The organism is Nocardioides insulae DSM 17944 (genome assembly GCF_000422825.1).
Classification (GTDB): Bacteria; Actinomycetota; Actinomycetes; order Propionibacteriales; family Nocardioidaceae; genus Nocardioides; species Nocardioides insulae.
Window position 1 is genome coordinate 114300 of sequence record NZ_KE383929.1, and the last position, 114728, is coordinate 229027.

General features: G+C 70.5%; 102 protein-coding genes, 2 pseudogenes and 1 riboswitch (2 of these 105 cut by a window edge). Of the genes and pseudogenes, 53 read left to right on the top strand and 51 right to left on the bottom strand.

The features are described 5' to 3' along the window. On the top strand, nucleotides 1-1733 hold the 3' portion of the coding sequence (locus tag G515_RS21750; RefSeq protein WP_051218461.1) for an MDR family MFS transporter. It extends 286 nt beyond the left edge of the window; the window shows 1733 of its 2019 coding nt (coding positions 287-2019); its start codon lies beyond the left edge, outside the window; it ends in the stop codon at nucleotides 1731-1733. 81 nt (nucleotides 1734-1814) lie between these two features. On the opposite strand, the gene G515_RS23520 is transcribed toward G515_RS21750, so the two are convergent. Beyond that, nucleotides 1815-1955, bottom strand: coding sequence for a hypothetical protein (locus G515_RS23520; protein WP_169570653.1), 141 nt, complete (start codon nucleotides 1953-1955; stop codon nucleotides 1815-1817). A gap of 133 nt (nucleotides 1956-2088) precedes the next feature. Between G515_RS23520 and G515_RS0115155 the strand changes: the two genes are divergently transcribed. The 13 genes from G515_RS0115155 (at nucleotide 2089) to gcvP (ending at nucleotide 15051) form a co-directional block, all read left to right on the top strand. After that, the gene (locus G515_RS0115155) at nucleotides 2089-2949 is read left to right on the top strand and encodes a hypothetical protein (protein WP_028660817.1); all 861 of its coding nucleotides are present in this window, start codon (nucleotides 2089-2091) and stop codon (nucleotides 2947-2949) included. A 161-nt stretch (nucleotides 2950-3110) separates the two neighbouring features. Next, a complete protein-coding gene (locus G515_RS0115160) occupies nucleotides 3111-4499 on the top strand; it encodes a hemolysin family protein (RefSeq protein WP_028660818.1) in 1389 nt (462 codons plus the stop codon). Next, the gene (locus G515_RS0115165) at nucleotides 4496-5542 is read left to right on the top strand and encodes a hemolysin family protein (protein WP_028660819.1); all 1047 of its coding nucleotides are present in this window, start codon (nucleotides 4496-4498) and stop codon (nucleotides 5540-5542) included. The genes G515_RS0115160 and G515_RS0115165 overlap by 4 nt, the downstream gene beginning before the upstream one ends. A 116-nt stretch (nucleotides 5543-5658) precedes the next feature. Then, nucleotides 5659-6345, top strand: coding sequence for a cardiolipin synthase ClsA (clsA, locus tag G515_RS21755; protein WP_084653636.1), 687 nt, complete (start codon nucleotides 5659-5661; stop codon nucleotides 6343-6345). Next, a complete protein-coding gene (locus G515_RS0115175) occupies nucleotides 6342-7256 on the top strand; it encodes a DUF881 domain-containing protein (RefSeq protein WP_028660820.1) in 915 nt (304 codons plus the stop codon). Before clsA ends, G515_RS0115175 begins: the two co-directional genes overlap by 4 nt. Further along, on the top strand, nucleotides 7253-7585 hold the full coding sequence (locus G515_RS0115180; RefSeq protein ID WP_028660821.1) for a small basic family protein: 333 nt from the start codon (nucleotides 7253-7255) through the stop codon (nucleotides 7583-7585). Before G515_RS0115175 ends, G515_RS0115180 begins: the two co-directional genes overlap by 4 nt. After that, nucleotides 7578-8519, top strand: a complete 942-nt coding sequence (locus G515_RS21760) for a DUF881 domain-containing protein (RefSeq protein WP_245565429.1) — start codon at nucleotides 7578-7580, stop codon at nucleotides 8517-8519. Before G515_RS0115180 ends, G515_RS21760 begins: the two co-directional genes overlap by 8 nt. An 86-nt stretch (nucleotides 8520-8605) precedes the next feature. Continuing rightward, the gene (gcvH, locus tag G515_RS0115190) at nucleotides 8606-8992 is read left to right on the top strand and encodes a glycine cleavage system protein GcvH (RefSeq protein ID WP_028660822.1); all 387 of its coding nucleotides are present in this window, start codon (nucleotides 8606-8608) and stop codon (nucleotides 8990-8992) included. Between the two features lie 110 nt (nucleotides 8993-9102). Further along, nucleotides 9103-9609, top strand: a complete 507-nt coding sequence (locus G515_RS0115195; protein WP_028660823.1) for a zinc-ribbon and FHA domain-containing protein — start codon at nucleotides 9103-9105, stop codon at nucleotides 9607-9609. Between the two features lie 5 nt (nucleotides 9610-9614). Beyond that, on the top strand, nucleotides 9615-10352 hold the full coding sequence (ftsR, locus tag G515_RS0115200; RefSeq protein ID WP_028660824.1) for a transcriptional regulator FtsR: 738 nt from the start codon (nucleotides 9615-9617) through the stop codon (nucleotides 10350-10352). Between the two features lie 62 nt (nucleotides 10353-10414). Further along, on the top strand, nucleotides 10415-10882 hold the full coding sequence (locus G515_RS0115205) for a bifunctional nuclease family protein (RefSeq protein WP_028660825.1): 468 nt from the start codon (nucleotides 10415-10417) through the stop codon (nucleotides 10880-10882). Nucleotides 10883-11263: 381 nt separating this feature from the next. After that, nucleotides 11264-11851 carry a MerR family transcriptional regulator gene (locus G515_RS0115210; RefSeq protein ID WP_028660826.1) on the top strand — a complete coding sequence of 196 codons (588 nt, stop codon included), beginning with the start codon at nucleotides 11264-11266 and terminating at the stop codon, nucleotides 11849-11851. A 142-nt stretch (nucleotides 11852-11993) separates the two neighbouring features. Then, nucleotides 11994-12089: riboswitch (glycine riboswitch) on the top strand. Nucleotides 12090-12183: 94 nt separating this feature from the next. Further along, the gene (gcvP, locus tag G515_RS0115215; protein ID WP_028660827.1) at nucleotides 12184-15051 is read left to right on the top strand and encodes an aminomethyl-transferring glycine dehydrogenase; all 2868 of its coding nucleotides are present in this window, start codon (nucleotides 12184-12186) and stop codon (nucleotides 15049-15051) included. Between the two features lie 181 nt (nucleotides 15052-15232). On the opposite strand, the gene G515_RS0115220 is transcribed toward gcvP, so the two are convergent. From G515_RS0115220 to pepN, 4 genes are all read right to left on the bottom strand, one after another. Next, nucleotides 15233-18154, bottom strand: a complete 2922-nt coding sequence (locus tag G515_RS0115220) for an AAA family ATPase (protein ID WP_028660828.1) — start codon at nucleotides 18152-18154, stop codon at nucleotides 15233-15235. Then, on the bottom strand, nucleotides 18154-19641 hold the full coding sequence (locus G515_RS21765; RefSeq protein ID WP_084653637.1) for an exonuclease SbcCD subunit D: 1488 nt from the start codon (nucleotides 19639-19641) through the stop codon (nucleotides 18154-18156). The genes G515_RS0115220 and G515_RS21765 overlap by 1 nt, the downstream gene beginning before the upstream one ends. A gap of 101 nt (nucleotides 19642-19742) precedes the next feature. Next, nucleotides 19743-21011, bottom strand: a complete 1269-nt coding sequence (locus tag G515_RS0115230) for an amidohydrolase (RefSeq protein ID WP_051218462.1) — start codon at nucleotides 21009-21011, stop codon at nucleotides 19743-19745. 274 nt (nucleotides 21012-21285) lie between these two features. Further along, nucleotides 21286-23766 carry an aminopeptidase N gene (gene pepN / locus G515_RS0115240; RefSeq protein ID WP_028660830.1) on the bottom strand — a complete coding sequence of 827 codons (2481 nt, stop codon included), beginning with the start codon at nucleotides 23764-23766 and terminating at the stop codon, nucleotides 21286-21288. Nucleotides 23767-23928: 162 nt separating this feature from the next. Here pepN and G515_RS0115245 point away from each other — a divergent pair, with 162 nt between their 5' ends. Beyond that, complete coding sequence (locus G515_RS0115245) at nucleotides 23929-25296, top strand: NAD(P)-binding protein (protein WP_028660831.1); 1368 nt, start codon at nucleotides 23929-23931, stop codon at nucleotides 25294-25296. Nucleotides 25297-25352: 56 nt separating this feature from the next. Here G515_RS0115245 and G515_RS0115250 read toward each other — a convergent pair whose 3' ends face one another. The 5 genes from G515_RS0115250 to G515_RS0115270 all read right to left on the bottom strand — a co-directional run bounded on the left by G515_RS0115250 (nucleotide 25353) and on the right by G515_RS0115270 (nucleotide 29257). After that, nucleotides 25353-26039, bottom strand: coding sequence for a peptidylprolyl isomerase (locus G515_RS0115250; protein WP_028660832.1), 687 nt, complete (start codon nucleotides 26037-26039; stop codon nucleotides 25353-25355). Between the two features lie 20 nt (nucleotides 26040-26059). Further along, the gene (locus tag G515_RS0115255; RefSeq protein WP_028660833.1) at nucleotides 26060-26899 is read right to left on the bottom strand and encodes an aldo/keto reductase; all 840 of its coding nucleotides are present in this window, start codon (nucleotides 26897-26899) and stop codon (nucleotides 26060-26062) included. 97 nt (nucleotides 26900-26996) lie between these two features. Next, nucleotides 26997-27398 carry an SHOCT domain-containing protein gene (locus G515_RS0115260; protein WP_028660834.1) on the bottom strand — a complete coding sequence of 134 codons (402 nt, stop codon included), beginning with the start codon at nucleotides 27396-27398 and terminating at the stop codon, nucleotides 26997-26999. 94 nt (nucleotides 27399-27492) lie between these two features. Then, the gene (locus tag G515_RS0115265; protein ID WP_028660835.1) at nucleotides 27493-27924 is read right to left on the bottom strand and encodes a DUF6325 family protein; all 432 of its coding nucleotides are present in this window, start codon (nucleotides 27922-27924) and stop codon (nucleotides 27493-27495) included. A 94-nt stretch (nucleotides 27925-28018) separates the two neighbouring features. Continuing rightward, entirely contained in the window at nucleotides 28019-29257 is a 1239-nt protein-coding gene (locus G515_RS0115270; protein WP_028660836.1) for a PucR family transcriptional regulator, read from the bottom strand. Nucleotides 29258-29411: 154 nt separating this feature from the next. Here G515_RS0115270 and G515_RS0115275 point away from each other — a divergent pair, with 154 nt between their 5' ends. From G515_RS0115275 to G515_RS0115295, 5 genes are all read left to right on the top strand, one after another. Next, a complete protein-coding gene (locus tag G515_RS0115275; RefSeq protein WP_028660837.1) occupies nucleotides 29412-31025 on the top strand; it encodes a GMC family oxidoreductase in 1614 nt (537 codons plus the stop codon). A gap of 5 nt (nucleotides 31026-31030) precedes the next feature. Beyond that, nucleotides 31031-32767, top strand: coding sequence for an aldehyde dehydrogenase family protein (locus tag G515_RS0115280; RefSeq protein ID WP_028660838.1), 1737 nt, complete (start codon nucleotides 31031-31033; stop codon nucleotides 32765-32767). Between the two features lie 7 nt (nucleotides 32768-32774). Continuing rightward, complete coding sequence (locus tag G515_RS0115285; protein WP_245565430.1) at nucleotides 32775-33194, top strand: YidH family protein; 420 nt, start codon at nucleotides 32775-32777, stop codon at nucleotides 33192-33194. Next, entirely contained in the window at nucleotides 33191-33502 is a 312-nt protein-coding gene (locus G515_RS21770) for a DUF202 domain-containing protein (RefSeq protein WP_036555874.1), read from the top strand. The genes G515_RS0115285 and G515_RS21770 overlap by 4 nt, the downstream gene beginning before the upstream one ends. Before the next feature lie 116 nt (nucleotides 33503-33618). Next, entirely contained in the window at nucleotides 33619-35007 is a 1389-nt protein-coding gene (locus G515_RS0115295; protein ID WP_084653638.1) for an MFS transporter, read from the top strand. Nucleotides 35008-35147: 140 nt separating this feature from the next. Here G515_RS0115295 and G515_RS0115300 read toward each other — a convergent pair whose 3' ends face one another. From G515_RS0115300 to G515_RS23960, 9 genes are all read right to left on the bottom strand, one after another. Continuing rightward, complete coding sequence (locus tag G515_RS0115300) at nucleotides 35148-36833, bottom strand: acyl-CoA dehydrogenase family protein (RefSeq protein ID WP_028660841.1); 1686 nt, start codon at nucleotides 36831-36833, stop codon at nucleotides 35148-35150. Next, nucleotides 36833-37498: a TetR/AcrR family transcriptional regulator gene (locus G515_RS0115305; RefSeq protein WP_028660842.1), complete on the bottom strand. Its 666-nt coding sequence runs from the start codon at nucleotides 37496-37498 to the stop codon at nucleotides 36833-36835. The genes G515_RS0115300 and G515_RS0115305 overlap by 1 nt, the downstream gene beginning before the upstream one ends. Before the next feature lie 130 nt (nucleotides 37499-37628). Beyond that, nucleotides 37629-38477, bottom strand: coding sequence for an ABC transporter permease (locus G515_RS0115310; RefSeq protein WP_028660843.1), 849 nt, complete (start codon nucleotides 38475-38477; stop codon nucleotides 37629-37631). Next, nucleotides 38474-39406 (bottom strand): ABC transporter ATP-binding protein, encoded by a 933-nt coding sequence (locus G515_RS0115315; RefSeq protein WP_036555875.1) that lies wholly within the window; start codon nucleotides 39404-39406, stop codon nucleotides 38474-38476. Before G515_RS0115315 ends, G515_RS0115310 begins: the two co-directional genes overlap by 4 nt. Nucleotides 39407-39533: 127 nt before the next feature. Next, on the bottom strand, nucleotides 39534-39917 hold the full coding sequence (locus G515_RS0115320) for a VOC family protein (RefSeq protein WP_028660845.1): 384 nt from the start codon (nucleotides 39915-39917) through the stop codon (nucleotides 39534-39536). An 83-nt stretch (nucleotides 39918-40000) separates the two neighbouring features. After that, entirely contained in the window at nucleotides 40001-41299 is a 1299-nt protein-coding gene (locus tag G515_RS0115325; protein ID WP_028660846.1) for a competence/damage-inducible protein A, read from the bottom strand. Nucleotides 41300-41334: 35 nt separating this feature from the next. Next, nucleotides 41335-42168 carry an alpha/beta hydrolase gene (locus tag G515_RS0115330; RefSeq protein WP_028660847.1) on the bottom strand — a complete coding sequence of 278 codons (834 nt, stop codon included), beginning with the start codon at nucleotides 42166-42168 and terminating at the stop codon, nucleotides 41335-41337. 27 nt (nucleotides 42169-42195) lie between these two features. Beyond that, nucleotides 42196-43020, bottom strand: a complete 825-nt coding sequence (locus G515_RS0115335) for an alpha/beta fold hydrolase (RefSeq protein ID WP_028660848.1) — start codon at nucleotides 43018-43020, stop codon at nucleotides 42196-42198. A 94-nt stretch (nucleotides 43021-43114) separates the two neighbouring features. Further along, nucleotides 43115-45844 carry a helix-turn-helix transcriptional regulator gene (locus G515_RS23960; RefSeq protein ID WP_028660849.1) on the bottom strand — a complete coding sequence of 910 codons (2730 nt, stop codon included), beginning with the start codon at nucleotides 45842-45844 and terminating at the stop codon, nucleotides 43115-43117. 221 nt (nucleotides 45845-46065) lie between these two features. Between G515_RS23960 and G515_RS21775 the strand changes: the two genes are divergently transcribed. The 11 genes and pseudogenes from G515_RS21775 to G515_RS0115400 all read left to right on the top strand — a co-directional run bounded on the left by G515_RS21775 (nucleotide 46066) and on the right by G515_RS0115400 (nucleotide 56367). Beyond that, nucleotides 46066-46533, top strand: a complete 468-nt coding sequence (locus tag G515_RS21775; protein WP_169570656.1) for a 2'-5' RNA ligase family protein — start codon at nucleotides 46066-46068, stop codon at nucleotides 46531-46533. A 199-nt stretch (nucleotides 46534-46732) separates the two neighbouring features. Then, on the top strand, nucleotides 46733-47587 hold the full coding sequence (locus tag G515_RS0115350; RefSeq protein ID WP_028660850.1) for a bile acid:sodium symporter family protein: 855 nt from the start codon (nucleotides 46733-46735) through the stop codon (nucleotides 47585-47587). 56 nt (nucleotides 47588-47643) lie between these two features. Further along, on the top strand, nucleotides 47644-48591 hold the full coding sequence (locus G515_RS0115355; RefSeq protein WP_028660851.1) for a DUF1214 domain-containing protein: 948 nt from the start codon (nucleotides 47644-47646) through the stop codon (nucleotides 48589-48591). 132 nt (nucleotides 48592-48723) lie between these two features. Beyond that, nucleotides 48724-48867 (top strand): hypothetical protein, encoded by a 144-nt coding sequence (locus tag G515_RS23360; protein ID WP_157571137.1) that lies wholly within the window; start codon nucleotides 48724-48726, stop codon nucleotides 48865-48867. Between the two features lie 12 nt (nucleotides 48868-48879). Next, a pseudogene (locus G515_RS24015) lies at nucleotides 48880-49281 on the top strand (hypothetical protein); the annotation flags it as partial. A 211-nt stretch (nucleotides 49282-49492) separates the two neighbouring features. Then, nucleotides 49493-49831 (top strand): annotated as a pseudogene (locus G515_RS0115375) (AI-2E family transporter); the annotation flags it as partial. A 415-nt stretch (nucleotides 49832-50246) separates the two neighbouring features. Next, nucleotides 50247-51284 (top strand): DUF4331 family protein, encoded by a 1038-nt coding sequence (locus tag G515_RS0115380; protein WP_036555877.1) that lies wholly within the window; start codon nucleotides 50247-50249, stop codon nucleotides 51282-51284. 157 nt (nucleotides 51285-51441) lie between these two features. Next, nucleotides 51442-52032, top strand: a complete 591-nt coding sequence (locus G515_RS0115385) for a hypothetical protein (protein ID WP_028660855.1) — start codon at nucleotides 51442-51444, stop codon at nucleotides 52030-52032. Nucleotides 52033-52047: 15 nt separating this feature from the next. Next, nucleotides 52048-52434: a VOC family protein gene (locus G515_RS0115390; protein ID WP_028660856.1), complete on the top strand. Its 387-nt coding sequence runs from the start codon at nucleotides 52048-52050 to the stop codon at nucleotides 52432-52434. A 192-nt stretch (nucleotides 52435-52626) separates the two neighbouring features. Further along, nucleotides 52627-52812 carry a CsbD family protein gene (locus G515_RS0115395; RefSeq protein WP_028660857.1) on the top strand — a complete coding sequence of 62 codons (186 nt, stop codon included), beginning with the start codon at nucleotides 52627-52629 and terminating at the stop codon, nucleotides 52810-52812. Nucleotides 52813-53004: 192 nt separating this feature from the next. Beyond that, nucleotides 53005-56367: an ATP-binding protein gene (locus tag G515_RS0115400; protein ID WP_028660858.1), complete on the top strand. Its 3363-nt coding sequence runs from the start codon at nucleotides 53005-53007 to the stop codon at nucleotides 56365-56367. Between the two features lie 112 nt (nucleotides 56368-56479). Here G515_RS0115400 and G515_RS0115405 read toward each other — a convergent pair whose 3' ends face one another. From G515_RS0115405 to G515_RS0115445, 8 genes are all read right to left on the bottom strand, one after another. After that, nucleotides 56480-57244 carry a hemerythrin domain-containing protein gene (locus tag G515_RS0115405; protein WP_028660859.1) on the bottom strand — a complete coding sequence of 255 codons (765 nt, stop codon included), beginning with the start codon at nucleotides 57242-57244 and terminating at the stop codon, nucleotides 56480-56482. Between the two features lie 57 nt (nucleotides 57245-57301). Further along, nucleotides 57302-59443 carry an MMPL family transporter gene (locus G515_RS21780; RefSeq protein ID WP_051218464.1) on the bottom strand — a complete coding sequence of 714 codons (2142 nt, stop codon included), beginning with the start codon at nucleotides 59441-59443 and terminating at the stop codon, nucleotides 57302-57304. Between the two features lie 326 nt (nucleotides 59444-59769). Then, on the bottom strand, nucleotides 59770-60396 hold the full coding sequence (locus G515_RS23840; protein ID WP_084653641.1) for a DUF1801 domain-containing protein: 627 nt from the start codon (nucleotides 60394-60396) through the stop codon (nucleotides 59770-59772). A 132-nt stretch (nucleotides 60397-60528) separates the two neighbouring features. Next, nucleotides 60529-60825: a DUF1905 domain-containing protein gene (locus tag G515_RS0115420; protein WP_245565431.1), complete on the bottom strand. Its 297-nt coding sequence runs from the start codon at nucleotides 60823-60825 to the stop codon at nucleotides 60529-60531. 124 nt (nucleotides 60826-60949) lie between these two features. After that, the gene (locus G515_RS0115425; RefSeq protein WP_157571140.1) at nucleotides 60950-61891 is read right to left on the bottom strand and encodes a hypothetical protein; all 942 of its coding nucleotides are present in this window, start codon (nucleotides 61889-61891) and stop codon (nucleotides 60950-60952) included. Nucleotides 61892-62061: 170 nt separating this feature from the next. Continuing rightward, nucleotides 62062-64422: an ATP-binding cassette domain-containing protein gene (locus G515_RS0115430; protein WP_028660862.1), complete on the bottom strand. Its 2361-nt coding sequence runs from the start codon at nucleotides 64420-64422 to the stop codon at nucleotides 62062-62064. Nucleotides 64423-64611: 189 nt separating this feature from the next. Further along, nucleotides 64612-65022: a VOC family protein gene (locus G515_RS0115440; RefSeq protein ID WP_028660864.1), complete on the bottom strand. Its 411-nt coding sequence runs from the start codon at nucleotides 65020-65022 to the stop codon at nucleotides 64612-64614. A 10-nt stretch (nucleotides 65023-65032) separates the two neighbouring features. Then, the gene (locus G515_RS0115445; RefSeq protein ID WP_028660865.1) at nucleotides 65033-65476 is read right to left on the bottom strand and encodes a helix-turn-helix transcriptional regulator; all 444 of its coding nucleotides are present in this window, start codon (nucleotides 65474-65476) and stop codon (nucleotides 65033-65035) included. Between the two features lie 101 nt (nucleotides 65477-65577). Between G515_RS0115445 and G515_RS21790 the strand changes: the two genes are divergently transcribed. The 5 genes from G515_RS21790 to G515_RS21795 all read left to right on the top strand — a co-directional run bounded on the left by G515_RS21790 (nucleotide 65578) and on the right by G515_RS21795 (nucleotide 70639). Continuing rightward, complete coding sequence (locus tag G515_RS21790) at nucleotides 65578-66876, top strand: CynX/NimT family MFS transporter (RefSeq protein ID WP_051218465.1); 1299 nt, start codon at nucleotides 65578-65580, stop codon at nucleotides 66874-66876. Between the two features lie 34 nt (nucleotides 66877-66910). Then, nucleotides 66911-67105 (top strand): hypothetical protein, encoded by a 195-nt coding sequence (locus tag G515_RS0115455; RefSeq protein ID WP_028660866.1) that lies wholly within the window; start codon nucleotides 66911-66913, stop codon nucleotides 67103-67105. A gap of 143 nt (nucleotides 67106-67248) precedes the next feature. Then, on the top strand, nucleotides 67249-68472 hold the full coding sequence (locus G515_RS0115460) for an amidohydrolase (RefSeq protein ID WP_028660867.1): 1224 nt from the start codon (nucleotides 67249-67251) through the stop codon (nucleotides 68470-68472). Nucleotides 68473-68520: 48 nt separating this feature from the next. Beyond that, on the top strand, nucleotides 68521-69060 hold the full coding sequence (locus G515_RS0115465; protein WP_028660868.1) for a GNAT family N-acetyltransferase: 540 nt from the start codon (nucleotides 68521-68523) through the stop codon (nucleotides 69058-69060). A 109-nt stretch (nucleotides 69061-69169) separates the two neighbouring features. Beyond that, entirely contained in the window at nucleotides 69170-70639 is a 1470-nt protein-coding gene (locus G515_RS21795; RefSeq protein WP_211221061.1) for an MFS transporter, read from the top strand. A 16-nt stretch (nucleotides 70640-70655) separates the two neighbouring features. Here the strand turns inward: G515_RS21795 and G515_RS0115475 are convergent, their stop codons facing one another. Then, on the bottom strand, nucleotides 70656-71897 hold the full coding sequence (locus G515_RS0115475; protein WP_051218467.1) for an Nramp family divalent metal transporter: 1242 nt from the start codon (nucleotides 71895-71897) through the stop codon (nucleotides 70656-70658). A 131-nt stretch (nucleotides 71898-72028) separates the two neighbouring features. Here G515_RS0115475 and G515_RS0115480 point away from each other — a divergent pair, with 131 nt between their 5' ends. After that, complete coding sequence (locus G515_RS0115480; RefSeq protein ID WP_028660870.1) at nucleotides 72029-72709, top strand: histidine phosphatase family protein; 681 nt, start codon at nucleotides 72029-72031, stop codon at nucleotides 72707-72709. A 29-nt stretch (nucleotides 72710-72738) separates the two neighbouring features. On the opposite strand, the gene G515_RS23125 is transcribed toward G515_RS0115480, so the two are convergent. Both G515_RS23125 and G515_RS21800 read right to left on the bottom strand, forming a co-directional pair. Then, complete coding sequence (locus G515_RS23125) at nucleotides 72739-72849, bottom strand: methionine/alanine import family NSS transporter small subunit (RefSeq protein WP_084653642.1); 111 nt, start codon at nucleotides 72847-72849, stop codon at nucleotides 72739-72741. A 1-nt stretch (nucleotide 72850) separates the two neighbouring features. Continuing rightward, nucleotides 72851-74437: a sodium-dependent transporter gene (locus tag G515_RS21800; protein WP_051218468.1), complete on the bottom strand. Its 1587-nt coding sequence runs from the start codon at nucleotides 74435-74437 to the stop codon at nucleotides 72851-72853. A gap of 140 nt (nucleotides 74438-74577) precedes the next feature. On the opposite strand from G515_RS21800, the gene G515_RS0115495 reads away from it, so the two are divergent. From G515_RS0115495 to G515_RS0115510, 4 genes are all read left to right on the top strand, one after another. Next, the gene (locus G515_RS0115495) at nucleotides 74578-75045 is read left to right on the top strand and encodes a VanZ family protein (RefSeq protein ID WP_028660871.1); all 468 of its coding nucleotides are present in this window, start codon (nucleotides 74578-74580) and stop codon (nucleotides 75043-75045) included. Nucleotides 75046-75257: 212 nt separating this feature from the next. Beyond that, a complete protein-coding gene (locus G515_RS0115500) occupies nucleotides 75258-76199 on the top strand; it encodes a MetQ/NlpA family ABC transporter substrate-binding protein (protein ID WP_028660872.1) in 942 nt (313 codons plus the stop codon). After that, the gene (locus G515_RS0115505) at nucleotides 76196-77263 is read left to right on the top strand and encodes a methionine ABC transporter ATP-binding protein (protein ID WP_028660873.1); all 1068 of its coding nucleotides are present in this window, start codon (nucleotides 76196-76198) and stop codon (nucleotides 77261-77263) included. The genes G515_RS0115500 and G515_RS0115505 overlap by 4 nt, the downstream gene beginning before the upstream one ends. After that, nucleotides 77263-77928 carry a methionine ABC transporter permease gene (locus tag G515_RS0115510; RefSeq protein WP_036555878.1) on the top strand — a complete coding sequence of 222 codons (666 nt, stop codon included), beginning with the start codon at nucleotides 77263-77265 and terminating at the stop codon, nucleotides 77926-77928. Before G515_RS0115505 ends, G515_RS0115510 begins: the two co-directional genes overlap by 1 nt. A 105-nt stretch (nucleotides 77929-78033) precedes the next feature. Here G515_RS0115510 and G515_RS0115515 read toward each other — a convergent pair whose 3' ends face one another. Then, nucleotides 78034-79050 (bottom strand): zinc-dependent alcohol dehydrogenase family protein, encoded by a 1017-nt coding sequence (locus tag G515_RS0115515; protein ID WP_028660875.1) that lies wholly within the window; start codon nucleotides 79048-79050, stop codon nucleotides 78034-78036. 86 nt (nucleotides 79051-79136) lie between these two features. On the opposite strand from G515_RS0115515, the gene G515_RS0115520 reads away from it, so the two are divergent. The 5 genes from G515_RS0115520 to G515_RS0115540 all read left to right on the top strand — a co-directional run bounded on the left by G515_RS0115520 (nucleotide 79137) and on the right by G515_RS0115540 (nucleotide 84785). Further along, nucleotides 79137-80663: a UDP-N-acetylglucosamine 1-carboxyvinyltransferase gene (locus tag G515_RS0115520; protein ID WP_028660876.1), complete on the top strand. Its 1527-nt coding sequence runs from the start codon at nucleotides 79137-79139 to the stop codon at nucleotides 80661-80663. A 182-nt stretch (nucleotides 80664-80845) separates the two neighbouring features. Then, entirely contained in the window at nucleotides 80846-82003 is a 1158-nt protein-coding gene (locus tag G515_RS0115525; protein ID WP_028660877.1) for a CaiB/BaiF CoA transferase family protein, read from the top strand. Continuing rightward, nucleotides 82000-82845: a glycerophosphodiester phosphodiesterase family protein gene (locus tag G515_RS21805; RefSeq protein WP_051218469.1), complete on the top strand. Its 846-nt coding sequence runs from the start codon at nucleotides 82000-82002 to the stop codon at nucleotides 82843-82845. The genes G515_RS0115525 and G515_RS21805 overlap by 4 nt, the downstream gene beginning before the upstream one ends. Continuing rightward, nucleotides 82842-84209, top strand: a complete 1368-nt coding sequence (locus tag G515_RS0115535) for an MFS transporter (protein WP_051218470.1) — start codon at nucleotides 82842-82844, stop codon at nucleotides 84207-84209. The genes G515_RS21805 and G515_RS0115535 overlap by 4 nt, the downstream gene beginning before the upstream one ends. A gap of 189 nt (nucleotides 84210-84398) precedes the next feature. Continuing rightward, nucleotides 84399-84785 (top strand): RNA polymerase-binding protein RbpA, encoded by a 387-nt coding sequence (locus tag G515_RS0115540; RefSeq protein WP_028660879.1) that lies wholly within the window; start codon nucleotides 84399-84401, stop codon nucleotides 84783-84785. A gap of 128 nt (nucleotides 84786-84913) precedes the next feature. Here G515_RS0115540 and G515_RS21810 read toward each other — a convergent pair whose 3' ends face one another. The 4 genes from G515_RS21810 to lnt all read right to left on the bottom strand — a co-directional run bounded on the left by G515_RS21810 (nucleotide 84914) and on the right by lnt (nucleotide 89734). After that, nucleotides 84914-86545 (bottom strand): alkaline phosphatase D family protein, encoded by a 1632-nt coding sequence (locus tag G515_RS21810; RefSeq protein WP_245565432.1) that lies wholly within the window; start codon nucleotides 86543-86545, stop codon nucleotides 84914-84916. A 239-nt stretch (nucleotides 86546-86784) separates the two neighbouring features. Beyond that, on the bottom strand, nucleotides 86785-87339 hold the full coding sequence (locus G515_RS0115550; RefSeq protein WP_028660880.1) for an FxsA family protein: 555 nt from the start codon (nucleotides 87337-87339) through the stop codon (nucleotides 86785-86787). 8 nt (nucleotides 87340-87347) lie between these two features. Continuing rightward, on the bottom strand, nucleotides 87348-88139 hold the full coding sequence (locus G515_RS21815) for a polyprenol monophosphomannose synthase (protein ID WP_245565433.1): 792 nt from the start codon (nucleotides 88137-88139) through the stop codon (nucleotides 87348-87350). Further along, nucleotides 88136-89734: an apolipoprotein N-acyltransferase gene (gene lnt / locus G515_RS21820; RefSeq protein WP_084653645.1), complete on the bottom strand. Its 1599-nt coding sequence runs from the start codon at nucleotides 89732-89734 to the stop codon at nucleotides 88136-88138. The genes G515_RS21815 and lnt overlap by 4 nt, the downstream gene beginning before the upstream one ends. A gap of 427 nt (nucleotides 89735-90161) precedes the next feature. Here lnt and G515_RS0115565 point away from each other — a divergent pair, with 427 nt between their 5' ends. Next, nucleotides 90162-91073, top strand: a complete 912-nt coding sequence (locus G515_RS0115565) for a 5'-3' exonuclease (protein WP_028660881.1) — start codon at nucleotides 90162-90164, stop codon at nucleotides 91071-91073. A gap of 107 nt (nucleotides 91074-91180) precedes the next feature. Continuing rightward, nucleotides 91181-92176 (top strand): neutral zinc metallopeptidase, encoded by a 996-nt coding sequence (locus G515_RS0115570; RefSeq protein WP_036555879.1) that lies wholly within the window; start codon nucleotides 91181-91183, stop codon nucleotides 92174-92176. A gap of 30 nt (nucleotides 92177-92206) precedes the next feature. On the opposite strand, the gene G515_RS0115575 is transcribed toward G515_RS0115570, so the two are convergent. The 9 genes from G515_RS0115575 to pafA form a co-directional block, all read right to left on the bottom strand. Then, entirely contained in the window at nucleotides 92207-95047 is a 2841-nt protein-coding gene (locus G515_RS0115575; protein ID WP_051218471.1) for a DEAD/DEAH box helicase, read from the bottom strand. Nucleotides 95048-95089: 42 nt separating this feature from the next. Then, nucleotides 95090-95965: a diacylglycerol/lipid kinase family protein gene (locus tag G515_RS0115580; RefSeq protein WP_028660884.1), complete on the bottom strand. Its 876-nt coding sequence runs from the start codon at nucleotides 95963-95965 to the stop codon at nucleotides 95090-95092. Between the two features lie 62 nt (nucleotides 95966-96027). Beyond that, the gene (locus G515_RS0115585) at nucleotides 96028-96465 is read right to left on the bottom strand and encodes a hypothetical protein (RefSeq protein WP_028660885.1); all 438 of its coding nucleotides are present in this window, start codon (nucleotides 96463-96465) and stop codon (nucleotides 96028-96030) included. 13 nt (nucleotides 96466-96478) lie between these two features. Next, on the bottom strand, nucleotides 96479-97246 hold the full coding sequence (tatC, locus tag G515_RS0115590; RefSeq protein WP_245565434.1) for a twin-arginine translocase subunit TatC: 768 nt from the start codon (nucleotides 97244-97246) through the stop codon (nucleotides 96479-96481). 76 nt (nucleotides 97247-97322) lie between these two features. Next, nucleotides 97323-97601 carry a twin-arginine translocase TatA/TatE family subunit gene (tatA, locus tag G515_RS0115595; protein WP_028660887.1) on the bottom strand — a complete coding sequence of 93 codons (279 nt, stop codon included), beginning with the start codon at nucleotides 97599-97601 and terminating at the stop codon, nucleotides 97323-97325. Nucleotides 97602-97701: 100 nt separating this feature from the next. Next, nucleotides 97702-98685, bottom strand: a complete 984-nt coding sequence (locus G515_RS0115600; RefSeq protein WP_028660888.1) for a helix-turn-helix transcriptional regulator — start codon at nucleotides 98683-98685, stop codon at nucleotides 97702-97704. Next, on the bottom strand, nucleotides 98682-99617 hold the full coding sequence (locus G515_RS0115605) for a helix-turn-helix transcriptional regulator (RefSeq protein WP_245565435.1): 936 nt from the start codon (nucleotides 99615-99617) through the stop codon (nucleotides 98682-98684). Before G515_RS0115605 ends, G515_RS0115600 begins: the two co-directional genes overlap by 4 nt. 73 nt (nucleotides 99618-99690) lie before the next feature. Continuing rightward, complete coding sequence (locus G515_RS0115610) at nucleotides 99691-100641, bottom strand: FKBP-type peptidyl-prolyl cis-trans isomerase (protein WP_028660890.1); 951 nt, start codon at nucleotides 100639-100641, stop codon at nucleotides 99691-99693. Between the two features lie 86 nt (nucleotides 100642-100727). Continuing rightward, the gene (gene pafA / locus G515_RS0115615; protein ID WP_028660891.1) at nucleotides 100728-102089 is read right to left on the bottom strand and encodes a Pup--protein ligase; all 1362 of its coding nucleotides are present in this window, start codon (nucleotides 102087-102089) and stop codon (nucleotides 100728-100730) included. Nucleotides 102090-102239: 150 nt separating this feature from the next. Here pafA and G515_RS0115620 point away from each other — a divergent pair, with 150 nt between their 5' ends. The 4 genes from G515_RS0115620 (at nucleotide 102240) to G515_RS0115635 (ending at nucleotide 105859) form a co-directional block, all read left to right on the top strand. After that, nucleotides 102240-103175: an ABC transporter ATP-binding protein gene (locus tag G515_RS0115620; RefSeq protein ID WP_028660892.1), complete on the top strand. Its 936-nt coding sequence runs from the start codon at nucleotides 102240-102242 to the stop codon at nucleotides 103173-103175. After that, complete coding sequence (locus G515_RS0115625) at nucleotides 103172-103954, top strand: ABC transporter permease (RefSeq protein WP_036555880.1); 783 nt, start codon at nucleotides 103172-103174, stop codon at nucleotides 103952-103954. Before G515_RS0115620 ends, G515_RS0115625 begins: the two co-directional genes overlap by 4 nt. Nucleotides 103955-104147: 193 nt before the next feature. Then, on the top strand, nucleotides 104148-105257 hold the full coding sequence (locus G515_RS0115630; RefSeq protein ID WP_028660894.1) for a sensor histidine kinase: 1110 nt from the start codon (nucleotides 104148-104150) through the stop codon (nucleotides 105255-105257). Further along, nucleotides 105251-105859 carry a response regulator gene (locus G515_RS0115635; RefSeq protein WP_028660895.1) on the top strand — a complete coding sequence of 203 codons (609 nt, stop codon included), beginning with the start codon at nucleotides 105251-105253 and terminating at the stop codon, nucleotides 105857-105859. Before G515_RS0115630 ends, G515_RS0115635 begins: the two co-directional genes overlap by 7 nt. 72 nt (nucleotides 105860-105931) lie before the next feature. Here G515_RS0115635 and prcA read toward each other — a convergent pair whose 3' ends face one another. The 7 genes from prcA to G515_RS0115670 all read right to left on the bottom strand — a co-directional run bounded on the left by prcA (nucleotide 105932) and on the right by G515_RS0115670 (nucleotide 113616). Next, nucleotides 105932-106711 (bottom strand): proteasome subunit alpha, encoded by a 780-nt coding sequence (gene prcA, locus G515_RS0115640; RefSeq protein ID WP_028660896.1) that lies wholly within the window; start codon nucleotides 106709-106711, stop codon nucleotides 105932-105934. Then, nucleotides 106708-107565 (bottom strand): proteasome subunit beta, encoded by an 858-nt coding sequence (prcB, locus tag G515_RS0115645; RefSeq protein ID WP_028660897.1) that lies wholly within the window; start codon nucleotides 107563-107565, stop codon nucleotides 106708-106710. The genes prcA and prcB overlap by 4 nt, the downstream gene beginning before the upstream one ends. Nucleotides 107566-107614: 49 nt before the next feature. Then, nucleotides 107615-107812: a ubiquitin-like protein Pup gene (locus G515_RS0115650; protein WP_028660898.1), complete on the bottom strand. Its 198-nt coding sequence runs from the start codon at nucleotides 107810-107812 to the stop codon at nucleotides 107615-107617. A gap of 9 nt (nucleotides 107813-107821) precedes the next feature. Then, nucleotides 107822-109336 carry a depupylase/deamidase Dop gene (gene dop, locus G515_RS0115655; RefSeq protein ID WP_028660899.1) on the bottom strand — a complete coding sequence of 505 codons (1515 nt, stop codon included), beginning with the start codon at nucleotides 109334-109336 and terminating at the stop codon, nucleotides 107822-107824. A 142-nt stretch (nucleotides 109337-109478) separates the two neighbouring features. Continuing rightward, entirely contained in the window at nucleotides 109479-111260 is a 1782-nt protein-coding gene (gene arc / locus G515_RS0115660; RefSeq protein WP_028660900.1) for a proteasome ATPase, read from the bottom strand. 149 nt (nucleotides 111261-111409) lie between these two features. Beyond that, the gene (locus G515_RS0115665) at nucleotides 111410-112315 is read right to left on the bottom strand and encodes a tRNA (adenine-N1)-methyltransferase (RefSeq protein ID WP_051218567.1); all 906 of its coding nucleotides are present in this window, start codon (nucleotides 112313-112315) and stop codon (nucleotides 111410-111412) included. Between the two features lie 146 nt (nucleotides 112316-112461). Continuing rightward, on the bottom strand, nucleotides 112462-113616 hold the full coding sequence (locus G515_RS0115670; protein ID WP_028660902.1) for a site-2 protease family protein: 1155 nt from the start codon (nucleotides 113614-113616) through the stop codon (nucleotides 112462-112464). Nucleotides 113617-113718: 102 nt separating this feature from the next. On the opposite strand from G515_RS0115670, the gene G515_RS21825 reads away from it, so the two are divergent. Beyond that, a protein-coding gene (locus G515_RS21825; protein ID WP_245565436.1) for a RecB family exonuclease crosses the window boundary here: on the top strand, nucleotides 113719-114728 show its 5' portion. Its footprint extends 7 nt past the window's final position; the window shows 1010 of its 1017 coding nt (coding positions 1-1010); the start codon lies at nucleotides 113719-113721; the stop codon falls past the right edge of the window.

Below are 114728 nucleotides of genomic sequence, written 5' to 3' on the forward strand. Positions count from 1 at the left end.
TCGTCACCGCCTCCGCCTTCTGTGGGCTGGCCGAGGACATGCTCTGGTTGATCAGCTGGCGTGCCGTCCAAGGCATCGGCGCCGGCGGGCTCACCGTCACCGCGACCGCGATCATCGGCGACGTCATCCCGCTGCGCGAGCGCGGCAAGTATCAGGGAGCCCTCGGCGCCGTCTTCGGAGTGACCACCGTCCTCGGCCCCCTGCTCGGTGGCCTGTTCACCGACCACCTCTCGTGGCGTTGGGCCTTCTACGTGAACCTGCCGCTGGGGATCATCGCGATCGCGGTGGCGGCCGTGACGATGCCGAAGATCGCCAAGAAGGTGCGCCCGCCGATGGACTACCTCGGCATCGGCTTCGTCGCGGTGGGCGTCTCGATGCTCACCCTCGCGGTCACCTGGGGTGGCACCCAGTACCCCTGGGGATCGGCCGAGATCATCGGGCTCTTCGTCGGGTCGGCGGTGTTCCTCGCGCTCTTCGTGTGGGCGGAGTCGCGGGCGGTCGACCCAATCCTCCCGCTCCGGCTCTTCCGCGGCCGGGTCTTCACCATCTGCGTCACCCTGTCCTTCATCGTCGGCTTCGCCATGTTGGGCGCGATGACCTTCCTGCCGACCTATATGCAGTACGTTCAGGGCATCTCGGCCACGGGGTCCGGCCTGCACACCCTGCCGATGGTGATCGGCCTCCTGATCACCTCGATGGGATCCGGCATCCTGGTCGGCCGCACCGGCCGGTACAAGATCTTCCCCATCGTCGGGTCGGCCGTGATGGCGCTGGGCCTGTTCCTGCTCTCGACGATGGACGCGGATACCAGCGACTGGCTGATGTCGCTGTATCTGATCATCCTCGGGCTCGGCATCGGCTGCTGCATGCAGACCCTCACCCTCGTCGTCCAGAACACCTCTGCCTTCGCCGACCTCGGCGTGGCCACCTCGGGAGTCACCTTCTTCCGCACCCTCGGCAGCTCCTTCGGCGCCTCGATCATGGGCACCGTGTACGCCAACCAACTCGGCGACAAGCTGCTGGCGGGGGTCCTCGAAGCGGGGATCGACCCGACCCAGGTGGACATCGACAGCGTGTCCCCGGACCTGATCGACTCGCTCCCGGCGGCTCAACGGGGTCCGATCGTGGACGCCTACGCCGACGCGCTGTCGACCGTCTTCCTGGCCGCGGTGCCGGTCGCCCTCCTGGCGCTGGTCCTCGCCCTCTTCCTCAAGGAGGTGCCGCTGCGGCAGAGCAACCGTCGAGGCGCCGCGGACGTCGGCGACGGGTTCGCCATGCCCGAGGACGCTGACAGTCAGATCGCCCTCCAGCGCGCCATCGCCCGGCTGGTGCAGGTCGATCCGCGCCAGACCCAGGCGCGGATCCGGGAGGCGTCGGGCACTCGCCTGGACGCGGCTTCGGCGTGGTGTGTGCGACAGATCATCGTGCGAGAGGATCTGAATCTCGAGACCAACCTGGGCCACGTGGCACGACGGTTCTGGATCCCCCGCGAGGTGCTCCAACCGGCCTTCGACGCGGCCATCGTCGAGGGTTATCTCACCGGCGACGCCGACGGGTACGCCGTCACCGAGGACGGGCGGGCGGAGCTGGCCAAGCTCGCCGAGGCCTTCCGCGCCTGGCTCGCGGACGAACTGGAGGACTGGGGGCCGGAGGACGACCAACTCGCCGGCGCTCTGAAACTGCTCTCCCAGCAGATGGTCGTGGACGGGCCCGCGCCCAAGGAACTCGTCTGAGTCGGACCGAAGCCCGGGCTTCGTCGAGGGGCGGCCGGACGCTCGGCAGGCCGGCGTTCGTCCCGAGTCCCGTGCCGGGTCTCAGTGGCGGCGGCGCTTGTCGACCTCGGTGCGCACCTTGGTCGCAGCAGCCTTGAGCCGCTCCTGGTTCTCCGGTTTCCGGGCCTCGTCGTAGACCTTCTTGGCGACTCCGGCCAGCACGGCGGCCCGCATGATCTTCATGCCGCTCAGCGTACGTAACCGCCCCAACGGCGCGCCGCGACGAACCTGCCTGAGATTCGGGTGCCGGCCTGGTTTCAACGCGGAGTGAGGCGGGAAGAGAGCAGACGTTTGTTCTCGTCCCGAGGGAGATCCGATGAAGAAGACGATGCGGACCATCGCATCAGCGCTCGCCACAGCGCTCGTGGTGGGCATGATGAGCTTCGCGCTCACGACCACGACCGCGTCACCTGCTCAGGCGGCGGTGACCGTGCCGACCGGGTGGGTCAACGTGAAGTACACCGGCGGAGTGCGCACCCACGGCAGCGTGTTCCGCGTGGTCGGCAACTGGGTGTGGGCCTACGAGGATCAGGGCGGCGGCGTTCCGGTCGGCTCCGTCTACCTGCAGTTCCGGCCGTCCGGTTCGGCCGCCTGGAAGAACGTGGCGGTCGACAGGACCCCGAACAACTTCGACCTGCGCCAGCGGGTCAACCTCCCCGGTGTCCACCGGCTCTACTACACCGGCGGCCGCGATGCCAAGGGCACCTACTACGCGCGACGCGCGACCGGCGCCTTCGCCTCGATGCCGGTGAAGCGGAAGATCACCGTGAAGCTGAAGAAGCGGGCCTTCAAGGTGAGCGGCAAGGTGTCGCCGAACTACAAGCGCAAGCCGGTCTTCCTGGTCAAGGTGAAGGGCCCCAAGGCCACCAAGGGCCGCAAGGTCGCGAAGGTCCGCACCAACCGGCACGGCCGCTACACGGTCAAGCTCCCCAAGCGCTCCCGCACCACCTACTACCGTCTCTGGACCCCGCGCAAGGGCGACTACGTCCGCGGCTTCAGCGACAAGTGGATCAAGACCTGGCGCACCTACCGTCGTCCGGTCGCGGGTGCCGGCGGCTCTGCCGACGTCCTCCAGTCGGGCGGCGCGACCACGTCGTCCCTGGCCGAGTGGCGCGTCGAGTCCCCGGTCGCCGGCCGCAGGCTGAGCGGCTCGGTGGCACCCACCACCCTCCGGTGACCTTCGGGAACAGCTGAACGCAACGGGGCCCCTGCCACACGGCGGGGCCCCGTCGCTGCTCGTACCCGGCTCGCGGTCGCCGACCACGACAGGTTCGCCCGCGCCCACTAGAGTGGTGGTTCGCCTGTCGCCCACCGATCAGAAGGACCAATCACAGCCCGATGGACGGCTATCAAAGTAGCCTGCTGCTGCTTCTCCTGGCCCTGTTCCTTGTACTCGCCTGCGGCGTGTTCGTCGCCGCCGAGTTCGCCCTCGTCACCGTCGACCGCACCAAGGTCGCCCAGGACGCCGAAGCGGGTGAGCCGGGGGCGCAGCGACTACAACGTTCGCTGCGCAACCTCTCGACCCAGCTCTCCGGCGCCCAGGTCGGCATCACGGTGACCAACCTGGGGATCGGCTGGCTCGCCGAACCGGCGATCTCCACGCTGATCGCACCACCACTGGACGCACTCGGTGTCCCGGGCAGCGCGGTGACACCGATCGCGGTCACCCTCGGTCTGGTGATCTCGACCGCGATCACGATGATCTTCGGCGAGCTCGTGCCCAAGAACATCGCCCTCTCCCTCCCGATGCGCACGGCGCACGGCACGATGGGCGCGCTGTGGTACTTCACCAGCGCGATCAAGGCCCCGATCGCCCTGCTCAACAACTCGGCCAACGCCCTGGTCCGACGGCTGGGGGTCGAGCCCCAGGAGGAGCTCCGGTCGGCCCGGTCCTCGACCGAGCTGGCCTCACTGATCCAGCACTCCGCCGACGAGGGCACCCTGGACGCCGACACCGCGGAGCTGATGGAGCGCTCGGTGGAGTTCGGCACCCGCACGGCGGGGGAGATCATGACCCCGCGGGTGCGCACCATGAGCCTCGAGGCGAACGACCGGGCCGAGCGGGTGATCGAGCTGGCCCGCCGTACCGGCCACTCCCGCTTCCCCGTCCTGGCCGACGACGACACCGTGGTCGGCACCGTGCACGTGAAGAACGCCGTCGGCCTGGCGATGCACGAGCGGTCCACGGTGAAGGTCAAGCACCTGATGGCCAAGCCCGTCCTGGTGCCCGACTCGCTGCGGCTCGACCCGCTCCTGGCGCTGCTGCGCCGCGAGAGCTTCCAGATGGCGATCGTGCTGGACGAGTACGGCGGCCACGCCGGCATCGTCACCCTCGAGGACGTCATCGAGGAGATCGTCGGCGACATCGCCGATGAGCACGACTCGATGTCGGCCCAGGCCAGGCTGCGCCGCGACGGCAGCTGGTCGCTCTCCGGCCTGCTGCGACCCGACGAGGTGGAGGACCTGACCGGGGTGGACCTGCCGGAGAGCGAGGACTACGACACCATCGCCGGACTGGTCCTGGCCGTCCTCGGCCGGATCCCGCAGCGCGGGGACATCGCCGAGGTCGCAGTCCCCGACCGGAGCGACCCGGAGGAGCCTCGGGAGCGGCTGGTCACCCTGACCGTCGACCATATGGACGGCCGCCGGGTGGATCGGATCAGTCTGCGCCTGCTCGGACCGCTGGACGCGGCCCTCGCGGGTGAGAAGGCGGAGGTGGAGCGATGAGCAACGCCTTCTCCCTGGTCGCCGGCGTCGTGCTGCTGCTGCTCAATGCCTTCTTCGTGGGGGCCGAGTTCGCGCTGGTCTCCGCCCGCCGCAGCCAGATCGAACCCCGCGCACAGCAGGGGTCACGTCTGGCCAAGATCACCCTCCGGGCGATGGAGCACGTGTCCTTGATGATGGCCGGCGCGCAGTTGGGCATCACGGTGTGCTCGGTGCTGCTCGGTGCCGTTGCCGAGCCCGCGCTCGCGCACCTGCTGGAGCCGGTGCTGCACCTGCTGCACGTCCCCTCCGACCTGCTCCACCCGATCGCGTTCGTGATCGCGATGTCCTGCGTCGTCTACCTGCACGTGGTGCTCGGGGAGATGGTCCCGAAGAACATCGCCATCGCGGGTCCCGAGCGGGCCGCGCTGGTGCTGGGTCCGGCCATGTACGGCGTCGTGATCGCGCTCAAGCCGGTGATCGTGGCCTTCAACATGATCGCCAACGGCTGTCTGCGGCTGATGCGGATCGAGCCGAAGGACGAGGTCGCCGCGACGTACACACGCGAGGAGGTGGCCGCGCTGGTGGAGGAGTCGCACGGTGAGGGTCTGATCGCCGCGGACGAGTACGACCGCCTCGCGGGCGCACTCGGGTTCACCGAGAAGACCGTCGACACGGTGCTGCTCGAGCGGGATTCCCTCGCGACCATCCGTCGCGGCTCCACCGGTGCGGACGTCGAGTCCCTGTGCGCGGCCACCGGATTCTCCCGGTTCCCCGTCGTCGACGGGGACGACCTGGTGGGATACCTGCACATCAAGGACGTGCTCGAGCCCGATGACGAGCGGCGTCGCCGTCCCGTCGAGGACAAGTGGGTCCGCGCGTTCGCGACGGTGACCCTCGACACCCAACTGCATGAGGCCCTCGAGATCCTGCAGCGACGGGGGGCACACCTCGCGCGAGTGGTCGACAAGGATGGTCATACCGTCGGGCTCGCCACCCTCGAGGACGTCATCGAGGAGCTCGTGGGTGAGATCCGTGACGCGGCACATGCCGAGGAGCCCGTCTGAGCGCCTGAGAACTCCGGATTCTGAGGCCTCCGGAGCTACGCTGGTCGGGTCGGCCAGTACGTCGGCACTTCAGCGTGCGCGCAGACCAAGGAGTGTTTCACCCCGTGCCGGAGTCAGTGACAGCCACCTCGGGTGAGTCGGGAGGGGAACCGTCCCCGACCTCCGCGCGTACGTCGCGGGTGTGGACCATCCCCAACCTGCTCAGTGCCCTGCGACTGGCCGGGGTGCCGGTCTTCCTGTGGCTGGTGCTGGGACCCGAGGCCGACGGCTGGGCGCTGCTGCTCCTGGTGGTCTCCGGGATCACTGACTGGCTCGATGGCTGGCTCGCCCGCCGGCTCGGGCAGACCTCGAAGCTCGGCATGTTGCTCGACCCCGTTGCCGACCGGCTCTACATCCTGGCGGTCGTGGTGGGGCTGGCTCTGCGCGACGTCATCCCGTGGTGGGTGGCCGTGCTCCTGCCGCTGCGTGACCTGCTCATGATCGGGCTGGTGCCGCTGCTGCGTACCCGCGGCTACAACTCGCTGCCGGTGCACTTCCTCGGCAAGGCGGGCACCTTCAACCTGCTCTACGCGTTCCCCCTGCTGCTCCTCGGCGACGGTGGCGGGGTCGTGGCCACCCTGGCCAACGTCTTCGGCTGGGCATTCGCCGTCTGGGGCATCGGTCTGTACTGGTGGGCCGGCCTGCTCTATGTATGGCAGGTGCGCCAACTGCTGGCCACGACGTCCCGCGATGCCGGGGACGCCGCCACTGAGACCTCCGGCTCCGACGCCGACTCCGATGCCTCTGCCGAGGCCGAGCGTTGACGCCCGAGGAACCCGGCAGACACGACGGGCCGGGCGAGGTCCTCGACCAGGTGCACCAACCGCTGCTCGACCGGATCACGCGGGGAGCCCTGGACGAGGACTACCAGCACGTCGCGGAGCGGAAGCGGGCCAGGCAGGCCGCCGGCATCGGTCCGAAACGGGAGCGGTCCCCGCTGGCCCGTAGGGGCGTGTTCACCGCGGTCGTGGTGGGGGCCTTCGGTGTGCTCGCCTCGGTGTCCGCCGTGCAGACGGCGGAGAACGCCGACGTGGCCAGTGCGAGCCGCGCCACCCTGATCGACCGGATCACGTCCGTGCGCAGCACCGTGGACGACCAGCAGGGCGACATCTCCACGGTCCGTGCGGCCAACACCGCCCTCACCGGCAGCAACGACGAGGTTCGGTCGGAGACGACGAGGATGACCTCCCGCGCCGACACGCTGGCGACCGAGACCGGTTTCGAGGAGATGCGTGGCGACGGCGTCGTGGCGGTGGTCGACGACGCACCCGGTGGGGGAGACGGACTCGTCCGCGACCGGGATCTGCGGCTGCTGGTCAACGGGTTGTGGGAGGCGGGCGCGCGAGGGATCGCCATCAACGGGCAGCGGGTCACCTCGCTCAGCGCGCTGCGCAACTCGTGGCAGGCGGTCCGGATCAACGACGTCTCCCTCTCTCCGCCGTACCGAGTGAGCGCGGTCGGTGACCAGGACGTCCTTCAGGCACGCTTCGCCGAGACCACCTCCGGACTGCGGTTCCAAGACCTCACCACCCAGCTCGGGATGCCCTACTCGATGGACAACGCCGACGGACTGGAACTGCCCGCTGCGCCCGATCGCGTGCTCGATCTGCGTAAGGTGCGGCTCGGAGGGGCAGAAGACTCCAAACACCCAGTCGACAACGAGGAGAGCCCGTGATCGCCGCCATCGGACTCGTCGTCGGGATCGTCCTGGGCGTCATCTTCCAGCCGGACGTGCCCATCGGCCTCGAGCCCTATCTCCCCATCGCGGTGGTGGCCGCCCTCGACGCAGTGTTCGGCGGCCTCCGCGCCTTCCTGGAGGGGATCTTCGACGACAAGGTCTTCGTCGTCTCGTTCATCTCCAATGTGGTCATCGCTGCGGGCATCGTCTACCTCGGCGACAAGCTGGGGGTGGGAGCCCAGCTCTCCACCGGCGTCATCGTCGTGCTCGGCATCCGTATCTTCTCCAACGTCGCCGCGATCCGGCGCCACATCTTCCATGCCTGAGGCCAACGAGCCCGAGTCGACCTCCGCACCCGAGCCGACCTCTGGACCGGGGTCGACCTCTGGGGTCGAGCCGACCACCGCACCCGAGCCGACCACCGCACCCGAGCCGACCACCGGGCCGAGTGGTGAGCTGAGTGGTGAGCTGAGTGGTGAGCCGAGCAACAGGACGGACCCGGCGTCCGAATCGGCGACCGAACCCGAGGGTCGGCCCGCCGGGGACAACCAGCCGGGCGAGGAAGATTCAGGTGCCCGGACCCGGATGGTCGACGCGGTCCGGCATCCCCGGCGGAGCCAGGTGGTGGTCGGGGTGCTCCTGGCGGCGCTCGGCTTCGCGGCGGTGACCCAGGTCAACACCACCGAGGAGGACGACACCTACGCCGGCGCGCGGCAGCAGGAACTGATCGACGTGCTGAACGCGCTCACGGTGACCGGCCAGAAGCAGCAGGAGCAGCTGGAGGACCTCGAGAGCACCCGTGATGAGCTCCGCGAAGACACCACCCGTAACCAGGCCGCGCTGGACCAGGCACGGGATCAGGTCCAGACCCTCAACATCCTCGCGGGGCGGGTTCCGGTCACCGGTCCGGGGATCAGGATCACGATCACCGAAGAGGGGGATCAGGTCGACGTCGACGACTTCATCGACCTGATCCAGGAGCTCCGCTCCATCGGGGCAGAGGCGATCGAGGTGAACGACGAGGTGCGCCTGGTCGCCCAGTCCTCCTTCGAGCAGGCCGCCGGCGGCCTGCTGGTGGACGGCACGCTGGTGGAACCGCCGTACGTCATCGAGGCGATCGGCGAGCCCAGTACCTTGGCCGGCGCCGTGACCTTCGCCCGCGGGCCGCAGGACGCCTTCGAGTCCGATGGCGCCACCGTCGAGGTGACCGAGCAGCAGGAGATCGAGATCGAGAGCGTGGTCCAGGGGCCGGAGGACTGAACCCCCTCCGGGCAGTAAAGTGTGGCCGCAGCCGATCGCCGTACAGGTGATCGGGCCCAGACCAGCGATCGACGAGGAGATTCGACGTGTACCCCGAGGACCTGAGCTACACCTCCGAGCACGAATGGGTGCGCACCCCCGGCGAGCAGGACGGCTCGGTGCGCATCGGCATCACCCACTACGCCCAGGACGCGCTCGGTGACATCGTGTATGTCTCCCTGCCCGAGATCGGTCAGACCGTGACCGCGGGGGAGACCTGCGGCGAGCTGGAGTCGACCAAGTCGGTCTCTGACCTGTACGCGCCGGTCACCGGCGAGGTCGTCGCACGCAACGACGCTCTCGACGAGCAGCCCGAGCTCGTCAACGACGAGCCGTACGCCGCCGGCTGGCTCTTCGAGGTCGTGCCGAGCGTTCCGGCTCAGCTCGACGAGCTGATGGACTCGGTCGCCTACCAGGGTTCGCTCGAGGGCTGACCGGGTCGTCGCGTCGCCCTCACCCGCCAGGGGTGAGGGCGACAGATGCAGCCGCCGGACTGATAGGTTCGCTGCATCCGTCAATCTCATCTGGAGGGTAAGGAGCAGGCATGCCGTTCTGCACCGCGTGTGGGAGTCAGAATCCCGACGATGCTCGGTTCTGCGCGCAGTGCGGCACGCGACTCGTGACCATCGAGCCGCCGCGCCCAGCCGTCAGCGATGCCACCGCCACCATCTCGGTGGGCAACGAGAAGATCGAGACGGGGGAGCGCTCGCTCAACCCGGTCGACGCAGCCGCGGTCGACGCGCTGCCGGTGGGGCACGCCCTGCTGGTGGTGCAGCGCGGCCCGGACGCCGGAAGCCGGTTCCTGCTCGACCAGCCGATCGTGCACGCCGGGCGGCACCCGGACACCGAGATCTTCCTGGACGACGTGACCGTCTCCCGTCATCACGCCGAGTTCCACCGCTCCGCCGAGGGGTTCTCCGTGCGTGACGTGGGGAGCCTCAACGGCACCTACGTCAATCGTGACCGGATCGACGAGGTGGCGCTCACCGACGGCGACGAGGTCCAGATCGGCAAGTACCGCCTGGTGTTCTACGCCGGTCACGAGGGCTGAAGCCGATGGCGGCCAGCACTGCTGCCACGGGGGGCTCGGCCGCCCTCCTCAACATCGGTCAGGTCCTCGAGATCCTGCGCCCGGACTTCCCTGGCGTGACGATCCCCAAGATCCGGTTCCTCGAGGACAAGGGGCTGATCAAGCCCCAGCGCACCCCGGCCGGCTACCGCAAGTTCAGTCACGCCGACGTCGAGCGGCTGCGCTACATCCTCCGCGTGCAGCGCGACCACTATCTGCCGCTCAAGGTGATCGGCGAGCACCTGGACGCGATGGACCGCGGCATGGAGCCGCCGCCGCTGCAACCGGTCGTGCCCACCGTCCCCGAGGTCGTCCTCGCCGCCGACGGGATGCCCGGCAAGGAGTCCTTCCAGCGGCGCGACGACCTGCGCGTCTCCCGGCGTGAGCTGATCAAGATCGCCGAGGTGAGCGAGGAGCTCCTGACCGAGCTGGAACAACACGGCCTGGTGACCGCGCTGCGCACCGGGCACTACGACACCGATGCGCTGGTGATCGCACGCGCGGCCCGGGAACTGGGCGAGTACGGCATCGAGCCCCGGCACCTGCGGTCCTTCCGCACCGCCGCGGACCGCGAGGTCGGACTGATCGAGCAGGTCGTCATGCCGCACCGCAGAGCCAGCGACGCCGCCGCGTCGGCGCGGGCGGAGGAGACCGCCAGCGAGGTGGCCGCACTGGCCGTCCGGTTGCACGCCACCTTGATCAAGGCGGGTCTGCGGCGGCGCTGAGCCTCGCTGACCCCGCCGCACGCAGTCCTCGTGCGGCCTCGGACTCGGAGTAGGGTGGAAATGTGCGCGAAGTCGATGTGATGGGCGTCCGGGTCGAGATGCCTTCCAACAGCCCGATCGTGCTCCTGCGTGAGTCCGGCGGGGAGCGCTACCTCCCCATCTGGATCGGGGCGGTGGAGGCGACCGCGATCGCGTTCGCCCAGCAGGGCGTCGTACCTCCGCGGCCGCTCACGCACGACCTGCTCAAGGATGTTCTCGAGGCCACCGGCAACGAGCTCCTCGAGGTCCAGATCACCAACGTCACCGACGGGGTCTTCTACGCCACCCTGGTGCTCTCCTCCGGCGCCGAGGTCAGCGCCCGGCCCTCCGACTCCATCGCGCTGGCGCTGCGCACCGGCACCCGGATCGTGTGTGCCGACGACGTCCTCGACGAGGCCGGCCTCGCGGTCCCTGCCGAGCAGGAGGACGAGGTGGAGAAGTTCCGGGAGTTCCTCGACCACGTCTCACCCGAGGACTTCGACGCCCACTGACCCGAGCCGGCGGCCCGCCGGTCAGGTCGCAGGCTGCGTGGCTCGCGAGGGTTTCTCGGTCCTGACCGCCCGAGCGTGGCGGCGTACGTCTGCGCCGACCCGACCGCTGGTCCACACCGAGTCCACGTCCGTGAACGACCGAGCCGGTCCGGCCCATCCAGGCAACTCACCGGGTACGGGACGCGGTGGCGATGGTCACGGTGTCGCTGCGGGCCACGGCGGGGCGTCAGTCGACGGGGGCGACACGCCGCCGCGCTCGTTGACCGACCCCGACCGCACATCTACCTTGAAGTGTCTCCGGTGTAACTCCACCGCTGCACTTCGGTCGCGGCCCTTCCCCCTCAGGAGTTACGCTCAACGGAGTAGACCACGGAGGACCGCGTGAACGAGCACGAGCAGGAGGCTGCCGAGGCAGCTCTGGCCGCGCACCAGGCGGAGGAGCAGGGGCTGCTCTTCACCGATGATGTATCCCCTCTGCCCCGAGACGCCGGCTACCGCGGTCCCACCGCGTGCAACGTCGCCGGCATCACCTATCGCCAGCTCGACTACTGGGCACGCACCGGGCTGGTCGAGCCCAGTGTCCGCGGTGCGACCGGATCAGGCACCCAGCGGCTGTACTCCTTCCGCGACATCCTCATCCTGAAGGTGATCAAGCGGCTGCTCGATGCCGGGATCTCCCTCCAGCAGATCCGCGGTGCGGTCACGCACCTGCGTGAGCGCGGCACCGACGACCTCACCCGGGTGACCCTCATGAGCGACGGCGCCTCGGTCTACGAGTGCACCAGCAACGACGAGGTCATCGACCTGCTCCAGGGTGGGCAGGGCGTCTTCGGGATCGCCATCGGAGGAGTCTGGCGGGAGATCGAGGGCACCCTCTCCGATCTGCCGAGCGAACGCACCGACACCGCGGCCGCCGCCGACCAGAACGACGAGCTCGCCGCCCGACGCGCCGCTCGTACGGCCGGCTGAGCCGCCGCCGCACGAGCCATTCGGCCCCGATCCCCACCAGGATCGGGGCCGCGTCGCGTCCGGAGCGGGACTGTTCCGAGGAGGACCCGTGGACGCGGACACGGCGTTCCGGAGCCCCGGGCAGTATGCTGGGTCTCGCTGTACATCCCGCGTGGGAGAGCTCCGAGGAGATCGTGCGGAGCGCCGAAGGGGCAATTCCTCCCCGGAATCTCTCAGGCAACGCGACCATGTGGGCCAGGCAACTCTGAAGCCATGTCGAAAGGCCATGTCGCCGGACTGGTGTGTGTGACAGAGGGGGAGGGACCGACCCGTCCGCATCCCCAGGAGCATCCGTGTCAGACTCCCCGTCGCTCTCCGAGCTCGACGCAGTCGCCCAGTTCGCCCGCCGCCACGTCGGCCTGACCGAGCAGGCGCAGCAGAGGATGCTGGGCGTCCTCGGCTACGACAGCATCGGTGCCCTCATGGACGCCGCGGTCCCGGGCGGCATCAAGTCGGCCGACACCCTCGACCTGCCCTCGCCGATCTCGGAGAGCGCCGTCGCCGCGCTCGCGCGGGAGTTGGCCGGCCAGAACAAGCCGGGGGAGACCCTGATCGGCCTCGGCTACTACGGCACCGTCACCCCGCCGGTGATCCGACGCAACGTGCTCGAGGACCCGAGCTGGTACACCGCCTACACGCCGTACCAGCCGGAGATCTCCCAGGGCCGCCTCGAGGCGCTGATCAACTTCCAGACGATGGTCGGTGACCTGACCGGTCTCCCGACCGCCAACGCCTCGCTGCTCGACGAAGGCACCGCCGCCGCCGAGGCGATGACGCTGGTGCGGCGCGCCAACAAGTCGGCGAGCGGCCCGTTCGTCCTCGACGCCGACGCCCTTCCCCAGACCATCGAGGTGGTGCGCACCCGCGCCGAGGCGATGGGTATCGACGTCGTGGTCGCCGACCTGACCCAGGGGCTGCCGGACGGCGACCTGTGCGGTGTCCTCGTGCAGTACCCCGGTGCCTCCGGACGGGTCCTCGACCCCCGCGCGGTGATCGAGGAGACCCACGCTCGCGGAGCACAGGCCGTGGTCGCCGCCGACCTGCTCGCCCTCGCCCTGCTCGAAGCGCCCGGCGCACTCGGCGCCGATGTCGTGGTCGGCACGACCCAGCGCTTCGGCGTCCCGCTCTTCTACGGCGGTCCGCACGCCGGCTACATGGCCGTGCGCGAGGGGCTGGAGCGACACCTCCCCGGTCGCCTGGTCGGCGTCTCCGTCGACTCGCAGGGCCGCCCGGCGTACCGCCTGGCGCTGCAGACCCGCGAACAGCACATCCGCCGTGACAAGGCGACCTCCAACATCTGCACCGCCCAGGTCCTGCTCGCGGTCGTTGCCAGCATGTACGCCGTCTACCACGGCCCGGAGGGCATCCGCGACATCGCCTACCGCACTCACCGGTACGCCGCCGTCCTGGCCGGTGCGCTGCGCGCGGCCGGGCTCGAGGTGGCGCACGAGGAGTTCTTCGACACCCTGACGGTGCGCGTCGCCGGCCGGGCTGCCGAGGTCGTGGCCGCCGCTCGCTCGCTCGGTCTGCACCTTCGGTCCGTCGACGCGGACACGGTGGGCATCTCCACCTCGGAGACCACCACCCGGTCGACCTTGAGCGCGCTGCTCCGTGCCTTCGGCGTCGAAGCCGATCTCGACGAGGTCGACCGGACCACCGCGGACGCGCTGCCCGGCGCGCTGCGGCGCAGCACCGACTTCCTCACCCACGAGGTCTTCCACAGCCACCGCAGCGAGACCCAGATGCTGCGTTACCTGCGCACACTCTCCGACCGCGACTACGGCCTCGACCGCGGCATGATCCCGCTCGGTTCGTGCACGATGAAGCTCAACGCCACCGCCGAGATGGAGCCGATCTCGCTGCCCGGCTTCGCCGACCTCCACCCGTTCGTGCCGGCCGAGGACGCGCGCGGCTACGCCCGTCTGGTCGGGGAGCTGGAGGGCTGGCTCGCCGAGGTCACCGGGTACGACCGGGTCTCGATCCAGCCCAACGCCGGATCCCAGGGTGAGCTCGCCGGCCTGCTGGCCATCCGTGGCTACCACCGGGCCAACGGCGACACCCAGCGCGAGATCTGCCTGATCCCCGCCTCCGCGCACGGCACCAACGCCGCCTCGGCGGTCATGGCCGGCATGAAGGTGGTCGTCGTGAAGACCGCCGCGGACGGCACCGTGGACCTCGACCACCTGCGTTCCCTGTGTGACAAGCACGCCGAGACGCTCTCCGCGATCATGGTGACCTACCCGTCCACGCACGGTGCCTACGAGGACACCATCGGCGAACTGTGCGAGGTCGTGCACAGCCACGGCGGCCAGGTGTACGTCGACGGCGCCAACCTCAACGCCCTGCTCGGCTACGCCAAGCCCGGCGAGTTCGGTGGCGACGTCTCGCACCTGAACCTGCACAAGACCTTCTGCATCCCGCACGGTGGCGGCGGCCCCGGGGTCGGCCCGGTCGCCGTGCGCGCCCACCTGGCGCCGTACCTCCCCACCCACGGTCAGCACCCGAACCCCGAGCAGCAGACGGGGATCGGCCCGGTCAGCGCCGCGCCGTACGGGTCGGCCGGCATCCTGCCGATCTCCTGGGCCTACATCCGCCTGATGGGAGCGGCCGGACTGGTCGAGGCCACCGCCGCGGCGGTGCTCTCCGCCAACTACGTCGCCGCTCGCCTGCGCGAGCACTTCCCAGTGCTCTACACCGGACACGGCGGCCTGGTCGCCCACGAGTGCATCCTGGACCTGCGCCAGATCACCAAGGAGACCGGCGTCAGCGTCGACGATGTCGCCAAGCGGCTGATCGACTATGGCTTCCACGCGCCGACGATGTCCTTCCCCGTGGCCGGCACCCTGATGGTCGAGCCGACCGAGTCCGAGGACCTCGGCGAGATCGACCGGTTCATCGACGCGATGATCGCGATCAAGGGCGAGATCGACCGGGTCGGCGCCGGCGAGTGGAGTGTCGAGGAATCTCCGCTGCGCGGTGCTCCGCACACCACCCGCATGCTGGCCGGCGAGTGGGCCCGGGGCTACGACCGGGGGACCGCGGTGTTCCCGTCGGGTGTGGACGCCGACAAGTACTGGCCCCCGGTCGGCCGGATCGACAACACCTACGGCGACCGTAACCTGGTCTGCTCCTGCCCCTCCCCGGAGGCCTTCGCGGAGTGAGCCCCGGCCCGGGTCAGGGCCAGCCCGGATCCATCGATCCTGCGTCCGCAGCCGGCGCCGCCATCCGGCGGTGCCGGCTGCGGTGTCGCACCGCGATCGGCCTCAGACCCGTCGGCGCTCCGCCTTGCCGGCACATCCGTCCGGTGAACGCTCGCGACGGCGAAGATCGATGGACCCAGGCTCAGTCCGCGCGCACCTGAACGGTGGAGCCCGCCCGGGCCTTGCTCACCACCAGTTGGGCCGGGATGCGGTCGCGCATCTCGGCCACGTGGCTGACCACCCCGACCACCCGACCGCCATCGCGGAGCGCGTCGAGGGTGTCCATCACGTCGTCGAGCGTGTCAGCGTCGAGCGAGCCGAACCCCTCGTCGACGAAGAGGGTGTCGAGCTCGGCGCCCCCGGCTTCCTGCGTGATCACGTCGGCCAGTCCGAGGGCGAGGGCGAGAGAGACCACGAAGGTCTCACCGCCGGACAGGGTCGCCGGGTCTCGGGACTCACCCGACCAGTCGTCGCGGATCAGCAGGCTGAGCCCGCCGCGAGTGTCGCGCGCCCCGCGCTCGGCGGAGTGCTCCAGGCTGTAGCGCTGGTCGCTCATCCGCGCCAGTCGCTCGTTGGCGGCCGCGACCACCTGGGTGAGGCGGTAGGCGACGACGTAGGCGGCGAGCCGCATCTTCAGCCGGTTGTCGGGGTGCTTGCCCTCGACGAACTGCGAGACGGACTCGGCAAGCCGCAGCTCCCGCTGCAGGGGAGCCCAGCTGCCCAGCTCTCCTGCGAGGTCTCCGTGAAGCGCCCGGAGACGGCCGGCCCGCCTGCTGGTGCCTCGCGCCGCAGCGGCGCTGTCGTTGGCCCCCGCGAGGGCGGCGCGATGAGCCTCGCCCAGGTCATCGAGTGACGGGACCTCGGCGGCCAGCAGCTCGTCGGCGTCGGGCTCGGCCAGGACGGCCTCGGTGACCGCGAGGTCGCGGTCGTGCGCTCGGAGGCGCTGCTCCAACTCCTCCACCGTGCCGGCAGGGAGTGCCTGCCGGACCGCGTCGTCGACCGAGTCGAAGCCGGCCGAGGCACTCGCCTCCTCCACCGTGGCGGTGGCCGAGGCCAGGGCCGCGCGGGTGCGCTCAGCCTGTTCGAGCGCGGCGAGGTCGTCCTGCCGCTGCCGCACCTCGGCGCCCAAGGCCTCGGCCAGCCCGCCCAGCGTGTCGTGCTCGGTCTCCTCGAGCATCGCGGAGACGACCGCCTCGAGCCGGTCGCGCTGAGCCGTCACCGCGCGGGACTGCTCATGCAGCTTGGCAACCTCGACGCTGAGGTCGTTCAGCAGGGCACGCTGATCACTCTCGCGCTGCTCAGCGGCGGCCAGGTCGGCCCGGAGCTGGGGCAGCCGGGCAGCAGCGCTCCGCAGTTCGCGAAGCGTGGCCGTGAGGGACTCCCGGGTGTGCCCGGTGGCCTGCTCACGTGCGATGCGGAGGCGGGTGGTCTGCTCACCGAGCGTGAGACCCAGGACATGCTCCGCGGAGTTGGCGTCGTCGACCTCGTGCTGGGCGGCCCGTTCGGCGGCCGCATCGGCCGCCCCCTCGACCGGGGCGGCCTTCGCCGGATGCTCGGCCGACCCGCAGACCGGGCAGTCGGCTCCGACCGCGAGCCCACCCGCCAACTCGGCCGCCATGTGGTTGAGCCGCTCCTGCCGCACGTCGATCAGGCGCTCCCTGGCGGTGAGCACCCGCTCGCGAGCGGCCTGGTGCTCGGCATGGAGCGCCTCGACTCGCGGCCCCAGCTCGTCGGCCATCACCAGCGAATCCAGTCTCGCGGCGGTGGCCTCGACCTTGCCGTCCGCTTCGTGGCCCGCCTCCAGTTCCTGCCGCAGGGCTGCCACGGCGCCGGGGAGGCGCTCGCACTCGGCCCGGGCCGTGGCCCGGGCCTGCTCCGCCCCGGTCAACCGATCGGCGATGGTCGTCAGCTCGGCCCGGGTGCCGTCCAACTCCTGCTCCCGTGGGAGCAGACCTCGGACCGTGGTGAGCCGCTCGTTGAGCTCATCGATCGCGGTCCGCAGCTCGGCCCTGCTGATGGTCTGGCGCACGGCGGCAGTGGCGTCGCGGTGGGCCCGGCGGGCCTGCTCGGCGACCCGGGCGAGCGGCAGGACAGTGGCCGCCCGGTGCGCGGCGGCGAGCCGGGTGCGGATCTGGGCCATCTCGCTCGTGTGAGCCCCGAGTCGCTCATGGTCGTCCTGGGCCCGCAACACTCGGGCGCGTCGGGTGGCGAGCTGACGCGCGGCATCGAGGCGCTGGCGGGTGGCGACCTCGTGCTCGGCGGCCTCGACGCGATCGCGCTCCGCGGACTGAGCGGCCGCATCGGCGGCGCGGAGGGTCTCGGCGGACCAGACCTCGAGCGAACCGTCCTCGGCGGGGGCGGCGAGGTCGGCCGGATCCCAGGCCCCGGGAAGATCGGCGCCGGCGGTCTCGCTGACCCGGCTGACGACGTCGGCGAGGGTCTTGTGGGCGGAGTCCGAGCGGTGCCGCAGGTCGAGGCGATGCTCGCGCAGCCAGTGCTCCACCTCGGCGTAACGACGGGTGCGGAAGAGCCGCTGCAGCAACTCCTGTCGCTCCTCGGACTTCGCCCGCAGGAAGGCCTGGAAGCGGCCCTGGGGCAGCATCGCGACCTGGGTGAACTGGCTCAGGGTCATGCCGAGCAGTTCGGTGACCTGATGGCCCGCCTCGTCGAGTCGGGTGGAGAGGGTGCTCCATTCCCCGTCGACGCGCTCGGCCAGCACGACCGAGGCCTGCTGGGTCGTGGTGCCGGATCCGCGTTTCTTGGGCCGCTCCCAGGAGGGACTACGGGTGATGCGGAACCGACGGCCGGCCACGGTGGTCTCGAGCTCGACCCGCGGGGCCGCGCCCGGCGCGGCATGGTCGGACCGCAGCCGCTTGGCCATCGCCCGGTCGCCGGGGACATCGCCGTAGAGGGCGAAGCAGACGGCGTCCAGGACGCTGGTCTTGCCCGCGCCGGTGGGACCGGTGAAGAGGAAGAGCCCGGCGTCGGAGAGCCGATCGAAGTCGACCCGGACAGTCTCGGTGAAGGGCCCGAAGGCGGTGATCTCCACGGTGTGCAGGCGCATCAGAACAGGGTCTCCGCGTAGTCGTCGGCGGCGTCGGAGCGAGTGGGCGCGACGGCGTCGCGCTCCGGTGAAGGTGAACGCTCCAGGTCCGGTCCCCGCGACCCGGGCCCCGGCTCCGGCCCGACGGGACCCGGCGCCGTGGCTTCCTCGGAGTCACGATCCGCTACGGGAGCGGGAGAAGGTTCGGACGGCGACGTCGGCCCCGTGCCCTCGAGAGCATCGGACGGCTCAGCCTGGGGGCGCGCAGTTGGCGCAGAATCGGTGGATCCGGGCTCAGGGGCTGCGGCCGGGCCCGAGACGATGAGCGGGGCGACGGGCTCGTCGTCGCTGACCAGGTGATCGAGGTCAGGGTCCTCACAACACGCGTCGACGGCCAGGTCCAGCAGGGCGGCTTCGGCGGCGGAGGGAGCGGTGCCCCGCAGTTCGGTGACGAACTCACGGACCAGGTCGCGGTCACGGACCCGGTGGCCGAGCGTCGGCATCCGCCCGATTACGGGAGCAGTGGCCTCGAAGCCGAGCACCAGGGTGTGCGGGAAACGGCGGCGCAGCCGCTCCATGGCCTGCATCGGTCGCACCGGGTCGGTCAGCGTGGCCTGCACCCAGGACTGCTCGTGCCGGCCGAGCGCCGGGTCGGTGAGCAACGTCTCCAGCTCGCCGCGGAGGCGGGCCAGCGGGCGCGGCACCGGGGCCTCGATGAAGGCGGCCGAGGTGAGGCCCGAGGCGCCCAGCTCGACCAGCCAGGTGCCCTTGCGCTGATCGGCCTCGGAGAAGGAGTAGGCCAGCGGCGACCCGCTGTAACGGACCGTCTCGGTCAGGGTGTGCCGGCCGTGCAGATGGCCGAGCGCGGTGTAGGAGATGCCCTCGAACAGGGTGGTCGGCACGATCGAGACGCCACCGACGGAGATGTCACGCTCGGACTCCGAGGGCTCCGGGGCGGACTGACCGGCCACGAAGGCGTGCGCCAGCACGACCGACCGGGTGGCCCCGGAACGTCCCGCCAGGTCTGCTCGGACCCGTCGCATGGCCTCGCCCAGCGCGGCGGCGTGGGAGCGGACCGGCAACTGCCAGGGCTCCCGGACGGCGTCAGGGTCGAGGTAGGGGAGGCCGTGCACGGCCACCGGACCATGCTCATCCCCGAGCAACACCGGCCGCCCCACGCGGCCGGCGTCGGCACGGATGTAGACCCCTGCTGCGTCGATCAGCCGGGAGCTGAAGCCCAGTCGACGAGCGGAGTCGTGATTGCCGCTGGTGATCACCACCTGGGCCCGGGAGGCCGCCAGTCGGGCCAGCGCCTCGTCGGCCAACTGGACGGCGTCGACCGGGGGCAGGGCCCGGTCGTAGACGTCACCGGCGAGAACGACCAGATCCACCTGCTCCTGCTCGACCACGTCGAGCAGGTGGTCGACGAAGGCGGCCTGATGGACGAGCATGCCCTCCCGGTGGAAGGACCGCCCCAGGTGCCAGTCGGAGGTGTGCAGGATCCGCATACCCCTCAACCTAGGAGCGACCGCCGACAGTCTTGCTCACCCACGCCGAGACCCCCCATGTGACGCTGCCCGGCGACAGCCGTCCGATCCGTGCGGACCGGTCAGCGGCGCGCGATCCAGGAGTCCGCCACCCCCAGCAGTTGGCGGATTCCCGCGGGTACGGCGACTTCGGGGTCGGGCGCGAAGAACGGCGAGTGGTTGGCGTACACGCCCTCGGGCAGCCCGCCTCCCTGAGCCAGGGCGGTCAGGCCGTCGGTACCGAAGCGCTGGGCGGGCACGCCGCCGAAGTGCCAGAACACCGACGGGCACCCGATGCGCGTCCCGAACTCGCCGAAGTCCTCGCTCCCGGCCATCGGCGCGGGCAGCGTGAACACGGTCCGGCCGCTCCCACGCAGGCTCTCCATCACCCGCTCGGCCGCGGCCTCGTCGTTGACCGTCACGGGGAAGGGATTGAAAGCCTCCACCGTCGGCGGCTCGGGTGCCTCGGATGCCTCGGCCTCCGCACGTACGATTCGCTCCACCGCGGCGAGGGTCTTGGCCCGCGACTCGGGGGTGAAGGTGCGCAGGCTCATCAGCACCTCGGCCTGATCCGGGATGACGTTGGCCGCCTGGCCGGCGTTGACCGCCCCGGGCGTGAGCACGGGGGCGAGGGAGAGCGGGGCCTGCTGTGCCGAGTAGGTCTGCAGTCGCATGATGACGGCGGCGGCGAGGACCACGGGGCTGACCGCCCGCTCGGGCGAGGAGGCGTGGCCGCCGGCACCGTTCAGGGTGAGTCGGAGACTGTCCGAGGCCGCCATCAGGACGCCGGGCCGGGTGGCCACCACGCCACCGGGGAACGGGGCCACGTGCTGCCCCAGGCACACCTCGGGCGGCGGGATGAGATCGAGCAGACCGTCGTCCAGCATCGCGCGGGCGCCGCTGCCAACCTCCTCTGCGGGCTGGAAGACGGCGACGACGGTGCCGCTCCAGGCCTGTGGATTGGCGCTGAGCTGGGCGCAGGCGCCGAGGAGCGACGCGGTGTGTACGTCGTGGCCGCACGCGTGCATGACGCCCTGCTCCACCGAGGCGTAGGAGAGCCCGGTGGCCTCCGCCACGGGGAGCGCGTCCATGTCGGCGCGCAGCAGGATGGTCGGTCCCTCGCCGTTCTCGAGTACGCCGGCCACGCCGGTTCCGCCGATCCCCTCGGTGACCTGCCAGCCGGTCAGGGCGCGGAGCGTCTGTGCGACCACGGCGGCGGTGCGCGTCTCGGCGAAGGCCACCTCGGGGTGGCGGTGGAGGTCGCGATAGACCTCCTGCCAGTGCTCGAGACGATCCTCCAGCCCGAGGGTCAGGGCCGGGGACACGGTTTCAGAGGACGGCGGGGTCGACATCAGCGGGCTTCTCCTGGGTGAGTACGGATCCGGGTCGTACCACGAGGGCGGGCGTGGCCTTCGGGACGCAGAGCACTGGGGCGACAGCGATGACCGGTCCGGCCGGCAGCACCCACGATGCGCAGTGTAGGGAGGAGATCCATGGGTCCTCGGAGGAGGTCCGCCCGGCTGTGGGCATCGCCGACCCGCGAGGTCACGCGGTCGCGCCGTGACCTGATCCCGACCGTCGCGAAGCGGATGGGGCGGCTGCCCGACGGCGGGGGCCGACCGAAGGTCAGGCGCCGATGGTCGCGTTCGCGGCCGGGTAGGCCTCCCGGATGGCTTGCCGGACCCGGGTGTCGTCCGCGGCGTCGACCAGACGACGGTGCAGCGGCGGCGCGAGCGCGTCGTTCTCAAGGAGGGTCCGGACCCGGCCGAGTGTCTGCTGGTCATCGGCGGCGGTGGGGAAGTAGTCGGCCGCGGCGTCGGCCAGCACCCAACCCGAGCGCACCGCCACAGTGCCGGGCAGCTCTTGGAAGTACCGTCCGGCGTACTCCTGGGTCAGGTGCTCCTGGCCGTGCCGCCACATCCCGAGCCCCGCGGCCTGGAGTTCGTAGTTGGAGACCTCGACCTCGCCGGTGAATCGCGCCCAGGCATAGGCCTTGGCCTCGCCGTCGGGGAGCGAGGACAGCGCCCGGGTGAGCTCGATCCTGGACCGGTTGGTCGGCTCGGCCTCGTGTGCGGCGCGCAACTCGGTGCGGTCCACCTCACCGAGCACGGAGAGCCGCACCAGGATCCGCCACCGCAGGTCGAGGTCGACCTCGACCCCTGCGGGCGCGGACGCGAGCCAGCCGCGGAGAACGGCAGGGTCCGAACAGGAGTCCACCGCCGCCTGGAACGCGGCCAGTTGCAGGGTCGACCCGGGAGCAGAACCTTCGGTCTTGGCGAGTACGGCGGCGTGGACCCGATCGCGCGCGCCCGCAGGGGCAAGCGGGACGACGGCGCCGAGCACCCACGGGAGGGTGTAGAAGAGCGCGTCGTCGGAGTCCTCCACGCCGATCCCGGCCTCGAGCAGCCCGATGACGGCGGCCGGTGCCAGCCGGGCATGGCGGTAGGCACTGCGTAGGTGATTCCAGATCCCGGCGCGCAGCAGTGCGTCGTCGGTGCGCGGGAACAGGTCCGGGAGCGCGGCCACCGTCACCTCGTCGGGCTCGGCAACCGCGAAGGTGTCCTCGAACGGGTCGGGCAGGACGGCGTCCATGCCGGCGTCGAGCGGGATCCCCTCACCGGTCACGAGAACCCGCTCGGTCCGCCAGGACCCGCCCGGCTCGGCCCGGGCGATCCGGATCACGTGCTCGCGGTCAGCCGACTGCGCGCCCGGCGGTTCGCAGCGCAGCAGACCCGCGGGCCGGTCGAGGCGGATCGAGTCGGCCCCCGCGGTTCGCAGCCACGGTGCGGTGAAGGCGGCCAGGTCGGGGGCGCCGGCGAACTCCCAGGAGCCGAACAGGTCGTGCATCGTGGCGTTGCCGAACCGGTGGGTCTCGAAGTGGGCGATCACGCCCCTGAAGAAGACCTCGTCGCCGAGCCGGGCGTTGAGCTGCTTGAGGATGCTGGACCCCTTGGCGTAGGAGATCCCGTCGAAGTCCTGCAGGGCGCCGGAGGCATCGCTCGCACCGTTGCCGGCCACCGGGTGGGTGCTCGGCCGCTGGTCGGCGACCAGGCCCCACTGGCGCCGGGCGTAGGCGTTGTGGACCCAGGTGTCGGCGTACTCGGTGACGTCGGCGGTGACGCGGTTGCCCATGTATTCGGCGAAGGACTCGTTGAGCCACAGGTCGTCCCACCACTGCGGTGTGACCAGGTTGCCGAACCACTGGTGGGCCATCTCGTGGGCGATGGTGGTGGCGCGCTGGATGCGCTGCCCGCGGGTGACCTTGCTGCTGAAGATGAGGGGGTCCCGGAAGGTGACGCAGCCGGGGTTCTCCATCGCGCTGGCGTTGAACTCCGGCACGAACGCCTGGTGGTAGTCGCCGAACGGGTAGCGGATACCGAAGAGCCGGTGGAACTCGTCGAAGCACTGGCGGGTCAGGGTGAACAGCTCCTCGGCGTCCGCCTCCAGGTCGCCGGCGAGGCTGGCCCGTGCGCTGAGCGAGAGCGGGATGCCGTCGTGCTCCTCACGGATCAGGTGGTAGGGCCCGGCCACCAACGTCACGAAGTACGTCGAGAGCGGACGACTCCGCTCGAAGTGCCACTCGGTGCTGCCGTCGGCGCCCCGCTCGGTGGCGGCCAGCGGTGCGTTGCCGACCACCGACCAACCCTCGGGGGCGCGCACGTGGAGGGTGAACGGTGCCTTGAGGTCGGGCTGGTCGAAGCAGGCGAAGATGCTGGGGGCCGCGTCCATGAAGGACATCGCGTAGACGTAGGGGCGGTCGTCGGCCGGATCGAGGCTGCGGTGCAGCCCCTCGCCGTCGCGGCGGAACTCCATCGTGGCCCGTACGACGAACTCGTGCTCGCCCGGTCCGGCCGTGAATGCCACCCGCCCCCGGTCCAGCGCCTCGGCGCCGAGCTCGGTGCCGTCGAGCCGGAGCGAGTGCACGGTCGGCGCCTTGAGGTCGAGGAAGCTCGAGCCGCCGGCGCTGCGGAAACGGATGGTCGTGTGCGATTCGAAGGTGGCCTCGTCGGCGGCCAGGTCGAGGTGCACGTCGTAGTCGAGTACGTCGAGCAGGGCGGCACGGGCGGCTGCCTCGGCGCGCAGCAGGCTGGGATAGGTGGAGGGCACGCGGTCAGCGTAGGCGGCCGTCCCAGCGAGCGGAGTGTGCCCGGGCCGAGGTCACCGAGCCGGGTGAAGGCCCCCGAGCGACTCGGCCGGCCGGGGCGTCGCTCGGCGAGGTTTCACCCGTCGGCCGGTGACATCGGGCCCGGACGGTGCCACCGTTGGTGGATGGGTCGGCAGATCGAGGCTGACTACCTCGTCGTGGGGGCGGGGGCCGCCGGGATGGCCTTCACCGACGCGCTGATCGACCATGCCGACGTCCGGGTGGCGATGGTGGACCGGCGACACGCGGCCGGCGGCCACTGGCTCGCGGCGTACCCGTTCGTGCGGCTGCACCAGGCCTCCGCCTTCTACGGGGTCGCCTCCACCCTGTTGGGCGAGGGCCGGGTGCAGCGGGTCGGCCCGGAGACCGGGCTGCACGAGCGCGCGGCCGGAGCGGAGATCTGTGCCTACTACGGCCGGGTGCTCGACCGGATGGTCGGGGCGGGCCGGGTGGAGTTCCTGCCCAATTGCGAGTTCGACGGTGAGCACACGGTGGTCTCGCTCGTCTCCGGGGATCGGCTCGAGGTGCCCGAGAGCTGCCGGATCGTCGATGCCCGGTATCTCGCGCCGAGCGTGCCGGCCGAGAAGCCGCCTCCGTTCAAGGTCTCCGAGGACGCGTGTGTGGTGCCGGTCAACGAGCTCGCCCGTCTCACCCGGGCACCCAGCGCCTACGTGGTGGTCGGCTCGGGCAAGACCGCGACGGACGCCTGCGTCTGGCTGCTCGCCCGGGGGGTCGACCCCGACGCGGTCACCTGGGTGCGCCCACGCGAACCGTGGATGCTGAACCGTGCCCGCGTCCAACCGGATCCGGCCGTCTTCCTCGGCATGGTCGGCGACATCATGGCGGCGGCGACCGATGCGGGCTCGATGGAGGAGTTGTTCGGCCGGCTGGAGGATGCGGGCATCATGCTCCGCATCGACCGCGGCGTGCCGGCGACGATGGCCAAGACGCCCACTCTGGCGATCTGGGAGGTCGATCGGTTGCGCACCGTGGAGAACGTCGTCCGCCGAGGACATCTCACGGCTGTCTCACCGGGCAGGCTCACCTTCCCCGACGGATCGATCAGTGTGGCCAGGGACGCAATGGTGGTGCACTGCGCGGCGGACGGCCTGAAGTACCCACCGCTGGTCCCGGTCTGGCGCCCTCGGGCGATCACGCTCCAGCCGATCCGGGCGGGGTTCCCGTGCTTCGGAGCGGCACTGATCGGGTACGTCGAGGCGACCCGCGCCGGGGACGCCGAGAAGAACCGGCTCTGCCCGCCGTCGGTCTACGCCGGCTCGCTGGCGCAGTGGGCGGCCATGACCGTGATGGGGGCCCGGGCCTCCGCGTCGTTCCTGGCCGAGCCGGACATCAAGGAGTGGGCTGACACGGTCGCCCTCAACCCGGCGCGGATCCCACCGGGCCACCCCGCCTCCCCGGCCCTGGACGCCGCCCGAGAGCGGGTGGCCGCGCACAGCGCCGGCGGGCTCGCCCGGCTGGCCACCTTCATGTGACCCACCGACGCCGGTTCACCCCGGGACGCCGGGGACAGCCGGGGATCGACCTGGGATCAGTCGACGGTGACCCCGGTGATCTCGACGGGGGTGTTGGGCGCACCGTCGCCCTGGCCGTTGGCGTCGTCGACGCCGTCCTGGGCGACCTTCTCGATCGCCGCCTGGCCGGCCTTGTCGAGGGTGCCGAAGACGGTGTAGTCGGGGCTGAGCTGGGTGTCGCCGTAGACCAGGAAGAACTGGGAGCCGTTGGTGTCCGGGCCGGCGTTGGCCATCGCGACCGTGCCGGCGGGGTAGGTCTCCTTGCCGGTCAGCTCGTCGGCGAAGGAGTAGCCGGGGCCACCCGCGCCGGTCCCGGTCGGGTCGCCGCACTGGAGCACCTCGAACCCGTCGAGCACGGTCATCCGGTGGCAGGTCGTGTCGTCGTAGAAGCCCTGCTCGGCGAGGGAGAGGAAGGAGTTGACCGTGCACGGCGCAGCGGCCGCGTCGAGGGTCAGGCCGAGGTCGCCCGCGCTGGTCTGGACCGTGACCTCGACGGTGCCGTCCTCGGAGGCGGTCGCCTCGGGCAGATCGACGTCCGCGGCCGCCTCGCCGCCCTCGACGTACTCGCAGCTCACGCCCCCGGCCTGGGACTCGGTCTGGGAAGCCGAGTCGGAGGCAGTGGTGGGCTCGGAGTCGTCACCGCAGGCGGCGAGCACCCCGACGGCGAGCAGGAGTACGGCGGCACGAGCGGATCGCTTCAGCATGGGCGCAAGGATAGAGACGCTCACATCTCCTCGTGGGTGTCGGGGTCGCCCCCGAACAGCCGGCCGTCGGCTCGGGCGAGTGCCGAGATCGCCTCGACCTCGGCCTCACTGAGGGCGAAGCCGAAGACGTCCAGATTGAGCCGCTGCCGCTCGGGGGCTGCCGACTTCGGGATGGGCACCGCACCGAGCTGTAGCTGCCAGCGCAGGATCACCTGGGCGGGGGTGACCCCGTGGGCCTCGGCAGCGGCCGCGACCGGTGGTTCGGAGAACGGCGCCTGCCGCTTGCCCAGCGGACTCCACGACTCGGTCTGGATGCCGAGGGATCGGTTCACAGCGCGCATCTCGGCCTGGGGGAAGTAGGGGTGCAGCTCGAGCTGGTTCACCGCGGGGGTCACCCCGGTCTCCTCGATGATGCGGTGCAGCTGGGACGCGGTGAAGTTGGAGACGCCGATCGAGCGCACCAGCCCCTCCTCCTGGAGGTGGACCAGCGCACGCCAGGCCTCGGCGTACCTGTCGTGCCGGGGGTTGGGCCAGTGGATCAGGTGGAGGTCGATCTGGTCGATGCCGAGCCGCTCGAGCGACCCGAGGGAGCTGCGGACGGCGTCGTCGAAGCCGTGGTGCCGACCGGGCAGCTTGGTGCAGACGGTGAGCTCCTCGCGGGGTACGCCGGAGCGGCGGATCGCCTCGCCGACCTCGGCCTCGTTGCCGTAGTTGACCGCGGTGTCGAGCAGCCGGTAGCCGACCTCGATGGCGCTGAGGATCGCCGCCGTACCCTCCTCACCGGTCAGCGGGTAGGTGCCGAACCCGATCGGGGGGAGGGTGGAACCGTCGTTGAGGGCGAGCGGTAGCGCGTCGGTCATACCCCTCACCGTAGAGGCCGGACACGAGCGCGCGCCCGCCCCCGGGTCGGGGACGGGCGCGCGGGTCGGCGGTGCCGACAACGCCGGTGCCGGTGGCTCAGCCGAGCAGCTTGGCCTTCGCCGCGGCGAACTCGGCGTCATTGAGCAGCCCCTGGCTCTTCAGGTCGGCCAGCTTGCTCAGCTGGGCCATCAGGTCGTCGCCACCGCCGGCGGGGGCCGCGACGGCCGGGGCCTGCTTGGCGGCCTGGAGCTGGTCGAGCTGGGCCTGCATGGCCACCATCTCGGCCTGGGCCTGCTGAGCCTGCTGGGCCTGGTACTGCGCCTGTTGCTGGGCGTGGTACTCCGCCTGCTGGGCCGCCTCCTGCTCGGCGGCCTTGTTCGCCCAGCGGTTCTGCTGTCGACGGGCGACGCCACCACTCACCGCGGTGGCGGTCCCGGAGATGACGGCGGTGCGGGCCATGGTGCCGATCAGGCCGGGGCGTCCTACGCGACCAATCATGAGACTTCTCCTCGATTTCGGACTCGGATGCCGGCGGACTCGGCGCCGGCGGGGTGTGCGGGCTGCCCGGACGGGCAGCGGGGGTGGGTCGGGCTCAGCTCTCGGCCAGGGTGGCCATCAGCTCCTCGACGACGGGACCGGGCACGCGCAGGTCGGCCATCAGCTCGCCGCCGGAGGCGAAGATGGCGTCGCGCAGCGGCTTCATCCAGGTGTGCTCGAAGACCAGGATCGCCGCGGAACTGTTGGGCTCGAGGGCGCCGGCGAGCTCCTCGACGTCCTCATCCGAGACCAGCCCTTCGACCCGGTCGAGGAGAGCGGCGAGGCGCCCGGCGTCGCCGTCACCTCCGTCGACCTCGTCGAGTTCGACGAAGGTGACGGGGCCGTCCTGATCACGGGTGGCGAGGACTCCGTCGATGACGGTGATCGTGCCGCTGGAGGTGAGGCGCTCCAGTTCGGGGATGATCTCGCCGGTGAACCGGTTGCCGGGGAACGCGATGGACACGACTTCGATGGGGCCGAGGCTCATGACCCGACCCTAGCGCCGCCGGTGGTGGAACGGCTGAGATATCGCTGAGGTGGTGCTCTGAGATCCCGGATCCGGCCCACCCAGGCGGGCCGGGTCAGCGGTCCTCGTCGACGGGCGGGCCGAAGAGCGCCACGTGTCTCAGGGCCAGTTCGACGTACGCCGCCCGCTCGGTCAGCGGGTGGCCGAGCAGCTCCTCGGCCTTGCCGAGCCGGTACCGGACGGTGTTCTTGTGCACGAAGAGCTCCTCGGCCACGGCCTCGACCTGCCGATGGGTGAGGAAGGCCAGGATGGTCTGCCGGACCTGGGCGAGGTTCTTGTCGGCACCGCAGAGCGGACCCACCTCGCGCAGCACCATCCGCTCGACGAGGTCGCGGTTGCCGTCGACCAGGCAGAGCAGCTCCACGTCGCGGTAGCCGAGGACCGGCGGCGCGAGCAGGGCCGAACTGGAGAGCCGGTGGGCGGCGCGGGCCTCCTGGTGGGACCTTCGGAACCCGACCGGCCCGCGGTGGGGGAGGCCGAGGCTCAGCCGGGCGCCGGCATCGCCGAGGCGTTGCCCGAGACCGCCGGCAGCCGAGAGGTCCGGTGAGGTGGGGGTGGCCAGCCAGCCCCACCGGTCGCGATGCCCGGCCGCGTGCACGAGCGGTGGGGGAGCGCCGACGACGCGGGCGAGCTCCTGCGCCAGGGCGTCCAGGTCCCGTTCCTGGACGGGACCCTCGGCCTGCCACAGCACGAAGCCGGTCTGCCAGTGGCGCAGCGCGTGCCCGAGGTCCCCGGAGAGCTCCTCGGTGGCCGTCATGGTGCCCTGCAGCAGCCCGTCGACCAGAGCCGCCCGCCTGGCCAGGGCGCCCTGCACCTGCGCCCGGCGTTCTTCGTAGAACGTCTCGATGAGCTGCTCGATGGTGTCGTCGATCCAGTGACCGGCCCGGCTCCAGAGGTGGACCAGCGCCTCGTCCCGGCCGGGGCGGGGGAGCGGCGGTTCCTGGGTGACCTCCGAGAGGTAGGTCAGCACGAACTGGTGGGCGGCCCGGTAGATCTTGAGCAGGATCCCCAGATCCATGCCCCGCCGGGCCAGTGAGCGGGCGAGGTTGCCCGCCGGCAGCGGCAGCTGGTGGCGGTAGTCCTCGGTCCGGACCATCTCCAAGAACGCGCGCCACTGGGACCTGGTGCTGAGGTAGAGGTCGTGGGTGAGCATCGGGTCCTCGGCCAGCTGCGGGATCTGGTCGAGGATGCCGTCGTTGACATGCCGGACGAACCGCTCCACGGCCTCGTCGCGCATGGCGGCCCCTGCGAACTCCTGGACCCAGGCCTGAAGATCGTGGGTCTGCTCGGGCATGGGCCTCTCCTCGGTCTGTGGCGTACGCCACCTCGGATTGTTCCTCGGCACAATCGCGGGGTCCAACGCTGGATCCTCGGCCCAAGAGTCCGAGTGTGATGCATGGCACGCTCTGCTGCGACCCAACCGCAGGTGGAAGGAACCGAGCACAGCGATGGCGAGCACGAAGGCCGGGCAGGGCGCCCGCGCAGCACAGCGCACCTACGACTACATCGTGGTGGGAGCCGGATCCGCCGGTGCGGTCGTGGCCGCGCGTCTCTCCGAGGACGCCGGTACGTCGGTCCTGCTCGTGGAGGCCGGCGGCTCGCACAAGCACCTCAGCGTGCAGGTGCCGGCGGCGTTCTCCAAGCAGTTCAAGACCGAGCGCGATTGGAACGTGCTCACCGAGCCCGAGCCGCACCTCGGCGGCCGCCGGATCTACCACCCCCGGGCGAAGATGCTGGGTGGGTGCAGCGGCATGAACGCGATGATCTACATCCGCGGGAACAAGGCCGACTACGACGGCTGGGCCAAGTCCGGTGCGACCGGCTGGTCCTACGACGAGGTGCTGCCGTACTTCAAGCGCTCCGAGAACAACTCCCGTGGCGCCGACCGGTTCCACGGTGACCAGGGGCCTCAGCACATCCAGGACCTCCGCTCACCCAACCCGGTGGTTCAGCGCCTGATCGAGGGTGCCGCAGCCACCGGTCTCCAGCGCAATGACGACTTCAACGGCGCCGCGCAGGAGGGCACCGGGTTCTACCAGGTGACCCACAAGCGCGGGTCCCGCTGGACCACCGCCGACGGATACCTCGCCCCCGCGGCCAAGCGGGCGAACCTGACCGTGCTCACCGAGGCGCACGTGCACCGGGTCACCCTGAGCGAGGGCCGGGCCACCGGCATCGAGGTGGAGGTCGACGGGGAGATGCACGCCGTGCGGTGCACCCGCGAGGTCGTGCTCTCCGCCGGTGCCTTCAACACCCCGCAACTCCTCATGCTCTCCGGGATCGGCCCGGCCGAGCACCTGGCCGAGCACGGCATCGAGGCGGTCGTGGACAACCCCCATGTGGGGGACCACCTGATGGACCACCCGATGTACCTGGTCAACGCCGAGACCAGCGCCAGCGGCACGCTGGCCGAGGCGGAGTCGCCGAAGCAGCTGGTCAACTACCTGGCCAGGCGCCGCGGCGTACTCACCTCCAACGTGGGGGAGGGCGGCGCCTTCTTCCACACGCGTGCCGGGCTGGACGCCCCTGACATGCAGCTCATCTTCGCCCCCGGCTACTTCTGGGAGCACGGCGCCGCCACCCACGACACCCCGGCGATGGGCATCGGCTGCTCCCTGGTCGGCGCCAAGAGCCGCGGGCAGGTGAGGCTGCGCAGTGCCGACCCGAAGGACCAGGTGGCCGCGACGTTCAACTACTTCGCCGAGCAGGAGGACATGGACGCCATGGTCGCCGCGGTGGAGAAGGTGCGCGAGATCCTCGCCTCCTCGCCGATGCGCGAGCTGGTCGGCGAGGAGATCCACCCCGGGTCGCAGACGCGGACCCGGGAGGAGCTGGAGGAGGAGATCCGGCGCGGCGTCGAGCACACCTACCACCCCTCCTGCACCGCCAGGATCGGGAGCGAGGGCGAGGGCGTCGTCGACCCGGAGCTGAGGGTGTACGGCGTCACCGGGCTCCGTGTCGCCGACGCGTCGGTCTTCCCGACCGTGACCCACGGCAACACCCATGCTCCCACCGTCCTGGTCGGAGAGAAGGCCGCCGACCTCATTCGTGCGGCACAGTGAGTGATATGACCAACGACACGAATTCACCCGAGCACGAATCAGCGGTCCAGGCCGAGGCCGACCGGATCGTCACCCGGCTCGACGCCGCGGAGCAGACCTGGGCGGCGCTCCCGCTGAGCGAGCGGATCGAGCTGCTCGAGCGTCTCGGCCGACTGACCGAGGAGCACGCCCAGCAGTGGGTCGAGGAAGCCTGCCGGATCAAGCAGCTGCCCGCCGACTCGCCGCTGGTCGGCGAGGAATGGATCAGCGGCCCCTGGGCGGTGCTGACCTTCGTCCCCGCCCTCGCTGAGACCCTGCGTCGCCTCGACGCCGGGAAGGACGTCCTGTCCGGGTTCCATACCCGCACCGTCGGTGAGGACCAGGTGGCGGTCGACGTCTTGCCGCACAACCTCTACGACCGGCTGCTGCTGAACGGCTACACCGCCACCGTGTGGATGGAGCGCGGTGTGACCGAGGCAGACGTACGCCGCGAGGCCGGGCTCACCCAGCGCGACCCGGCTGCCACCCGCGGGAGCACCCTGGTGCTGGGGGCGGGCAACATCTTCTCGATCGCGCCCCTCGACGTGCTGTACATGCTCTACGCCGAGAACCGCGTGGCCGTGCTCAAGCTGAACCCCATCGCCGAGGCGCTCGAGCCCGTGCTGCGGGCGATCTTCGCGCCGTTCCTCGAGCTCGGCGTCGTCGAGATCATCACCGGCGGGGTCGAGATCGGAGCGCGGCTGGCCCATCACCCGGGGATCTCCGCGGTCCACATGACCGGCAGCGAGCGCACCCACGACGCGATCGTGTGGGGCCCCGGCGCCGAGGGTGAGGAGCGCAAGCAGGCCGGCACCCCGCTGCTGGACAAGCCGATCAGCAGCGAACTCGGGGGAGTGGCCCCGGTCATCATCGTGCCGGGCAAGTGGAGCGAGGCCGACCTCGAACACCAGGCCCAGCACGTGGCGACGATGCGGCTGCACAACTCCGGTTTCAACTGCATCGCCGGGCAGGTGGTCGTGCTCAGCTCCGAGTGGGAGCAGAAGGACGACTTCCTGGCGGCCCTGCGACGCGCACTCTCGGCCGCACCGCATCGTCCCCCGTGGTATCCCGGCTGCGCGGACCGGGTGAGCGCCGCCCGCGGGCTGCACCCCAGTTCCGAGGCGGTCGGCGGCACCCCCGAACGCACCCTGATCCCCGGTCTGGACCTCACCGATGCCACCGAGAGTGCCTTCCAGGAGGAGTACTTCGGACCGGTGCTCGGCGTCGCCGAACTCCCCGGTCACGGCGAGCACTTCCTCCGCTCCGCGGTCGACGCGGCCAACGAACGGCTGCACGGCACCCTGGGCGCGAACGTGATCCTCGACCCGGCCACGATGAAGTACCTCGGCACCGCCCTGGAGGAGCAGATCGCCCGGCTCCGCTACGGCACCATCGGGGTCAACGCGTGGACCGGACTCGGCTACCTCACCGCGCACGCCACCTGGGGCGCCTTCCCCGGTCACCCGCTGGACGACATCCAGAGCGGCCGCGGCGTCGTCCACAACGCGCTCCTGCTGGCTCGCACCGAGCGCACCGTGGTGCGCGGCCCGTTCCGCACCTCCCCGCGCAGCGTGATGCACGGGGAACTGACCATCTCGCCCAAGCCGCCGTGGTTCGTCAACAACCGCACTGCGGCCGGCACGGGGCGCCTGCTCAGCGAGTTCGCGGCGTCGCCGTCGGTCGCCAAGCTGCCCGGCATCTTCGTCTCCGCGCTGCGTGGGTGAGGCGAGCGTGCCAGAGATCGAAACGCTGTCGACCCCGGAATCGCGGGAGCCTGTCCTCCCCGCGGAACGGGGCCGTCCGGCCTGGCTGGAGGAGGGCGAGGAGCCCGACTACCGGTTCAGCCTGGCCAACGAGCGCACCTACCTGGCCTGGGTGCGCACCACCCTCGCCCTGGTGGCCGCCGCCGTGGCCGTGGTCCAGTTGGTGCCGGAGTTCCGTGTCCCCGGAGGTCAGCTGGTCATCGGCCTGGCGCTGGCCCTGACCGCGCTCGGGACCTCGGTCTACTCCTACCGTCGCTGGCAGCGCAACGAGCGGGCCATGCGGCACGCGGCTCCGCTGCCGTACTCGCGGGGCCTGGCCGCCCTCGCCATCGCCCTGGTCGGCGTGGTCGGGGTCATCACCGCGCTGCTCGCCCTGGAGTTCCGGTGACCGTGGCATCGCCCGAGGAGTCTCGGGACCTGGGGCTCCAGGCCGAGCGTACGGCGCTCGCCTGGCGACGTACCGGCCTGACCGCGTTCGTCCTCGGTCTGCTGCTGGTCCGACTCGGGCTCGCCGACGGCGCCCCCGCCGAGGTCGCCGCCGGAGGCGCCGCCCTGGCGACCTCCGCAGCCCTCGGCGCGATCGGTCGCGGCGCCGTCCTCCGCGATCCGCACCGCCGGCGCCGGCTGCTCGGCTGCTGCGCAACCGGCATGGCCGTGCTGTCCACGGCCACGGTCGCCACCGTCCTGATCGGCTGACCGCCCCTGTCCAGGACCGCCCGGAACCCGCGGAACCTGCTCCGCGGCGTCCATCCTCCTGCCCACCTCGACCAGCTCGACCCGACCATCGCCATCGTCAAACCGGAGTAGGACCCATGACCACCCTTCCCACGCACCCCGGCGTGCGCCCGACCACCGAGAAGCCGTCGGCCCGCGCCTGGGTCATCACCGGCCTGCTGGTCGTCTTCATGCTGATCAACTTCGGGGACAAGGCCGTGCTCGGGCTCGCCGCCGACCCGATGATGGCCGACCTCGGCATGTCGGCCTCGGAGTACGGACTCGTGTCCAGCTCCTTCTACGCGTTGTTCAGCATCTCCGCGATCGTGGTCGGCTTCATCGCCAACAAGCGCTCCAACAAGCGGATCCTGCTGATCATGGGGATCGTCTGGGCGCTCACCCAACTGCCGGTGGTCTTCTTCGCCAGTGTGGCGACGCTGCTGGTGAGCCGGACCGTCCTCGGCGCCGCCGAGGGCCCCGCGAACCCGCTGTCGGTCAACGCCGCCCAGAAGTGGTTCCCCGACACCCGGCGCAACCTGCCCACCTCGCTGGTCAACCTCGGCGCCGCCCTCGGCGTCGTGGTGATGGCACCGCTGCTGTCCTACTTCATCGACAACCACGGCTGGCGCTCCGCCTTCTTCGTGATGATGGTGCTGGGCATCATCTGGTCGGTCGTGTGGGCCGTGGTCGGCCGGGACGGGCGCACCGCCTCCGCGACCGTCGAGGCGAGCGAGGTCAGCGACGTCACCGAGGCCGGGGCAGCACCCGAGCCGGTCGCTCCCGCCACCGCACCTCGCACCGGCGACGCCCTGGTGGCCCGCGCCGGCCGGGCGCCGTACCGCGCCATCTTCTTGTCGGGGACCGGGCTGAGCGTGTTCGCCGCGGGATTCGTCGTCTACTGGGCGCTCGCGCTGCTGGTGGCCTGGGTGCCGCTCTACCTGAGCAAGCCGCTCGAGCTCGGCACCGCCAAGGGCGGCACCCTGGTGGTCCTCCCGTGGCTGGTCGGCGCGATCGTGATCCCGCTCCAGGGCTTCATCTCGGACCGGATGATGCAGCGGGGCGGCAGCTCCCTGGTCGCCCGGGTGGGGGTCTCGGCGGTCTGCATCCTGGCCTCCGGCATCTGCATGCTGATGCTCACGGTGGTGCCCGGCACCGCCCCCCAGTTGGCCGTGCTGACCTTCGCCTTCTCGCTGGGCTGCGTGCAGCTGGGCATCGGGATGACCCTGATGGCCGAGATCACCCCGCCGATGCAGCGGGCCGCGGTCCTGGCCACCCTGACCGCGGTGACCGGGCTGGCCGGCGTGATCGCACCGGCGCTGGCAGGACGCCTGATCGACGCGCACGGCACCGCCAGCGCCACCGGCTACCACCAGGTGTTCCTGATCACCGGCGTGCTGTTCCTGATCGGCTGCGCCTGCCTGACACTGTTCGCCCGCCCGGTCCGGGACGCCGCCCGGGTGGCCCGCCTGGCCGGAGCGGCCCGCTGAGCCGGCTGCTCCGGACCGTCCCCCGTCCCGGAGCAGCCCGCGCCAGCGCCGCGCCCCCTGGGAGAGTTCCTCCCAGGGGGCGCGGTGTCTGCGGCGACTCCCTGCCCTCGCCGCCGGATGAGGCCGGACGGCGGTGCGGGTCAGTGCCGCTCGATCACCTTGGCCGCGTCGAAGGCGTGCGGCAGGGCGCCGTACTGGAGGCCCCGGGAGGGGGAGAGTCGGGTCTCGACGAAGGCGTCACCGACCGGCTGGGGAGCATGCCGCAGCAGCAGCGAGGCCTGTAGACCCAGCGCCATCCGCTCGGTGAGCAGCCGGGCCGTGGTCGGGTCGGGCAGCTCGCGCATCCGGGCGATGTCGTCGGCGACCCGGACGACGTGGTCGTCGAAACGGCTGTTCTCGCCCGAGGCGAGCCGGAGTTCGTCGAGGAAGGCTTCGAAGGCCTGCGGCTCGCGCTGCATCGCCCGCAGGACGTCCAGGGCGATCACGTTGCCCGACCCCTCCCACACCGCCAGCACCGGCGCCTCGCGGTAGCGCCGGGCGAGCGGGAAGTCCTCGGTGTAGCCGTTCCCGCCCAGGCACTCCAAGGACTCGTAGGCGTGCTGCGGGCCGCGCTTGCACACCCAGTACTTGGCCACCGGGGTGGCGATCCGCCTGAGCAACTGGTCGTGCTCACCGGCCCCCGGCTCGTGCGCCTGCGCCAGCCGCAGGGCGGTGTACGTCGCCGCCTCGGAGTCCAGGGCCAGGTCCGCGAGTACGCCGGTCATCACCGGCTGGTCCACGAGCAGGGCCCCGAACGCGGAGCGGTGGCGGGCGTGCCACAGTGCCTCGGCGACACCCTGGCGCATCCCGCCCGCACCGCCGATCACGCAGTCCAGCCGGGTGTGGCTCACCATCTCGATGATCGTCCTGACGCCGCGGCCGACCTCACCGACCAGCCAGCCGCTGGCGCCGACGTACTCCACCTCCGAGGAGGCGTTGGACTTGTTGCCGAGCTTGTTCTTGAGTCGCTGGATGCGGATGCCGTTGCGGGTGCCGTCGGGCAGGATCCGTGGCACCAGGAAGCACGACGGTGCGGTGTCGGACTCCGAGACCCGGGCGAGCACGAGGAACGCGTCACTCATCGGCGCGGAGCAGAACCACTTGTGCCCGGTGATCCGATACTCCTCACCGGGCCCGCCGGCCCCGACCGGCACGGCACGGGTGGTGTTGGCCCGGACGTCGGAGCCGCCCTGCTTCTCGGTCATCGCCATGCCGAAGGTGATCGCCGGCTTGGTGGCCGGGTCGGCCAGTTCGGCGGAGTACGCCCGTCCGTGGACGCGTGGCTCCCAGATCGCGGCCAGATCCGGCTGGGTGCGCAGCGACGGGACGACGGCGTAGGTCATCGAGATGGGGCAGCAGTGCCCGGGCTCGATCTGGTTGGCCATCATGAACGCGGCCGCCCGCGCGGTGTGGGCGTACGCCGCGGCGTCCGGCGCCCACGGCGCCGCGTGCAGGCCCTGCGCCATGCTGGTGCTCATCAGTTGGTGATAGGACGGGTGGAACTCCACCTCGTCGATCCGGTGCCCCCAACGGTCGTGGGTGCGCAGCACCGGGCCGTGGTCGTTGGCCAGTCGCGCCCACTCCTGGTACTCCGCGGAGCCCACGGTGGCGCCGAACCGGGTGAGCTCGTCGGTCGCCTGCGCCGCGCCGAACGCCGCCACGGCCTCCTGGAGGGGACCGTTGGCGAGGTACTCGTTGACCCCCACTCGGGGCTCGGACTGGTTGAAGACCTCGTGGGTGACGAAGCCGGTCTGGGGGCCGGGCTGGCTGGTCTCGGAACTGCTCATCACAGGCTCTCCTCGAGGGCTGGGGGGATGACGGAAAGGGGCTCGGACGCGCCGGCGGCGCGCAGGCACAGGGAGCGGAGTTCCGCGATGACGGTCTCGCGGGAGTTGTCCGCCGCGGTGGGGGAGAGGGGACCGACCAGGGCCTCGCCGATCGCTCCGGTCAGGGCGGCCGCGGTGACGCGGGGCTGCTGTGCGGGGAGTTCGCCGCAGGTGAGGCCGCGCTCGATCAGATCCTGGAGGAGCCGGGCATAGTGCCGCCGATACTCCAGGCGGGCGGCCTCCACGGCGGGATCGGCGGGCTCGGCGAGCAGCGCCCAGGAGAGCCGGCGGGCCCGGAGCGCGCGGTGGGCGAACACCTCGACCAGGGCGCTGATCCCTGAGGCGGCCGGAGTGGCTGAGGCGGGGTCGTGGACGGCGGCGACCGCCTCGGTCACTGCGGTGAGCTCCGCGGTCGCCAGACCCTGGAAGGTCTCGGCCTGGAGGGCGGACTTGTCCGGGAAGTGGGTGTAGACGTTGCCCGTGCTCACCCCGGCGTCACGTGCGACGGCGGCCACGGTCAGGGCGCGCCACCCGCCCTCGGCCACCAGCGCCCGGGCGGCCACGAGCAGGAGGTCGCGTCGCTGCGCGGCCTTGGCCCGGGTATGGGCGGTAGGTCGGTAGGCCATCTCATCCCAATGAAGTGAATGGGGGTTCGTTTCTTGGCCTCCAGTGTGCGGGCACGCCTTCGCCGCGTCAATCCGACGGGACGTCCGGGGTTCAGATCCCCGACACACTCGAACCGGCACACTCGCCGGCTCAGCGAACCCACTGGACGGCGGCCTCACGGCCCGCCTCGACCTGGGAGCCGCTCTGCCGGCGGGCCATCCGACGCAGCAGCGGGGGAGTGAGGAGGATGCCGACCACGGCCCAGGTCCCGAGGACCGCGACCGTCGCCAGGGTGCGCCAACTGCCCCCGATCTCCAGCGCGGCGGCCTCCTCGGGCAGGAAGGCGGAGCGCATGCCCAGACCCAGCCAGTACATCGGGAAGATCTGTGCCACGACCTGCACCCAGCCCCACAGCTGTTGGATGGGGTAGAAGATGCCGGAGATCCCAGCGAGCACCATCACCGGGAGCATGCCCCAGGTGCCGACCTTCTGGCTGTTGGGCACCAGCGCGCCGATGATCATGCCGATCGGCATGGTGGCCAGGAGACCCAACACGATCACCCAGGCGACCGTGAGCCACCCCGACGGGTCGGCCATCACTCCGTCGAAGAGCAGCAGGCTGGGCACCAGGATCACCAGCAGTTGGGGGAGCAGCGAGAGGGTCTGGAAGACCAGTTGCCCGGTGAAGTACCCGCGCAACCCGTGCGGCACCGCCTTGTGCCGCAGCAGGGTGCCGTCCTCCTTCTCCATCGCCAGCGCGTACGCCGGCCCGATCACCACCCCGAACGCGATCAGCAGACCGAGCAGGCTCGGCAGGGTGACGGCGGCGAAGGAGAGGTCGGTGCCGGCCACGTCGGCGTCACGGCGGAGGAACAGGTAGCCCACGACCAGCAGCCCGGTGAAGATGTAGAAGCCCTGGTCCTGGCTGCTCTTCACGCTCTGCCAGAACTCGCGGAGGCCGCGCTGGATGCCGATCCGGACCGCGTAGGTGCCGCTCATGAGGTGGCCTCCGTGAAGAGCCGGGCGGCGGCCTCGCCGTGCCCGGCCTCGTGTTGCTGGACCAGGGAGAGGTAGGCGTCCTCGAGGCTCGCCCGACGGATCTCCAGGTCCGCGACGGAGTCGCCGTACTGGGAGAAGAGCTGCCGGGTGAACCGCGTGCCGTCGGGGACCGACTCGGAGTACGCCTGACCGTCGACCCGCCAGCGCACCGTGGTCTCCCCGGCGATCCGTCGGGCCAGCCCGTCCACGGTGTCGTCGGCGACGATCGTGCCGCCGGCCAGGACCAGCACCCGGGTGGCCAGACGCTCGGCCTCGTCGAGGTCGTGGGTGGTGAGCAGGATGGTGGTCCGTTCGGCGGCGGACAGGCGCCGGATCAGGTCGTGGAACTCGCGTCGCGCCTGCGGGTCGAACCCCGCGGTGGGCTCGTCGAGGAACAACAGCTCCGGACGGCCGACGATGCCGATGGCCACATCGAGGCGCCGTCGCTGTCCCCCGGACAGGGCGTTGATCTTCAGATCCGCCTGATCGCTGAGCCCCACGGTCTCCAGGAGCAGGCCGGTGTCGTGCGGGCGGGGCCGATCTGGAGTGGCGTACGGCGCGTAGTAGGCACCCAGCTGGCCCAGCAGTCGCCGCGGCGTCCACCTCGGGTGGTCACGCCACGATTGGAGTACGACGCCGACCCGGGCACGCCAGTCCTCCGAGGCCGAGGCCGGATCCTCGCCGAGGACGCGCACGGTGCCGGCGGAGCGGGTCCGGAACCCCTCCAGGATCTCGATCGTGGTGGTCTTGCCGGCGCCGTTGGGGCCGAGCAGGCACACCACCTCACCGGCCTCGATCCCGAAGTCGACCCCGGTCAGCACGTCCTTGGTGCCGTAGCGCATCCGCAGGTCGTCCACCTCGACGACGGGACCCGTGGCGATGTCACCCACGACGTCGAGCCTAGGGACCCCCGGAGGGCGCGACAACGGACTTTGGTCTGCCCTACCGGCAGCGCGGGCGGCCGAGGACCGATCGACCGCGACCCACTCGCGGGCCGGCCCGATCCGCTGGGAACGGTCAGGCGGATTCCCACAGGCCGAGCAGGTTGCCCTCGGAGTCGGTGAAGTAGGCGGAGAACCCCATCTCGCCGACGGGCGTGCGGGGGACCACCGCGCTCCCGCCCCCGGCCTCGATCTTGCGCAGGGCCTCGTCGATGTCGGGCACGTCGATCACGATGTTGGGCGCCTTGGCGGGGAACTCCGCGGTGCGCTCGAACATCCCGCCGCCGATGTAGCCCGGCTCGGTCGGACCGGTCTCCGGGTCGGTAGGACCGGTCATCACGATCGTGTAGCTCATCCCCGGCATCGACATCAACTGCCAGCCGAAGGTCTCGCTGTAGAAGGTCCGCGCGCGATCCCCGTCGTCGTAGGGGATCTCGAAGTGCACCACCTTGCCCGACATGCTGCCTCCCTGGTGCGTCGGTCTGATGCTCCAGTACAGCCCCGGTCCGGTGGCGCGGTCAACGAATGGAGGCGCTCATCGATTCACGCACCCTCCGGTGACTCCGGCGGCAGGCCGGCGAGCACCTCGCGCAGGAGGTGGAGTGCGTGGACCACGGTGCGTTCCCGGACCATGGTGCGGCCGCCGGCCAACCGCAGCCTACGGTGGTGGCTGCCCGTCGGGCCGTCGACGGCGACATGGACGAGTCCGACCGGCTTGCCCGGCGTACCGCCGCCGGGGCCGGAGATCCCGGTCATGCCGATGCCGTACGTCGTCCCGAGCCTCGCCCGAGCCCCTGCGGCCATCGCACGGGCGACCTCCTCGCTCACCGCCCCGTGCTCCCACAGCAGGTCCTGCGGTACGCCGAGTTGGTCGACCTTGGCGGCGTTGCTGTAGGCGATGAAGCCGCCCGACACGTAGGCCGAGGACCCGGGCCGGGCCAGCAGTCTCGAGGAGAGCAGGCCGCCGGTGCAGGACTCGGCGGTGGCGACGGTCGCTCCCTGGTCGCGCAGGCCGAGCGCGACCACGTCGTCCAGGCTGCTCCCGTCGATGGCGTAGGCCCGCTCCCCGAAGTGGGCCACCAGGGCCTTCTCGAGGGTGCGGTACGCCGCCTGCGCGGACGCCGGGTGGCGGGTGACCACCTCCAGTTCGCCCTCACGCAGGCAGGTGCTGATCTCCAGCGCGGAGAGGTCGTGGGCCTGCTCGTGCTCGCGCAGGACGGCGGCCAACTCCGCCTCGGGCGGACCCCAGACCCGGATGGTCTCCTGGCACAGTTCGGTGTCCTCGCCCAGCGCCCCGGACACCAGGTCGTCGGCCAGGGCGGCCGGCCACATGGCACGGAGCTCGGCCGGCGGCCCGGGGAGGACCAGGACGGCCGGCCCGTCTCCGAGGGCCGGGACCACGAGGCCCGGTGCCGTGCCCACCGGCTCCAGGATCCGGGCGCCGCGGGGGACCAGCGCCTGTTTGCGGGTGCCGGCCTCGAAGTCCGCCGGGGGAGTCGACCATCCGCGGGCCCGTACCAGTCGGTCGACGATGACAGCGATCCGGTCACGCAGCGCAGCGTCGTACTCGAGGGGGCGGCCCTGGAAGTCGCCGACGAGTTCGGCGGTGAGGTCATCGGCGGTGGGTCCCAGGCCCCCGGTGGTGATCACCAGGTCGTTGGTCGCGGCGAGATGGGCGAGGGCGGAGCGCATGTCGTCGGGCCGGTCGCCCACGACCACGATCTGCCCCACGTCGACGCCGCGCTCTCGTAACCGTTCGGCCAGCCAGGGACCGTTCGCGTCCGCGACGCGGCCGGTGAGCACTTCGGTGCCGGTGACGACGATGCCTGCCCGTGAGGTCATGGCGGGATCGTACGGCCGACGGTGGGACGACCGCGTCAGCCCGCGGCCTGGTCCGGCGCTCCCGGGGCGGCGGCGTGGGTCAGCGCCCACTCCAGGGCATGGTCGGCGACCGCTTCCCAGCCGGGTGCCGCGCAGGTCCAGTGGTCCCGATCGGGGAACTCGTAGTACTCGGTCAGGGCCGGGGAGTTCTTGTAGTGCTTGGCGTTGGACTTGTTCACCGACGGCGGCATGATGTGGTCCTTCTCGCCCCCGATGAACAGCAGGGGAGCGCGATCGGCGGAGAAGTCCACCCAGGTGTCCTGATGACCGGGCTTGAAGTTCGCGAACAGTCCATATTCCCAGACCCAGGCCCCCGGTGCCCCGATGGCATAGCGTTCCCACACCGCGAGGGACTCCTCCTCGGTGAGCGTGTTGGTGAATGCGTAGTGGAACTCCTCGGGGGTGAAGGCGACCGCGCGCTTGCGGTTGGCCGGGTTCTTCAACGCGGGGAACAGCGAGCGGGCCTGGGAGATCGGGTTCACCCGCACACCCTCCGTCGGCGCGGAGTTGATCGCGACACCGGCGGCGCCGAGACCTCGGGCGAGCAGCAACTGCGTCATGGTCCCGCCGAAGGAGTGGCCGACGATGATCGGCGGCGTAGCGACCTGCTCGATGACGCCGGCGAGGTGGTCGACGGTCTCCGGCACGGTGAGGTCGGCGATCACCTCGGGCCGTTCCCGCAGTGCCTCGACCTCGATCTCGAAGCCGGGGTAGGAGGGGGCGAGGACGGTGAAGCCCTTCGCCTCGTAGTAGGGCACCCAGTGCTCCCAGCAGCGCGGGGTCATCCACAGACCGTGGATCAATACGATGGTGTCGGGACGGTCGCTCATGACGATTCTTTCTCCTCGGATGGTCGATCAGGAGTGGATGAAGGCGAGCAGATCGGCGTGCAGCCGCTCGCGATCGGTGTCCGGGATTGCGTGTCCGCTGCCCGTGTAGACGCGGAGTTCGGCGCCGTCGATCATCGCCGCGGACCGGCGACCGCCCACGTCGATCGGCACGATCTGGTCGTCGTCGCCGTGGATCACCAGCGTCGGCACGTCGATCTTCTCCAGATCCGGGCGGAAGTCGGTCGCGGAGAAGGCGGCGATGCACTCGTACGCCGCACGATGGCCGCACGCCATCCCCTGCAGCCAGAAGGCGTCGCGCAGACCTTGCGCGACGTCGCCGCGCCGGTTGTGCCCGAAGAACGGGCCGTCGGCGAGGTCGCGGTAGAGCTGTGCCCGGTTGGCGCGCTCGCCCGCGCGGATCTCGTCGAACACCTCGATCGGCAGCCCCTCCGGATTGTCGGCCGTGCGCACCATCAGCGGCGGTACGGCACCGACGAGGACCAGCTTGGCGACCCGGGCGGTCCCGTGCCGACCGACGTAGTGGACGATCTCGCCACCGCCGGTGGAGTGGCCGATCAGGGTCGCCTCCTCCAGGCCGAGGCCGTCCATGAGGCAGGCCAGATCATCGGCATAGGTGTCCATCTCATTGCCGTGCCAGGTCTGGCTGGACCGCCCGTGACCACGGCGGTCATGGGCGATCGCGCGGTGCCCGTGCTCGGCGAGGAAGAGCGCGGTGGCCTCCCAGGCATCGGAGTTCAGCGGCCACCCGTGGCTGAGCACGACCGGCGTACCGTCAGTGCCCCAGTCCTTGTAGAAGATCTGCGCACCGTCGTCGGTCGTCACGTAGGGCATGGTCTCTCCTCGATCTCAGCGCTCGGTCCCTCGGAACCTATGGCGGGGCCGACGGCCCCGGTATCGGACGCATGACTGAGATCCGACACCTCCGTCACTCCGAGTGCGCCTCGGCCACGTCGCGGAGCTGCGCCCGAGATGACACCCCCAGCTTGGGGAAGGCGTGGTACAGGTGCGTGGACACGGTGCGGGGGGAGAGGTAGAGCGCAGCGGCGATCTCACGGTTGGTCATCCCGCTCGCGGCCAGGCGTACCACCTGTCGCTCCTGGCCGGTCAGCTCGATCCACGCGGAGACACCGGCCGGGGGCTCGGTGGCGGCGATGCCCGCGGCGCGGAGCTCGGAGCGCGCCAGGTCCGCCCAGGCCCGGGTGCCCAGCCGTTCGAAGGTGGCGAGGGCCGGCAGCAACTGTGCCCGGGCATGGGTCTGCCTCCGCCGGCGGCGCAGCCAGCCGCCGTACTCCAGGCGGGCGTTGGCCAACTCGAAGGGCCACTGGGTGGCGGCCGGGTCGGTGACCGCGGCCAGGTGGAGCGGTTCGGCGTCCTCCCCGGCGAGGAGCGCCCGTGCCCGGGCCAGCTGGAGACGGTACCTGGGGCCGGCGTCGGTGAGGCGCTCGGCTGCGCGTGCGACGATCGGCTCGGCCTCGGACCTCGCGCCGGCCCGCACCGCGGTCGACACGCAGTGCCCCAACTCCCGGTAGGCGACGTGAACGTGCGTGGGCACACCATCGTGATCGAAGAGCAGCCGCAACTCGTCCCAGGCACCCTGGACGTCCTGCTCCGCGAGGCGCGCCCAGGACAGGGTCACGCGCACATTGGCCTCCAGTGCGACGTACTCGCCGACACCGAGCTCCTGCAGGATCCGTTCACACAGCTCGCGGGCCCTCTCCGCGTCACCGCGGATCCCTGCCACCTTCGCCCGCATGTCCAGGCCGTCGTTGGCTGCGGTCCCCAGGTTCCTGGCCTCGGCCAGATCCAGCATCAACCGACCGGATTCGTCGGCGGCGTCGTAGTCGCCGACGGCGAACTGGACCAGCCCGAGCGCACTGAGGGTCTGGGTCATCGCACCCGGTGCGTTCGCCCGTCGCATCAGATCGACCGACCGGCCCAACCGGGCGAGTCCGTGATCGGGGGCGTCGAGCAACCAGGCGGCGGCGCCAAGCATCATCTCGTGGACGGCCGCGAACACCAGGTGGTCGCCCTGTGGCACCGGGGCCTCACGGACGAGCATGAGCACCTCCGGCGCCGGTAGTAGTGGGTCGACCGCCATCCGCGTCCACGCTCGCGCGGCGGCGTCGAGCTCGGGGGATGGGGTCGGCAACCCGTCGGTGGCCCGTTCGAAGCGTTCGAGCCAGCGCGCCAGCGAACCGGAATCCTCACCGTTGCGATACACCAGCACTGCCAGCGTGGTCAGCGTCGACCAGGCAGCGACCGGCTGCGCCTCGATCAGCTCTGCCAGTACGTCCTCCACCGCGGTACGGGCAGCACGGGTCTGACCGGTCTGGGCGAGCGCGTAGGCGGCCAGCTGGCCGGCCTGGATCGCGATCGCCGGGTCCTCGCTGCGGTCACGGAGCCGGCCGGCGACCTCCACCACCCAGGCGAAGTCACCGGCGGAGGAACTGAGCACCGCCGAACGCAGCAGCCGTTCCTCCCGGGCGGCTCGGGTGGGACTGAGCTCGGCCGAGCGTCGCAGCAGGCGGGCCGCCTCCGATGGCGCACTGCGATGTTCGGCCAGATCGCCCGCCTGCGCGAGCGCTCGGGCGACGGACTCGTCGGGGCCGACGGTGGCCTCGGCCCGGTGCCACACCTGCCGCGCAGGATCGTCGTCGTACGCCTCCGCGAGGAGCGCGTGGGCGCGAAGCCGCTCGGCGCTGGTCCCCGAGGAGTACGCAGCCGCCCGGGCGAGCGGATGCCGGAAACCCGCTGTCCGGTTCGTCACGCGGATCAGGCCCGCCGTCTCGGCGGGCTCCAGATCCTCCAGGAGGCGATCGGCGTCCACCACCCGGGCGAGGGCACCGAGATCGCCGTCGCACGCGGCAAGGAGCAGCAAGGTCCGTCGCGTGCCGGCGGGACATCGTGCGATCTGCTCCCCGAAGGCGCCCTCCACACTGGACGGCACGACGCCGTGGAGGGAGTGGTCCACAGCCGCTCTGCCGAGCTCCAGCAGGGCCAGGGGATTGCCGGCCGCCCGATCCAGGACCGAGGGGAGTGTCATCGCGCTCAACTCGACCCCCGCCATCCGGAGGAGCGCTCGAGCCTCGCTCTCGCCCAACGGACCCAGGCCCACCTGCGGATGACTGGTGAGCACCGCCGGCGGCACCTCGCCGCGGGCTGCCGCGAGGATCGAGACGCGGGAGCCGGTCAGCCGGTGCGCGACGAAGCCCAGGACCGACAGCGAGGTGTCGTCACACCACTGCACGTCATCGAGGACCAGGAGCAGCGGGTGCTCGTCGCCGAGATGCTCGAGGTGCTCCAGTACGTCGAGGCGAAGTCGCAGCGGGTCGCAGGGCAGGCCGTCGGTGGCATGAGGTACGACCCGCTCCAAGATGGACTCGCCGCCGAGTGAGGTCAGTAGGTCGACGAGCAGGCCGTACGGCAGGTCGCGCTCGCTCGCATGGCAGGTGAGGAAGACGACGCGGGTGCCCGCGACGCCGGCCGCGCGTGCTGCCACGGTCAGGACGGCGGTCTTGCCGGACCCCGGGATGCCGAGGACCACCGCTGTCCGGGAACCCGTGTCGAGCAGCTCCTGGACGCCGGCGAGGGTCGGGTCGCGGCCCACCAGCCCATCGAGCTCACCGGCCCAGATGCCGGTCCCGCTGCTCAGCATGGTCCGAGCGTAGGGGTGCCACTCGGTCCGGCGCCTCTGTTCGCCGAACCAGGTGCCGGCGACGCCCGAATTCGACCATGCGTCGGCGCAGGTCGTTTCGAACCAGCACCCTGCGTTGCGACGTGTTCCGTTCACCCGGCTGACGCTCCGGGCCGTACTGTGCCGATGTGGTTGTCAGTCGAAGTGCTCTGGTCGTCCTCGTCGGGGAAGCCGAGCCCGCAGTGGGCGAGCTGCGGCGTGAACTGGATCCAGTCGCACAGTTGGGCGTCCCGGCCCATGTGACCGTGCTGTTTCCATTCATGCCCGCCGATGAGCTCACCGACGAAGTCCTGCTCAGTCTCGCCGGATTGTTCCGAGCCGTGCCGTCCTTTCGGCACTCGTTCGTGCGCACCGGGTGGTTCGGCGAGGACGTGCTGTGGCTCGCTTCAAACGCGGACACGATCCTCAGATCAATGACGGGACTGGTCGCCGACGCCTTCCCGAACTACCCGCCCTACGAGGGGGAGTTCGACGACGTCGTGCCGCACCTGACGATCGGTGATCGAGGTCCGAGGGATGCGATGCGAGTTGCGGAGCAGAAAGTGCAACCTCATCTGCCGATCCAGACGATCACTCGCGAGGTGACCCTCTTGGTCGAGCAACCCTCGGGTCGGTGGGAGGCAGCGGAATCCTTCGCGCTGGCCGACTGAACGCTCAGCAGGTGCACTCGCACTGGTCGATCGCCGATAAGCGACATTATGTCAGGTATTAGTCTGTGTATTGCATCAGATGAATCAATCGCAGGCGGCTGACCCGCTGCCCCGCTCGTGGGCTGGGGGGCCTCGGCGCGCGGGTGCACTACCGTTGGGCCGCAGGCAGCGGTCCCTCCGGCGCATCAGGAGACAACAGGTGCAAGCAGTTCTGATCGTCGTGACCCAGGTCGGCATACTGACGTTCGTCGTTGCGGGCATGGCCGGTCTCGGCCTGAGCCTCACGATCTCGCAGATCCTGACGCCGCTGCGTGACACCCGGTTGGTGGTCGGCGTGCTGGTCGCCAACTTCGTGCTGGTGCCGGCCGTCGCGGTGCTCGCCGCGCGCGGACTGCCGATGGACGACGCGGCCGGCACGGCCGTGATCCTCCTGGGATGCTGCGCAGGCGCGCCCTTCATCCCGACGTTGGCGAAGCTCGCGCACGGGGACGCAGCCCTCGCGGTCGGCACCATGGTCCTGCTCATGGTGATCACGGTCGGGTTCGCCCCGGTCGTGGTGCCCCGGGCGGTCGAAGGAGCCGAGGTGTCCACCTGGGACATCGCACAGTCGCTGTTGCTCTTCATGCTCCTACCTCTGGCCGCCGGCCTCCTGGCGCGCGCCCGCTACGCCTCCGCCGCTGAGGCTGTGGTCGGCGGGTTCAACCACGCCTCGACTACGGGACTCGCCATCGGCGTCGTCGCCGGCCTGCTGGTGACGTGGCGCGACGTCCTCGGATCGATCGGATCCTGGATCTTTGTCGGTACTGTCATCGTACTTGCCGCTGGGATCGCCGCAGGCTGGCTCTCGGGCTTCGGTCGTCCGACGGGAGATCGCACCGTGCTCGGCCTCGCGGGCGCCCAGCGCAACATCTCCGCTGCCCTAGTCATCGCCGCGCCTCTCGACGGCGATGTCGTCGTACTGACGCTGGTGGCGGCCCTGGTGATCCCGATAGCACTGATCCTGCTCGCCGCCGAGATCGGCCGCCGCAGCGACGGCGAGACGACGACCGCCTGAGCGACTCGACAGAGCCCTTGTCGCTACGATCACGACACCTACGTGAGGAGCTTGTCATGACGCAGACAGTCACGCCCGAGACCTACATCCGCGCCGAGGTCGATGGCCGGTTCGCGCTGTTCCAGCAGCGCGCGGGCGGGGTCAACGCCTTCTACCTGATCCCCCGGCCGGTGCCCACCGATGAGCAGCCGGTGGTGCGGATGAACCGCGACACGCTGTACGGCGGCAGTGTGATCGACACCAGCGCCGGCGCCCGTGTGTACGTGCCGGAGGTGACCGACGGGCGCTACCACTCGCTGTTCGTGATCGACAACGACCACTACGTGCTCGATGTGATCCACGAGCCCGGGTGGCACGAGATCAGCTCCCCGACCCGGTACTGCTGCGCGGTGCCGCGCGTCGAGCTCAAGGACATGCACGACGAGGACGAGATCGCGCTGGTCAGCGAGATCCTCCACCAGTTCAAGATCGAGGCCGGCAGCGCCGAGCCGTTCCCGGCACCCGACTGGGACTTCGACTCGATGTTCGCGCTGCGGGCCGAGTACGAGCAGGAGTTCCGCACCTTCGCCCAGTACCCGGCGGACTGGATGGATCGGCGAGGCGCCGCCAACGACGAGACTCGCCACCTCGCCGCTGCCGGCGCGTGGGGCCTGTTCCCCGAGCAGGAAGCGGTCTACATCAACTACACCGGGCCCCGCGACGCGACCAAGGCGTACGTCGCGACGTACGAGGTGCCGCCGAACGACGCGTTCTGGTCGATCGCCGTCTACGGCGAGGACGCGTTCTTCCACTCCATGAACGCGACCCTCTCCCCCGAGACGACGACCTTCAACGACGACGGCACCTTCACCGTCTACTTCGGGTCCGCCGACCTCGTGGGCGACAAGCCCAACCGCCTCGACATCAGCGAAGGCTGGAACTTCCTGATGCGCGCCTACCAGCCCGGCGCCGAGGTCCTGGCCCGGAAGTACACCCTCCCCGACGTGACCGAGTACGCCGGCTGACCGGCACCGCCATACTGGCCGACGGGAGGCGCGATGGACGACGGTCGAGACAGGCCGCGATCGCGATCTCGGGCTGACGACATGGCCGTCCCGCTGTAGATGGAGCGGGTTGGCAGGCTGTCGTGGTCCTTCGTGGGCTTCGCACTGGCAATCATCTTGCTCGTCGCTGCGATTGCGGCGGTGCAGGAACTTGTGGTCCCGTTGGTGGTCGCCGGTTTCTCGGCCGTGGTGTTCGCACCGGTTGTCGACTTCTTCGCGCGACACCGAATTCCGTGAGGGCCGGGTGCGGTGCTCACCACGGCTCTCGTCGTCGTCGCGGCCGGCGCCGTCGTGGTTGGGCTCATCGACCGCGCAGATGAACTGCAGGAATCGCTCGAACCCGCGTGGGACGAGCTCGGCGATCACGTCGACGGCTCGGGGCTCGCCTGGCTGAACGACCACCTGGATCTCAGCACGGTGGGCTCCTCGATCCTCAAGGGCGCCGACACCCACGTTGGTGCGCTCTTCGGATCCGCGATCGGACTGGTCACAGGCTCGATCCTTGGCTTGGTACTGCTCTACTACCTTCTCAAAGACGGGCGCTACCTGCTCGCCCATCTGGTGCAGTCGCGATCTCCGCGCCCGTCCGCCCAGACAGAACGCATCCTGTCGCAGGCGGCCGCGTCCGTCCGAGGTCATGCCCGTGGACGCTCTATCTCCGCGCCCGTCCGCCCAGACAGAACGCATCCTGTCGCAGGCGGCCGCGACCGTCCGAGGTCATGCCCGTGGACGCTCTGCCCTCGCGGCCGTTCAGGGCGCTTTCGTCCTGGTCGCGATGCTGGTGCTCGGTGTGCCCCTGGCGGCGACGATCGCTCTCGTCAATTTCATCGGCGCCTTCGTCCCTTAACTCGGCGCCTCCGGCGGCGGAGCGTTCGCCGTGGTCATGGCGTTATCCACCGGGAGTGTCCCGCTCGCGCTGTGGGCACTGGCCGTCGTCGTCGTCATGAACGTGGTGGTCGAGAACCTGTTCGAGCCCCGATTCATCGGTGACAGCATCGACCTCCATCCCGTTGTAGTGCTGCTGGCGACAGTCGCCGGCGGCCTGCTCGCCGGACTGGTCGGGCTGATCCTCGGTGCTCCTGCCGCCGCGATCGGCTCAGACCTGCTTCGAGAGCTCAGACAGTCAGGCTTCTTCGACCGCACCCGAGCCACCGGACCTGGCAACGAACCGGATGAGAAGACCCAGCCCGACGTCGGCTGATCAACTCTCGACCACACCTCACCCGCACGATCTCCCCTGAACGCTCCAATCCCCGCAAGCGGAACCGCGTGCGGAACGCACGCAGGTCAGGACACCGGCGTCATTGCAGCGGTCCCGCAGGGCCCGTCCGGATGCGCTCCCCCGGTGCGCGCTCCCCGGGCGGCACCGCCGGTCCGGGCGGGGTCAATACGCCGGGTCTTGATACGCAGGCTTTCCACTAGTGGGCTGCGGGCACCTGCTGAATCACCGAGACGGACTCCCCGTCACTCCCCCAGGTCGACCAAGCACGCGGAGTTGACCCGGAGGAATGCTGCTTCGACAGGGTGCATCGCGAGCGGCGATCTGGGACCGTCGAAGGGCCACCGATCATCGGAGGCGTCGGGAGATCACCAGGGGTCGACCTCGAGAGGAATCCATGTCCCACCATTTCGACACAGAGATCGCGCGTGATGATCCGCGTCTGGGCATCTGCGATGTCTACCTGTTTCGTGGGCGTCCGGGGTACGTGACGATGGCGATGACTGTGAACCCCGATGCGGGCGTCAACTCTCCTGAGACCTTCCACGGCGAAGGCCTGTATGTCTTCCGGTTCGACATCGACGGCGACCTGCACGAAGAGGTCAGCTGGAAGGTCCGCTTCGGCGACGTGGAACACCGTGCGGACGGCAGCCACGTGCAGAGCTACGAGGTGATCCGCGCGAGCGCTCCGGGACCGTCCGGGCTCGACGGCGAGGTCGTTGCATCCGGGCGCACAGGTGAGATCGTGACCGCTTCCTACACCGGTTCGGTGCGCGCGTATGCGGGGCCGGCGCCAGACCTGTTCGCGGCGAACCGCAAGGGTCTGCAACGCTTCCGTACCGACCTTGGCAGCGGCCGGTTCACACCGGAGGCCTTCCAGGATCCCGAGAACTTCTTCGCCGACCGGAACGTGACCGTCATCGTGCTCGAGGTGCCGGTCGAGGCGATCGCCCCCGCGGGGACCGCCGTGCATGCCTGGGCAACGGTCTCGCTCTACGGGCATGCCCCCGAGGTGCAGGTCTCACGGTGGGGACTTCCGCTGATGACGCACATCTATCTCGTGCAGGCCCCGGACAAGGAGGAGCACAACCAGATCCATCCCGCCGCCGAGACCGAGAGCCACCTGGATCTGGTCCGCTCCGCGATCCGCCACGCCACCTCCCTGGCCGGCGCGGTGGAGGACCCAGCGGCGTACGCCGACGCGCAGGCCCGTCGACTGGTGCCGAGCCGCCTGCCGTATGTGCTGGACACGCCCGCCGCGTTCGAGACCGACCGCTTCAACGGCCGGGCCCTGACCGACAACGTCATGGATGCGATGCTCTCCCTGCTGACCGGCACCTCGATCGAGAACGGCATCCGGGTCGTCGCCGAGAACACCCTCGAGGAGTTCCCCTACTTCGGCCGCCCCTACCCCGACCCAGTCGGGGCCGAGTGACCCGGAGAATCCCCCCGCCGCCGGTTCGGGCACTCCCCTGCTCATATCGGCGATGGCGGGGCGGTCGGATCGGCGTAGCATTTCGTCGTGGGTTCCGGCCGGGGCCCGTGCGCTGCCTCGACTGGTTCCTGGACACAACGAGCCGAGGGAGAGAGTCATGTTCATTCAGGTTGTACAGGGGGCCTGCAGCCGGCGGGACGAGGCCCATGCACTGCTCGACGAGTGGCGGCGTGAGCTGTCGCCGGGGGCGTCGGGCTGGCTAGGAGGAACCTACGGGTTCACCGACGATGACCAGTTGATCGCCGTCGTCCGCTTCGAATCGCGCGAGGCGGCGATGGCCAACTCGGATCGCCCGGAGCAGGGCCGATGGGCCGCCCGGTTCACCGAGGTGATGGATGGGCCGATGGAGTTCCACGACTGCGACGACGTGACGCTGATGATGGACGGCGGTTCGGATGCCGCCGGCTTCGTACAGATCATCAGAGGGCGGGTCGAGGACGCCGGCCGGCTCAAGGCGATGATGGCCGACACCACCACGATGCACGAGATGAGACCGGAGATCCTGGGTGGCACTCTCGCGATCGAGCCGGACGGCACCTTCACCGAGACCATCGCGTTCACCAGCGAGGAGGCTGCGCGTGCCGGCGAGAAGATCGAGCCACCTGCCGACGTACGACGCGAGCTGGCGTACGCGATGCAGGGCGCGACCTTCTTCGACCTCCGCGACCCCTGGTTCGAGAGCGCCTGAGGCGGTGAGTGAGAGATGGTCGAGGATCTTCAGGTCATCGCGAACATTCCCGCCGCCGACCTCGAGCGTGCCCGTCGGTTCTATGCCGACAAGCTCGACCTGACCGCTGCCGAGGAGAACCCCGGCGGCCTGCTGTACCGGACCACGGGCGGCACCACCTTCCACCTCTACGAGACCGAGCACGCCGGCAAGGCAGAGCACACCGTGGCCCAGCTCAGCGTGCCCGATGTCCGCAGCGTGGTCGACGGGCTGCTCGCCAAGGGCGTCGAGTTCGAGCACTTCGAGATGCCCGGCCTGAGCTGGGACGGCGACGTCGCGAGGCTGGGCGAGCTGGGACATGCGGCGTGGTTCAAGGACAGTGAGGGCAATGTGCTCTGCCTTGACGACGCCGTGCCGTCCTAGCCATCGGCGAACTCGCCGCGGGGTCTGATCGACATCATCGCGGGCTGTCGTCGGTCACGGTGGTTGCCACCCCACGTTCGTCCCAGTACGACGGGTAGTGCCGAATCGGGCCGCACGCGGATCGCCCGTTTCGCCGAGGTCGTTCCGGGTACCTCACCAGGACGGATCCGGCACCAGCGAAGGGAGCCCGACATGGGTGAGTTCGACAACAAGGCCGAAGACCTCAAGGGGCGCGCGAAGGAAGCCACCGGCGCCGCCACGGACAACGAGGAGCTCAAGGCGGAGGGCAAGGCCGACCAGGCACGCGCGTCCGCGAAGGACAAGGTCGAGCAGGTGAAGGACAAGGTCGAGGAGAAGATCGACAAGTGGACCAAGTGATCCGCTGACGTTCCGCGAGGCCGTCGCCCGAGTCAGGGCGACGGCCTCCTACGTCGTGACCAGCGCTCGGCACCCGGTCGGACACGCGGCGGCGCCAGCTCGCTGGCACGGGGGATCCACCCGGTGAGGGGCCAGCGCCTCTCCCCTGTATTGAGGTGACGCCGACCCTGTCCGGGCGCCTATGCTCCCGCTATGTGGGTCGGCGTCCTCGGCCCGACGCTCGTCAGCGATGCCGGGCGGTCGATCGAGATCCAGACTGCCAAGCACCGCGCACTGCTCTCCGCGCTGGCGCTCGCGTCCGGGCGCGCGCTGTCGAGTGAGAGCCTGATCGCAACGCTGTGGGGCGCCGGTGCACCTCCGAGTGCCGCCGGCACCCTGCAGACCTACGTCTCGGCCGTACGCCGCCTGCTCGAGCCCGGTCTGGAGCCGCGGGCCACCTCGTCGTACCTCGCCAGTGTCGACGGCGGCTACCGGCTCCGGGCCGACCTCGACGGCGCCGAGTTCACCACCACGGTGCGGGAGGTACATGCCGCGATGGCGCCGCTCACCGCGGCCGCGGTCCCCGTGGCCGAGGACCCGAGCGAGGTCGCGCTCCTGCAGGAACGGTTGGACGCCGTGCTGGCCCTGTGGCGCGGAGAACCGTACGCCGACCTGCCCGACTCCGACCTCGTCGTACCCGAGCGCAGCCGGCTGCGCGAGCTGTGGCTGCTGGCCCGCGAGGATCGTGCGACCCTGCTGGTCGCTGCTGGACGGGACGCCGAAGCGGCAGCGGAGCTGGAGGCGCTGACCATCGAGGAACCTCTCCGGGAGCGACCCCGGGCACTCCTCGCGATCGCACTGGCCCGCTCGGGTCGCCAGGCCGACGCGCTCGCGGCACTGGACAGCCTCCGGTCCGTGCTCGACGAGGAGTTGGGGCTGGAGCCCTCTCACGCCGTCCACGAGCTCCAGACCACGATCCTCCGTCAGGAGCTCCCCGTGCCGCGCCCGCGGCGATCACCGGCCGGACCGACGGGACACGCCGGACAGGCCGGAACGGTTCGGAGGGAGCGGCCGGAGGCGGTGGGCGAGCCCGCCCAGACCACGATCGTGCTCCCCCACTGGTCGATGGTCGGCCGCGAGGCTCAGCTGGACGTACTGGAGGCCGCGCTTGCCGCGGCCGAGGGTGGAAGCCCGCAGTTCGTCACCATCCGTGGAGCCGCCGGGGCCGGGAAGACCAGGCTCGGGGCCGAGTTCGCCCTGCGTGCCCAGCAGCGCGGCGCCCTGGTGCTGGTCGGTCGGTGCTCCCAGGAGGAGGACGCTCCCCCGCTGTGGCCCTGGCTGCAGGCACTCGGTGATTCGGTCGCCGGTCTCGACGACGCCGAGCCCGATCACGATGCCGCCAGGTTCGCGGTGGCCGAGTCGATCCGTGGCACCCTCGCCGACCTCGCTCGTGACCGGACGGTGGTGCTGGGCCTGGAGGACCTGCATTGGGCGGACACCTCCACGCTCCGGGTGCTGCGCCACCTCGCCGCGCACCTCGACGTCGGCCGGTTGCTGATCGTGTGCACCTGGCGGCGGGGTGCGAGAGTGCACCTCCGGCCGCTCGCGGAGGCCGCTGAGGCACTCGCCCGCCGCCATGCCACCCATCTCGAGGTCGATGGGCTCTCGGTCGACCAGACGGCTCAGCTGATCGCCGAGGTGACCGGCCAGACCGATCCGGGGCTCGCCGCCGCCCTGCACCAGCGGACCGATGGCAACCCGTTCTTCCTGATCGAGTACGGCCGTCTGGCACGGGACGAACGGGCCGACCCGCGGACGGTGCTGGACCAGGTGCCGCCGACCGTGGCAGCGGTCGTCGACCGGAGGATCGCGCAGCTCCCTGAGCGGACCCGCGAAGCGATGACGGCCGCGGCGGTCATCGGCCGGGAGTTCGGGCTGGACCTTCTCTCCGGGGCGATCCGGGTGGAGGAGGACGCGGCCCTGGACATGTTGGAGCCCGCCCTGGAGGGCGACCTCATCGCGGACCTGGGTGGGGATCGCTATCGGTTCGCACACGCGCTGGTCCGGGACGGGGCCTACAGCGCGCTGGCGGCCTCTCGCCGCGAGCGGATGCATGCCACGGTCGCCGGCCTGGTCGAGACCGCCCCCGATGCCGATCGCCGTGCCGCCGAGGTCGCCCGCCACTGGACGGCCGCCGGGCGACGACACCGGCGTCGCGCCTGCACGGCAGCGGCGTACGCCGGGGACCGCGCGATGAGCGCGCATGCCGCCGACGAGGCACGCGACCACTACGCGGCGGCCCTCGCCCTGTACGACGAGGACGACGCGGGGCTCGCACGGGAGCGCTACGACCTGCTGGTCCGGTACGCCGAGGCCTGCCGCTGGAGCACCCGCCGGTTGGAGATGCATGCGGCGATCGACGAGGCGGTCATCCTCGCCGGTGGGCTCGACGACCCGGAACTCGTGGTGCGGGCCGCGACCATCGCGACGTCCGATGCGCTCTGGCCGGCGCGCTCCTACCACGAGCACAACGACGACGTGATCGCCGTGATCCGCGGGACCCTCCCGGCACTACCGCGCGACAGCGCCCTGCGTGCGCGGCTGCTGCTGGCGCTCGCGGCGGAGTCGTACTACGCCGCCCAGAGCCAGGAGCTCGACGCGCTCTGCGAGGAGGCGATCGCGACCGCGCGCCGGATCGAGGACCCACGGCTGCTGATCGAGGCGCTGATGGGAGCCGCGGTCGCGACCTGCCGCCGCAGCACTGCTCCGCGTCGCCGCGCCTGGACCGAGGAGGCGCTGGCCCTCGCCGTCGCCCACGGTGACCAGCGCGCCCGAACCAATCTCCGGGCCCTGCTGGCCTCGATCCTGTGCGAGCTCGGCGAGGTGGGCTCGGCCCGCGCGGAGCTCGACGCGTTGGTCGAGGTCGCCCGCACGCAGAAGCTCTATTTCGTGGAGATGGTCGTGCTCACCCTGGCCCACAGCTGGGCCGCGATGTCCGGTGACAGAGCCGAGATCGAGGGCACCTTCGGGCGCCTCATCGCCTGCTTCGACCGGGTCTCCACCTCACACAAGGTGGACACGGTGCGGGGCGCCGCGCTGTTCGTGCCGCTGTGGGACCCCGACGCCGAGGCGCCGCCGGCCGAAGAGGTGGTCGCCTACCTGGCGGAATCCGAGCTCCCGGTCGGCGGCGCCGCCGCGGTGATGGCCCTGCGCAAGGGTCAGCCGGACGCCGCTCGGCTGATCCTGGACACCTACGGCGTGGAGCTGGAGACCGACAACTGGTTCTCACCCTTCCTGTGGGCGCTGGGAGCCGAGATCGGGCTCGGGCTGGGGCGCCCCGACCTCGCCGCACGCGCCTACACCCGGCTCGCGCCGTACGGCGGGACCTGCGTGATCTCGGGTACCGCACCCGCCCACGGACCGGTCGACGCCTACCTGGCGCTGGCCGCGGCGGCCACCGGGGAGACCGATCTCGCGACCGAGCACGCCGATGCCGCGCTCGAGCTCATCCGGGCATGGCGGATCCCGCAGGTCGAGCGTTGGTTGCTCGATCTGCGGGAACGCCATGGGTTCTAGCGCAGTGCCGATCGGGGCCGGCGAGTGCCGGCTCGGCGGGTCGCCTCGACGGAGGCGAACGCGGCCGGCGCCCCACCGGTCTCGCGTGCCGCGCGGACCGGTCAGCGCTCCCCTACGACCTGGCTCCGGCCGGCAGGTAGCGCAGCGCCCGCTTCGTCGCCCGGCGGTAGCGGGGCAGGCCCACCCACCACACGACCCGCATCGCCTGACCGGCCAGCCCGAAGGCACGGTTGAGGGCCTCCCCCGGCAGCCCGTCCGCGATCCACGGCACCACGAAGAGCATGAACCCGATCGAGTGCTGCCCATGGAAGTGCTCGGCCTCGAGTCGCTCCCAGTCCGCGGGCGACATGTGGCGTTGGAGGATCACCAGCGCCTCCGCCTCCTCGTGGGCCAGATGCTGCCCGAGCACCTCACGGGTCTCGGCCAACCGCACCGCAAGTGCGGCCCGGGTCTCCTCGCGGTGCCGGGGCTCGGCGTGGATATCGGCGAGGACGGCGAACCGCTTGCTGCAGATGTCCAGCAGCGGATCAATCCGTTCGTGTTCGGCCTCCATCGCCTCCAAGGTCGCCCGCTCCTTCTGATCCGCCCGCTCCAGGAGGTAGGGCCAGATCCCGGCGTCCTCACCGGTGTGATGGCCGTGCAGGACCTCGCCGAAGAAGGCCCACCGGTCAGCGAGGGCGGCCCAGGTCGCGGTGTCCCCCGCCGGAGTGTGCTCGGCCGCGGCGGCGAAACGGTGCAGTTCGCGCCGGAAGGCGTGGTGCATCACGTACATCATGGTCATGTCGACCGGTCCTGGTGGTGCTGCCGCCTGGCCGGCGAGCAGCAGCGGTTCGGGGTCCTCGGTGGTGGTCTGCTTGGAAGCTTCGGTCGCGCTCATTTCGGTTCTCCTCCTCGGTGTGGTCACGGGTCGTGCTGAGTGGTGCGTCACGGTGGGTCAGACCGAGACCGACGTACGATCGGTGTCGGTGTCGTCGTCGGGAGCGGTCGCGCAGGGCGCCGGGTGGGCGAAACCACGTCCCGGGAACCACCAGTTCCAGCGGCCGAGCAGCGTCATGGTGGCCGGCACCAGGATCATCCGGACCACCGTGGCGTCGAGGGCGACCGCGACTGCGAGGCCGACGCCGATCATCTTCACCACCACGCCCGGCTCGGTGGCGAAGCCCAGGAACACGGCGACCATGATCGCGGCGGCCACCGAGATCACCCGGCCGGTGGAGGCCAGGCCGCGCACGACGCTGCCGCGCGCGTCGCCCGTGTCGAGCCAGTCGTCGCGGATCGCCGAGAGCAGGAAGACCTCGTAGTCCATCGAGAGTCCGAAGAGCACCGCGAACAGCAGGATCGGCACCCAACTGGACACGGGGATGGCGTGGTCGAGGCCGAGCAGTCCGGCGCCGTACCCGTGCTGGAAGACGAGCACGAGTACGCCGTACGCCGCGGCGATGGAGAGCAGGTTCATCACCGCCGCCTTGATCGGGACGACGACCGAGCGGAACAGGATCATCAGCAGGATCACCGACATCGCGACCACGAAGCCGACGACGATCCAGAGCCGCTCGGCCAGTATGTCGGAGATGTCGCCGAGGATCGGCGTGTAGCCGGTGGCCTCCACCCCGTCCGGAAGTACGTGGGCGCGCAATTCGTCCAGGAAGGTTGCGGTCTCCTCCGCGATCGGTGCCGTGGTCGGCTCGATGTCCCATACCGCGACCGCACCATCGGGTGAGGTGACGGCGGGCCCGGAGAGGGCGACCTCGGGCAGCGCGTCGACCTCGGCGTGCAGCGCCGCCACCTCCTCCCCCGAGAGCTCATCGAGGTCGGCCACCAGCGTGATCGGACCGTTGGTCCCCTCGCCGAACTCGGTGCTGACCAGGTCGTAGGCCTCGCGGGTGGTGCTGCCCTGCGGGTCACTCCCCCCGTCCTGCGGCCAGGTGTGCATGCCCAGGGCGGGTGCGCCGAGCCCGACCAGGATGACCAGGGCGAGGGTGCCCCAGGCGATGGGCCGCCGGGCGACGACCCGGGCCCACCGGCCGGCGAGCGGCTCCCGCGCCTCCGCGAGGTCCGTCTCCGTGATGGGCACCCCACCGGCCTTCCGCTCGCGGCGGACCCGGCGCGGCAGCAGCCGGTGGCCGGCCAGGGCGCACAGGGCCGGGACCAGGGTCAGGGAAGCCGCCATCACGCCGATCACGGCCAGCGCGGTGGCGAAGCCGAAGGCGCTGAAGGTCGGCAGTCCGGCCAGCCGCAGGCCCAACAGGGAGACCAACACGGTGAGGCCGGCACCGACGACCGACCGACCGGCGATCGCGGTGGCCCTCGCGGCCGCTTCCCGCGGGGTGTCACCGGCGCGCAGACGAGCGACGTGCCGGGTGAGGATGAGAAGGGCGTAGTCGATGCCGACGCCCAGACCGACCATCGTGGCCACCGTGGGGGCCGTCGGTGACACGTCGGTCAGCCCGGCCAGCAGCATCACCCCGGACGAGCCGGCGAGCAGCCCGCCCAGCGCGGTGGCGATCGGCAGTCCGGCCGCGACGACCGAGCCGAACGCCAGGACCATCAGCAGCAACGCGATGCCGACGCCGATCAGCTCGCCACGGCCGTCGAACTCCCCGGCGCTTCCGGGGACCTCGCCGCCGAGTTCGACCTGGTAGCCGGCCTCCTGGGCGGGTTCCGCGGCTGCGGTGAGCGGCTCGGTGTTCCCCAGGACCTCAGGATGGGTGACGTCGACGGCGTACCGGACCTGGAGCAGCGCCGTGTCGCCGTCCTCGGAGATCCGCGGCGTGACCCCGGCGATGTGCTGCGTCTGGCTCAGTTCGGTGACGACGTCGTCGACCACCGCTGCGTCGAGCGGCGCATCGTCGTGGAGCACGACCTGCGCCGCGGCCCCACCCGCGTCGGGGAAGTGTTCGCGAAGCGTGTCGACCCCCGCTTGGGCGCGGGTGCCGGGGACATCCCAGTCCTCGCGGAGGTCGCCTCCCGCGACCGTGCTGAGGCCGCCGAGGGTGAGTAGGACCAGCAGCCAGCCGGCCAACGTGCGCCAGGGGTGGGCGGCGCAGGCCGCGCCGACTCGGTGAAGCGTGTTCATCTCGGACTCCGTGGGTTCGGTGGATCGGTGGAGCCACCGTCACCCGGGTCGCTCGAGCGACACTTGAGTCCGACTGGAGTGCGACTTGAGTCCTCGGCTACGTCGTCCCACGGGTGTCACGTCCGCGGTAGACCGGGTGCGGTTTGCCGGGTCGGGAGGTCGGCCGGGACGATCGCGGGGGCGGAGGCGCCTCCCCGCCCCCGGCAGGCCCCGGCAGGCCCCGGTAGGCCGCGGCAGGCCCCGGCGGGCCCCGGCAGGCCCCGGTGGGTCCCGGTAGGTCCCGGCGCATCCCGGGGCTCGGCAGTTTCAGGCGGGCTCAGGCGGGCTCAGGCGGGACGGTGGTTCTCGGACCAGGAGCGTGCGATGAGGTCGCGCAGCACCTCGCTGTTGATCGCGTCCAGCCGCTTGATGTACAGGCAGCCCTTGCCGGTCGTGTGCGGGCCGAGGCGCTCGAGGATCCCGGTGTGCGAGCCGTAGTAGGTGAGCCCGTAGAGCGTCAGCGCGGTCTTCCTCGCGGCCAGGCCGACCGCGAACCATTCCCGTTCCTTGCCGTCGGCGGTGGTGTACGGCTGCTGGCCGAAGCCGATGATGCTCGACCCCCACACCACCGGCTCCGCTCCGGTCACCTCGCGCATCATCGCGAGCACGGCCTCTGCGTCCGTACGCCGGCGCGGATCTCCGACGCCCGCGAGCGCTGCCTCGGCCGCGGTGTCGGTGGGTCGTGTCTTGCGGTCAGCCCCCGGATCGGGAGCCGGTGCGGAGTCGGGTCCGGACTCCCGCGCGCGGGCCTCGGTCAACCGCGTGATGGCGCTGGGGCCGACCCCGTGCAGCGCCAACAGGTCGCGGAGGTCGGCGGGCAGGTCGGTGAGAGTGCGGTAGCCGGCGTCGATGAGCGCCCCGGTCGCCGGCCGGCCGATCTTCACGCCGTCGAACACGGGGCCACGATCGGTCATGCCCACACCCTACGGCGAGGTGCCCGGCAGGAGCCCGAAATCGGACCGGGCGGTGATCCTGACCCAGACACCGGAGTCGTCCCCTGAGCGGTCGATGTCCAGCCGAGCATGCGCGTGAGGGAGAGACGGTGGCTACCGGCGTCCCACGCGCAGTGCGACGGTCACGACCTCGTCCACCTGGACCTGCTCGGCGCGGCGTACGACGTCCTTGACCGGGAGCAGGTACCGCCCGTCCTTGGGGAACAACGCGGTCGTGAACTCGGTCTCACCGATCAGCGCCACGACCGGCACCTGCCCCCAGTACTCCATCCCCTTGGCCGCGAACTTGATGTCCTCGCTCTCCTCCTCGGGGATGGCGACGAAGTAGAAGGGCGCCGGACCGCGCCACTCGATCACGCCGCCCGCGAACCTGAAGTCCATCTCGCTCATCCAGCGAGTATCGCGCCTCCGCCGGGCTCCCTGTCGCACTCATGGGTTCCTCGCAGCGGGCCGACTCCCCGGGTGTGCCGACCCGATCCGCCGCACGCACGGTTGCCCGGCTGATCGGAGCGGGCTAATCGGAGCGGCTCGAGCCCTCCGAACGGGGCAGGTCCTCGATCGGAGCGGTGAGCTCGTCCATCACTGCCTCGGCGACGTCGTCGTCGGCGGCATCGGCCACGTTCTCGGCCTCCAGCAGTTGCTCCTCCACCTGCTCGGCAGCGGCGGCGATGTCTTCGGCGGCGACCTTGCCCGGCCCCTGCGCGTGCAGCACGAACTCGGTGAGCAGGAAGAGGCTGACGTCGTCGTCGGTGCGCTCCGAGCCGACCTTGAAGGGCTGGTCGATCACATTGAGCAGGCGCAGCAGGTAGATGAAGAAGAACGACAAGAAGGCCAGCGTCACCAGCGACTCCACCATCCCGCCCATGTCGGTGAAGAGGAGCATCGCCATGATGATCACGACCAGGCTCATGATCATCGCCTTCGCGGAGGGCAGGAACTCCTCGCGCTGGATGTGGTACATCCGAAGCACCGCCTTGCGGATGCCGGCCTGCTCGGCGCGCAGCCGGACGATGTAGTTGGCCGGCACCTCCGACTCGTCCAACTCCCCCAGCACGGTCGAGATCTCCTCCACGGCCTCCTGGCACTCGCGGGTGTTCCCGGCGTTGATGTCGGCGCGCAGGGTGGCCACCACGCTGACCAGCCGCTCGCGCAGTCGGTCGAGGTCCGGCGCTCCCCAGACCCGGTGCATGCCCTCGGCCTCGCGGAGGATCGCGTAGAGCCCGCCGGCGATGTCGGTGGGGGCACGTTCGGCGTCGCGGTAGTCGGACAGGGTGCCGGCCACCACGAGCCCCATCACGAACACGCCGCCACCGATGATGCTGGAGGCAAGCGGGGTGGCTTCCATCCCGGTCACGCCGAGACTCCACAGGATGGCCCGGATGCCGACGATCACGGCGACGACCACGACCGTCTCTGCGGCGACCCGATAACTTCCGAACATTGCGCGTGTGCCCATGCTGCACCCCTGCGTGAGGATCGCCTCACACTACTCCGCTCGGGCCGCCTTGGGCACCGTGCTGCCGGCGGGGGCGGGCGAGACCCTCGGCCCGAGGCGGTACGCCGCCTCGCCCACCCCTCGCCCACCCCTCGCCCGGGCCTCGCTCAGCCGCTCCCCCGAACAGGCGGTCAGCCCCCGACGTACTCGGCGAGGTGCCGGCCGGTCAGGGTGGAGCCGTCGGCCACCAGGTCGGCGGGGGTGCCCTCGAACACCACTCGGCCACCGTCGTGGCCGGCGCCCGGGCCGAGGTCGACGATCCAGTCGGCGTGGGCCATCACGGCTTGGTGGTGCTCGATCACGATCACCGTCTTGCCGGAGTCGACCAGGCGGTCCAGTAGTCCGAGGAGGTTGTCCACATCGGCGAGGTGCAGCCCGGTGGTGGGCTCGTCGAGGACGTAGATGCCGCCCTTCTCCTTCATGTGCATCGCCAGCTTGACCCGCTGCCGCTCGCCACCGGAGAGCGTGTTCAGCGGCTGACCCAGGCGGAGGTAACCGAGACCGACGTCCTCGAGCCGGGCGAGGATCGAGGCCGCGGCCGGGGTCTTGGCCGGACCGGAGGCGAAGAACTCGTGCGCCTCGGCGACCGGCAGATCCAGCACCTCGGCGATGTTGAGCTCACCGAGCCGCAGCTCTAGCACCGCCGCCTGGAAGCGCTTGCCCCCACAGTCCTCGCACGGGGTCGACACGGTGTCCATGAAGCCGAGCTCGGTCACGATCACGCCGGCGCCCTTGCAGGAGGGACAGGCGCCCTCGGAGTTGGCACTGAACAGGGCCGGCTTGACGTCGTTCGCCTTCGCGAACGCCTTCCGGATCGGCTCGAGCAGCCCGGTGTACGTCGCCGGATTGCTGCGGCGCGACCCCTTGATCGCCCCCTGGTCCACCGTGACGACACCCTCCCGGCCCGAGACCGACCCGTGGATCAGCGAACTCTTGCCGGAGCCGGCCACCCCGGTGACGACGGTGAGGACCCCCAGCGGTAGGTCGACGTCGACCTCGCGCAGGTTGTGCTCGTCGGCGCCGCGGATCTCGAGCACTCCGGAGCGTGAGCGCACCGACTCCTTGAGCTTGGCCCGGTAGGAGAGGTGCTGCCCGGTCCGCGTGCCGCTCTCCCGCAACTGCTCGACGGTGCCCTCGAAGACGACCTCGCCCCCCTCGGTGCCGGCGCCCGGACCCATGTCGACCACGTGGTCCGCGATCGCGATGGTCTCGGGCTTGTGCTCGACGACCAGCACGGTGTTGCCCTTGTCGCGCAGTTCGAGCAGCAGGCTGTTCATCCGCTCGATGTCGTGCGGGTGCAGCCCGATGGTCGGCTCATCGAAGACGTAGGTGACGTCGGTGAGCGCCGAACCGAGATGGCGCACCATCTTGGTGCGCTGGGCCTCTCCTCCGGAGAGCGTGCTGGAGGGACGGTCGAAGGATAGGTAGCCGAGCCCGATGTCGATCATCGACTCCAGCAGATGCAGGAGACTGCCGAGCAGTGGTGCGACACCGGGGTGGTCGATGTCGCGCACCCATCCGGCCAGGTCGGTGAGCTGCATCGCGCACGCCTCGCCGATGTCGACGCCCTCGATCTTCGACGAGCGGGCGGAGTTGTTGAGGCGGGTTCCCTCGCACGTCGTGCAGGGCTTGAAGACGGCCGCGCGCTCGACGAAGGCCTTGATGTGTGGCTGCAGTTGCTCAGGGTCCTTGCTGAAGATCGACTCGCGTAGCTTCGGAATGAGGCCCTGGTAGGTCATGTTCATCCCGAGCGCCTTGAGCTTGCCCTTCTCGCGATGGAGGAAGTCGTGGCGCTCGGCGTCGGTGTAGTCCTTGACCGGTTTGTCCCCGTCGAGCAGCCCGGTCTCGGCGAAACCCTTCACCATCCAGCCGTCGGCCTTGTAGCCCGGAACCAGGATCGCGCCTTCGTTGAGCGACTTCGACTCATCCACGATCACCGCGAGATCGAGATCCGAGACGGTGCCTCGCCCCTCGCACGCGGGGCACATGCCGCCCAGGTAGATCTGCTGTTTGACCACGTTCTTCTTGCCGGACTCGGTGATCGACACGCCCCCGACCTTCGTGGTCGGGATGTTGAAGGAGAACGCCGTTGGCCCACCGATATGGGGCTCCCCGAGCCGGGAGAAGAGCTGGCGCAGCATCGCGTTCCCGTCGGTGACCGTGCCGAGGGTCGAGCGCGGGTTCGCCCCCAGCCGTTCCTGGTCGACGAGGATGGCCGTCGTGAGGCCGGTCATCGCGTCGACCTCGGGCCGCGGCAGGTTCGGCATGAAGCCCTGGACGAAGGTGGAGTAGGTCTCGTCGATCAGACGCCGGGACTCCGCTGCGATGGTGCCGAAGACCAGCGAGCTCTTGCCCGAACCCGAGACCCCGGTGAAGACGCTGAGCCGTCGCTTGGGGATCTCGACCGAGACATCCTTGAGGTTGTTCTCCCGGGCACCGGTGACCTGGATCAGGTCGTGGGCGTCGGCAGCGGAGTGCGGGGCCGTGCTCATCGTGTCTCCATCCGTCGGTGCTGGACCGCCAGGGCGGTCTGCAGGGACTCTGTCCGGCCGGGGTGGTCGACCGGCTTGCCGCAGTATGTCGGATCGGTGTCCGCCGGCTCCGGCGCTCCCTCGACGGTGGTGTCCTCCCGGACCCGTACGCCGTACGCGGCGGCCGTGGTCTGCCAGCACATGGTGGTCTCAGGACACCTGCTGGATGCGGACCGTGTTGCCCGCGGGGTCCCGGAAGGCACAGTCCCGAGAGCCCCAGTCCTGGTCGGTCGGTTCCTGCATGACCTCGGCTCCGGTGGCCTGCACCCGGTCGAAGACGGCGTCGACGTCCTTGCTGGCCAGCATGATGCTGGCGAAGGTGCCCTTGGCCATCATCTCGGTGATGGTGCGACCCTCCTCCTCGGTGATGCCGGGGTCGGCGGTCGGGGGGTAGAGCACGATGTTGGTGTCGGGCTGGTCCGCCGGGCCGACGGTGATCCAGCGCATGTTCTCGTAGCCGACGTCCTTGCGGACCTCGAAGCCGAGGCCGTCCCGGTAGAAGGCCAGCGAGGCCTCGGCGTCGGTGTGCGGCAGGAAGCTTGCGTTGATGGTGATGTCCATGCCGTTCACGCTAGTGCGGGGCCGACCCGCTCGCTTCTCGATTCCTGATCGGTCTGGTGACCCGTTTGGCCACGCACGGAGGGAGCCCGTCGGTGGAGGTCGCCGCCTCCCTCCGGTAGGCGCTGGGTGAGAGCCCGACCAACTCGGTGAAGCGGGTGCTGAAGGTGCCCAGCGAGGAACAGCCGACCGCGAAGCAGACCTCCGTGACGCTGAGCTCGCCCCGCCGCAGCAGGGTCATCGCCCGCTCGATGCGGCGCGTCATCAGGTAGGAGTACGGCGACTCGCCGTACGCCGCCCGGAACTGGCGGCTGAGGTGGCCCGAGGAGATGTGCTCGGCGCGGGCGAGCGCCTCCACGTCGAGCGGCTGGGCGTACTCCCGGTCGATGCGGTCCCGGATGCGGCGCAGCCGACGCAGATCATCGACCCGGGCCGCCGGCGCACCGCTGCTGGTCATGAACCCCGATGCTACGTGCCGCTCCCCCACCCGGGCGCGGATCGCCCCGATCTTCGCGGGGTAGCCTGCGCCTGCCCCGAGAATCCCGACGAAGGAGATCGTTGACCACGCCCCCCGGCTCCGCGGCCGCCCCCGACTCCGCCCCCGACGCCGCATCTGACCCGGCCACCGGGGGCTCCGGGCAGCGGCGGACCCTGGTCCTGCTGCTCGCCACGGGGCTGCTGCTCATCGGCCTCAACCTGCGGATGGGAGTGGCCTCGGTCGGGCCGCTGCTCGACGAGATCCGGGCGGACCTCTCGCTGTCCTCCTCGGTGGCGAGCCTGCTCACGACGATCCCGGTGCTGGCCTTCGGGGTGTTCGCCTTCCTCACCCCGATCCTCACCCGATCGATCGGCCTGCACCGTCTGTTGGGGGCCGCGATGCTCGTGCTCGCCGGCGGGATCCTGCTGCGGCTGCACCCCAGCATGGCAGCCCTGTTCGGGGGCACCGTGATCGTGGGGGCCGCGATCGCGGTGGGCAACGTCGCCATGCCGGCCGCGATCAAGCAGGACTTCGCTGCCCATGCCGGCCTGATGATGGGGCTCTACAGCATGATCCTCGGTCTCGGCGCTGCCATGGCCTCGGGGCTCAGCGTGCCGCTCTCGCACGCGACCGACGGGGACTGGAGGCTCGCCCTCGCCGTCTGGGCCGTGCCCGCGCTGCTCGCTCTCGTGGTGTGGCTGCCCCAGCTCCGCCGCGGCCCCGCTCCGCGCCGCTCCCCGGTCGCTGACGACGCGGAGTTCGGGGAGCCGACCTTCCGGCGGTTGCTGACCGACCGGGTCGCGGTCTCGGTCACGCTCCTGATGGGCCTGCAGAGCCTGAGTTTCTACACGATGCTCACCTGGGTGCCGACCATGTTCCGGGACGCAGGGATGTCCGCGGCACAGGCCGGCTGGATGCTCTCCTTCTCGGCCTTCCCCGGGATCGTGGCCTCCTCGATCACACCCGGTCTGGCCCGGCGGATCCGTCCGCTCTGGATGCCGGTCGCCGTCGCGGTCGCCTGCACCTCGGGTGCGTACGCCGGCATGCTGGCGGCGCCCGCGCAGGCGCCGTACCTGTGGATGGTCTTCCTCGGTCTGGGCCAGGGTGCCTCGCTCAGCCTGGCGCTGACCTACATCGTGTGGCGCTCCCCCGACATCCACCACACCGGACACCTCTCGACCCTTGCCCAGGGGGTGGGCTACCTGATCGCCGCGCTCGGCCCGGTCACCGTGGGAGCCCTGCACACCGCTACCGGGTCATGGACGCTGCCGATCGTGGGTCTGGGCGTGCTGTTGGTGGCTCAGTTGGTCGCCGGGGTGGCCGCCAGCAAGGATCGGCACGTGCTCCGTCCGGCCGCGGTCCCCGCCCCGGCCGAGTAGGCGTCCGCACCCGCCTCCGCGTAGGTTTCGCGGCATGCGAGCCCGTCACGTCCTCGGCCTGGTCGTCGCCGTCCTGATGCTGCTGTTCGGGGGGTGGCTGGCCCTGACCGGCATGGGCTACCTCGGCGACTCGTCGGCCACCAGCGGCTCCTGGTCCTTCCTCGGGTCCCTGATCGCCGGCCTCGGGGTCGCACTCGGCTTCACCGTGGTGCAGAGCGCCCGGCGCTGACCGGCCACGGCCGGTGGGCCGTCGCCCCGACCGCCCTCGCCGGCCGGATCGGCTGGACTCCCTCCGCACGGCGGCCGCGGTCATGCGGCAGGATGTGGGAGGGGCGACATGGGCCGCTCCGCCCGTCGAGACCGGAGGATGCCATGACCGCGATCGCCACTGTGCTCGCCGACCTGGAGGCCCACCGGGGCTGGCTCGAGGACCTCTACGTCGACTTCCACCGCCACCCGGAGTTGAGCTCGGCGGAGACCCGCACCGCCGGTGTCATCCGCGACCAGTTGGGCGGCTTCGGCTACGAGGTGCACGACATCGGCGGCGGCGTGGTCGGCGTCCTGGCGCGCGGGCAGGGACCGACGGTGCTGATGCGGGCCGACATCGATGGGCTCCCGGTGGTCGAGCGGACCGGGCTCGACTACGCCTCCACGGCGACCAGCACCGATCCCGACGGCGACACCGTCGGCGTGATGCATGCCTGCGGTCACGACGTCCACATCACCGCGCTGCTGGGCGCCGCCCGGCTCCTGGCCGAGGCCCCCGAGGACACCTGGCGGGGCACGTTCATCGCCCTGTTCCAGCCGGCGGAGGAGACCGCGGCAGGCGCCGCGGCGATGGTCGAGGACGGACTCGTCGGGAAGATCCCGCGCCCCGACGTCGCCCTCGGCCAGCACGTGATGCCCGCGCCCGCGGGCCGGGTCGGCACCCTGGCGGGCCCGGCGATGTCCGCCGCCGACAGCATCAAGGTCACCCTCCACGGCACCGGCTCCCACGGTTCGATGCCCCAGCTGAGCGTCGACCCGGTGCTCCTGGCTGCCAACGTCGTGCAGCGACTCCAGGCCATCGTCTCGCGCGAGCTCGCGCCCGACGACTTCGGCGTGGTCACGGTCGGCGCGCTCAACGCCGGTACGAAGAGCAACATCATTCCCGCCTTCGCGACGTTGCGGATCAACACCCGGGCCTACTCGAAGAAGGTGCGCTCGCGGCTGCTCAGTTCGATCGAGCGGATCGTGCACGCGGAGTGCGAGGCGGCCCGCTCCCCCGAGCCGCCGGAGTTCGAGTACTACGACCAGTTCCCGCTGACCGACAACGACGCCGAGGTCACCGACCTCGTGACGACGGCCTTCCGCCGCCATTTCGGCGAGGACCGGGTGATGGCGCCCAATCGGCTGAGCGGGAGCGAGGACTTCAGCCGGATCCCGGACGCCTTCGGCACCCCGTACACCTACTGGCTGTTGGGCGGCTTCACCGAGGACGCCGAGCGGGTTCCCAACCACTCGCCGTTCTTCGCCCCGGTGCCGCATCCGACGCTGACCACCGGCGTCGAGGCGATCGTCGTCGCTGGTCTCGCCTATCTCGCCCCGGAGGAGTGAGACCAGAACCCGGATGCGTCCCCGGGAGCCGACTGGGAGGATCCGGCCATGACCGACTACCAGATCCGACCCATCCGAGCGTCCGAGTGGCGGGCCATCCGTGAACTACGGCTGACCGCCCTCCAGGACGAGGTGGCCGGGATCGCCTTCCTCGACACGTACGACGAAGCCTTGGTCCGGCCCGACGAGTTCTGGCAGCAGCGCGCCCACGGCTCCTCCGTCGACAACCCCGAGCCGGCCTCGCGCCAGTGGGTGGCCATCACCGAGGCCGGCGAGTGGGTGGGCACCACGGTCGCCCTGATCGAGCGTCCCGGCGAGCGCGGGGCGATCGGCGCGATCACCGCGTCTGGTGGACACCTGGTCGGCGTTTACATCCACCCCGACCACCGCGGCAACGGTCTCCTGGGCCGACTCTTCGAGACGGCCTCGACCTGGCTGGCCGAGCAGGGCATGACGCGCATCCGGCTCTTCGTGCACACCGACAACGCGCGGGCCCAGGCGGCGTACCGCCGACTCGGCTTCGAGACCACCGGGGTGAGCACCGCGACCACGGCGGGTGAGGAACTGGAGATGGTCCTCCGTAGCTGAGCAACCGGGATCCGGCTGAGCCGCAGAGCCCGTCCGCGTCTCGCCTGTCGCCCTGCCGGCGCCTCCGCTCTCAGGGAAAGTTAAGGTGCGAGCGAGCGAAGGAGAGCACGTGACGCAGCCCGGCACCCGATCCAATCCGCTGGTGGCCGTCGTGGTGCTCTGCCTCGGCGGTCTGGCGGTGTCCCTGACCCAGACGCTGGTGATTCCGATCCAGCCCGATCTCCCGGAGCTGCTGGACACCTCGGTGTCGAATGCGTCGTGGGTGATCACCGCCACCCTGCTCGGCGGCGCGATCGCGATGCCGGTGTTGGGCCGGCTCTCGGACATGGTCGGCAAGCGACGCGGTGTCCTCACCGGGGCCGTGCTGATGGTGATCGGGTCGCTGATCTGCTCGGTCGCGTCCTCGCTGGTGCCGATGCTGGTCGGCCGTACCTTCCAGGGGATGGCGATGGGCTTCATCCCGGTCGCCATCTCGCTGATGCGGGAGATCACCCCGCGCCACCTCTCCGGCACGGCCATGTCCGCGATGAGCGCTACGCTCGGAGTGGGTGGCGCGATCGGGCTCCCGTTCGGTGCCTGGGCCGTGGGCCTGGGCGACTGGCACGTGATGTTCTGGGTGGCCACGGCGCTGTCCTTGGTGATCCTGGTCGCGATCGCGGTGGTCGTTCCCCACGTGGACGACGCCCGGGGCGGCCGCTTCGACGTACCGGGGGCGATCGGGCTCGCCCTCGGCCTCAGCTGTTTCCTGATCGGCGTCTCCAAGTCGCCCAGCTGGGGGTGGACCGACAGCCGGACGCTCGGGGCGGTCCTCGGTGGCGTGGCGATCCTGCTGGTCTGGGGCGCCTTCGAGCTGCGCCGGGCGGAGCCGCTGGTCGACCTGCGCACCACTGCCCGCCTGCCGATCCTGATGTGCAACCTCGCCGCGGTGATGGTCGGGTTCGGGCTGATGGCCCAGATGATCGTGATGCCGCAGTTGCTCCAGCTCCCCGCGGAGACCGGCTACGGGCTCGGGCAGTCGACCCTGGCGGCCGGCCTGTGGCTGGCCCCGTCGGGGCTGATGATGATGTTCTTCGCTCCGGTCTCGAGCCGGATGATCGCCGGTGCCGGCGCCCGGGTCACCCTGATGGTGGGCGCGACCGTCCTGGGCTGCGGGTACCTCGTCGCGGTCTTCGCGATGCACGAGCCCTGGCAACTGCTCATCGCCGCCTGCATCGGGTGTGCGGGCGTGGGCATCGGGTACGCCGCGATGCCCACCCTGATCCTCGACACCGCCCCCGTGGCCGAAGCCGCCTCCGCGGTCGGTGTCAACGGGCTCTCCCGCTCGCTGGGCACCACGTCCGCCTCGGCGGTGATGGTGACCGTGCTGGCCGGGCACACCGTGCCACTCGGCGGCCTCGAGGTGCCCAGCGAGGGCAGCTTCACCGCCTGCTTCCTGATCGGGGGGGCCGCGGCGTTCCTCGCCGCCTTCCTGGCCGCCGCTGTGCCCCGAGGGCTGCGGAGCGCACCGATCCGGATCGGTGCTGACGACGAACGCCCCGCCCCCTCGCCCGGCAGAGCGTCGGGCGGGGGCGGGGCGTAGTCGAGGCGCGGCGGGATCAGCCGAAGAAGCTGGTCAAGGCGGTACGTGCCTGGTCGTAGGCGAGCCAGCCGAAGATCACGGTGCACAGCACCAGCAGGGAGTTGGACAGCCACTTGTTGCGCCACTCCCGGGGCACCCGGTCGGTGTTGAGCAGCCACAGCAGGGTGATCGCCAGGAACGGCATGAAGAAGGCACCGAGGACGCCGTAGATGAGGATCAGCCAGGCGGGCTGGTCGGTCATCAACAGCCAGATCATCGGCGGGAAGGTCAGCCACAGGGTGTAGGCGCGGTACCAGATCCCGCCGGCCTGCGCCTCGGGGTCGTCCTCGGACTTGTTGCGCAGATTGGCCATGAAGTCGGCGAACATCAGGCTGACGCCGTTCCATACGCCCACCAGGGAGGACATCGCGGCGGCCCAGAATCCGATCAGGAAGACCTTGCCCGCCCACTGGCCGTAACGATCCTCGAGCACCAGGGAGAGGTCGAGCAGGCCGCGGTCACCGGTGCTGACCGCGATGTTGGCGGAGTAGAGCAGTTCAGCGCCGACGATCAGGGTGGCCACCACGAAGATGCCCGTGACGACGTACGCCATGGTGTTGTCGATCCGCATGACCTGCATGAAGCGCGGGGTGGTCCAGCCCTTCTCGCGCAGCCAGTAGCCGTAGGCAGCCAGGGTGATGGTGCCGCCCACGCCACCGGCGAGGGAGAGCACGTTGACCAGCCCGTCCTCGGGGATGGTCGGGACCAGGCCGGCGAGCACCTCGCCCAGGTTGGGGGTGGTCAGGATTGCTGCCCCGACCATGGTCACGAACATGATGCCGACCAGGACGGCGAGCACCTTCTCGAACATGCCGTAGCGACCGCTCCACACCAGGGCCAGGCCGATCAGTCCGGAGACGATCCCCCAGCCCGAGACCGACCAGCCGCCGGTGAGCGCATAGAGCGCGAGACCGGTGCCGGCCATCGCGGAGGCGCCGTAGATGAAGCCCCACACCACGATGTAGGGGCCGAAGTAGATGCTGGTCCACACTCCGAGGGAGCGCCAGCCGACGTAGATGGTGTGACCGGTGGCGAGGCTGTAGCGGCCGGCGCCCTCGACGAGCACGATCTTGAGGATGCAGCCGATGACCACGCACCACAGCAGCGCGTAGCCGAACTTGCTTCCCGCGATCAGGGTCGCGACGAGGTCCGCGCCGCCGACACCCGTCGCGGCGACGACGAGACCGGGGCCGAGGAGCCGCCAGCGCGGTGGAGACATATCAGTGGTGGGGGTAGACACGGCCCGGGAGTCTTCCATGTGTCCCGAACCACATCGCGCAGGCGTGCCGAGGCGGAACGCGGCGGCGGGCCCGGCCAACCGGGATTCGGGGCGACTCCTAGGCTGTAGGCGTGCGCCTCATCCTGATCCGACACGGCCAGACCCCCGCGAACGTCGCCGGTGCCCTCGACACCGCTCGCCCCGGATCGGGGCTCACCGGTCTCGGTCATGCGCAGGCCCGCGCTCTCCCCGCCGCCCTGGACGCCGAGGCGATCACCGGCATCTACGTCTCCCCGCTGGTCCGCACCCAGCTGACCGCCGAGCCGCTCGGCGCCCACCTCGGCTACCGTCCCGAGATCCAGGAGGGGTTCGAGGAGATCTCCGCCGGGGACCTCGAGATGCTCACCGACGACGGCTCACGGGCGGCGTACGCCGGGTGCGTGGCCACCTGGCTGCGCGGGGACCTGTCGGCCACCCTGCCGGGCGCACCCGACGGTCACGCCTTCCTGGAGCGGTACGACGCAGCGGTGGCGGCGGTCGCCGCGGTCCACGGACCGGACGAGACGATCGCGGTGGTGAGCCACGGTGCCGCGATCCGATCCTGGGTCTCGCTGCGGGCCCACCTCGGCGAGGACGAGGCTCTCCATCTGGGCATCATGAACACCGGGGCGGCCTTCCTCGAGGGCCGACCGGGCGACTGGACCCTCACCCGGTGGTCGAGCGATCCGCTGGGCGGCCACCTGGGTCACGACGAACTCGCCCACGACATCACGGGTGAGAGCGCGGACGAGGCCGCCCAGGAACTCTCCTGAGCGGCCTCGTGCGGTCGTCCTGAGGATCCTCAGTCCTGCTCCTCGGGGCTGCGCAGGCTCAGATTGAGGACCGCGGCCGTCAGGCCACCCCAGATCAGCAGGATGGCCACCACCATCATCACGATCGCTGCCGTGCTCATCTCACTCCACCTCCTCTGCTGCGTGCGCACCCCCGCCGCCGGGGGTCGGCGCGGACTCGAGCGGCGGGAGCGCCAGTGAGGTGCCCGGTCGCCACGGCACGAGGGCGGCGAGGAAGCCGATCAGGATGACTCCGGCCGCCACGCCCCAGCCGAAGACGTCCAGCATCCAGGCCGGGTAGTAGCCATCGCCACCGTAGGGCGTCTGGATGGTGTCGATCATGCTACGGATGAGCACCGCGGTCAGGGCCACCGGCGCCACCAGCCCGATCAGGAGGGTCCACCACAGTCCGACGTGGACCGAGGTGTGCTGGTTGAGATCGCCGGAGAGCAGCGGCAGTGCCCGGAGCACCCAGCCGACCACGACCATGCTCACCACGGCGACGACCAGGATGCCGAAGTTGTTGATGAAGTTGTCCACGATGTCGAGCACGTGGATCCCGGAGGCAGTACCGAAGAGCACCAGGCTCACCACGGCGATCGGGACGGAGACCGCGAGGGTGGCGGTGATGCGGGAGAGGGCGAACTTGTCGCGCACCGCCGAGATGACCACCTCGACGATGCTGACCAGCGACGTGAACCCGGCGATGACCAGCGAGCCGAAGAAGAGCACACCCAGCAGACCGCCCAAGGGTGCCTCGCTGATGATGGTCGGGAACGCGACGAACGCCAGGCCGATCCCGGAGCTGGCCACCTCGGTGACCTCTGTGCCCGCCGCCTGGGCCATGAATCCCAGGGCCGCGAACACGCCGATGCCGGCGAGCAGTTCGAAGCTGGAGTTGGCGAACCCCACCACCAGTCCGGACCCCGGCATGTCGGTGCCGCGACCGACGTAGGAGGAGTAGGTGATCATGATGCCGAAGCCGATGGAGAGGCTGAAGAAGATCTGGCCGTACGCCGCCGCCCACACGCCGGGCTCGGCCAGCGCGCCCCAGTCCGGCGTGAAAAGGGCGTCCAGGCCGTCGCTGGCGCCGTCCAGGAAGAGTGCCTGGACCACCAGCAGGACGAACGCGACGACCAGCAGCGGGATGAAGAACGCCGCAGTGGCGCCGATCCCCTTCTGCACGCCGAGGGCGAGAACGGCGATGAGCGCTATCCACACGAGGGCCATCGGCAGGAGGACGCCCCAGACGGGGTCGAGCGAGACGCCGGGGTCGCCGGCCTTGAGGAAGTCACCGAAGAAGAAGGTGTTCGGATCATCGCCCCAGGCCTCGGTGACCGAGAAGATCATGTAGCGCAGGGACCAGGCCAGGATCGCGGCGTAATAGCAGGCGATGACGAAGCAGATCGCCACCTGCCACCAGCCCAGCCCCTCGGTCCACTTGCGCATTCGGGCGAAGGCGAGCGGCGCGGAGCCACGGGTCCGGTGACCCATGGCGTAGTCGAGGAAGAGGAAGGGGATTCCGGCGGTCAGCAGCGCGACCAGATACGGGATCATGAACGCGCCGCCACCGTTGTCGTAGGCGACGTATGGGAAGCGCCAGATGTTGCCCAGCCCGACGGCGGAGCCGATCGCGGCGAAGATGAAGACCCGGCGGGAGGAGAACGCACCACGTGAACCCTGTGTCTCACTGGCGTCGATATGACTCACGACAGCTCCTAGTCGAGTGAAAACGGACATATCAATCTAGCGCCTGCGCACTCCCCCGCGCCCGACCCACTTCCGCGTGGTGTCCTGGTGGCGCATTCGTGACCGCTTCGTGATCTTGACGGGACCGGCACACTGACTGGGTGCTGCATCGACATCCGTTCCTGAGCCTGCTCACCGGCGGCTACCTGGTGTTCGTGGCCTGGCTGACCCTGACTCCGCAGCCCATCGATGCCTCCGACCAGGACCTGATCATCCAGGTGCTCGACGCCCTGCACGCCCGCGGTCACTTCGAGAGCATCGACTACGCCCGGCTCGAGTTCCTGGCCAACATCGCGCTCTTCGTGCCCGTCGGGATGTTCCTGCTGCTGCTCTTCGGCACCGGACAGTGGTGGCTGGCCGGGCTGGCCTCGGTCGCGATGACCCTGGCGATCGAGACCGTGCAGCGCGAGATCCCCGGCCGGGTGCCCGACGAGCGCGACCTGATCGCCAACGCCGCCGGCGCGGCGATCGGCATCCTCATCGCCGTGGTCCTGACCCTCCCCGCGACGATCCGACGGCGACGTCGCCGACGCGTCCGCACCTCAACCCCGGCGACTGTTCGGCGCTGACCGGCGACCCGCACGGGGGCGTCACCGCTGGTCAGCGCACGGTGGCCGTGCGACGCTGGCCACACCGCCGCCGTACGCCGAGGGGACGATGTCGTCGCTCGGTCCATGATTTGAGATCATCGTCCAGGACGCGGAACAACCTGAGACCCGTCGTCCTTCGGGCCCACGTCACCCACGCGTGCCCCGGTCAACGACGAAAGAAAGGCACCACCTTGTCCGCGTCCTCTCCTGATAACGGTGACCTGATCCAGGCCCCCAAGTCCAAGAAGCCGCTGATCGGCGGCATCGCCGTGGTGGCCGTGGTCGCCATCGGCGGCGGGATCTTCGCGCTCACCCAGGGCGGCGACGACTCCGCGTCCGAGATGGAGAAGGTCACCATCGGCGTGGCCAACGCCAGCGAGCCGTACTGGAGCGACTTCGTCGACGTCGCGGCCGAGGAGGGCATCGACCTCGAGGTCGAGAACTTCTCCGACTACGCCCAGCCCAACCCGGCGCTGAGCGAGGGTGAGTTGGACGTCAACCAGTTCCAGCACATCATCTACCTGGCCGACTACAACGTGAAGAACGACGACGACCTGGTCCCGATCGGCTCCACCGCGACCTACCCGCTGGGCCTCTACTCCTCGAAGTACGACGAGGTGTCCCAGATCAAGGACGGCGAGACGGTGGTCGTCCCCGACGACGACACCAACCAGGCCCGCGGCCTGATCATCCTGGAGAGCCAGGGCCTGATCACGGTCAAGGGCGGCGCCACCCCGTTCTCCACCGTCGCCGACGTCGACACCGCGAAGTCGAAGGTGGAGGTCAAGGCGATCCAGGCCGACCTCATCCCGACCTCGCTGCCCGACGTGGCCGCGGCGATCGTCAACAACGACTTCGTCCTCGACGCCGGACTGAGCTTCGACGACGCGCTCGCGCAGGACGACCCGGAGGACCCCAAGTCCCTCCCCTACGTCAACATCTTCGTCGCCCGCGCCGATGACAAGGACGACGAGACGCTGAACAAGCTGGTCGACATCTACCACTCCTCCGACGTCGTCATCCAGGGCGTGCAGGAAGCCTCCGGCAACACCGCGGCCATCGTGGATCTGCCGCAGGAGAAGCTCCAGGCCTCGCTGGAGGAGACGGAGGCCCAGATCAGGGACGGGCAGTGACCAGTCCCGCGACCGCACAGGCTCCTCTCATCCGGCTGGAGGAGGTCACCAAGGTGTACCCGGGCCGGGGACGTCAGTCGTCCCCGGTCACTGCGGTCGACGGTGTCTCACTCGAGGTCATGCCCGGTGAGATCCAGGCGATCGTGGGCTACTCCGGGGCCGGCAAGTCGACCCTCGTCCGCCTGATCAACGCGCTCGAGCCGGCCACGTCCGGCAGCATCACCGTGGACGGCACCGAGGTGGTGGGACTCAGCGAGCGCCAGCTGCGCCACCTGCGGCTGCGCATCGGGATGATCTTCCAGCAGTTCAACCTCTTCGACTCCCGCACGGTCTGGGGCAACCTCGCCTATCCCCTGCACGTGGCCGGCGTACCGAAGAGCGAGCACCAGCAGCGGATCTCGGAGCTGCTGCACTTCGTCGGCCTGCCCGACAAGGCGCACGTGTACCCCGGCCACCTCTCCGGGGGCCAGAAGCAGCGGGTCGGGATCGCCCGCGCCCTGGCCACCAATCCCACCCTGCTGCTGGCCGACGAGGCCACCAGCGCGCTGGACCCGGAGACGACCGGGGAGGTGCTCGAACTCCTCAACCGGGTCAACGCCGAGTTCGGCACCACCATCGTCGTGATCACCCACGAGATGGAGGTGGTGCGCGAGCTCGCCGACAAGGTGGCCGTGATGGAGGCCGGCCGGATCGTGGAGTCCGGCCCGGTCTTCGAGGTGTTCTCCAAGCCGGTCCAACCGGTGACGCGGCGCTTCGTCGGCACGGTCGTCGACGACCTTCCCCCAGGCCCCGTCCTCGAAGCCCTGCGTGCCCGGCACACCGGCCGGTTCGTCACCCTCGCCTTCCACGACCCCGAGGTCCGGCAGAGCGACGTGTACGCCGTGCTCGCCCGCCACGGCGTCGGCTTCGAGCTGATCTACGGCGGCATCGAGGAGATCCAGGGCGTGACCTTCGGCAACCTCACCCTCGCCCTGGTCGGCGCCGACGACGCGGTCGAGCAGGCGCTCGCCGACGTACGAGGACTGGTGCCGGTCACCGACCTCGACCGACTCGAGGAGGACTGATGGAGGACACCCGACTCCCCGAACTGTGGCCCGAACTGTGGGAGGCCACGACGCAGACGCTGGTGATGGTCTCGGTGACCATGCTGGTGGGCGGTCTCCTCGGCCTGGTCCTCGGCATGGCGCTCTACCTCACCCGGCGCGACGGCCTCTACTCGAACCGCTGGGTCTTCGGCGTGCTCAACGTGGTGGTGAACTTCTTCCGCCCGATCCCGTTCGTGATCTTCATCGCCGCGGTCCAGCCGCTCTCCCGGGCGGTGATCGGCATCGGCATCGGCACCCAGGCCGCCACCTTCGCGCTCATCCTTGCCGCCATGTTCGGCATCGGCCGGTTGGTCGAGCAGAACCTGGTCACCGTCCGTCCGGGCGTCCTCGAGGCGGCCCGCGCGATGGGGGCTAGCCGGATGCGCATCGCCCTCACCGTCGTCCTGCCCGAGGCGCTGGGCCCACTGATCCTCGGCTACACCTTCGCCTTCGTCGCGGTCGTGGACATGTCCGCGGTCGCCGGGGTGATCGCCGGTGGCGGACTCGGCACCTTCGCCCAGCAGTACGGCTACCGACAGTTCGACTACGTCGTCACCTGGACGGCCGTGATCCTGCTGGTGATCCTGGTCCAGGTCGTCCAGTTCCTCGGCAACTTCCTGGCCGGCAAGGTCCTGCGCCGCTGACCGGAGTTCGGGGTTGGCGCTCAGGGTTGTGGCTCAGGGTTGGCGCCGTGCCGGAGCGTGCCGTCCTTGGCCCGCACCGGCGCACCCTGACCCGCCCGCCCAGCGTCACGGGGTGATCATCACCTTGACCGCCTCCCGCTGATCCATCAGCCGGTAGGCCTCGGAGATCTCCTCCAGCGGGAGGGTGCGGTCGAAGACGGCACCGGGGTCGATCCGGCCGCTGAGCACCAGCTCGAGCAGGTCGGGCAGGTAGCGGCGTACCGGAGCCATGCCACCGCGCAGACCGACGTTGCTCTCGAAGAGCCGGCGGATGGGCACCTGGATCCCGTGCGGCACCCCGACGAAGCCGACCGTCGACCCGGGCCTGGCCACCTGGAACGCGCTGTGCATGGACTGGTCGGTGCCGACGCACTCGAGCGTGGCATCGGCCCCCAGACCCCCGGTGAGCTCGAGCACGGCCTGCTCCCCCTCCTCGCCACGCTCCGGCACCAGGTGGGTGGCGCCGAACCTGGTCGCGAGCACCTGCCGGTTGCGGTGGCGCGACATCGCGATCACCGTCTCGGCTCCTTGTACGGCGGCGGCGAGCACGCCGCACAGACCGACCGCACCGTCGCCGATCACCACAGCGGTCCCACCCTCCCGGACACCGGCCGAGACCGCGGCGTGCCACCCGGTGGCCATCACGTCGGTCAGGGCGAGCAGTGCGGGCAGTTGGGCCGGTTCGGGGGTCTCCGGCACGGTGACCAGGCTGCCGTCGGCCTGGGTGACGCGGGCGTACTCCCCCTGGCCCGTGACGGTGAAGCCGGCGTTCGTACAGGCGGACTGAGCACCGGCTCGGCAGTGCGCGCAGGTGTTGTCGCAGTGCACGAACGGCACGATCACGAAGTCGCCCGGCCGCACCCGTCGTACGCCGGTGCCGACCTCCTCCACCACCCCGATGCACTCGTGTCCCATGGTGCGCCCCGGCACGATCTCGTTCTCGCCCCGGTAGGTCCACAGGTCCGACCCGCACACGCAGCCGGCCACCACCTTGACGATGGCGTCGGTAGGCTTCTTGATGACCGGGTCGGGGACCTCGCTGAGGCGGACGTCGTAGGCGGCATGAGCCGTGGCGGCGCGCATGCGGCCAGTCTGCCGGATCGGTCCGGCGCCACGCCCGGGACACCGGACATTCGGCCGTATCTCATATGTGAGTTACCTTGGTGCGCATGACCGACGGTTACAAAGGACGCATCGGCAACCTCATTCGAGACGCCCGCAAGCACCGTGGCCTCACCCAGGCCCAGCTCGCTGACCGGCTGGCCACCAGCCAGAGTGCGATCAACCGGATCGAGAAGGGACAGCAGAACCTCTCCTTGGAGATGATGGCCCGCATCGGCGAGGCCCTCGACTCCGAGATCGTCGCCCTGGGCGCCGGCCCGACCCATCTCCGGGTCACCGGCCCCACCACCCTCTCGGGTGCGATCGACGTGAAGACCTCCAAGAACGCCGGCGTCGCGCTGCTGTGCGCCAGCCTGCTCAACCGCGGGCGCACCACCCTGCGCAAGGTCGCCCGGATCGAGGAGGTCAACCGCCTGCTCGAGGTGCTCAACTCACTCGGCGTACACACCCGCTGGCTCAACGCCGACAACGATCTCGAGATCGTGCCGCCCAAGGAGCTGCGGCTCGACAACGTCGACGAGAACGCCGCCCGGCGTACCCGTTCGGTGATCATGTTCCTCGGCCCCCTGCTGCACCGCTTCGAGAGCTTCGAACTGCCCTACGCCGGGGGTTGCCAGCTCGGCACCCGCACGGTGGAGCCGCACATGTCGGCCTTGCGTCCCTTCGGCCTCGAGGTGAAGGCGACCGACGGGAGCTACCACGCGACCGTCAACCCGCGGGTCCACCCCGGCCGCCCCATCGTGCTGACCGAGCGCGGTGACACCGTCACCGAGAACGCGCTGATGGCCGCCGCCCTGCACCCGGGCACCACCGTCATCCGCAACGCCTCCTCCAACTACATGGTCCAGGACCTCTGCTTCTTCCTGCAGAAGCTCGGGGTCGAGGTCGACGGGATCGGCACCACCACCCTGACCGTCACCGGCCGGGAGACCATCGACGTGGACGTCGACTACGCCCCCTCCGAGGACCCCATCGAGGCGATGTCGCTGCTCGCCGCCGCGATCGTCACCGACTCCGAGATCACCATCCGGCGGGTGCCGATCGAGTTCCTGGAGATCGAGCTGGCGACCCTGGAGGAGATGGGCTTCGACTACGAGCGCAGCGAGGAGTACCCCGCCCTCAACGGCAAGACCCGGCTGGTCGACCTGACCACGCATCCCTCGGTGCTGCGGGCGCCGCTGGACAAGATCCACCCCCTCCCCTTCCCCGGCCTGAACATCGACAACCTGCCGTTCTTCGCGGTCATCGCGGCGGTCGCCCAGGGGCAGACCCTGCTGCACGACTGGGTCTATGAGAACCGGGCGATCTACCTCACCGAACTCAACAAGCTCGGCGGCCAGGTCAAGCTGCTCGACCCGCACCGGGTGATGATCGAGGGGCCCACGCACTTCTCCGGCACCGAGATCGTCTGCCCACCGGCCCTGCGCCCTGCGGTCGTGGTACTGCTGGCCATGCTCGCATCCAAGGGCACCTCCGTGCTGCGCTCGACCTACGTCATCCACCGCGGGTACGAGGACCTCGCCGAGCGGCTCAACATGCTGGGAGCCAACATCGAGTCCTTCCGCGACATCTAGTCCATCGGGCGCGAGCGCGTCTCCGCCACCGTGTCGGAAGTCAGAAGCGTGACCCGGTGGCTCCGACCACGCTGCCGCGCGGTTGCGGCGCGAGTTCGCGGGTGCCGGGTCGACGCACTACCCCAGCCGCTACGGTTCGCGGTGTAGTAGCGAGATCAGCAGTCGAGCCGGAGGAGCGTCCCGTGAGCAGCCCGTCCCGTCCCCTCGAGGGCATCCTGGTCGCAGACTTCAGCAGGGTGCTGGCCGGCCCGCTGGCCACGGCCGTGCTGGCCGACCTGGGAGCCGAGGTGATCAAGGTCGAGCGGCCCGGTGTCGGCGACGACACCCGCCACTGGGGTCCTCCCTGGACCGACAACTCCAGCTCCTACTACGAGTCGGCCAACCGCTCCAAGCGCTCCGTGGAGCTCGACCTCGGCGACGAGGGCGACCTGGCCCTGGCCCGCGAACTGGTCCGCCGCGCCGACGTCGTCGTCGAGAACTTCAAGACCGGCACGCTCGACCGACGCGGGCTGGGGTACGCCGATGTCCGCGCCCTCAACCCCCGGGCGGTCTACTGCTCGATCACCGGGTTCGGGTCGGTCGGGGGCGCCGATCTGCCCGGCTACGACTTCCTGGTGCAGGCGGTCGGCGGGCTGATGAGCATCACCGGCTCCCCCGACACCGAGGGCGGCGAGCCCACCAAGGTCGGGGTGGCGTTGGTCGACGTCCTCACCTCCAAGGACACCGTGATCGGCGTCCTGGCCGCCCTGCGCGCACGTGAGTCGACCGGCACCGGGCAGCACGTGGAGGTCAATCTGCTCTCCAGCCTGCTCGGCTCCCTGGCCAACCAGGCCTCGGGCTACCTCGCCACCGGGGTCGCGCCCGGCCGGATGGGCAATGCGCACCCGTCCGTCGCTCCGTATCAGCTCTTCCACTGCGCCGACCAACAGCTCGCCGTCGCGGCGGCCAACGACGGCCAGTTCCGGCGCCTGGTCACGACCGTGGGGGCACCCGAGCTGGCCGATCGCCCCGAGTTCGCGACCAACGGTGCTCGGGTGACCCATCGCGACCTGTTGGTGACCGAGCTGGAGAAGCGCCTCGGCGACGCCACCGCCGACCACTGGGCGGCACGGCTCGCGGAGGTCGGCGTGCCCGCCGGCAAGGTCGGATCGGTGGGCGACGCCATCACGCTGGCGGCCGGGCTCGGCCTGGAGCCGGTGGTCGAGGTGGGTGACGGTGCCACCCCGCAGATCCGGCACGCGGTCACCTATTCCGAGACCCCCGTGACCAGCTACTCCCCGCCACCGCGGCTGGGCGAGCACAACGCCGAGATCCGCGACTGGCTCCAAGGCTCCGCGTGAGCCGTGCGCCGGCCCGCGCCGCGCGAGTCGTCGGCCCGGATGCACCCCGGGTCGCGGCCTTCGCCCATCGTGGCGGGGCCGGCCACCCCGACCTGATCGGGCTGGAGAACACCCTGCCGGCCTTCGAGCACGCCGTGGCCCTCGGCTACGACCTGCTCGAGACCGACGTCCACGCCACCCGGGACGGCGTCCTGGTGGCCCTGCACGACGAACGACTCGACCGGGTGAGCGACAGCGCAGGCGCGATCGCCGACCTGCCGTACTCGGTGGTGCGCGGCGCCCGGATCCGTGGGGCCCACCAGGTGCCGACCCTCGCCGAGCTGTTCGACCGCTTCCCGGACGCCCGGTTCAACCTCGATCTCAAGGCCGCCGGCGCGGTCCGTCCGCTCGCCGACTTCCTGATGGCGCGGGAGGCGTGGGACCGCGTGCTCGTCGGCTCCTTCTCGGCCGCCCGGCTGGCCCGCTTCCGTCGGCTCACCCGCGGCCGGGTGGCGACCTCGGCACACCCGGCGGAGGTGGCCGCCTTCCGGCTGCTGCCCTCCGCTCGGCTCGCCGACCAGGTCACCAGGCGCAGGGTCGCCGCACTCCAGATCCCACACCGTCGCGGTCGCCTCACCGTCGCCACGCGGGGACTGATCCGGCGGGCCCATCGGGTCGGCGTACGCGTCGACGTGTGGACCGTCGATGACCCCGCGGAGATGCGTGCGCTCATCGCTCGGGGTGTCGACGGGCTGATGACCGACCGCACCGATCTGCTACGGCAGACTCTCGAAGCGGAGGGGTTGTGGCGAGAAGACTCGCCACAGCCGCCGGATGCGGATCCGCAGGAGGACCCCAGATGAGCGAGTCGGCGCAGCCACCCGCCACGCCGTCCGCGGTGCCGAGGGCTGCGTCCCGGCACCGGGAGCAGCGCGCCTGGTACTTCTACGACTGGGCCAATTCCGCCTTCGCCACCACCGTCGCCGGCGTCCTCTACGCGCCCTACCTGATCTCCGTGGCCGAGACCGCGGCCGAGGATGCCGGCACCGATCGGCTCACCGTGCTCGGGCTCGCGATCGCTCCCGGCTCATTGCCCTCCTACGTCATCACCCTCTCGACCCTGATCTCAGCGCTGCTGCTGCCGCTGGTCGGCGCGATCGCGGACCGGACCTCACGCAAACCGCAACTATTGGCCCTCTTCGCCTGGACCGGCGCGGCCGCGGCGGCCCTGCTCTTCTTCGTCACCGGCGACGAGTGGCTCTTCGGCGCGCTCACGTTCCTGGTGGCCAACGGCTGCTTCGTCGCCTCGATCGTGGTCAACGACTCGATCCTCCCCCTGATCTCCACCGAGGAGGAGCGCGACCGGGTCTCCTCGATCGGCTGGGCCTACGGGTACGCCGGCGGCGGGCTCCTGCTCGCGGTGAACTTCGTCGTGGTGACCTTCGCCGACCAACTCGGCCTGGGCACCGGGTTGGCGGTGCGCCTGAGCCTGCTCTCGGCGGCGGTGTGGTGGGCGGCGTTCACGCTGATCCCGTTCCGGCGTCTCGGCCGGCACGCGCCACGCGCGGTCGAGCCGGCGGTCGGCGGGCTGCTCGCGCGCTCCTTCGGACAGCTGTGGGCCACTCTGAAGGACCTGCGCCGCTACCCCGTCGCGCTGACCTTCCTGGTGGCCTATCTCTTCTTCAACGACGGGATCTCCACCGTCATCGCCTCGGCCTCGACGTTCGGCACCGAGGAGCTCGGGTTCGGCACCGGCTCGGTGCTCGGCACCTACCTGCTGGTGCAGTTCGTGGCGGTGCTGGGGGCGCTGGTCTTCGGCAGGGTCGCCGGCCGGATCGGGGCGAAGCGCACAATCCTGATCGGGCTGGGCATCTGGATGCTGATCGTGTCCGCCGCCTGGTTCGTGCCGGCCGGCAACCTGCCCGGCTTCCTCGCCCTGGGGGTGGCGATCGGGCTGGTGCTCGGTGGCACCCAGGCACTGGCCAGGTCCTACTTCTCGCTGTTCATCCCCGCCGGCAAGGAGGCCGAGTACTTCGGCTTCTACCACGCCATGGACCGCGGCACCTCCTGGCTGGGCACCCTGGTCTTCGGGCTCGTCTTCCAGTTCACCGACTCCTACCGGCCGGCCGTCTTCGCGCTGATCGCGTTCTTCGCGATCGGCGGGATCCTGCTCTGTTTCGTCGACACGGCCAAGGGCATCGCGCAGGCCGGCAACACCCGCCCTTGAGTCGTCGTGGCGGGGTCGCGCGAAGGGTTCCCCACCACCTGAGAGTCAGCTGTGAAGTGACCGACGTCGCTCGATTGTCGGAATCTTCGCCCGCTCGCTACCGTTGAAGAATTCGAGGACCTCATCCGCGTCACGAGCGCGGTGGCGGGCCCTCACACGGCGGGGGAACGACGACCAGGAGGTGCCCTGATGGCCGAACGCACACTACGCGGAGCGCGACTCGGAGGCCAGAGCTTCGAGGACGAGCGCGGCATCGAGTTCGCGGCCAGGCAGCAGGTCGGCTACCGCTGTCCGCAGGCCCACGAGTTCGAGATCACGATGTCGGTGGAGGCTGATGTCCCGGCGGTGTGGGAGTGCCCGCGCTGCGGCGCGGAGGCGCTCAGCATCTCGGGGATCAAGCCCGAGGAGAAGGCCGAGAAGCCGGCCCGTACGCACTGGGACATGCTGCTCGAGCGTCGCTCCGAGGGCGAGCTCGAGGACCTGCTGAAGGAGCGGCTCGAGCTGCTTCGCGGCGGCGAGATCGGTCCGGCGCACCTGCACCGGGCCAACACCAAGCGCCGCAAGACCTCGGTCTGAGCTGAGCCGGTACCCACCGGCAGTCCATGATCGACTGCGTAGGGGCGGACGCCGCACGGCGTCCGCCCCTCGCGATTGTCCGGCTGGCGTCGCCAGCACCGCCCGAGCGGGCTACCACGCCATCGGGGTCAGCCCGGTAGTCTCGCCGGGTCGCCGGCCCGGCGGGTATCGAGATCTGCCTCGGACGGCATGTTCCGGCCGAACTTCCGGCCCGTCACCCCGCCCTCGTAAGCCAGCGTGGCCCCCGGGACACCGTGTTCGACGGCCCAGGAGGCCCGGGTGCTGATCGGCGCTCCCGGTCGGGTCACGAACGGGACCACCCGGTAGTCGCTGGTGAAGGTGTCCGGGGTGACGCGGCAGCGCACATACCCGCGCTGGCTGTTGAAGAACTTCATGTGGGGGTTGGAGGCGAGGTACTGCTCCCCCGCGGGAATCATGTCGGCACCGTCGCCACCGCTGGTGATCGAGGTACCGACGAACTCGGTGCCGAACACGTCACCGTCGGGAGCGCCGTACTCGACCTGCAGGTCGTTCACGTAGTTGGTGTGTCTGTCCCCGGTGATCACCACCAGGTTGTCGACCCCGAGCTGCCGGGCACTCTCCAACACGCGTCGCCGGTTGGCGTCGTACCCGTCCCAGGGATCGGTCCACACCAGCTTCCCCTCGCCGGGATCCCGGTCGGTCTCGGCCATCGGTGCCTGGTTGGCCAGCACCTGCCAGCGGCCCTGGTTGCGCCGGAACCGGTGTCGGAGCCAGGCCTCCTGTTCCCATCCCATCATGGTGGTGTTCGGGTCGGTGGTCTCGGGACCGGGTACGGCGACGCCGTCGCCGTACGGCTGGTCGTCGCGGTACTGCCGGGTGTCGAGCACGTTGAAGTCGAGCAGGCGCCCGTAGCTGAGCGAGCGGTAGACCTGGATGTCCGGACCGGACGGGAGTTGCCCCGACCGCAGCGGCAGGTTCTCGTAGTAGGCCTGGAAGGCAGCCGTACGGCGGGCCAGGAACGCCACCCCCGGAGTCTGCGAGCTCGCCTCCGGGATCTCATCGGCCCAATTGTTCTCCACCTCGTGGTCGTCGAAGGTCACGATGAAGGGAGCCGACGCGTGCGCGGCCATCAGATCCGGGTCCGACTTGTAGAGTCCGTACTGCAGTCGATAGCGAGCCAGGTCCAGGGTCTCCCCGGCGAACTGGGTTCCGATCGACTCCGACAGGCTCCGGGCTCCGCCGAACTCGTCCATCCCGTACTCGTAGAGATAATCGCCGAGATGCAGCACGACGTCGAGGTCCTCCTCGGCGAGATGCCGATAGGCGGTGTAGTAGCCGGCCGCGAAGCTGGCACAGCTGGCGAAGGCGAAGTCCAGCCGGCGCCGGAACTCCCATGGCGCCGGAGCCGTCTTGGTGCGGCCCACCGGGCTGACCTCACTGCCGACCGAGAAGCGGTAGAAGTACTCGTGCCCGGGACGGAGCCCCCACACCTCGGGGTGGACCGAGTGGCCGAGATCCGGAGTGGCCGTGACGACCCCGCGCCGAACGACGCGCCTGAACCGCTCGTCCTCCGCCAGCTCCCACCGGACCGCATAGGACCGTTGCGACATCCCTCCCCTGCCGTCGGCGGCGAGGGGATCGACGGCCAAGCGGGTCCACAGCACTACCGAGAACGGCAGCGGGTCACCCGAGGCCACGCCGAGCCGGAACGGGTAGTCGCTGAAGGGCGCCCGTGACCAGGCGGGTGAGGTCAGCGAGGCGCCGGCACCGAGCCACACAGCTGCAGCGCCCGCGCCGGCCACGACACCTCGCCGCGACAGTGACGGATGGGAGGGGTGCGGGGCTCGTACCCCGCGATGGTCCAACCGCATGTGACAGTCCTCCGAGACAGATGGGATGTGACTCCGGCATCGCATCGGACGCGGATGAACTGCCGACGACCACGGCGCGACGAGGCCGGGACATGCGGGGTTCAAGTCCCCCGACTCACCCCGTGGAGGCTCGCCGGGGCAAGGTCTCAGTCGTCGACGACCTTGCCCTCGACGACGTCGCCGGACGCCGTCCCGGGTGAGGTGTGTCGGCCGCGCGGGTCGCCGGAGTATCCGAAGGGGGCTCCCGCGGACCCGCCGAAACCTCCGGGGCCGAACCCGCCGACGACGTACCCCTCCGCGGTGCCGAAGCCGCCCTGCGCGATCCGGCGCGCGATGAACGCACTCAGCACCTTGCGGGCGATCGGCCGGGCGAAGGGCAGCAGGAGGATGACCCCGAAGGCGTCGGTCACGAAGCCCGGGGCCAGCATCAGGGAGCCGGCGAGCAGGACGAGCGCGCCGTCGGCCAACTCCCGATGCGGAGAGCGGCCCTGCTGCAGGGTCTGGGTGAGCTCGCGCCAGGCCCGAATGCCCTCGCGCTTGACCAGCCAGGCGCCGATGACCGAGTCGATCACGATCAGCAGCAGCGCCCAGCCGACGCCGATCACCTGTCCGACCTGGATGAGGACGTAGAGCTCCAGGAGCGGCATCACCACGAAGGCGATGACCAGGATCCAGGCCCACGGGCGACGGCGGCGGCTCATGGGGCCTATTATCGCGTGCCGCTCCAAGCGGTGTCTTCTGCGCGGTTGGTGGCCCGACCCGCGCGGCGCTGCTCGATCCCCCACCGGGTCACCCGGCGGATCGATTCGAAGGCGATTGCCGGGCTCATCTTGGAGTCGCCACGGACCCGCTCGACGAATTCGATGGGGACCTCGCGCACCACGAGACCAGCCCTCAGCGTGCGCACGGCCAGATCGGTCTGGAAGACGTAGCCGGTCGATTCGACCCCGGCCAGGTCGATCCGCTCGAGGGTCGAGCGCCGGAACAGCCGGAAGCCGGCGGTGGCATCGCGTACCGGGATCCCGAGCAGGAGACGGACGTAGGCATTGCCACCGCGGGAGAGGGCATGTCGACTGAGCGGCCAGTTGATCACCGAGCCGCCGGGCACCCAGCGCGACCCGATCACCAGGTCCGCGTCCTGGAGTGCGGCGAAGAGCCGGTGCAGTTCCTCGGGCTGATGCGAGCCGTCGGCGTCCATCTCCCCGATCACGTCATAGCCCTGGTGCAGGGCCCACCGGAAGCCATGGAGGTAGGCCGCCCCCAGGCCGGCCTTCTCGGTCCGGTGCAGGACCTGGACCTCGGGGTGCTCGGAGGCGAGCTCCTCGGCGATCTCACCGGTGCCGTCGGGCGACCCGTCGTCGACGACCAGTACGTCGACGCCGGGCTGGGCCCGGAGTACCCGCTCCACGATCCAGCGCAGGTTGGCGGCCTCGTTGTAGGTCGGGACGACCATCACGGCGCGTCCGGAGTGGGACTTCGCCTCTTCGGCACGGTGGCTCACGGGCTCTTCGTCTCCTCCAGTTCGGTGGCCGGGTCGTCCCGATCGGGTACGGCGGCAGCGGTCGTGGCATCGGTGGTCGGGGCAGCGGTCGCGGGGGCAGGGGCAGTCTGCCCGCGCCGCGAGCGAGCGTACGAGCGCAGGGTGAACAACAGGCCAATGAGGGTGAGCAGCGCGAGAACTCTGGCCGGCCACGCGCCCATCCGGACCGCGGGGGTGAGCCCGGTGCTGAGCCCCACCCGCTCCACGAGCACGCTCGTGGTGCGCGGCTCCGCCTCGGCGATCACCGATCCGTCGGGACCGATGATCCCGGTGAGCCCGTTCGGCGAGGCCACCGCGACGTAACGGCCCGTCTCGATCGCGCGGAGCCGGGTGATCGCGAACTGCTGGTCGATCTGATGGGTGTGGATGAACATCGCGTTGCTGGTCTGCACGGTGACCAGCTCTGCGCCCCGACGGACCTGGTCGTGGAGCACATCCTCGTAGGCGATGTCGAAGCAGATCGCGTCGGCGACCCGGATCCCCGCGATCGGAAGAGGCTCGGTGCGGGTGCCGCTGACCTGATCCCTGCCCAGTTCGGTGAGCCGGCCGAAGTTCCAGCCCTCGAAGACCGAACGGAACGGGATGTATTCGCCGAACGGGACGGGGTGTCGCTTGGTGTAGCGGTCGGCGGCGCCGGTGACCGGATCCCAGACGATGCCCTGGTTCATGATGTGGCTCTCGCCGGCGTCGACGATGGCGGCGACCAGCACGGGGACTCCCGCGGCGCGGACGCCCTCCCAGATCGCCTCGTTGGTGGAACGGTCCAGGAAGGGGTCGACCGCGGTGGCGTTCTCGGGCCACAGCACGAAGTCGGGGGCCTGCTCCTCGCCGCGCTCGACGCGCTCGGCCAGGTCGACGGTCGCCTCGACCATGTTGCGGGTCACCTGGCGGTGGTCGTAGAGGATGTCGTTGCCGGGTCCGGGGACGTCACCCTGCACCGCGGCCACGGTGGCCTCACCGGTCTCCTCCACCTGCCAGGGCGCGAGCATCACGACCGGGACCAGCGCCACCACCAGCACCAGGCCCAGCACACCGCGCAGCCGCCGGCCTCGCTCCAGGACCACCCAGGCCAGCAGGCTGCCGGCGAGGGCGACGAGGAAGCCCAGACCGGCCACGCCGACGTAGGGCAGCAGCGGCGCCACGGGGGTGTCCACGACGGCGTACGACACTCGGCCCCAGGGCATCCCGCTGAACGGCCAGCCGCTGCGGATCGCCTCCATGCTCGCCCAGGCTGCCGCCGTCCACAGTGGCCATGCCGGTGCCCGGCGCAGCACCGCGACCACCGGTCCGAGCAGCGCGTAGAAGGCTGCCTCGGCGGCGGAGAGCGCGAGCCAGGCATCGGCGCCGACCGAGGACTTCATCCACCAGATGTGGGTGAAGTAGAACGCGATCCCGAACACCGCTCCCGGCAGTAGCGCTGCCCTCGCCCGCAGACCGTGGACCGAGCCGACGTAGCCGGCGACCGCGAAGGGCAGCAGCACGGGGAGGGCGAAGGGCTCGAACGCCGCGGTCAGGCCGAGACCGGAGACCAGAGCGAGGAGCAACCGCGGGAGCACGGGACAACGTTAGACGGTGACCGCGAGCTCTGCCGGGCCGGAGGCGAGGACGGATGCCTGCGGAGGTGGCGATGGTGAACCGCGCACCCGGAAGGACCCTGACACACTTCGGTCCGTGCACGATGCCGACGGGCTGCCGACACCGGCCGTTGTCTAAGGAGGCCCGGGCCCTTCCGGGGCAACGGGTCCACCTTGGTCAAGCGGAGGTGCCTTCGTCAACCCGGCCCTGACCTGCATGAACGGGGCGTTTGTGCAGGTCAGGGACAGGTTCGGAAGTCAACCTAATTCTGTGGCCCTCAGCACCCGTCGGCGTGTCGCGGCACGACACGCCGACGGCGCGGAACGGTGCTCCCATCCGGGGTATATCGGAATCGGCTCACGATGATTGGATGAGTTGGTGACCACCACGCCCGCCCCAGGCCGCCGGATGCTCCTCGACTCCGCCTCGATGTACTTCCGAGCCTTCTTCGGTGTCCCCGAGATCCGGGCCGCCGACGGGACGCCGGTCAACGCCGTGCGCGGCCTGCTCGACTTCATCAGCCGACTGGTCGAGCAGTACTCCCCGGCCGAACTCGTCTGCTGCTGGGACAACGACTGGCGCCCGCAGTGGCGGGTGGACCTGGTGCCGACGTACAAGGGACACCGGGTCGTGACCACCCGGGAGGACGCTCCCGACATCGAGGAGGTGCCAGACCCGCTGCAGATCCAGGTGCCCCTCATCCGGGAGACGCTGGCGGCGTTCGGCTTCCCGGTGATCGGAGCGGACGGCTACGAGGCGGACGACGTGATCGGCACGCTCGCGACCGGTGCCGGACGACCGGTCGACGTGGTCACCGGCGATCGCGACCTGTTCCAACTTGTCGACGACGCCCAGGATGTCCGGGTGCTGTACATCGCCCGCGGGGTCGGTCGGCACGAGCGGGTCACCGACGAGTGGGTGCGTGCCAAGTACGCCGTCGAGCCACGTCAGTACGCCGACTTCGCCACCCTGCGCGGCGACGCGTCCGACGGCCTGCCCGGAGTGGCGGGCGTGGGCGAGAAGACGGCCGCGACCCTGCTGGCCCGGTTCGGGGACCTTCGCACGATCATCGCGGCCGCCGCCGATCCGGAGTCCGAGATGGCACCGGCACCCAGGCGGAGGATCACCGCGGCCGCGGCGTACCTCGAGGTCGCACCGACGGTCGTGGCGGTCGCCCGCGACCTCGACCTCCCCCGAGCGGACCTCGATCTGCCCCGGGCCCCCGCCGACCCCGCGACCCTGGCCGACCTGGCCGAGCGCTACAACCTGGGCGGTCCGGTGGACCGTCTGACCCGGGCCCTGGCCGGGGTGGACGCATGAGCCACCCCCCTCCCCCGCCGGGGCCGCCCCCAGGGCCGCCGCCGGGGCCACCGCCGGATCCACCTCGGCAGCACCCTCCTGCCCGCCGACAGAGCACCGGCCTGCTGATGGCCCTGCTCGGTGGCGGTCTCGCCCTGGTGCTGGTGGCCGGCCTGGCACTGGTGATCGGTGTGGCCACCCGCGGCTCGCAACTCCCCGAGGCCGGCACCGGCCGCGACGTGCCGCCGCCCGCAACCACCACCGAGACCACCCAGCCCAACCAGCCCACCGAGCGGATTCAGCCGACCGGCCCCACTGAGCCGCCCTCCCCGACCGCCACCTCCTCGGCCGAAGGGGTGCCGCCCTCCCCGTCGACAACACCGCCGGGGCTCCAAGAACCCTCGCCGACGCCGGTGCACCTGTTGGCCCGCAATCCGCTCGTGACCGACGAGCAGGTGGCGCTCTCGCCCCGGACCTGCCAGCTCCCCATCTGGAGCGACACCCCCGCCGCCGCCGAGGCCTATTTCCGGGCCGCCGCGACCTGTCTGGACCGTTCCTGGGGATCGGCGCTGGCCCACTTCGCCCTGCCCTTCTCCCCACCCGAGCTGCGTTTCCCGCAGGGGAGCCGGACCTATCCGACCTCGTGCGGCCGCAAGGACGTCGAGGTGGCAGCCGCGTTCTACTGCGACGGGGTCATCTACCTGCCCTTCGCCGGGCTCCAGACCGACTTCTACGACAATCAGCCCGCGGTGCACCTCTCGCTGATGGCGCACGAGTACGGCCACCACGTCCAGCAGCTGGCCGGGATCCTGCCCGAGTCGACCGACCGAGAGGTCAGAGCCGGGCCCTCGACCCCGGCCGGGCTGCGGTACAACCGGCGGATGGAGCTGCAGGCGCAGTGCTTCGCCGGCATCTTCTTCCGGGCCCATGCCGGTCGGGGCAGCATCTCCAACGAGATGCTGCTCGAGGCGGAGACCGACCAGGGCCGGCGCGGCGACTGGTCGGGCCAGAGCCGGGATCACGGCACCCCGCAGCACTACCAGTCCTGGTGGCAGCGAGGCGCCGAGCGCGGCAGCCCGGCGGACTGCAACACCTATGCCGCACCCGCCGGCGACGTCAGCTGATCCCGGTTCCTTCCGAGGCTGGTCCTCGGCTCACTCCTCGGCCAGTCCGGTGTAGGCGACCACGCCGCGCTTGAGCCGTCGGATCGTCTCCCTGGCAGTACGACGCAGCGGGGTGTCGCCGGCCGCGTCGGCGATCTGGCCGGTCAGGTCGAGCAGCTGCTTCATCCAGCGGACGAAGTCTCCAGCGGCCAGGTCGACCACCCCGAGTACGTCGTCGAGGTCGTCGCCCTCGGCCCAGCGGTAGGCCGCCCAGGCGAAGCCCAGGTCGGGTTGGCGCAGGAAGTCCAGGTGGTTGTCGCGCTCCAGCGCGTCGAGCTGGGCCCACAGATGCACCATCGCGCCGATCCGGTCGCGGACCCGGCCTCCCGGCAGCCTCGGCGGCGCAGCGTCATCGGGTCGCCGGGCCTCGAAGACCAGTGTGGACAGCGCCGCCGCCAGCTCCGAGGGTGACAGGTCGTCCCAGAAGCCCTCGCGCAGCGACTCGGCGGCGAGCAGATCCAACTCGGAGTAGATCCGGCGCAGGTGGGCACCGCGTTCGGTCACCTCGACCGGCCCCGCCTCGGCATGGGAGAGATAGCCGAGGGCGGTCAGCACGTCGCAGACCCGGTCGAACTGACGCGCCACCGTGTTGGTACGCGACTCGACCCGCCGCGCGAGGGTGGCGGCGTCCCGGTCCAGCTTGAAGTACCGCTCCGCCCAGCGGGCATGGTCCTCGCGGTCGGGGCAGCCGTGGCACGGGTGGGCCTTCATCTGCGCCCGCAGTTCGCCGATCTCGGCCTCCGCGCCCGCGGGCAGGCCGCCCTTCACCGGCCGACGACGGTCCGATCCGTCACGGTCCAGCGCGTGGGTGCGGTCCCGCAGCGCTCCGGCCAGCGTTCGCCGCATCTGCGGGTTGCGTCCGTTGAAGTTCTTCGGGACCCGCATCCGGGCCAGTGACACGACCGGCGTCTGGAAGTCGATCATCGCCAGCCGTCGGGCCTGCCGGTCCAGGGTGATGACGGATGGGCGGGGGTTGTCCTCGTCGTAGCCGGGGTCGATCACCACGGCGTACCCGGCGAACTTGCCGGACGGGACGTCGATGATGTCCCCTGGCCGGAGCCGGCCCAGCGACTCGACCACCTCGGCCCGCCGATCGGCCCGGCGGGACCGGCTGGCCTCCTTCTCGACCTCGCCGATCCGGCGGCGGATCCCGGCGTACTCCATGAAGTCGCCCCGGTCGCAGGTCGCCGAATCGCGGTAGCCCTCCAAGGCGTCCTGGGCCTTGCCCAACTGGCGGGCGAGCCCGACCACGGCCCGGTCCGCCTGGAACTGGGCGAAGGACTGCTCCAGCAGCTTGCGAGCGGTCTCCCTGCCGAACTGGTGCACCAGGTTGACCGCCATGTTGTACGACGGCCGGAAACTGCTCCGCAGCGGGTAGGTGCGGGTCGAGGCCATGCCGGCGACCTCACGCGGGTTCATCCCGGGCTGCCAGAGCACCACGCCGTGACCCTCGACGTCCAGGCCACGCCGCCCGGCCCGGCCGGTGAGCTGGGTGTACTCCCCCGGCGTGATGTCGGCGTGGGTCTCGCCGTTCCACTTGGCGAGCTTCTCGATCACCACCGTCCGGGCCGGCATGTTGATGCCCAGCGCCAGGGTCTCGGTGGCGAAGACCACCTTCACCAGGCCGCGGAGGAAGAGCTCCTCGACGACCTGCTTGAAGGCCGGCAGCATGCCCGCGTGGTGAGCGGCCACACCGCGGGTGAGCCCGTCCAGGAAGTCGTGGTAGCCCAGCACGTGCCGGTCCTCATCGGGAAGCTCCCGGCAGGCCTCCTCGACGTAGTCGTAGATCGTGTCGCGCTCCTCGGGGGTGGTCAGACGCGCGTTCGCGGCCAGGCACTGGGTCACCGCCGCGTCGCAGCCGACCCGGCTGAAGATGAACACGATCGCCGGAAGCAGGTCATCACGCTCCAGTGCCGCCACGATCTCGGGGCGCGAGGGGATCCACACCCGTCGCCCGTTGCCGACCTGGCGGCCGCCGTCCCTCCCCTGGCCGCGCCGTCCGGAGCCCTTGGGGCTGCGTCGGTCGCGCATCTTGGCGGATGCCCAGTCATCGCGCGCCACCCGCATCAGCTCGCCGTTGACCGGGGCGCCCTCCTGGACGAAGCCCGAGGCCGCATCAACGTCGCTGGACGCGAACAGGTCGTAGAGCCGGCGCCCCACCATGACGTGCTGGAAGAGGGGGACCGGACGACGTTCGGAGAGCACGGTGGTGGTCTCACCGCGCACGGTCTCGAGCCACTCGCCGAACTCCTCGGCGTTGGACACGGTGGCGCTCAGCGACACCAGCGTCACCGATTCCGGAAGGTGGATGATGACCTCCTCCCACACCGCCCCTCGAGATCGGTCGGCCAGGTAGTGGACCTCGTCCATCACCACGAATCCGAGGCCGGTCAGGGTGCTGCTGCCCGCGTAGAGCATGTTGCGCAGCACCTCGGTGGTCATCACCACGATCGGTGCCTCGCCGTTGACGACGTTGTCGCCGGTCAGAAGGCCGACCCGGTCTGCGCCGTAGCGCCGCACCAGATCATGGAACTTCTGGTTCGACAGGGCCTTGATCGGCGTGGTGTAGAAGGCCTTGCGACCCGTCTCCAGTGCGAGGTGGATCGCGAACTCGCCCACGATCGTCTTGCCCGAGCCGGTCGGCGCCGCGACGAGCACGCCGCGGCCCTCCTCGATCTCGCGACAGGCATGGGCCTGGTAGTCGTCCAGCTCGAAGTCGTACATCGAGGTGAAGTCGGAGAAGACCGGGTGCCGGCTGTTACGGCGATGCGCCGCGTAACGCTCGGCCGGTGACAGTTGTTCGCCCGTGCTTCCGGTGCGCCCCGTATCCATGGGCCCCAACCTACTTGCCCGCCCCGAGCCCCGGAGCCAGGCTCAGGCGAACACCCGCAGAGCTCCGGGCACCACCTCGACGCTCAGGGGCAGCCGGCCGACCCGCTCGCCATCGGCATAGGCGACCACGCCGGGGGCAGCCAGGGTGAGGCGGCGCACTCGGATCCGCTCGTACTGGGGGTGCCGGACGTGTCCGCCCCGGAACAGTGACGGGTAGACCCGGACCAGCTCGGCCTTGGACACCGGCTTGATCAGGACGACGTCCAGGAGGCCGTCAGCGGGGTCTGCTCCGTGGGTGAGTCGGATGCCGCCACCGAGGGACTCGGTGTTGCCCACCGAGACCAGCATCGCCTCCACCTCCCGGACCTCGCCGTCCAGGTCCAAGGTGTAGCGCAGCGGCTCGAACGCGCGCAGTTCCTGGATCAGTGCCCTCGTATAGCGCAGCCGTCCGGGTGGCCAGGTCAAGGTGTTGGCCCGCTCGTTGACGAGGGCGTCGAAGCCGGCTGCGAGCACGGTGACGATGTAACGGTCCCCGCAGCGGGCCAGGTCGATGGTGCGGGTACGGCCCGCGATCACCCGGTCGGCGGCCGCCAGCGGGTCGCCCCGCGGCAGGTCGAACTGCCGGGCGGCGTCGTTGCCGGTACCGGTGGGGATGATGCCGAGCGGCAGGCCGCTCCCGGCCAGGGCCCGGGCGCCCAGACCCACCATCCCGTCTCCGCCGCAGACCACCAGCGCCTCGACGCCGTCCAGGACCGCTCGCCGGCCGAGCTCGGCGGCCTCGACGGCGTCACGACCGGTCAGCACACGCACCGCGATCCCCGCGTCCCGGAACCGGCGCACCACCGCGGGCAGCGCGGACCCTCCGCGCCCCGACCCGGCCGCGGGGTTGTGCAGCAGGGCGATCTCGCGGGCGGGCATCACGCGCCAGAGGATAGGGCACGCTCCGGCGCTACGTCGGGCGCTACGCCTGACAAGCCGCGTCAGTGGGTGTCGCGGTGGTCGCCCCCGACGCTGAGCAGCGCGGCGTACCGGTGCGGGTCGGCGCCGACGGCGCGTGCGAGCCGGTTGAGCGCCTCGAGGAGCCGTTCGGCATGGAAGGAGGTGCCCGGCACCGCGAGGGTCAGCCGATCGCTCAGTTCGACGGTGAGCACCTCGCCGCGCACCCAGTGCTGGTGGGCCTTGATCCTGGTTGCCTCGTCGACCACCGGCTGCGGGTAGGCCACGTCGACCGCGAGCAGGTCGCACGCCTCGGTCTGGCCGGCCGGGCCGGTGAGAACGCCGGCGAGCAGCCGCACCCCGGCACCGGGGCCGGTGCCGGACCAGGCCACCTGCTCGGTGCCGAGCCACTCCGGCAGGTCGAAGGGATCGAGGTCCGAGCCGTGGAGCCCGCCGGACGATGCCCCGGAGGCGACGCTCATCTGCTGGGGGTGCTCAGAGCGGGGAGAGCTCGTCATCCCCGACCTCGGACATCGCGGACCTGCCGCGGCGCCGGTCGACCAGACGAGCGATGATCTCCGCGACGATGAACAGCACCACCATCGGCACGGCGAGCGCCAACATGGAGAACGGGTCGGTCGACGGGGTCGCGATCGCCGCGAAGACGAACGATCCCAGGATCAGCCAGGCGCGATAGCGCCCCAACTGCTTGCCCGAGACCACACCGGCGAGGTTGAGCATCACCACGAAGAGCGGGATCTCGAAGGCGACACCGAAGACCAGCAGCATCCGGGTGAGGAAGGAGAAGTACTCCCCGAACTCGACGAGGTTCTGCATCCCCTCCGGGGTGAAACCGATCAGTACCTCCAGGCCGGTGGGCAGCACGTAGTAACCGGTGAGGACACCCAGGATGAACGTGGGTCCGGCCACCGCGGCGAACACGTAGGACCAGCGCTTCTCGTTGTCGTGCAGGCCGGGGACGATGAAGCCCCAGATCTGGTAGAGCCAGTACGGACTGGAGGCCACCAGTGCAGCGACGCCGCACAGCTTCAGCTGAAGCAGCAGCGGTCCGGTGGCACTCTTGATGTACGCCTCGGTCTGGACGTCGTCGCCGAGCATCGCGCGCGCGTCGTTATAGGGATCCATGACCAGGCTGAGCAACTGGTCGTAGAAGACGAGCGCGACGATGAACGCGATGATCAGGAACAGAGCAGAGCGGAGCAGACGTGCGCGCAATTCCCGAAGGTGGTCGGAGAGGGCCATCCGGCCGTCCGCACCGATCGGGTGTTGAGGCCGCCCCCGGAAGAGGTCGGCGAAACCCGTGATCGACAACGCAGGATCAGGCGTTGTCGCTGCGGCCGTGGTGCTGCGGGGTGTCCTCCACGATCTCGGCGTCGACCGGTTCGGAGCGCTTGGTCGGCAGCTCCCCCGGGTCGGAGGCAGAGGTGGAGGTCTTCTTCTCGTCCTCGTCGTCGTCCAGCAGACCCTTGGTCTCGGACTTGAAGATACGAAGTGCTCGGCCGCCGCCACGCGCCAACTCGGGCAGCTTGGTGGCTCCGAAGAGGAGGATCAAGACGAGAAGGATCAGGACCAGTTCCTGTGTTCCAAGTCCGAACATGAGGGGAATCCTGTCAGTTAGATGCTGTCTACAACGTGTTCCATGCTACCCCGCGTCTGTGCGGGGCCGGGGCACATCTTGCCCGCACACTCTGGCACGACTAGGTGTACAGGTCGAGAGCCTCGCCGGCCTGGGAGATGAACGCGTCGCCAACCACGCGTGGTGAGACCACCGTGACGTACGGCGCCAGGCGCAGCAGCAGCCGCAGCAACCATCGTTGGTCGGCCACGCGCAGGTCGACCTCGAGGTCGCCGTCCGGGAGCGCACGGGTGTCCTCGACGGGGTAGTACTCGGTGATCCACTGGCCCCCCGGGGCCACCCGGAGAGTGACCTCGGTGAGCTCGTCGGCCTGTCCGAAGAAGCCCTCCCCGAGATCCCGCGGACCCGCGGGCGGCGTACTGACCGGGGTGTCGAGCACCTCGGCCGTCTCGATCCGGTCCAGGCGGAAGAGCCGCGGGGCCTCGGCGCTGTGGCACCAGGCGTCCAGGTAGTGCTGCCCCTGGTGGGTCACCACCCCCTGCGGATCGACCAGCCGGGTGGAACGTTCGTCCCGGGCCGGCACCCAGTAGTCCAGACGCACCTGGACGCCGCGCGCCACGGCGTCGCGGAGCCGGTCGGCGAGCCGCACCAGGGCGAGATCCGGGGCTTCGACACCCGGCTCGACCTGGGCCGCCCCCTCGGCGGCGGCACGCTCGAACTTGGCGAGGGTCCGGTCGACCAGCTCGCGGGTGGAGGAACTCTCGGCACCGTCGCGCAGAGCGCGCAGCGCCACGATGAGGGCGCTGGCCTCCACCGGCGTGAGCCGCATCGGTCGGGAGAGGTAGTCGGCGTTGGACACCCGGATGACCGCGTCGTCCGGATCCTCCAGGGCGTCCAGGTCGACGTCGATGAGGTCGTCGGGATAGCCCCCGGGGAGCCCGCAGAGGAACAGCACCCGCACGTCCTTGGCCAGCTGGCGCGGCGGCACCCCCAGATCGGCCGCGGCCTCCTCCAGCCCGACGATGCCGTGCCGGTGCAGGTAGGGCACCAGGGCCAGCAGCCGGCCGACCTGCTCCTTGGCGTTGTGCGCCGTCCGTGCGCTCATGGGGTCACCACCGCACGAAGTCTCGCAACGACCTCGTCGCGCAACTCGGCGGGGCTCACGACATACGCGTCGGGACCGTGTGCCAGCACCTCGTCGGCCAGCTCGCCGACCGGACGGGTCAGCCGCACCCGGTCCCACTCCCCCGCCGGTCCGCCCGTCGGCGCCACGCCGGACTCGACCACCTCGGCGATCCGGCGCAGGGTGTGTCCGGCCCCGGGACGGACGAGTACGACGGCCTGTACCGCCGGCACCGTGGGTGCCAGCCTGGCCGCCACCTCCCGCAGGTCGACCCCTTCGGGAACCTGGAAGCTGCCCGGGTCGCCGACGCGCGGGCGCCCCCGGACCCTGCTGAGCCGGAACACGCGCTCGGCGCCGCGGTCGGTGTCGAGGCCGACGGCGTACCAGCGTCCCGAGAAGCGCACCACTCCCCACGGCTGGAGGTGGCGCCGGGTCGCGCTGCCGCCCGGGCGGGCGTAGTCGAAGGTGACGGGGCGGCGGGTGACCGCGGCCTCCCAGAAGATGTCGAAGCTGGCCTCCTCGGCCCCCAGCCGGGGCTGGACGATCTCGAGGGCCTGCGCGTCGTGCTCGATGCCGGCGGCGGTCAGCTTGCGCATCGCTTCGGTGGCGGCCTCCGCCATCCGGGCGTGATCCCACACCTTGGCGGCCACGCCCACGACGGCGGCCTCCTCCGGGGTGAGCTCGATGTCGGGCAGCGCGAACTCGTCGGGGCGGATGCGATAGCCCACCTCGTCGTCGAAGAGCGGGTCGACCGCGCCGGTCTCGACCGGCACGCCGAGGCTGCGGAGCTCCTCCTTGTCACGCTCGAACATCCGCTCGAAGGCCTCGACGGAGGAGTCGGGGTACAGCAGCTCCCGGAGGCGTTCCTTGGTGATGTAGTGCCGCTGCACGAGGAGCGTGATGAGCAGATTCATCAATCGCTCGGTCTTGGCCGCTGACACCGGCTACCCCCGTCCTTGTCGACGGCGCGAGACTACCGCGCCCGGCTCACTTCACCTCGACGATGTCGACCACGAAGTAGAGCGTGTCGGTGCCCTTGATCCCGGCCTGGGAATTCCCGCTCTCGCCGTAGCCGTAGCGCGGTGGGATGCCCAGGATGACGCGGCTGCCCTGCTTCATCCCCTCCAGCCCGTAGGTCCAGCCCTGGACCACGCTGTTCAGCGCGAACTCGGTGGGCTGACCCTTCGAGTAGCTCTCGTCGAAGGGCTTCTCGCCCTGGTAGACCTGACCGAGGTAGTTGACCTTGACCGTGCTGTCCAGGGTCGCGGCGGGGCCCTTGCCCTGCTTCACCACGGTCCGCTGAAGGTCACCCTCCGGGTCGGGTGCAGCCATCCCGGAGAAGTCGAAGCCGGTGGGCTCACCGCCCTTCTCGACGATCTTCGGCATCGCCGAGGCAGGAACGTCGACCGGCTCGGGCGGCACGACCTCCTCCATCACGTCCATCACGATCAGAACGGTGTCGGCGTTCCCGACGCCCAACTGGGCGTTGCCCGCCTCTCCGAAGACCTCGCTGGCGTCGGTGACCGAGGCGACCCGCGAACCCACGGCGGCGCCGTCCAGCAGGCTCGAGAAGGCCTCGCTGACGCTGTCGTCCCCCGGCGACATCTCCATGGGCTGGCCGTTGTCCCAGTCGCTGTACGCCTTGGACTTGGTGGTGCCGTTGCCGATGTAGACATAGACGCTCGCCTTGGTGTCCCCGGTGATCTCCGGCCCGTCGCCCTCCACGAGCGTCTCCTGCTCGGGCTCGTCGACCTCCATGACCGCGTTCCAGGTGACCTCCGGGGCCTTGCCCTGGTCGCCCGCGATCTCCACTGCGTCGAAGCCGGTGGCCGTGTCCTCGCCCAGGCCCACCTCGGGCTCGCCGCACGCGGCCAGGGCGGGGATCAGGAGAGCAGAGGCGGCCGTGGCCGCCAGGGCGTGACGCAGACGTGGACGCACGGAGGTTCCTTCGGCGATCGGGGGCTGGGCAGGGACACCCTAACCGGGTCAGACCAGCCCCCCGCCCGTGGGCGTCGGAGAGCGACTCACATGCCGTCGATGAGCCGCTGCACCCGCTCGTCGTAGGCCCGGAAGGGGTCCTTGCACAAGACGGTGCGCTGGGCCTGGTCGTTGAGCTTGAGGTGGACCCAGTCGACGGTGAAGTCGCGGCGCCGCTCCTGAGCCTTGCGGATGAACTCGCCGCGCAGCCGTGCCCGGGTGCTCTGGGGCGGCACCGACTTGGCCCGGAAGGTGGCCAGATCGTCGGTGACCCTGGCCACCGCCCCCTTGCGCTGGAGGAGGTAGTAGAGCCCGCGCCCGCGATGGATGTCGTGGTAGGCGAGGTCGAGCTGGGCGACCCGCGGGTGCCCCAACGGCAGACCGTGGGTGGCGCGGTAGCGTTCGATCAGCTTCCACTTGATCACCCAGTCGATCTCTCGCTCCACCAGCGACAGGTCGTCGGACTCCACCGCCTTCAGTCCGCGCTCCCACAGGTCCAGCGCCCGCTCGATGGTCGGGGTGGCGATCTGGCGACGGTCGACGAAGTCGCGGGCCTTGCTGAGGTATTCGTGCTGGATGTCCAGCGCGCTGGCCTCGCGACCGTTCGCCAGCCGGATCTTTCGACGACCGGTGGTGTCGTGGGCGATCTCGCGGATGGCCCGGATGGGGTTCTCCATGGTGAGGTCGCGCATCACCACCCCCTCCTCGATCATCCGCAGGACCAGGTCACACGAGGCGATCTTGAGCATCGTGGTGGTCTCCGACATGTTGGAGTCACCGACGATCACGTGCAGCCGGCGGTACTTCTCGGCGTCGGCGTGCGGCTCGTCGCGGGTGTTGATGATCGGGCGGCTGCGGGTGGTCGCGCTGGAGACGCCCTCCCAGATGTGCTCGGCGCGCTGGGAGATGGAGTACGACGCCCCGCGTGGGGTCTGGGTGACCTTGCCGGCGCCGACGATGAGCTGGCGGGTCACCAGGAACGGGATCAGGATGTCGGCGATCCGGCTGAACTCGCCCGCGCGCCCGACCAGGTAGTTCTCGTGGCAGCCGTAGGAGTTGCCGGCGGAGTCGGTGTTGTTCTTGAACAGGTAGATCTCGCCGGCGATGCCCTCGGCGTGGAGCCGGTCCTCGGCGTCCAGGAGGAGCCCCTCCAGGACCCGCTCGCCGGCCTTGTCGTGGGTCACCACGTCGATGACGTCGTCACACTCCGGGGTGGCGTACTCCGGGTGGCTGCCGACGTCGAGGTAGAGACGCGCGCCGTTGCGCAGGAAGACGTTGCTGCTACGCCCCCAGCTGACCACCTTGCGGAACAAGTACCGCGCCACCTCATCGGGGCTCAGCCGACGCTGGCCACGGAACGTGCACGTGACGCCGTACTCGTTCTCGATCCCGAAGATCCGCCGCTCCATGCGGCCACACTAGACCCAGGATGCACACCCGCAGCGCTGTTCGACACGAAGATCCCCGAAGTGGTGGCGAACGGGTCCATGACAACTGTCATGCCGGGAACGTGACGCAGCTCGATGGTCGGTTCCCAGGTACGGCGAGAGGCTCGGACCATGAACTCCACCACGGGCCCCGATAGGGCGCCGGCCATCGAACTCCACGGCCTGGTCAAGCGGTTCCGTACGCCTCACGGACCGCCGGTGCGCGCGGTCGACGGTATCGACCTGAGCATCGGTCGCGGCGAGATCGTGGCCTTCCTCGGGCCCAACGGCGCCGGGAAGACCACCACGCTCGACATGGTGCTGGGCCTGACCGCCCCGAGCGAGGGCTCCGTCCGGGTGCACGGGCTGCCTCCCCGCGAGGCCGTGCGCACCGGGCGCGTGTCCGCCGTACTCCAGACCGGCGGGCTGCTGCGCGACCTCACCGTCCGGGAGACGGTGCGCCTGATCGCCTCCACCTTCCCCACCGGGGCGCCCGTGGACGAGGTGCTCGAGCGGACCGGGCTGACCGGGCTGGCCGGCCGCCGCGTGTCGAAGTGCTCGGGCGGTGAGCAGCAGCGGCTGCGGTTCGCCCTCGCGCTGCTGCCCGATCCCGACCTGTTGATCCTGGACGAGCCGACCGCCGGCATGGATGTCACCGCCCGACGCGACTTCTGGGCGACCATGCACGAGGAGGCCGGGCGGGGTCGCACGGTCGTCTTCGCCACCCACTACCTGGAGGAGGCCGATCGGTTCGCCCGTCGGATCGTGATGGTGGCGGGGGGCAGGCTGGTCGCCGACGGCCCTACCGACCAGATCCGCTCCCGGGTCTCGGGGCGTACCGTGCGTGCCCGGCTCAGCCCCGGCGGTGACCGCCTGGTGGGCGAACTCCGCGATCATCCCGCCTGCCTGCGGGTTGAGGTCGACGGGGACCGGGTCGAGGTGCAGACGACCGACTCCGACGCCGTCGCCCGGATGCTCCTGCTCGGCCACGCCGCCTCCGACCTCGAGATCACCTCCGGGTCCCTCGACCACGCCTTCACCGCTCTCACCCAGGAGGTCTCCCGATGAATCGTCCCGCCGCCGTACTCAACACGACCTACGCCGCGATCGAGCTGCGCAGGGTCTCGCGAGACCTGGTGTCCCTGTTCTTCATCGCGGGCCTCCCTGCCGTCCTCTACCTCATCTTCGGGTCCTCCGCCGAGGACTCCGCCGTCAGGGTCGGCGACGGCAACGTCGCCTTCTACGTGATGGTCTCGATGGCGGCCTACGGTGCGGTGACCGCCACCACCGGTGTGGGCGGGATGGCCGCCGTCGAGCGGATGCAGGGCTGGGGCCGGCAGCTGGGTCTCACCCCGATGAGCGATGCGGGCTTCGTCGTGGTGAAGACCTTCGTGTCCTTCGCCATCGCCGTCGTACCGATCGCGCTCATCTACCTGCTCGGTGGCCTCACCGGGGCCGAGGCGGACCCGAGCAGCTGGCTGATCTCCGGACTCGTCGTCCTGGCGGGTGCGGCTGTCTTCTCCCTCTACGGTCTCGCCGTCGGACTCATGTTCCGCAGCGAGGGAGCGGTGAGCGCGGCCAGCGGCTCACTGGTGATCCTGGCCTTCCTGGGCAACGTGTTCTTCCCGCTCAGCGGCCTGATGCTCGACATCGCCCGGTTCACCCCGCTCTACGGGTACGTCGCCCTGGCCCGTTACCCGATCACCGGCGGCGAGCTCGTCTCAGCGACCGGTCCCACCTCGGAGACCGACCCGCTGTGGCTGCCTGTCCTCAACCTGGTCGTATGGGCCATCATCTTCGCAGGACTGGCGGTGTGGCTGGTGCGCCGCGGACGCGGCCGGCAGTGACGACCGAGGCAGCGCGGTGTCGAGGCGGCGGGGTGTGGCCGGACGTTTCCCCGGTTCACCGGGGAAACGTCCACTACCCGGCCGAAAAATCGGCCAGGTAGTGCCACTATTGCCTGGGCGGTGTGACCGGTGTGAGGCGTGGGACGTGCGGTCTCTGCCCGCGTGGCGTGCGGGCTGGCAGGGAGGACAGGCGATGACCGGGGAGACCGAGCCGGGGCGGCCACCGCTGCGCTCCCCCGGCGACCGCTTCTCCTGGGTGATGGGTGTGTGCTGGCTGGTCTTCCTCGGCTTCCCCGTGTCGGCCGCCCTCCAAGTGGACGCACCACCCGTGGTCCGGGCCCTGCTGGTCCTGGACATCGTCGCCTTCGCGGGGCTGTACACGGCCGGATTCGTCCTGTGGAGTGTCTGGGCCAACCGAGCCGCCGACCTGCGGCTCAGCAGGCTGCTCCTGGCGGCTCTGATCGTGCTCGCCGCGGCGAGCGCCCCTGCCCTGGGCGGCGAGGCACTGACGATGGTCACCTTCCTGATCGCCTTCGGCATGGCCACGCTGCCCGTGCGGGAAGGGCGCACGCTCGCGGCCGGCTGGATCGCCCTGACGGTGGCGGTCGTGATGTTCGGGGGCGACTCCGGTGGATGGATCATCGTCGTGATCAACATCGGCGTGGCGCTGTTGACCGGGTTCATCCGTTGGCTCGAGGAGAACGAGGACGCCCATCAGTCGGTACGACGCGAGCTCGACGTCCTCGCCGAGCGGGAGCGGGTCGCGCGCGACGTCCACGACGTGCTGGGCCACAGCCTCACCGTGGTGACCGTGAAGGCCGAGCTGGCCGAGCGCCTGGTCGACCTGGATCCCGCGGCGGCCAAGCAGGAGCTCGCCCAGATCCGTTCTCTCTCCCGTGAGGCCCTGGCTGAGATCCGGGCCACCGTCTCCGGTCTGCGGGTCGCCCGGCTCGGGGACGAGCTGGAGGCGGCGCGGGCGGCGCTGGCCGGAGCGGACATCACCGCCGACCTCCCCGACTCCGACACGGCCGTGGCGGCCACCGATCCGCGCTACCGGATCGTGCTCGCCTGGGTCCTGCGCGAGGCGGTCACGAACGTGGTACGACACAGTCACGCGACCCTGTGCCGGGTGCGGCTGACCGCGACCTCGCTCACCGTCACCGACGACGGCACCGGTTGCGCGGGAGCCGCCGAGTCCAACGGGCTCCGCGGCATCAGGGAGCGGGTCGGCGCGGCCGGTGGGTCGGTACGGTTCGCTCCCGGACCGGACGGACGCGGCACGACCCTGGAGGTGCACTGGTGATCAAGGTCCTGCTCGCCGACGATCAGGCGCTGGTGCGCGGCGCGCTGGCGGCGCTGCTGCGCCTCGAACCCGACCTGGATGTCGTGGCCGAGGTAGGGCGCGGCGACGAGGTGGTCGAGGCCGCCCGCGCCAGTGGCGCCCAGATCTGTCTGCTCGACATCGAGATGCCCGGCGCCGATGGCATCGAAGTGGTCGCGGCCCTGCGGGAGGAGCTGCCGCAGACCCGTTCGATCATGGTCACCACCTTCGGGCGTCCCGGCTACCTGCGCCGCGCGCTCGAGGCAGGGGCGTCGGGCTTCGTGGTCAAGGACACCCCCGCGACCGAGCTCGCCGACGCCGTACGCCGGGTGCACGACGGCCTGCGCGTGGTCGACCCGGCCCTCGCGACCGACTCACTGGTCTCCGGGGCGAACCCGCTCAGCACGCGAGAGCAGCAGATCCTGCGGGAGGCGCTGGACGGCTCGCCCGTCGCCGCCATCGCGGGACGGGTCCATCTCTCCCCCGGCACCGTGCGCAACCACCTCTCGGCCGCGATCGGCAAGACGGCCACGTCCAACCGGACCGAGGCCGCCCGCACCGCCCAGGAGCGCGGCTGGCTCTGATCCCCCGATCACCCGCGGGAGTCCCGTAGCTGGTGGGTCTCCACCATCCACGCCGACCCCGCGGCCGGCGGATCACCCGGGCGGAGCGACCGGGGGTTCGTCCTTCGAGGATCCCTCGATCGGCTCGGCCGCCGATGCGTCCGGCTCACCGAGCAACGTCTCGAGCCGGCTCGGCTTGATCCGGGAGAACTTCCGGGGCTGCGTGCGGGTGCGGTCGAGCACCGCCACCTCGAGGTCTCCGGACGGGATCACCCGATCGGAGCCCTGGGTGCCGTTGCCCGAGTGACCGAGCGCGGCCACCGCCAAGCGCAGCGCCTCCTGGAGCGGGAGACCATCGGAGTAATGCTCCTTGAGGTAGTCGGCCACGACATCCGCGGCACCGCCCATGACGGCGTAACCGTGCTCGTCGGCGACCTGACCGTCGTAGGTGAGGCGGTAGAGCTGGTCCTCGGCCGGAGCATCGCCGATCTCGGCGACGAAGATCTCCACCTCATAGGGCTTCTCGCCCCCGGAGGAGAAGATCGTGCCGAGGGTCTGGGCGTAGGCGTTGGCGAGCCCGCGCCCTGTCACATCACGCCGGTCATAGGCGTAGCCGCGCATGTCGGCCAGCCGGACCCCCGCGATCCGGAGGTTCTCGAACTCGTTGTAGCGGCCCACCGCCGCGAACGCGATCCGGTCGTAGATCTCGGAGACCTTGTGCAGCGCCTGGGAGGGATTCTCAGACACGAACAGCAGCCCGTCGGCGTACTGCAGACCCACGACCGAGCGGCCCCGGGAGATGCCCTTGCGGGCGAAGTCGGCCCGGTCCTTCATCAACTGCTCGGGCGAGACGTAACCGAAGCCCATGCTCATCGGGGACCCCCCTCGCTCGTGGGACGCTCCAGCGGAGCATAGGGACCGTCGGGACGCACCATCCGGCCGGCCACGACCCGGTCGGCGATCGCCGCCACGTCGTCCTGCGGCATCCGGTGACCGCCGTCGGCGGTGATCACGTGCACGACCGGGAAGATCCGACGGGTGAGGTCGGGCCCTCCGGTCGCGGAGTCGTCATCCGCGGCGTCGTAGAGCGCCTGCACCACCACCGCGACCGCGCCCTCCTCGTCGAGGTCTTCGCGATAGAGCTTCTTCAGTGCCCCACGGGCGAACAGGGAGCCCGAGCCGACCGAGTGGAACGCGGTCTCCTCATAGCGTCCGCCGGTCGCGTCGTAGCTGAAGATCCGGCCCTGGTCGGCGTCCAGGTCGTAGCCCGCGAACAGAGGTACGACGGCCAGCCCTTGCATCGCCATCGCGAGGTTGCCCCGGATCAGCGCGGAGAGTCGATTGGCCTTGCCCTCGGTGGAGAGCGTGGTGCCCTCGATCTTCTCGTAGTGCTCCAGTTCGGTCTGGAACAGCCGCACCATCTCGACCGCCAGCCCCGCCGAGCCGGCGATGCCGACACAGGAGTACTCATCGGCCGGGAAGACCTTCTCGATGTCGCGCTGGGCGATGATGTTGCCCATCGTCGCCCGCCGGTCGCCGGCCATCAGGACCCCGCCCGGGAAGGTGACCGCGACGATCGTGGTGCCGTGCGGGGCGAGCTCGACCCCGTCCCCGTGCCCGCTCAACCGGGGACCGGGCAGTAGGTCGGGTGACTGGCTGTTGAGGAAATCGGCGAAGGACGACGTGCCCGGAGCGAGGAAGGAGGCAGGCAGGCGCGCGTCGTTCATGCGCGGCCCCGCTCGGGGGCGTGCTCACGCGAGGCGCCGACCGCCGCCATCACTGCCCGCCCTTCTGGATGAAGGACTTCACGAAGTCCTCCGCGTTCGTCTCGAGGACGTCGTCGATCTCGTCGAGGATGTCGTCCACATCGGCGTCGAGCGACTCCTTGCGCTCGGCGACATCGGTCTCCGGGGTCTCCTCTACCGACTCGTCGGACTCCGACGAGCGGCGGGGCTGCTTCTGCTCCTGTGCCATGGCTTCAACCTATCCATTCGAGGTCAGCGCTGCGACGAGCGCCGAGGCGGTGTCGCAACGGTCGATCAAGTCGCCGACGTGGGCCTTGGTGCCGCGCAACGGATCCATCGTCGGCACCCGCTGCAGCGATTCCCGCCCGGGGAGGTCGAAGATCACCGAATCCCAGGATGCCGCCGCCACTTCGGCGGGATACCGCTCCAGGCAGGTGCCGCGGAAGTAGGCGCGCGTGTCCGCGGGTGGCTCGTGCATGGCCCTTTCCACGGCTTCGTCGTCGAGGAGGCGTTCGATCCGACCGGCCCGGACGAGCCGGTGGTAGAGCCCCTTCTCCGGGCGCAGGTCGGCGTACTGCAGGTCGATGAGGTGCAGCTTGGCGTCGTCCCAGTCCAGACCGTCACGATCGCGGTACTGCTGGAGCAGCTTCAGCTTCGCGACCCAGTCCAACTCGCCGGCGCACTGCATCGGATCGGTCTCCAGGCGGGTCAGGACCGACTCCCACCGGTCCAGGACGTCGACCGTCTGGGCGTCGGCGTCGGTGCCGTAGCGGTCCTCGACGTACTTGCGAGCCAGCTCGAGGTACTCCATCTGGAGCTGGACGCCGGTGAGCCGGCGGCCGTCCTTGAGCGTGATCAACGTCTGCAGGCCGGGGTCGTGGGAGACGGCCCGCAGCGCCGCCACCGGACCGTCGACGGCCAGGTCACGGGTCAGGAACCGCGCCTCGATCATGGCCAGCACCAGCGAGGTGGTGCCGACCTTGAGGTACGTCGAGACCTCGGCGAGGTTGGCGTCGCCCAGGATGACGTGCAGCCGGCGGTAGGTCTCCGGATCCGCGTGCGGCTCGTCGCGAGTGTTGATGATCGGACGCTTCAAGGTGGTCTCCAGACCGACCTCGACCTCGAAGAAGTCCGCCCGCTGGCTGAGCTGGAACCCGTTCGCGCGGCCGTCCTGGCCGATCCCGACCCGGCCGGCGCCGGTGACGACCTGACGACTCACGAAGAACGGGGTCAGGTGCTGGACGATCTCCCCGAACGGGGTGGAACGACGCATCAGGTAGTTCTCGTGAGCACCGTAGGAGGCACCCTTGTTGTCGGTGTTGTTCTTGTAGAGCACGATGCCGGGCGCCTGGGGCAGCGCCCGGGCGAGCCGGGCCGCGTCCAGCATCACCTGCTCGCCGGCCTTGTCGAAACGCACCACGTCGAGCGGACTGGTCACCTCGGGCGTGGAGAACTCCGGGTGGGCGTGGTCGACGTAGAGCCGCGCGCCGTTGGTGAGGATGACGTTGGCCAGGCCGAGATCCTCATCGGTGAGCTGGGTGGGGTCGGCGACCTGACGCGACATGTCGAACCCGCGCGCATCACGCAGCGGCGACTCCTCCTCGAAGTCCCACCGAGCCCGCCGCTCGGTCAGCGTCGCCGAGGCGTAGGCGTTGACGACCTGGGAGGAGGCCACCATCGGATTGGCCGTGGGCTGCCCCTGGACCGAGATGCCGTACTCGACCTCGGTGCCCATCACCCGTCGTACGCTCATGTGTTGAGCCTAGACGCAGGGTGCGCGACCGAGACAGCGCGAAACCCCGCGGCACGCCACCGGCTTGGACAGGCTCGGCCGAGGGCGCGGATCCGTGGATCGACGTCGGCCGAGCCCGTCGGGGCCCGGTGTGGGTGCGGGGTCAGAGGTACTGCCCGGTGTTGGCGACCTGCTCGATGGAGCGACCCGGCTCGGTGCCCTGCTTGCCGGTGATCAGAGTGCGGATGAACACGATCCGCTCCCCCTTCTTGCCGGAGATGCGGGCCCAGTCGTCGGGGTTGGTGGTGTTGGGGAGGTCCTCGTTCTCCTTGAACTCGTCGACGCAGGCCTGGAGCAGGTGCCCGACCCGCAGGCCCTTGTGCGCCTCGTCGAGACCAGAGTCGAGGAACGCCTTGATCGCCATCTTCTTGGCCCGGTCCACGATGTTCTGGATCATCGCCCCGGAGTTGAAGTCCTTGAAGTAGAGGACCTCCTTGTCGCCGTTGGCGTAGGTGACCTCCAGGAACCGGTTCTCCTCGGACTCGGTGTACATCCGCTCGACGGTCGCCCGGATCATCGCGTCCACGGCCGCCTGCGGGTTGCCACCGAACTCACCGACGTCGTGCGGGTGCAGCGGCAGGTCGATGGTGAGGTACTTGCTGAAGATGTCGCGGGCGGACTCGGCGTCGGGGCGCTCGATCTTGATCTTCACGTCGAGTCGGCCGGGCCGCAGGATCGCCGGGTCGATCATGTCCTCCCGGTTGGAGGCGCCGATGACCAGCACGTTCTCGAGCAGCTCCACGCCGTCGATCTCGCTGAGCAGCTGCGGCACGATGGTGTTCTCGACATCGGAGGAGACGCCGCTGCCGCGGGTGCGGAACAAGGAGTCCATCTCGTCGAAGAACACGATCACCGGGGTGCCCGAGGACGCCTTCTCACGGGCCCGCTGGAAGACCAGCCGGATGTGCCGCTCGGTCTCGCCGACGTACTTGTTGAGCAGCTCGGGGCCCTTGATGTTGAGGAAGTAGGACTTGGCCTCCACTCCCCCGGAGCTGCGTTGGGCGACCTTCTTGGCCAACGAGTTGGCCACCGCCTTGGCGATCAGTGTCTTGCCGCAACCCGGCGGACCGTAGAGCAAGACACCCTTGGGCGGCTTGAGCTGGTGCTCCCGGAACAGGTCGGGATACAGGTAGGGCAGCTCGACGGCGTCCTGGATCATCTCGATCTGACCGGCCAGACCGCCGATGGACTCGTAGGCGATGTCGGGCACCTCTTCGAGGACGAGCTCCTCGACCTCCGACTTCGGCACCTTCTCATAGACATGCCCCGAGCGCGGCTCGAGCAGCAGGGAGTCACCGGCGCGGATGGTCTCGCCGCGCAGCGGCGCCGCCAGGCGCACGACGCGCTCCTCGTCGGCGTTCGCGATCACCAGGGCCCGCTCGCCGTCGGCGAGCAGCTCCTTGAACATGACCACCTCGCCGAGCTGCTCGAAGGCGAACGCGTCCACGACGTTGAGCGCCTCGTTGAGCAGAACCTCCTGACCGCGCACCAGGGAGTCGATCTCGATGTTCGGCGAGACGTTGACCCGAAGCTTGCGGCCTCCGGTGAAGACGTCGATCGTGCCGTCCTCGTGAGCCTCCAGGAAGGTGCCGAACCCCGCCGGCGGCTCCGCCAGCCGGTCGACCTCCTCCTTGAGCTTGGTGATCTGGTCACGGGCATCGCGGAGCGTCTCTGCGAGCCGCTCGTTCTGCGCCGTCACGGCCGCCAGCGAGCGCTGGGTCTCGGCGAGCCGGAGCTCGAGCCCACGCGTCTCCTGCCCCACGACGCCCTCGGCGCGCTCCAGCAGGCGACGACGGAGATCATCGATCTCCGCCTCGAGCAGACGGACGTGACTGGCGATCTCCTCGGGACTCCGCCCACCACCGGAAAAATCGGACTGCGACATGCGCGTCACCTCCTGTGCCAGTGACCCTACCCATGAAACGGAGGGGCGGAAGGGGAGATCGCGCGGCGATTGTCACGATTTGGACGCGAAACGCACGGTGGCGGGGCCGCACCCGTCCTCGCGGCGCAGGTGCAGGTCCCTCGACCGATCTACTCGGTCGGGTCGGCGGGTACGCCGTCCGGGCGGGGCCCGGTGTAGTCCGGCCCGTAGGCGCCGGGGGCGGGACGACGGGTCTTGCGCGGCGCGCGTGCGCCCGGGGCGAGCCGGCGGGCGGTGACCAGGAAGGCGGTGTGGCCGATCATCTTGTGGCCCGGCCGGACGGCGAGTCCTTCCACATGCCAATCACGGACCAGGGACTCCCAGGCCTGCGGCTCGGTGAACCCGCCGTGCGCGCGAACCGTCTCGACGTACCTGGACAGCTGGGTGGTGGTGGCGACGTAGGCGCACAGGATCCCGCCCGGGAGCAGCGCACTCGCCGCCGCGTCGACACACTCCCACGGCGCGAGCATGTCCAGGATGACCCGGTCGCAGCGCCGCCCGGAGGCAGGCAACTCCTCCTGCAGATCGCCCAGGTTGAGCTCCCACGACGGGTGGGACTCGCCCTCGGGCACACCGAAGAACTGCCGGACGTTGCGCGTGGCGACCTCGGCGAACTCCTCGCGGCGCTCGAAGGAGGTGACCCGGCCGTAGGGTCCCACGGCGCGCAGCAGCGAACAGGTCAACGCACCGGAGCCGACACCGGCCTCGACCACGTGGGCACCGGGGAAGATGTCGGCCTGCGCGACGATCTGGGCGGCGTCCTTGGGGTAGACGACAGCAGCCCCGCGCGGCATGGAGACGACGAACTCGGAGAGCAGCGGCCGGAACACGAGGTACTCGCCCCCGGCAGAGGAAACGACGGTGAACCCCTCCTCGCGACCGATCAGCTCGTCGTGGTCGAGGTGTCCCTTGTTGGAGAAGAACCGCTTGCCGGGCACCAGTTCGAAGTTGTGCTTGCGTCCCTTCTGGTCCACCAGGCGCACCCATTCACCCGCACGGAGCGGGCCGCGGTGCACGCCCGACCAGGCTTCCGCCGGCACATCGGTCACGTCGCTCGCGGTCTCGGGCTGCGGGGTTCGCTCATCGGACACAGCGGTCCAGATTAGTGCGCCCGTGACCCGATCGCCGCATTGCGGAGCAGCATCAGGGATGGACGGTCCGCTCAGCGCCCTGCGGCGCGGTAGGCCGCGTCGACGTCGGCGGTGACCAGAACGCCGGCCACCGCACCGTCCTCCTCGACCAGGAGGTACTCCTCGGCCGGGGTGCGGGTGAGCGCGACGATCAGGGCCTCCCCGCTGAGCGAGACAGGCAGGGCGAGGCCGCGCTCGAGGGTGCGCGCCACCGAGGCGGTGGCGACCCAGGGGCGGCGGTCCTCGGGGGTCGCCTGGACCGCGGACTCGTTGACCAGTCCCACCGGTCGTCCGTCGGTGGCGACCGTGACGATGCTGCCGGCGTGCGCCTCGTTCGCGCGGCGTACCGCCTCGGCCAGCGGAAGCTCGCCGGGCACCGCGAGCGTACGGCGGGCCAGCTGTCGCGCCTCCAGTTGTGGGAGCCGGGAGCGGAACCGGGCCGAAGCCATCGCCTGGGTCGCCCCGGTCCAGAGGAACACCGCCACGATCACGGCGAGGACGTAGTCGAAGAAGTCGGCCCGGACCCCGAGCAGCCACGGGAGTGCCGCCGGCCAGAGCAACGCCAGGACCGCGACCCCGCGGCCCACCCAGCCCGCCACGAGGGTGCCGCGGTGGGCGTCCCTGGTCAGTCCCCAGACGCCGGCCTTGAGGACCCTGCCGCCGTCGAGGGGCAGGCCCGGGATCAGGTTGAGCACACCCACGAAGAGGTTGGCGAGGACGAGGCCCTCCACGGCGACCTGCAGCAGGCCTTCGGGGGTCACGAACCACAGCCCCAGGGCGATCACGCCCACCCCGATCGAGGTGAGCGGACCCACGACGGCGATGAGGAACTCCTCCTTGGGCCGCCGTGCCTCGCCCTGCACCGCGGTGGCGCCGCCGAGGAAGTGCAAGGTGATCGTGCGGACGGGATAGCCGTAGTGCCTGGCCACGTAGGCGTGGGACACCTCGTGCAGGAGCACGGAGCCGTAGAGCACCACGGCGAACGCGAGCCCGGCGACGTACTTCCAGATCCCGAGTCCGGGGGTGACCTCCTCCACCCTGGGGGAGACCAGCACCGCGATCAGGATGGCGATGAGGAACCACGAGGAGGAGACCAGCACGTCGGCACCCGCGATGGACCCGATCCGGAAGGTGCCGGGCGGACGGCTGGACTGCTGGGCCTCCGGCGGAGGCGTGGTCTCGGGCACCTTCCGAGCCTACCCAGGGCTGCCGACCCGTCCGGTGAGCCCCTCCGGACCCCGGCCTCGCAGCGGACCGGAACTGTCCGACCCCGACACTAGGGTGGTCCCATGTCCACGATCTCCCCCTCCCCGGCCGAGCGGATCTCCACGCCGGTCGACGGGGTGGACGTGCTCGGCGCGCTCTCCCCCAGCAGGGCCGGCGATTTCCTCAGCTGTCCGCTGCTCTACCGCTTCCGCACCATCGACCGGCTGCCGGAGCCGACCTCCGTCGATGCCCTGCGCGGCACCCTGGTGCACAAGGTCCTGGAGGATCTCTTCGACCTCCCGGCCGGTGATCGCACGCCGGATCGCGCTGCGGCCATGGTCGAGCCGACCTGGGCCGCTCTGAGCGCGGCGGACCCGGCGTTGGAGGAGCTGTTCGGGGCGGAGGGCCCGGAGATCGCGGGGTGGCTCGGCTCCTGCCGCTCCTCGCTGGCTCGCTACTTCACCCTCGAGGATCCCCGGCGGCTCGAGCCGGCCGAGCGGGAGGCGTACGTCGAGACGGTGCTCGACAGCAGGCTTCTCCTGCGCGGGTTCATCGACCGGCTCGACGTCTCCCCCGACGGACTCCTCCGGGTCGTCGACTACAAGACCTCCCGCTCCCCCAGCGAGCGGTTCGAGGCGAAGGCGCTGTTCCAGCTGCGGGTCTACGCACTGATCCTGTGGCGCACCCGGGGCGTCGTCCCCACGGTGCTGCAGCTGGTCTACCTCGGCAACGGCGAGATCATCAGCTACCGGCCCGACGTCGAGGATCTCCTGGCCACCCAGCGCAAGGTCGAGGCGATCTGGGCGGCGATCAGGGTCGCGGAGGAGTCCGGGGACTGGCGCCCCAGCACCGGTCCGCTGTGCCGGTTCTGCGCCCACCGGGCGGTCTGCCCGGCGTACGGCGGCACGCCGCCGCCATTGCCTGTCCGTGAGGTGGAGGACCCCGGGACGATCGACCCCGGGTCAGTCCTCGGCGGCGAGCGCCCCCAGGTCGGCGGGACCGAGCGCGGTGAGGGTGTCACGGAAGACCCGGCCGGGGCCGGCGGGCACCGAGACGTGGTTCTCGACGACGAGCACCCGGCACCCGGCCGCCT

Bases quoted from the DNA above. Each gene is read 5' to 3' on its own strand.
- G515_RS23520 (WP_169570653.1), bottom strand. From the start codon at position 1,955: ATGAAGATCATGCGGGCCGCCGTGCTGGCCGGAGTCGCCAAGAAGGTC.
- G515_RS0115155 (WP_028660817.1), top strand. From the start codon at position 2,089: ATGAAGAAGACGATGCGGACCATCGCATCAGCGCTCGCCACAGCGCTC.
- G515_RS0115160 (WP_028660818.1), top strand. From the start codon at position 3,111: ATGGACGGCTATCAAAGTAGCCTGCTGCTGCTTCTCCTGGCCCTGTTC.
- G515_RS0115165 (WP_028660819.1), top strand. From the start codon at position 4,496: ATGAGCAACGCCTTCTCCCTGGTCGCCGGCGTCGTGCTGCTGCTGCTC.
- G515_RS21760 (WP_245565429.1), top strand. From the start codon at position 7,578: ATGCCTGAGGCCAACGAGCCCGAGTCGACCTCCGCACCCGAGCCGACC.
- G515_RS0115195 (WP_028660823.1), top strand. From the start codon at position 9,103: ATGCCGTTCTGCACCGCGTGTGGGAGTCAGAATCCCGACGATGCTCGG.
- ftsR (WP_028660824.1), top strand. From the start codon at position 9,615: ATGGCGGCCAGCACTGCTGCCACGGGGGGCTCGGCCGCCCTCCTCAAC.
- G515_RS0115220 (WP_028660828.1), bottom strand. From the start codon at position 18,154: ATGCGCCTGCACACCGTGGAGATCACCGCCTTCGGGCCCTTCACCGAG.
- G515_RS21765 (WP_084653637.1), bottom strand. From the start codon at position 19,641: ATGCGGATCCTGCACACCTCCGACTGGCACCTGGGGCGGTCCTTCCAC.
- G515_RS0115230 (WP_051218462.1), bottom strand. From the start codon at position 21,011: ATGTCGACCCCGCCGTCCTCTGAAACCGTGTCCCCGGCCCTGACCCTC.
- G515_RS0115245 (WP_028660831.1), top strand. From the start codon at position 23,929: ATGGGTCGGCAGATCGAGGCTGACTACCTCGTCGTGGGGGCGGGGGCC.
- G515_RS0115250 (WP_028660832.1), bottom strand. From the start codon at position 26,039: ATGCTGAAGCGATCCGCTCGTGCCGCCGTACTCCTGCTCGCCGTCGGG.
- G515_RS0115255 (WP_028660833.1), bottom strand. From the start codon at position 26,899: ATGACCGACGCGCTACCGCTCGCCCTCAACGACGGTTCCACCCTCCCC.
- G515_RS0115260 (WP_028660834.1), bottom strand. From the start codon at position 27,398: ATGATTGGTCGCGTAGGACGCCCCGGCCTGATCGGCACCATGGCCCGC.
- G515_RS0115265 (WP_028660835.1), bottom strand. From the start codon at position 27,924: ATGAGCCTCGGCCCCATCGAAGTCGTGTCCATCGCGTTCCCCGGCAAC.
- G515_RS0115270 (WP_028660836.1), bottom strand. From the start codon at position 29,257: ATGCCCGAGCAGACCCACGATCTTCAGGCCTGGGTCCAGGAGTTCGCA.
- G515_RS0115275 (WP_028660837.1), top strand. From the start codon at position 29,412: ATGGCGAGCACGAAGGCCGGGCAGGGCGCCCGCGCAGCACAGCGCACC.
- G515_RS0115280 (WP_028660838.1), top strand. From the start codon at position 31,031: ATGACCAACGACACGAATTCACCCGAGCACGAATCAGCGGTCCAGGCC.
- G515_RS0115295 (WP_084653638.1), top strand. From the start codon at position 33,619: ATGACCACCCTTCCCACGCACCCCGGCGTGCGCCCGACCACCGAGAAG.
- G515_RS0115300 (WP_028660841.1), bottom strand. From the start codon at position 36,833: ATGAGCAGTTCCGAGACCAGCCAGCCCGGCCCCCAGACCGGCTTCGTC.
- G515_RS0115305 (WP_028660842.1), bottom strand. From the start codon at position 37,498: ATGGCCTACCGACCTACCGCCCATACCCGGGCCAAGGCCGCGCAGCGA.
- G515_RS0115310 (WP_028660843.1), bottom strand. From the start codon at position 38,477: ATGAGCGGCACCTACGCGGTCCGGATCGGCATCCAGCGCGGCCTCCGC.
- G515_RS0115320 (WP_028660845.1), bottom strand. From the start codon at position 39,917: ATGTCGGGCAAGGTGGTGCACTTCGAGATCCCCTACGACGACGGGGAT.
- G515_RS0115325 (WP_028660846.1), bottom strand. From the start codon at position 41,299: ATGACCTCACGGGCAGGCATCGTCGTCACCGGCACCGAAGTGCTCACC.
- G515_RS0115330 (WP_028660847.1), bottom strand. From the start codon at position 42,168: ATGAGCGACCGTCCCGACACCATCGTATTGATCCACGGTCTGTGGATG.
- G515_RS0115335 (WP_028660848.1), bottom strand. From the start codon at position 43,020: ATGCCCTACGTGACGACCGACGACGGTGCGCAGATCTTCTACAAGGAC.
- G515_RS23960 (WP_028660849.1), bottom strand. From the start codon at position 45,844: ATGCTGAGCAGCGGGACCGGCATCTGGGCCGGTGAGCTCGATGGGCTG.
- G515_RS0115355 (WP_028660851.1), top strand. From the start codon at position 47,644: ATGACGCAGACAGTCACGCCCGAGACCTACATCCGCGCCGAGGTCGAT.
- G515_RS0115380 (WP_036555877.1), top strand. From the start codon at position 50,247: ATGTCCCACCATTTCGACACAGAGATCGCGCGTGATGATCCGCGTCTG.
- G515_RS0115385 (WP_028660855.1), top strand. From the start codon at position 51,442: ATGTTCATTCAGGTTGTACAGGGGGCCTGCAGCCGGCGGGACGAGGCC.
- G515_RS0115390 (WP_028660856.1), top strand. From the start codon at position 52,048: ATGGTCGAGGATCTTCAGGTCATCGCGAACATTCCCGCCGCCGACCTC.
- G515_RS0115395 (WP_028660857.1), top strand. From the start codon at position 52,627: ATGGGTGAGTTCGACAACAAGGCCGAAGACCTCAAGGGGCGCGCGAAG.
- G515_RS0115400 (WP_028660858.1), top strand. From the start codon at position 53,005: ATGTGGGTCGGCGTCCTCGGCCCGACGCTCGTCAGCGATGCCGGGCGG.
- G515_RS0115405 (WP_028660859.1), bottom strand. From the start codon at position 57,244: ATGAGCGCGACCGAAGCTTCCAAGCAGACCACCACCGAGGACCCCGAA.
- G515_RS21780 (WP_051218464.1), bottom strand. From the start codon at position 59,443: ATGAACACGCTTCACCGAGTCGGCGCGGCCTGCGCCGCCCACCCCTGG.
- G515_RS23840 (WP_084653641.1), bottom strand. From the start codon at position 60,396: ATGACCGATCGTGGCCCCGTGTTCGACGGCGTGAAGATCGGCCGGCCG.
- G515_RS0115420 (WP_245565431.1), bottom strand. From the start codon at position 60,825: ATGAGCGAGATGGACTTCAGGTTCGCGGGCGGCGTGATCGAGTGGCGC.
- G515_RS0115425 (WP_157571140.1), bottom strand. From the start codon at position 61,891: ATGGGCACACGCGCAATGTTCGGAAGTTATCGGGTCGCCGCAGAGACG.
- G515_RS0115430 (WP_028660862.1), bottom strand. From the start codon at position 64,422: ATGAGCACGGCCCCGCACTCCGCTGCCGACGCCCACGACCTGATCCAG.
- G515_RS0115440 (WP_028660864.1), bottom strand. From the start codon at position 65,022: ATGGACATCACCATCAACGCAAGCTTCCTGCCGCACACCGACGCCGAG.
- G515_RS0115445 (WP_028660865.1), bottom strand. From the start codon at position 65,476: ATGACCAGCAGCGGTGCGCCGGCGGCCCGGGTCGATGATCTGCGTCGG.
- G515_RS0115455 (WP_028660866.1), top strand. From the start codon at position 66,911: ATGCGAGCCCGTCACGTCCTCGGCCTGGTCGTCGCCGTCCTGATGCTG.
- G515_RS0115460 (WP_028660867.1), top strand. From the start codon at position 67,249: ATGACCGCGATCGCCACTGTGCTCGCCGACCTGGAGGCCCACCGGGGC.
- G515_RS0115465 (WP_028660868.1), top strand. From the start codon at position 68,521: ATGACCGACTACCAGATCCGACCCATCCGAGCGTCCGAGTGGCGGGCC.
- G515_RS0115475 (WP_051218467.1), bottom strand. From the start codon at position 71,897: ATGTCTCCACCGCGCTGGCGGCTCCTCGGCCCCGGTCTCGTCGTCGCC.
- G515_RS23125 (WP_084653642.1), bottom strand. From the start codon at position 72,849: ATGAGCACGGCAGCGATCGTGATGATGGTGGTGGCCATCCTGCTGATC.
- G515_RS0115510 (WP_036555878.1), top strand. From the start codon at position 77,263: ATGGAGGACACCCGACTCCCCGAACTGTGGCCCGAACTGTGGGAGGCC.
- G515_RS0115515 (WP_028660875.1), bottom strand. From the start codon at position 79,050: ATGCGCGCCGCCACGGCTCATGCCGCCTACGACGTCCGCCTCAGCGAG.
- G515_RS0115520 (WP_028660876.1), top strand. From the start codon at position 79,137: ATGACCGACGGTTACAAAGGACGCATCGGCAACCTCATTCGAGACGCC.
- G515_RS0115535 (WP_051218470.1), top strand. From the start codon at position 82,842: ATGAGCGAGTCGGCGCAGCCACCCGCCACGCCGTCCGCGGTGCCGAGG.
- G515_RS0115540 (WP_028660879.1), top strand. From the start codon at position 84,399: ATGGCCGAACGCACACTACGCGGAGCGCGACTCGGAGGCCAGAGCTTC.
- G515_RS0115550 (WP_028660880.1), bottom strand. From the start codon at position 87,339: ATGAGCCGCCGCCGTCGCCCGTGGGCCTGGATCCTGGTCATCGCCTTC.
- G515_RS0115565 (WP_028660881.1), top strand. From the start codon at position 90,162: ATGCTCCTCGACTCCGCCTCGATGTACTTCCGAGCCTTCTTCGGTGTC.
- G515_RS0115570 (WP_036555879.1), top strand. From the start codon at position 91,181: ATGGCCCTGCTCGGTGGCGGTCTCGCCCTGGTGCTGGTGGCCGGCCTG.
- G515_RS0115575 (WP_051218471.1), bottom strand. From the start codon at position 95,047: ATGGATACGGGGCGCACCGGAAGCACGGGCGAACAACTGTCACCGGCC.
- G515_RS0115580 (WP_028660884.1), bottom strand. From the start codon at position 95,965: ATGCCCGCCCGCGAGATCGCCCTGCTGCACAACCCCGCGGCCGGGTCG.
- G515_RS0115585 (WP_028660885.1), bottom strand. From the start codon at position 96,465: ATGAGCGTCGCCTCCGGGGCATCGTCCGGCGGGCTCCACGGCTCGGAC.
- tatC (WP_245565434.1), bottom strand. From the start codon at position 97,246: ATGGCCCTCTCCGACCACCTTCGGGAATTGCGCGCACGTCTGCTCCGC.
- tatA (WP_028660887.1), bottom strand. From the start codon at position 97,601: ATGTTCGGACTTGGAACACAGGAACTGGTCCTGATCCTTCTCGTCTTG.
- G515_RS0115600 (WP_028660888.1), bottom strand. From the start codon at position 98,685: ATGAGCGCACGGACGGCGCACAACGCCAAGGAGCAGGTCGGCCGGCTG.
- G515_RS0115605 (WP_245565435.1), bottom strand. From the start codon at position 99,617: ATGAATCTGCTCATCACGCTCCTCGTGCAGCGGCACTACATCACCAAG.
- pafA (WP_028660891.1), bottom strand. From the start codon at position 102,089: ATGGAGCGGCGGATCTTCGGGATCGAGAACGAGTACGGCGTCACGTGC.
- G515_RS0115620 (WP_028660892.1), top strand. From the start codon at position 102,240: ATGAACTCCACCACGGGCCCCGATAGGGCGCCGGCCATCGAACTCCAC.
- G515_RS0115625 (WP_036555880.1), top strand. From the start codon at position 103,172: ATGAATCGTCCCGCCGCCGTACTCAACACGACCTACGCCGCGATCGAG.
- G515_RS0115630 (WP_028660894.1), top strand. From the start codon at position 104,148: ATGACCGGGGAGACCGAGCCGGGGCGGCCACCGCTGCGCTCCCCCGGC.
- prcA (WP_028660896.1), bottom strand. From the start codon at position 106,711: ATGAGCATGGGCTTCGGTTACGTCTCGCCCGAGCAGTTGATGAAGGAC.
- prcB (WP_028660897.1), bottom strand. From the start codon at position 107,565: ATGAACGACGCGCGCCTGCCTGCCTCCTTCCTCGCTCCGGGCACGTCG.
- G515_RS0115650 (WP_028660898.1), bottom strand. From the start codon at position 107,812: ATGGCACAGGAGCAGAAGCAGCCCCGCCGCTCGTCGGAGTCCGACGAG.
- dop (WP_028660899.1), bottom strand. From the start codon at position 109,336: ATGAGCGTACGACGGGTGATGGGCACCGAGGTCGAGTACGGCATCTCG.
- arc (WP_028660900.1), bottom strand. From the start codon at position 111,260: ATGTCGCAGTCCGATTTTTCCGGTGGTGGGCGGAGTCCCGAGGAGATC.